Source organism: Microcoleus sp. Pol1C5 (genome assembly GCF_036701115.1).
Taxonomy (GTDB): domain Bacteria; phylum Cyanobacteriota; class Cyanobacteriia; order Cyanobacteriales; family Microcoleaceae; genus Microcoleus.
This window is the reverse complement of the sequence record NZ_JAUBQE010000018.1, coordinates 1-114,860: the sequence shown is the minus strand read 5'-3', so window position 1 is coordinate 114,860 and position 114,860 is coordinate 1. Positions and strand designations below refer to the sequence as shown.

The 114,860-nt window shown below is 46.0% G+C and carries 99 protein-coding genes, 1 rRNA gene and 1 pseudogene; 56 read left to right on the top strand and 45 right to left on the bottom strand.

Going from position 1 to position 114,860, the window contains the following annotated elements; all coding sequences use genetic code 11:
- Window positions 1-274 (top strand): annotated as a pseudogene (locus QUA23_RS12485) (IS1 family transposase); the annotation flags it as partial.
- A gap of 71 nt (window positions 275-345) precedes the next feature.
- Window positions 346-717, top strand: a complete 372-nt coding sequence (locus QUA23_RS12480) for a hypothetical protein (RefSeq protein WP_333076200.1) — start codon at window positions 346-348, stop codon at window positions 715-717.
- A gap of 13 nt (window positions 718-730) precedes the next feature.
- On the opposite strand, the gene QUA23_RS12475 is transcribed toward QUA23_RS12480, so the two are convergent.
- Window positions 731-1,618: an ABC transporter permease gene (locus QUA23_RS12475; RefSeq protein ID WP_333110383.1), complete on the bottom strand. Its 888-nt coding sequence runs from the start codon at window positions 1,616-1,618 to the stop codon at window positions 731-733.
- Window positions 1,619-1,843: 225 nt separating this feature from the next.
- Here QUA23_RS12475 and QUA23_RS12470 point away from each other — a divergent pair, with 225 nt between their 5' ends.
- Both QUA23_RS12470 and QUA23_RS12465 read left to right on the top strand, forming a co-directional pair.
- Window positions 1,844-3,172 (top strand): pitrilysin family protein, encoded by a 1,329-nt coding sequence (locus QUA23_RS12470; RefSeq protein WP_333076198.1) that lies wholly within the window; start codon window positions 1,844-1,846, stop codon window positions 3,170-3,172.
- 473 nt (window positions 3,173-3,645) lie between these two features.
- Entirely contained in the window at window positions 3,646-4,674 is a 1,029-nt protein-coding gene (locus QUA23_RS12465; protein WP_333076197.1) for a C39 family peptidase, read from the top strand.
- A 209-nt stretch (window positions 4,675-4,883) separates the two neighbouring features.
- Here the strand turns inward: QUA23_RS12465 and nadC are convergent, their stop codons facing one another.
- Both nadC and QUA23_RS12455 read right to left on the bottom strand, forming a co-directional pair.
- On the bottom strand, window positions 4,884-5,744 hold the full coding sequence (nadC, locus tag QUA23_RS12460) for a carboxylating nicotinate-nucleotide diphosphorylase (RefSeq protein ID WP_333076196.1): 861 nt from the start codon (window positions 5,742-5,744) through the stop codon (window positions 4,884-4,886).
- 61 nt (window positions 5,745-5,805) lie between these two features.
- Window positions 5,806-5,955 (bottom strand): hypothetical protein, encoded by a 150-nt coding sequence (locus QUA23_RS12455; protein ID WP_333110380.1) that lies wholly within the window; start codon window positions 5,953-5,955, stop codon window positions 5,806-5,808.
- Here QUA23_RS12455 and vapB point away from each other — a divergent pair.
- The 4 genes from vapB to QUA23_RS12435 all read left to right on the top strand — a co-directional run bounded on the left by vapB (window position 5,954) and on the right by QUA23_RS12435 (window position 9,036).
- The gene (vapB, locus tag QUA23_RS12450) at window positions 5,954-6,184 is read left to right on the top strand and encodes a type II toxin-antitoxin system VapB family antitoxin (RefSeq protein WP_333076195.1); all 231 of its coding nucleotides are present in this window, start codon (window positions 5,954-5,956) and stop codon (window positions 6,182-6,184) included. The genes QUA23_RS12455 and vapB overlap by 2 nt on opposite strands.
- A 103-nt stretch (window positions 6,185-6,287) precedes the next feature.
- Window positions 6,288-7,016 carry a hypothetical protein gene (locus QUA23_RS12445; RefSeq protein ID WP_333076194.1) on the top strand — a complete coding sequence of 243 codons (729 nt, stop codon included), beginning with the start codon at window positions 6,288-6,290 and terminating at the stop codon, window positions 7,014-7,016.
- A gap of 51 nt (window positions 7,017-7,067) precedes the next feature.
- A complete protein-coding gene (locus tag QUA23_RS12440) occupies window positions 7,068-8,732 on the top strand; it encodes a hypothetical protein (RefSeq protein WP_333076193.1) in 1,665 nt (554 codons plus the stop codon).
- A 148-nt stretch (window positions 8,733-8,880) separates the two neighbouring features.
- A complete protein-coding gene (locus tag QUA23_RS12435; protein WP_333093913.1) occupies window positions 8,881-9,036 on the top strand; it encodes a hypothetical protein in 156 nt (51 codons plus the stop codon).
- Between the two features lie 231 nt (window positions 9,037-9,267).
- On the opposite strand, the gene QUA23_RS12430 is transcribed toward QUA23_RS12435, so the two are convergent.
- The 4 genes from QUA23_RS12430 to sufR form a co-directional block, all read right to left on the bottom strand.
- Window positions 9,268-10,833: a cytochrome P450 gene (locus QUA23_RS12430; RefSeq protein ID WP_333076191.1), complete on the bottom strand. Its 1,566-nt coding sequence runs from the start codon at window positions 10,831-10,833 to the stop codon at window positions 9,268-9,270.
- A 249-nt stretch (window positions 10,834-11,082) separates the two neighbouring features.
- Window positions 11,083-11,199 (bottom strand): 5S ribosomal RNA (rrf, locus tag QUA23_RS12425).
- A gap of 196 nt (window positions 11,200-11,395) precedes the next feature.
- Entirely contained in the window at window positions 11,396-11,803 is a 408-nt protein-coding gene (locus QUA23_RS12420) for a hypothetical protein (RefSeq protein WP_333076187.1), read from the bottom strand.
- A 109-nt stretch (window positions 11,804-11,912) separates the two neighbouring features.
- Complete coding sequence (sufR, locus tag QUA23_RS12415) at window positions 11,913-12,611, bottom strand: iron-sulfur cluster biosynthesis transcriptional regulator SufR (RefSeq protein WP_333076186.1); 699 nt, start codon at window positions 12,609-12,611, stop codon at window positions 11,913-11,915.
- Window positions 12,612-12,797: 186 nt separating this feature from the next.
- On the opposite strand from sufR, the gene sufB reads away from it, so the two are divergent.
- From sufB to QUA23_RS12390, 5 genes are all read left to right on the top strand, one after another.
- Window positions 12,798-14,237 (top strand): Fe-S cluster assembly protein SufB, encoded by a 1,440-nt coding sequence (gene sufB, locus QUA23_RS12410; protein ID WP_333036166.1) that lies wholly within the window; start codon window positions 12,798-12,800, stop codon window positions 14,235-14,237.
- 282 nt (window positions 14,238-14,519) lie between these two features.
- On the top strand, window positions 14,520-15,311 hold the full coding sequence (gene sufC, locus QUA23_RS12405; RefSeq protein WP_333076185.1) for a Fe-S cluster assembly ATPase SufC: 792 nt from the start codon (window positions 14,520-14,522) through the stop codon (window positions 15,309-15,311).
- Window positions 15,311-16,642 carry a Fe-S cluster assembly protein SufD gene (gene sufD, locus QUA23_RS12400; protein ID WP_445243493.1) on the top strand — a complete coding sequence of 444 codons (1,332 nt, stop codon included), beginning with the start codon at window positions 15,311-15,313 and terminating at the stop codon, window positions 16,640-16,642. The genes sufC and sufD overlap by 1 nt, the downstream gene beginning before the upstream one ends.
- A gap of 173 nt (window positions 16,643-16,815) precedes the next feature.
- The gene (locus QUA23_RS12395; protein WP_333076183.1) at window positions 16,816-18,078 is read left to right on the top strand and encodes a SufS family cysteine desulfurase; all 1,263 of its coding nucleotides are present in this window, start codon (window positions 16,816-16,818) and stop codon (window positions 18,076-18,078) included.
- A gap of 259 nt (window positions 18,079-18,337) precedes the next feature.
- Window positions 18,338-18,970, top strand: a complete 633-nt coding sequence (locus tag QUA23_RS12390) for a Uma2 family endonuclease (protein WP_333076182.1) — start codon at window positions 18,338-18,340, stop codon at window positions 18,968-18,970.
- Between the two features lie 60 nt (window positions 18,971-19,030).
- Here the strand turns inward: QUA23_RS12390 and QUA23_RS12385 are convergent, their stop codons facing one another.
- Entirely contained in the window at window positions 19,031-19,855 is an 825-nt protein-coding gene (locus QUA23_RS12385) for an NAD-dependent epimerase/dehydratase family protein (protein WP_333076181.1), read from the bottom strand.
- Window positions 19,856-19,934: 79 nt separating this feature from the next.
- On the opposite strand from QUA23_RS12385, the gene QUA23_RS12380 reads away from it, so the two are divergent.
- Window positions 19,935-20,822, top strand: a complete 888-nt coding sequence (locus tag QUA23_RS12380) for a DUF1232 domain-containing protein (RefSeq protein WP_333076180.1) — start codon at window positions 19,935-19,937, stop codon at window positions 20,820-20,822.
- A 159-nt stretch (window positions 20,823-20,981) separates the two neighbouring features.
- Here the strand turns inward: QUA23_RS12380 and QUA23_RS12375 are convergent, their stop codons facing one another.
- Window positions 20,982-21,296 (bottom strand): zinc ribbon domain-containing protein, encoded by a 315-nt coding sequence (locus QUA23_RS12375; RefSeq protein WP_333036151.1) that lies wholly within the window; start codon window positions 21,294-21,296, stop codon window positions 20,982-20,984.
- A 144-nt stretch (window positions 21,297-21,440) separates the two neighbouring features.
- Window positions 21,441-21,593: a hypothetical protein gene (locus tag QUA23_RS12370; protein ID WP_333076179.1), complete on the bottom strand. Its 153-nt coding sequence runs from the start codon at window positions 21,591-21,593 to the stop codon at window positions 21,441-21,443.
- A 72-nt stretch (window positions 21,594-21,665) separates the two neighbouring features.
- On the opposite strand from QUA23_RS12370, the gene QUA23_RS12365 reads away from it, so the two are divergent.
- Window positions 21,666-22,247 carry a hypothetical protein gene (locus QUA23_RS12365; RefSeq protein ID WP_333076178.1) on the top strand — a complete coding sequence of 194 codons (582 nt, stop codon included), beginning with the start codon at window positions 21,666-21,668 and terminating at the stop codon, window positions 22,245-22,247.
- A gap of 302 nt (window positions 22,248-22,549) precedes the next feature.
- Window positions 22,550-23,023, top strand: a complete 474-nt coding sequence (locus QUA23_RS12360) for a TspO/MBR family protein (RefSeq protein ID WP_333076177.1) — start codon at window positions 22,550-22,552, stop codon at window positions 23,021-23,023.
- Window positions 23,024-23,160: 137 nt separating this feature from the next.
- Here QUA23_RS12360 and QUA23_RS12355 read toward each other — a convergent pair whose 3' ends face one another.
- The 3 genes from QUA23_RS12355 to hslO all read right to left on the bottom strand — a co-directional run bounded on the left by QUA23_RS12355 (window position 23,161) and on the right by hslO (window position 26,840).
- Window positions 23,161-23,571: an ester cyclase gene (locus QUA23_RS12355; protein ID WP_333076176.1), complete on the bottom strand. Its 411-nt coding sequence runs from the start codon at window positions 23,569-23,571 to the stop codon at window positions 23,161-23,163.
- 59 nt (window positions 23,572-23,630) lie between these two features.
- Window positions 23,631-25,694, bottom strand: a complete 2,064-nt coding sequence (locus QUA23_RS12350) for a hypothetical protein (protein WP_333076175.1) — start codon at window positions 25,692-25,694, stop codon at window positions 23,631-23,633.
- A 246-nt stretch (window positions 25,695-25,940) separates the two neighbouring features.
- Window positions 25,941-26,840: an Hsp33 family molecular chaperone HslO gene (hslO, locus tag QUA23_RS12345; RefSeq protein WP_333076174.1), complete on the bottom strand. Its 900-nt coding sequence runs from the start codon at window positions 26,838-26,840 to the stop codon at window positions 25,941-25,943.
- A gap of 396 nt (window positions 26,841-27,236) precedes the next feature.
- Between hslO and QUA23_RS12340 the strand changes: the two genes are divergently transcribed.
- Window positions 27,237-27,890 carry a Crp/Fnr family transcriptional regulator gene (locus QUA23_RS12340; RefSeq protein ID WP_333076173.1) on the top strand — a complete coding sequence of 218 codons (654 nt, stop codon included), beginning with the start codon at window positions 27,237-27,239 and terminating at the stop codon, window positions 27,888-27,890.
- A 463-nt stretch (window positions 27,891-28,353) separates the two neighbouring features.
- Here QUA23_RS12340 and QUA23_RS12335 read toward each other — a convergent pair whose 3' ends face one another.
- Window positions 28,354-29,574, bottom strand: a complete 1,221-nt coding sequence (locus QUA23_RS12335; protein WP_333076172.1) for an FtsW/RodA/SpoVE family cell cycle protein — start codon at window positions 29,572-29,574, stop codon at window positions 28,354-28,356.
- A 36-nt stretch (window positions 29,575-29,610) separates the two neighbouring features.
- On the opposite strand from QUA23_RS12335, the gene QUA23_RS12330 reads away from it, so the two are divergent.
- On the top strand, window positions 29,611-30,033 hold the full coding sequence (locus tag QUA23_RS12330) for an EamA family transporter (RefSeq protein ID WP_333076171.1): 423 nt from the start codon (window positions 29,611-29,613) through the stop codon (window positions 30,031-30,033).
- Window positions 30,034-30,144: 111 nt separating this feature from the next.
- On the opposite strand, the gene QUA23_RS12325 is transcribed toward QUA23_RS12330, so the two are convergent.
- From QUA23_RS12325 to apcA, 3 genes are all read right to left on the bottom strand, one after another.
- Entirely contained in the window at window positions 30,145-30,348 is a 204-nt protein-coding gene (locus QUA23_RS12325; RefSeq protein WP_006634929.1) for a phycobilisome linker polypeptide, read from the bottom strand.
- Between the two features lie 265 nt (window positions 30,349-30,613).
- Window positions 30,614-31,099: an allophycocyanin subunit beta gene (gene apcB / locus QUA23_RS12320; protein WP_006634930.1), complete on the bottom strand. Its 486-nt coding sequence runs from the start codon at window positions 31,097-31,099 to the stop codon at window positions 30,614-30,616.
- Window positions 31,100-31,275: 176 nt separating this feature from the next.
- On the bottom strand, window positions 31,276-31,761 hold the full coding sequence (gene apcA / locus QUA23_RS12315; RefSeq protein ID WP_332959487.1) for an allophycocyanin subunit alpha: 486 nt from the start codon (window positions 31,759-31,761) through the stop codon (window positions 31,276-31,278).
- A 1,074-nt stretch (window positions 31,762-32,835) separates the two neighbouring features.
- On the opposite strand from apcA, the gene QUA23_RS12310 reads away from it, so the two are divergent.
- Window positions 32,836-34,038, top strand: a complete 1,203-nt coding sequence (locus QUA23_RS12310; protein WP_333076170.1) for a hypothetical protein — start codon at window positions 32,836-32,838, stop codon at window positions 34,036-34,038.
- 192 nt (window positions 34,039-34,230) lie between these two features.
- Here the strand turns inward: QUA23_RS12310 and QUA23_RS12305 are convergent, their stop codons facing one another.
- Window positions 34,231-34,815, bottom strand: coding sequence for an endonuclease dU (locus QUA23_RS12305; protein ID WP_333076169.1), 585 nt, complete (start codon window positions 34,813-34,815; stop codon window positions 34,231-34,233).
- A 98-nt stretch (window positions 34,816-34,913) separates the two neighbouring features.
- Between QUA23_RS12305 and glpK the strand changes: the two genes are divergently transcribed.
- The 4 genes from glpK to QUA23_RS12285 all read left to right on the top strand — a co-directional run bounded on the left by glpK (window position 34,914) and on the right by QUA23_RS12285 (window position 38,219).
- The gene (gene glpK, locus QUA23_RS12300) at window positions 34,914-36,401 is read left to right on the top strand and encodes a glycerol kinase GlpK (RefSeq protein ID WP_333076168.1); all 1,488 of its coding nucleotides are present in this window, start codon (window positions 34,914-34,916) and stop codon (window positions 36,399-36,401) included.
- A gap of 74 nt (window positions 36,402-36,475) precedes the next feature.
- A complete protein-coding gene (locus QUA23_RS12295; RefSeq protein WP_333076167.1) occupies window positions 36,476-36,847 on the top strand; it encodes a c-type cytochrome in 372 nt (123 codons plus the stop codon).
- Window positions 36,848-37,029: 182 nt separating this feature from the next.
- Complete coding sequence (locus QUA23_RS12290) at window positions 37,030-37,530, top strand: DUF3122 domain-containing protein (protein ID WP_333076166.1); 501 nt, start codon at window positions 37,030-37,032, stop codon at window positions 37,528-37,530.
- A gap of 473 nt (window positions 37,531-38,003) precedes the next feature.
- Window positions 38,004-38,219, top strand: coding sequence for a hypothetical protein (locus tag QUA23_RS12285; RefSeq protein WP_015176895.1), 216 nt, complete (start codon window positions 38,004-38,006; stop codon window positions 38,217-38,219).
- Window positions 38,220-38,389: 170 nt separating this feature from the next.
- Here the strand turns inward: QUA23_RS12285 and QUA23_RS12280 are convergent, their stop codons facing one another.
- Window positions 38,390-41,578, bottom strand: a complete 3,189-nt coding sequence (locus QUA23_RS12280; protein ID WP_333076165.1) for a pentapeptide repeat-containing protein — start codon at window positions 41,576-41,578, stop codon at window positions 38,390-38,392.
- A 299-nt stretch (window positions 41,579-41,877) separates the two neighbouring features.
- On the opposite strand from QUA23_RS12280, the gene rplU reads away from it, so the two are divergent.
- Both rplU and rpmA read left to right on the top strand, forming a co-directional pair.
- Window positions 41,878-42,270, top strand: coding sequence for a 50S ribosomal protein L21 (gene rplU / locus QUA23_RS12275; RefSeq protein WP_333036112.1), 393 nt, complete (start codon window positions 41,878-41,880; stop codon window positions 42,268-42,270).
- A 27-nt stretch (window positions 42,271-42,297) separates the two neighbouring features.
- Window positions 42,298-42,597 carry a 50S ribosomal protein L27 gene (gene rpmA, locus QUA23_RS12270; RefSeq protein WP_333076164.1) on the top strand — a complete coding sequence of 100 codons (300 nt, stop codon included), beginning with the start codon at window positions 42,298-42,300 and terminating at the stop codon, window positions 42,595-42,597.
- A 301-nt stretch (window positions 42,598-42,898) separates the two neighbouring features.
- Here the strand turns inward: rpmA and thiS are convergent, their stop codons facing one another.
- Complete coding sequence (gene thiS, locus QUA23_RS12265; RefSeq protein ID WP_190738130.1) at window positions 42,899-43,111, bottom strand: sulfur carrier protein ThiS; 213 nt, start codon at window positions 43,109-43,111, stop codon at window positions 42,899-42,901.
- A 100-nt stretch (window positions 43,112-43,211) separates the two neighbouring features.
- Window positions 43,212-44,294, bottom strand: a complete 1,083-nt coding sequence (locus QUA23_RS12260; RefSeq protein ID WP_333076163.1) for a thiamine phosphate synthase — start codon at window positions 44,292-44,294, stop codon at window positions 43,212-43,214.
- Window positions 44,295-44,516: 222 nt separating this feature from the next.
- Here QUA23_RS12260 and QUA23_RS12255 point away from each other — a divergent pair, with 222 nt between their 5' ends.
- On the top strand, window positions 44,517-46,394 hold the full coding sequence (locus QUA23_RS12255; RefSeq protein ID WP_333076162.1) for a DUF1565 domain-containing protein: 1,878 nt from the start codon (window positions 44,517-44,519) through the stop codon (window positions 46,392-46,394).
- Window positions 46,395-47,212: 818 nt separating this feature from the next.
- On the opposite strand, the gene QUA23_RS12250 is transcribed toward QUA23_RS12255, so the two are convergent.
- The gene (locus QUA23_RS12250; RefSeq protein ID WP_333076161.1) at window positions 47,213-47,890 is read right to left on the bottom strand and encodes a peptidoglycan-binding protein; all 678 of its coding nucleotides are present in this window, start codon (window positions 47,888-47,890) and stop codon (window positions 47,213-47,215) included.
- Window positions 47,891-48,154: 264 nt separating this feature from the next.
- Here QUA23_RS12250 and QUA23_RS12245 point away from each other — a divergent pair, with 264 nt between their 5' ends.
- The 3 genes from QUA23_RS12245 (at window position 48,155) to QUA23_RS12235 (ending at window position 54,306) form a co-directional block, all read left to right on the top strand.
- A complete protein-coding gene (locus QUA23_RS12245) occupies window positions 48,155-50,047 on the top strand; it encodes an SdrD B-like domain-containing protein (RefSeq protein ID WP_333076160.1) in 1,893 nt (630 codons plus the stop codon).
- A 565-nt stretch (window positions 50,048-50,612) separates the two neighbouring features.
- Window positions 50,613-53,048 (top strand): SdrD B-like domain-containing protein, encoded by a 2,436-nt coding sequence (locus QUA23_RS12240; protein WP_333076159.1) that lies wholly within the window; start codon window positions 50,613-50,615, stop codon window positions 53,046-53,048.
- Between the two features lie 397 nt (window positions 53,049-53,445).
- On the top strand, window positions 53,446-54,306 hold the full coding sequence (locus QUA23_RS12235; protein WP_333076158.1) for an SDR family oxidoreductase: 861 nt from the start codon (window positions 53,446-53,448) through the stop codon (window positions 54,304-54,306).
- Window positions 54,307-54,921: 615 nt separating this feature from the next.
- Here the strand turns inward: QUA23_RS12235 and QUA23_RS12230 are convergent.
- Window positions 54,922-55,950 carry a hemerythrin domain-containing protein gene (locus QUA23_RS12230; protein ID WP_333076157.1) on the bottom strand — a complete coding sequence of 343 codons (1,029 nt, stop codon included), beginning with the start codon at window positions 55,948-55,950 and terminating at the stop codon, window positions 54,922-54,924.
- 302 nt (window positions 55,951-56,252) lie between these two features.
- Here QUA23_RS12230 and QUA23_RS12225 point away from each other — a divergent pair, with 302 nt between their 5' ends.
- From QUA23_RS12225 to QUA23_RS12215, 3 genes are all read left to right on the top strand, one after another.
- Window positions 56,253-57,518 (top strand): pitrilysin family protein, encoded by a 1,266-nt coding sequence (locus QUA23_RS12225; protein WP_333076156.1) that lies wholly within the window; start codon window positions 56,253-56,255, stop codon window positions 57,516-57,518.
- A gap of 282 nt (window positions 57,519-57,800) precedes the next feature.
- On the top strand, window positions 57,801-59,069 hold the full coding sequence (locus QUA23_RS12220; protein ID WP_333076155.1) for a pitrilysin family protein: 1,269 nt from the start codon (window positions 57,801-57,803) through the stop codon (window positions 59,067-59,069).
- A 100-nt stretch (window positions 59,070-59,169) separates the two neighbouring features.
- Entirely contained in the window at window positions 59,170-59,385 is a 216-nt protein-coding gene (locus QUA23_RS12215) for a hypothetical protein (protein WP_333076202.1), read from the top strand.
- A 19-nt stretch (window positions 59,386-59,404) separates the two neighbouring features.
- Here QUA23_RS12215 and QUA23_RS12210 read toward each other — a convergent pair whose 3' ends face one another.
- Window positions 59,405-59,782 carry a DUF6632 domain-containing protein gene (locus tag QUA23_RS12210; RefSeq protein ID WP_333036129.1) on the bottom strand — a complete coding sequence of 126 codons (378 nt, stop codon included), beginning with the start codon at window positions 59,780-59,782 and terminating at the stop codon, window positions 59,405-59,407.
- Between the two features lie 306 nt (window positions 59,783-60,088).
- Here QUA23_RS12210 and QUA23_RS12205 point away from each other — a divergent pair, with 306 nt between their 5' ends.
- Entirely contained in the window at window positions 60,089-61,909 is a 1,821-nt protein-coding gene (locus tag QUA23_RS12205) for an efflux RND transporter periplasmic adaptor subunit (RefSeq protein WP_333076154.1), read from the top strand.
- A gap of 211 nt (window positions 61,910-62,120) precedes the next feature.
- Complete coding sequence (locus QUA23_RS12200) at window positions 62,121-63,386, top strand: ABC transporter permease (RefSeq protein WP_333076153.1); 1,266 nt, start codon at window positions 62,121-62,123, stop codon at window positions 63,384-63,386.
- A 1,201-nt stretch (window positions 63,387-64,587) separates the two neighbouring features.
- Here QUA23_RS12200 and hisB read toward each other — a convergent pair.
- Both hisB and fabI read right to left on the bottom strand, forming a co-directional pair.
- Window positions 64,588-65,226, bottom strand: a complete 639-nt coding sequence (hisB, locus tag QUA23_RS12195; RefSeq protein ID WP_333067416.1) for an imidazoleglycerol-phosphate dehydratase HisB — start codon at window positions 65,224-65,226, stop codon at window positions 64,588-64,590.
- Window positions 65,227-65,394: 168 nt separating this feature from the next.
- Window positions 65,395-66,171 carry an enoyl-ACP reductase FabI gene (gene fabI / locus QUA23_RS12190; RefSeq protein ID WP_333076152.1) on the bottom strand — a complete coding sequence of 259 codons (777 nt, stop codon included), beginning with the start codon at window positions 66,169-66,171 and terminating at the stop codon, window positions 65,395-65,397.
- Between the two features lie 330 nt (window positions 66,172-66,501).
- Here fabI and ntcA point away from each other — a divergent pair, with 330 nt between their 5' ends.
- From ntcA to QUA23_RS12175, 3 genes are all read left to right on the top strand, one after another.
- The gene (gene ntcA / locus QUA23_RS12185; RefSeq protein WP_006634020.1) at window positions 66,502-67,167 is read left to right on the top strand and encodes a global nitrogen regulator NtcA; all 666 of its coding nucleotides are present in this window, start codon (window positions 66,502-66,504) and stop codon (window positions 67,165-67,167) included.
- Between the two features lie 77 nt (window positions 67,168-67,244).
- Window positions 67,245-68,927, top strand: a complete 1,683-nt coding sequence (locus QUA23_RS12180) for a DUF3084 domain-containing protein (RefSeq protein WP_333076151.1) — start codon at window positions 67,245-67,247, stop codon at window positions 68,925-68,927.
- Between the two features lie 29 nt (window positions 68,928-68,956).
- Complete coding sequence (locus tag QUA23_RS12175) at window positions 68,957-69,352, top strand: pre-16S rRNA-processing nuclease YqgF (protein WP_333076150.1); 396 nt, start codon at window positions 68,957-68,959, stop codon at window positions 69,350-69,352.
- 133 nt (window positions 69,353-69,485) lie between these two features.
- Here the strand turns inward: QUA23_RS12175 and QUA23_RS12170 are convergent, their stop codons facing one another.
- On the bottom strand, window positions 69,486-69,956 hold the full coding sequence (locus QUA23_RS12170) for a hypothetical protein (RefSeq protein WP_333076149.1): 471 nt from the start codon (window positions 69,954-69,956) through the stop codon (window positions 69,486-69,488).
- A gap of 459 nt (window positions 69,957-70,415) precedes the next feature.
- Window positions 70,416-71,996 carry a photosystem II high light acclimation radical SAM protein gene (locus QUA23_RS12165; RefSeq protein WP_333076148.1) on the bottom strand — a complete coding sequence of 527 codons (1,581 nt, stop codon included), beginning with the start codon at window positions 71,994-71,996 and terminating at the stop codon, window positions 70,416-70,418.
- A 375-nt stretch (window positions 71,997-72,371) separates the two neighbouring features.
- On the opposite strand from QUA23_RS12165, the gene QUA23_RS12160 reads away from it, so the two are divergent.
- The gene (locus QUA23_RS12160; protein WP_333076147.1) at window positions 72,372-72,761 is read left to right on the top strand and encodes a DUF1830 domain-containing protein; all 390 of its coding nucleotides are present in this window, start codon (window positions 72,372-72,374) and stop codon (window positions 72,759-72,761) included.
- 237 nt (window positions 72,762-72,998) lie between these two features.
- Window positions 72,999-73,583 (top strand): hypothetical protein, encoded by a 585-nt coding sequence (locus QUA23_RS12155; protein WP_333076146.1) that lies wholly within the window; start codon window positions 72,999-73,001, stop codon window positions 73,581-73,583.
- A 361-nt stretch (window positions 73,584-73,944) separates the two neighbouring features.
- Here the strand turns inward: QUA23_RS12155 and QUA23_RS12150 are convergent, their stop codons facing one another.
- The gene (locus QUA23_RS12150) at window positions 73,945-74,454 is read right to left on the bottom strand and encodes a hypothetical protein (RefSeq protein WP_333076145.1); all 510 of its coding nucleotides are present in this window, start codon (window positions 74,452-74,454) and stop codon (window positions 73,945-73,947) included.
- A gap of 748 nt (window positions 74,455-75,202) precedes the next feature.
- Here QUA23_RS12150 and QUA23_RS12145 point away from each other — a divergent pair.
- Window positions 75,203-76,087, top strand: a complete 885-nt coding sequence (locus QUA23_RS12145; RefSeq protein WP_333076144.1) for a BTAD domain-containing putative transcriptional regulator — start codon at window positions 75,203-75,205, stop codon at window positions 76,085-76,087.
- A 19-nt stretch (window positions 76,088-76,106) separates the two neighbouring features.
- Here the strand turns inward: QUA23_RS12145 and QUA23_RS12140 are convergent, their stop codons facing one another.
- Together QUA23_RS12140 and QUA23_RS12135 are read right to left on the bottom strand one after the other, a co-directional pair.
- Window positions 76,107-79,718, bottom strand: coding sequence for a WD40 domain-containing protein (locus QUA23_RS12140; protein ID WP_333076143.1), 3,612 nt, complete (start codon window positions 79,716-79,718; stop codon window positions 76,107-76,109).
- Window positions 79,719-80,023: 305 nt separating this feature from the next.
- Window positions 80,024-80,872, bottom strand: coding sequence for a fatty acid desaturase (locus QUA23_RS12135; protein WP_333110376.1), 849 nt, complete (start codon window positions 80,870-80,872; stop codon window positions 80,024-80,026).
- 553 nt (window positions 80,873-81,425) lie between these two features.
- Here QUA23_RS12135 and QUA23_RS12130 point away from each other — a divergent pair.
- The 7 genes from QUA23_RS12130 to QUA23_RS12100 all read left to right on the top strand — a co-directional run bounded on the left by QUA23_RS12130 (window position 81,426) and on the right by QUA23_RS12100 (window position 88,564).
- On the top strand, window positions 81,426-82,607 hold the full coding sequence (locus QUA23_RS12130) for a BMP family ABC transporter substrate-binding protein (RefSeq protein WP_333076141.1): 1,182 nt from the start codon (window positions 81,426-81,428) through the stop codon (window positions 82,605-82,607).
- Window positions 82,608-82,799: 192 nt separating this feature from the next.
- Window positions 82,800-83,909, top strand: coding sequence for an ABC transporter permease (locus tag QUA23_RS12125; RefSeq protein WP_333076140.1), 1,110 nt, complete (start codon window positions 82,800-82,802; stop codon window positions 83,907-83,909).
- 45 nt (window positions 83,910-83,954) lie between these two features.
- Window positions 83,955-84,881, top strand: a complete 927-nt coding sequence (locus tag QUA23_RS12120; protein WP_333076139.1) for an ABC transporter permease — start codon at window positions 83,955-83,957, stop codon at window positions 84,879-84,881.
- Window positions 84,882-84,910: 29 nt separating this feature from the next.
- Window positions 84,911-85,600, top strand: a complete 690-nt coding sequence (gene biuH, locus QUA23_RS12115; protein WP_333076138.1) for a biuret amidohydrolase — start codon at window positions 84,911-84,913, stop codon at window positions 85,598-85,600.
- A gap of 256 nt (window positions 85,601-85,856) precedes the next feature.
- Window positions 85,857-87,446 carry an ABC transporter ATP-binding protein gene (locus QUA23_RS12110; protein WP_333076137.1) on the top strand — a complete coding sequence of 530 codons (1,590 nt, stop codon included), beginning with the start codon at window positions 85,857-85,859 and terminating at the stop codon, window positions 87,444-87,446.
- 87 nt (window positions 87,447-87,533) lie between these two features.
- Window positions 87,534-87,896, top strand: coding sequence for a cupin domain-containing protein (locus QUA23_RS12105; protein WP_333076136.1), 363 nt, complete (start codon window positions 87,534-87,536; stop codon window positions 87,894-87,896).
- The gene (locus QUA23_RS12100) at window positions 87,887-88,564 is read left to right on the top strand and encodes a cysteine hydrolase (protein WP_333076135.1); all 678 of its coding nucleotides are present in this window, start codon (window positions 87,887-87,889) and stop codon (window positions 88,562-88,564) included. The genes QUA23_RS12105 and QUA23_RS12100 overlap by 10 nt, the downstream gene beginning before the upstream one ends.
- A gap of 226 nt (window positions 88,565-88,790) precedes the next feature.
- Here QUA23_RS12100 and QUA23_RS12095 read toward each other — a convergent pair whose 3' ends face one another.
- The 7 genes from QUA23_RS12095 to QUA23_RS12065 form a co-directional block, all read right to left on the bottom strand.
- On the bottom strand, window positions 88,791-89,876 hold the full coding sequence (locus QUA23_RS12095; protein WP_333076134.1) for a DUF3474 domain-containing protein: 1,086 nt from the start codon (window positions 89,874-89,876) through the stop codon (window positions 88,791-88,793).
- A gap of 740 nt (window positions 89,877-90,616) precedes the next feature.
- Window positions 90,617-92,083, bottom strand: a complete 1,467-nt coding sequence (gene purF, locus QUA23_RS12090) for an amidophosphoribosyltransferase (RefSeq protein WP_333076133.1) — start codon at window positions 92,081-92,083, stop codon at window positions 90,617-90,619.
- Window positions 92,084-92,511: 428 nt separating this feature from the next.
- On the bottom strand, window positions 92,512-93,591 hold the full coding sequence (locus QUA23_RS12085; RefSeq protein ID WP_333076132.1) for a hypothetical protein: 1,080 nt from the start codon (window positions 93,589-93,591) through the stop codon (window positions 92,512-92,514).
- A gap of 76 nt (window positions 93,592-93,667) precedes the next feature.
- Complete coding sequence (locus QUA23_RS12080) at window positions 93,668-94,645, bottom strand: hypothetical protein (RefSeq protein WP_333076131.1); 978 nt, start codon at window positions 94,643-94,645, stop codon at window positions 93,668-93,670.
- Between the two features lie 55 nt (window positions 94,646-94,700).
- Window positions 94,701-95,069 carry a hypothetical protein gene (locus tag QUA23_RS12075; protein WP_333076130.1) on the bottom strand — a complete coding sequence of 123 codons (369 nt, stop codon included), beginning with the start codon at window positions 95,067-95,069 and terminating at the stop codon, window positions 94,701-94,703.
- Window positions 95,070-95,130: 61 nt separating this feature from the next.
- Window positions 95,131-95,835 carry a hypothetical protein gene (locus QUA23_RS12070; RefSeq protein WP_333076129.1) on the bottom strand — a complete coding sequence of 235 codons (705 nt, stop codon included), beginning with the start codon at window positions 95,833-95,835 and terminating at the stop codon, window positions 95,131-95,133.
- Window positions 95,836-95,930: 95 nt separating this feature from the next.
- The gene (locus tag QUA23_RS12065) at window positions 95,931-96,197 is read right to left on the bottom strand and encodes a hypothetical protein (RefSeq protein WP_333076128.1); all 267 of its coding nucleotides are present in this window, start codon (window positions 96,195-96,197) and stop codon (window positions 95,931-95,933) included.
- A gap of 254 nt (window positions 96,198-96,451) precedes the next feature.
- Here QUA23_RS12065 and QUA23_RS12060 point away from each other — a divergent pair, with 254 nt between their 5' ends.
- The 5 genes from QUA23_RS12060 (at window position 96,452) to QUA23_RS31050 (ending at window position 99,145) form a co-directional block, all read left to right on the top strand.
- Window positions 96,452-96,775, top strand: coding sequence for a helix-turn-helix domain-containing protein (locus tag QUA23_RS12060; RefSeq protein ID WP_172189318.1), 324 nt, complete (start codon window positions 96,452-96,454; stop codon window positions 96,773-96,775).
- Between the two features lie 15 nt (window positions 96,776-96,790).
- Entirely contained in the window at window positions 96,791-97,480 is a 690-nt protein-coding gene (locus QUA23_RS12055; protein WP_333060466.1) for an ImmA/IrrE family metallo-endopeptidase, read from the top strand.
- An 83-nt stretch (window positions 97,481-97,563) separates the two neighbouring features.
- Window positions 97,564-98,406 (top strand): YheC/YheD family protein, encoded by an 843-nt coding sequence (locus QUA23_RS12050; RefSeq protein ID WP_333076127.1) that lies wholly within the window; start codon window positions 97,564-97,566, stop codon window positions 98,404-98,406.
- 62 nt (window positions 98,407-98,468) lie between these two features.
- Window positions 98,469-98,888: a hypothetical protein gene (locus QUA23_RS12045; protein WP_333076126.1), complete on the top strand. Its 420-nt coding sequence runs from the start codon at window positions 98,469-98,471 to the stop codon at window positions 98,886-98,888.
- On the top strand, window positions 98,885-99,145 hold the full coding sequence (locus QUA23_RS31050) for a ParE family toxin-like protein (protein ID WP_333076125.1): 261 nt from the start codon (window positions 98,885-98,887) through the stop codon (window positions 99,143-99,145). The genes QUA23_RS12045 and QUA23_RS31050 overlap by 4 nt, the downstream gene beginning before the upstream one ends.
- A gap of 108 nt (window positions 99,146-99,253) precedes the next feature.
- Here QUA23_RS31050 and argS read toward each other — a convergent pair whose 3' ends face one another.
- Window positions 99,254-101,011, bottom strand: coding sequence for an arginine--tRNA ligase (argS, locus tag QUA23_RS12040; RefSeq protein WP_333076124.1), 1,758 nt, complete (start codon window positions 101,009-101,011; stop codon window positions 99,254-99,256).
- Between the two features lie 349 nt (window positions 101,012-101,360).
- Between argS and QUA23_RS12035 the strand changes: the two genes are divergently transcribed.
- From QUA23_RS12035 to QUA23_RS12025, 3 genes are all read left to right on the top strand, one after another.
- Window positions 101,361-101,756, top strand: a complete 396-nt coding sequence (locus QUA23_RS12035; RefSeq protein ID WP_333076123.1) for a hypothetical protein — start codon at window positions 101,361-101,363, stop codon at window positions 101,754-101,756.
- 712 nt (window positions 101,757-102,468) lie between these two features.
- The gene (locus QUA23_RS12030) at window positions 102,469-103,860 is read left to right on the top strand and encodes a malic enzyme-like NAD(P)-binding protein (protein ID WP_333076122.1); all 1,392 of its coding nucleotides are present in this window, start codon (window positions 102,469-102,471) and stop codon (window positions 103,858-103,860) included.
- A 443-nt stretch (window positions 103,861-104,303) separates the two neighbouring features.
- Window positions 104,304-108,146 carry a PAS domain S-box protein gene (locus QUA23_RS12025; RefSeq protein WP_333076121.1) on the top strand — a complete coding sequence of 1,281 codons (3,843 nt, stop codon included), beginning with the start codon at window positions 104,304-104,306 and terminating at the stop codon, window positions 108,144-108,146.
- A gap of 56 nt (window positions 108,147-108,202) precedes the next feature.
- Here QUA23_RS12025 and QUA23_RS12020 read toward each other — a convergent pair whose 3' ends face one another.
- The 5 genes from QUA23_RS12020 to QUA23_RS12000 form a co-directional block, all read right to left on the bottom strand.
- Window positions 108,203-109,591 carry a cytochrome P450 gene (locus tag QUA23_RS12020; RefSeq protein ID WP_333076120.1) on the bottom strand — a complete coding sequence of 463 codons (1,389 nt, stop codon included), beginning with the start codon at window positions 109,589-109,591 and terminating at the stop codon, window positions 108,203-108,205.
- An 81-nt stretch (window positions 109,592-109,672) separates the two neighbouring features.
- A complete protein-coding gene (locus QUA23_RS12015) occupies window positions 109,673-109,855 on the bottom strand; it encodes a hypothetical protein (RefSeq protein WP_333076119.1) in 183 nt (60 codons plus the stop codon).
- A 14-nt stretch (window positions 109,856-109,869) separates the two neighbouring features.
- Window positions 109,870-110,367, bottom strand: a complete 498-nt coding sequence (locus QUA23_RS12010) for a GNAT family N-acetyltransferase (RefSeq protein WP_333076118.1) — start codon at window positions 110,365-110,367, stop codon at window positions 109,870-109,872.
- 91 nt (window positions 110,368-110,458) lie between these two features.
- Complete coding sequence (locus tag QUA23_RS12005) at window positions 110,459-111,055, bottom strand: tRNA isopentenyl-2-thiomethyl-A-37 hydroxylase MiaE (protein ID WP_333076117.1); 597 nt, start codon at window positions 111,053-111,055, stop codon at window positions 110,459-110,461.
- 38 nt (window positions 111,056-111,093) lie between these two features.
- Window positions 111,094-113,274 (bottom strand): tetratricopeptide repeat protein, encoded by a 2,181-nt coding sequence (locus QUA23_RS12000; protein ID WP_333076116.1) that lies wholly within the window; start codon window positions 113,272-113,274, stop codon window positions 111,094-111,096.
- Window positions 113,275-113,373: 99 nt separating this feature from the next.
- Here QUA23_RS12000 and QUA23_RS11995 point away from each other — a divergent pair, with 99 nt between their 5' ends.
- Window positions 113,374-114,042, top strand: a complete 669-nt coding sequence (locus tag QUA23_RS11995; RefSeq protein ID WP_333076115.1) for a glycosyl hydrolase 108 family protein — start codon at window positions 113,374-113,376, stop codon at window positions 114,040-114,042.
- Between the two features lie 80 nt (window positions 114,043-114,122).
- Here the strand turns inward: QUA23_RS11995 and QUA23_RS11990 are convergent.
- The coding region (locus QUA23_RS11990; RefSeq protein ID WP_333076114.1) for a S8 family serine peptidase at window positions 114,123-114,860 on the bottom strand (738 nt) is incomplete at its 5' end.

Below are 114,860 nucleotides of genomic sequence, written 5' to 3'. Positions count from 1 at the left end.
ATGTCTATAGACAATGTGCTGTTTGTTATACTGATTTGTGGGAATCTAGATGAGGAAGTGCTACCTTTTAAAAGACATAGACCTGTAGGTAAAGAATTGGGAAATACCCGTCATATTGAAAGATTTAATAATACTTTACTCCAACAAATTTCTCGTTTGCTTCGTAAAACCTTGTCTTTGTCAAAAAAACTGCTTTCACCATATTGGGGCAATTTTTAACTGTGAACATCACTATAATTTTTGCATAAGAAAACGATATTTTTACTGTGCATGACTACCAACGCTAGTTTATGTAGAGAGCCAAAAGCTTGATTATCATTACTATGCAGGACTGCCAAAATACTATTGACTATTTTGCCAAACTATAACTTAAAAAAGCTGCAACAGGGTTCAGACATTCGCGGTATCGCCCTCGAAGGCGTTCCAGAGGAACAGGTTAACCCCACCCCGGAAATGGCGACAATTTTGGGTCAAGCCTTTGTGAGTTGGCTGGTGCAAAAAGTCAATAAATCAGTCGCAGAATTAACGATCGCGAGCGGGCGCGACAGCCGCCAATCCGGGCCAATCTTAATGCAGCCAGTCATAGCGGGTATCACCTCAGTCGGCAGCCCAGGCTACGACTTTGAAAAGGCTTCAACTCCCGCCAAAAGTTTGAGCATACCTGAACAATTTTTAGAGGAGCCACAGTATGGCTCAAATACTGTGCTTGCTGCGTAAGTTCTGAATATTGCTATTTCCTTGCCGCAGCATTGGATCTGGGGTCTAAAGCGTCTCGCAGCCCGTCGCCCAAAAGATTAAAACCCAGAACAGTCAAGGTAATCAGCAAACCGGGAAACAAAATAGTCCAAGGAGACGAAAGAGCGTATCCGCCCTTAAAAGCATCAGAAAGCATTGTCCCCAACTCAGGAACCGGCGGCTGTGCGCCCAAACCCAAAAAACCCAAACCTGCAGCTTCTAGTGTCGCCGTACCAGTCGAAAGAGTTGCTTGTACAACTAGAGGCGCGAGACTTCCCGGCAAAATGTGGCGAAAAATAATCCGCAAGTCGCTGGCGCCCAAGGCCTTGACAGCCAAAACAAATTCTTGTTCCCGCAGAGACAGCACCATACTGCGAGTTAAGCGGATGTAAATCGGAATTTGCACGAGGCTGACAGCGATAATTACACTTTGCAGGCTCGGCCCGGTGACGGTAACAACGCCGATCGCCAGTAAAATCGAAGGAAAAGCTAACAAAATATCGGCCAAAGTGCCGATCGCAATTTCCAGCCACCCCCGAAAATACCCGGCCACTAGCCCCAAAAGCGCTCCCACAATTAAACCCGCACCCACAGAAACCAGGCTGACGAGTAAAGATATCCCCAATCCGTGCCACACCCGCACCAACAAATCTCGCCCCAAACCGTCGGTGCCAAACCAATGTTTAGCGCTAGGAGCCACTAAACGCGACAAATAATCTCGATCGACCGCCGAATCGTAAGGGGAAAGTAGGGGGGCCAACAGTGCGGATATCATCAGCGCTACAGTCAAAATTAAGCCGATTTTCCCCGAAGTCGATCGCCAAAATCGTTGAAAAGCTGCTTGTGGAAATACTAAGTTGTTATTCAATCTTCGATTTTCCATCGAATGCTGTCACCAAAAAAACAGAGGACTTGCGCAACTATTAGGATAAATTAACGATCGCGATCGCAGAAATACGTTAACAGGACTTGCTCCAGGGAGACCAAAAACTTGGTGCGTGCATTACCGTCCATATCCCATTGCATTTTTCGCCCCAAATGCCCAATACCTGAGCCCTTCCTTCAAGACCCTTTAAGATATAGAGAACAAGATAAATTTAAAAGCACAATGACATCCACCCTACTCAAAACCTCAGCTCGATCGCCCCTCAACGCCCCAACAATCCGCCATTTCCCCAACGGCCTCACCGTTATAGCCGAACACTTGCCGGTCGATGCTGTTAACCTCAGCGTATGGCTCAATTTAGGCTCAGCCGTCGAACCCGACGACATTAACGGCATGGCTCACTTTTTAGAACACATGATTTTTAAGGGAACTCCCAGCATTCCCAGTGGCGAATTTGAGCGCGCGATCGAACAGCGCGGCGCTGTCACCAATGCTGCCACCAGCCAAGATTACACTAACTATTACATCACCACAGCTCCTAAAGATTTTGCCGAACTAGCTCCCCTGCAAGTCGATGTGTTGCTCAACGCCAGCATTCCCGACGACGCCTTCGATCGAGAACGGCTGGTAGTATTAGAAGAAATTAGACGATCGGAAGACAATCCCCGCCGCCGTACCTATCAGCGATCGATGGAATTAGCCTTTGAAGTCCTGCCCTACAAGCGACCGGTACTCGGCCCGACTGCGGTAATCGAACAGTTGACAGCCCAACAAATGCGGGATTTCCACAGCAGCAGATATCAGCCAGGGGCGATGACAGCCGTAGCTGTAGGCAATTTGCCAGTCGAGCAACTAATAGAAATTGTCGCAGACAGTTTTGCAGCAAAAAGTACAGCACAAACCAACAAAATAAATGTGCCTGCTGTCGGCAACTTTCACCCAGAATCCCAAATCCTGAACTACGGCCAAGAATCGCCGTTTACAGAAACAGTCCGCCGCGAATTTGTAGACTCTGCCCTTCAGCAAGCCCGACTGATCGTGATGTGGCGAGTGCCTGGTTTCATGGAAATGTCAGAAACTTATGCCCTCGACGTTTTGGCGACAATATTGGGTCACGGCCGCACCACTCGCTTGGTTCAGGATTTGCGCGAAGAAAAAGGGCTAGTCTCATCAATTTCGGTCAGCAACATGACTCAGCGACTCGGCGGCGTATTCTCGATTTCCGCTCAACTACCGACAGAAAACTTGCCAGCAGTGGAAGCTGCCATCGTCCAACACATCCGCACTATCCAAACCGAACTGGTGACAGATGCCGAAATTTCCCGCATCCGCACTCAAGTAGCAAATCGGTTTATCTTTGGTAACGAAACTCCGAGCGATCGAGCAAGTTTGTACGGTTACTATCAGTCGATGGTAGGAGATATCGCTCCCGCCCTCAACTATGCCGCCTGCATCCAAGCTCAGACTGCCGAGGATCTCCGAGAAGCCGCCGTCAAATATCTCTCTCCCGACGCGATGGGTGTTGTGGTAATTCGTCCCGACGAAGCATAAATTGGACATCGCCTCAACAGGGCAATTCTCCCATTCCTCTGCTTTTGAGCCATCCAACGGCATTCGGCATTCGGCAGAAACAATGTCAACGCGCACGAGGGATTTTTAGTCAATAGTGCGTGAAATTCGATCGGCTCGCGCCTTGAAGGTTTTGTATCAAAGAATTAATATGAAGCCTTTAAGGTACGGACGAGTGGCAAAATTACGGTAATTTTATGAGACGATAAACTCGGAATTATTGACAAGCCAGCAATTTAGTCTAGGGAAACCGGATCGATCGGCGATCGTAATTCTAAAATCTAAAATCTAAAATCGATTGATCGGCAAAATTACCGTAATTTTATGAGACGATAAACTGGGAATTATTGACGAGCAAGCAATTAAGTCTAGGGAAACCAGATTGATCGGCGATCGTAATTCTAAAATCTAAAATCTAAAATCTAAAATCGATTGACAGGGGCACGCACGCAAGCATGAAATTACAAAATTTTCTCAACTCAAAAATTAGGTACGATGCCAAAGCAATTGCTGCAGACGACGAACTCAGTGGTCAAATTCAAAGCCGCCTCATTGACCTGGGTTTACTGAAGCCTCCCGTAGACGGAATTTTTGGCCCTCTCTCTACCGCCACCCTCCACCGATTTCAAACTCTGATGAAGTGCGGCGAACCGGGTTTTTTGGGAGCAGTCACAGCCAAAAAGCTGATTGAAACCAAACCAGAGGAGATTCCCACACATCCGCTGATCCTGAAAACGGTCAGAGACACCATTTTTAAATCAAAACCGCTGGCGTCTTCTCAACTTCACGACTCGGAAAAACAAGTAATACCAGCCGGAAAAGAGTTTGAGATATTGGCTTTTGCTCCGGCTCGCGGTCACATCAGAGTTGCTCTCCGCAACGAGTCTTTCAAAGGTTCAGGAATTTGGTATGTTTTTGGAGCACACGCTCAAGTTACTCAAGACAGCGTTCTGTTTTATCCCAAACCGAATCCCCCAACTGTCAGGCTTGGCATTCCTTACCGATCGCAAATGGATAACTTGAATAATCCTACAGGTTCTTGCAATGTAACTTCATTAGCGATGTGTATGGACTTTTTGAAGGTGCCACGGCGCCAACAAACCGGGCAATATGAAGACGAACTTTACGAATATGCGATCGCCAAAGGTTACAGTCGCTGGGACCCCTACGATTTAGCAAAGATTGTTAGAGATTACGGCGCTCAAGATTTCTTTACCGAGAATGCAACTGTTGATGACGTTCAAGATTGGCTCGCCAGCGGAAATCCGGCTGTCATTCATGGATACTTCACGTCTTTCGGTCACATTATAGTTGCATCAGGCTACGACAGCGAGGGATTCTTCGTTCACGATCCCTATGGTGAGTGGTTCCGAAGTGGCTACGATACAAGTGTCAGCGGTGCTTACTTGCACTATAATTACCGCTTAATCCGCAGCCTCTGTATGCCTGACGGGAATTTTTGGGTTCATTTTATCTCGAAGTAATTGGGAATTGGGAATTGGGAATTGGGAATTGGAAATTTGCCTTGTTACCATTGACTAATGATACTAAATCCGGGTTCATTAACTTCTTTATCACTAAGCGGTTGAAACCGCTACCAACGCGAGCACATAAACGAAGTCCGGGCAAGGCAAGACTAAGAGATAAAGGGAGTATTTAACCCGCATTTGATATCACAACAGTCAACAGTCAACTAACTATTAATTTTCATACTCAAATCCAGCCAAGTCGATCGCGTAATCGGAGCACTGGTAGAAATATAGTCAACTCCGGTTTCTGCAACACTTCTGATTGTTTCTAAAGTAACATTGCCGGAAGCTTCAATTTTTACCAGATCGCTCTTTTGGCGAATTATTCCCACAGCCTGCCTCATCAAATCAAAGGACATATTATCCAACATGATAATATCGGCTTTGTGCTGCAAAGCTGTCTCTACCTCAGCCAGAGTTTCGGTTTCGACTTCGATCGTCAGCGGATAGGGGATAGAATTGCGAATTAGGGCGATCGCCTCTGCAATTCCTCCAGCCGCCGCAATGTGATTGTCTTTAATCATCACCGCGTCATCTAATCCCATCCGGTGATTGCAAGCACCGCCGACTTGAGTCGCGTATTTTTCCAACAATCTCAATCCGGGCGTTGTCTTGCGCGTATCCACTAATTGCACGGGTAAATCGGCAATTTTGTCAACATATTTCTGAGTTAATGTAGCGATGCCGCTCAAACGCATTGCCAAGTTTAATGCTACTCTTTCTCCGGTTAGCAGCGCATCGAAATTGCCGGAAATCTCGGCGATTACTTCTCCTTTCTCGCACAGTTTCCCTTCCGGTACTTGGGGGATGAAACTGAGGCTGCTGTCTAAAAGTTTAAATGTGCGATCGGCAATTGGCAATCCGGCAATGACTCCAGCTTCTTTGACTATCCATTTAGCTGTACCCTGGATGCTGTTTGCGGGAAATAAGGCCGATGTTGTGCGATCGCCCCTACCGATATCTTCTAGTAGCCAGTTGTGCAATAGGGAGTCTAAAAGTATCCAAGGCGGTAATATTGCTGTCATATTTTTGTTTGTTCTTATATCAAGATCATATCTACTAGGAAGAATAGTCGATCGGGCGATTTTAGGCAAGTTGCACAATTATGATAGTGTTAGTGCGATCGGGATTTGGGTAAAGTGAGGGCGATCGGGCTAGATGATGGGGTATTCTGTTGCTGACATTGGGTGTTGCTGCTTTAATGGAATAGATAGGGCGATCGCAAGTAGAAACCATGATACAGCCAGTCATTTTAGAAAAATTAGCAGAACTCCCTGAGTCTCTTCAGACAGAAGTGCTTCGTTATATTGAGTTTTTGATCGAAAAGCAGGCTAAAAACTCCTATCAAGAAAAGCCGACAAAGAAGCGTCGAGTTGCCGGAACAATGAAAAGAATGTTTGTTCTACCGCTGCCTGATGATCCGCTTGAGGATATGAAGGAATATATTGTGCAACAGAGAGTCTAAAGCAATTCAATGTGGCAACAGGGCTTTCATTTTTTCTTTGTTATATCAAGTAATGTTATCATACTCAGGCAATTCCTGAAAGCTGTTGCTAAAAATACGAACTATGTACTTATCTGAAAAAGAAGTTACCTTAAAGCTTACCTCTCGTCCCTTACGCCTTGTTTATTTAGTTCGCAATCGAGAGGATTTTCAAAATGCAATCATGCTCTACACCCATATCTGGGGAGGATTAACTAACGCAATTATACCAATTCATGAAAATGGTCAAGATATTGAGTTCTTGAAAGAGAGAATTATCTCAATTAATCCTGACTTTATTTTTAGCTCCTACCCAAATAGTGGGGAATCTATATATACAATTCTAGAAGAAACTCTACCAGTCCAGTGTGTTTTTGTTAACAAAGAGCAAATTCAGCAGCATATTGAAGGAATAGAAACGATTCCTTTGCATAATTGTCCTGCTCAAAGTGTGGAGCCTACAAGTTTATCTCATATTGTTTATCTATTTCGAGAATTTCATAATAATAATACTCTAGATTATAGCCGTGTTTTGGGTGTAAACACTTGCAACTTTTATGATTTTGAGCTGTCAATACAATCGGGAAAAATATCGAACCGATATAGAAATTTTTTGACACAACATCTGGCAGCTAATTTTTTAAACGCACCTCAAAATTTTGAACAATTAATTAAAAATAGCTTGCTCCTTGCCAGAGACTATAATCCTATTTGTTTAACAAAAATTAAACTTAGCAAAATACAACAACTCGATCCAATTCAACAACGAATGGATTGTCCAAACCTACTAACTATTTTTTTGGGTGATGACTAAGATATTGATATTGCTGCTGCTTATTGGAATACTCGTTCCTTCAGTGATGAAATGGCTAATAAGCTTTATTTGCCAAAATCAGAAGTGCTAGATAACATTGAGCAATTAGCGGAGATAATTTGGGAAGGAATACCTTCCATCCAGAAAATATTAATTGTTATTAATACAGACATAGAAGAGGCACAAAATTTAGCCGATAGCGTATACCAAGCTTTTGTTAGATTTGTTGGCCATTTCAGAGTAGAAGTTATCTATCAAAATTTCCCTTTAACTTTTTTCAGAGGTCAAGCTTACACCGGGAGTCCTATCAATACAACTTATATTAAATTTGAAGATGGTTCGGTTCGCTTTAGCCCTCCAGTACCGATAGGACATCAAAATAAAGAATTCTTGTTTGGCTGGGAAGCCGAAGTTCGTTTAGCATCAAGCAGGCGGTTATTGCTACCTCTCAATAAATCCTCTGCTGTTTTTCTATCGAATAGCCAGCATCAAATCGAATGGGCAGATAACAATCCTTATGGAAGGGATATGTTCATAGGACTATCAACAAGAGTGAGTAGTCAGGGAATTACTGGAACTGTAAGCTCTAAACAAGACTGCTGCCTTTATATTCCTACTGATGAAATGGTAATTACCCAAAGATTTAAGGATGCTAATTTAAAAATTGAAATTAATGAACATACCCGCTATGCTAAGGGGTTTATTAAACGTTTTGGAGGTTTTAGGAAAACAATTGATTTTGTCAACGATCATGGATTAGGAATCTGTAAATCATTGGAACGTCGAACAGAGGACAATAATCGACAAGTTCAACAGGGAGGGTACAAGATAGATAATATTTATCAATGGGTTAACAATATAGGAATTAATGACCAAAAAGCTAAAAATAAGTTTGTCTCAAAACACCTACCTGTATTATTATCAGTCGGTTTAGTTCGTCGTGGTTATAATCTGAGTTGTTCTCATTGTAATCTTACGACCTGGTATCCAATAGAACGAGTACAAGAATTTATTGAATGTGTGGGCTGTGCCGAGCTTTTTCAGCTTCCAGAACTGGATAAGATACACTTTACCTATAAGCTGAATGAATTAGCTTCACACTTTTTGAGGAATGGAGGTGACGCTGTACTGATAACCGCTGCTGTTTTGTATCAACTCATGCCTTATAGCTGGATTCAGTTTGGAGGAAATATTCATCGTCGGGACAAAAAAGCATCTTTTGCCGAAATAGATGTAATTGGCTTAGAAGCAGATACTTTGGTATTAGCAGAGTCGAAATCTTATAGCCAGATTAAAGAGCAGCATATTGAACAAATTGAAGAGTCTTTGAAAAAGACAATAGAAGTAGCTAAGTTAGTCAATGCACAGATTGTTTTACTGAGTATTACCACAAGTTCATCCAACTCTGAATTACATACTTTACATACTGTAGTCAGTGAAATTTCACAGGAAGCTAAAGATTCGGGAATTGGTGTACATTTAGCTATAAATGGAAAATTGCATCCTTGGGGGAAAGAAGTAGGAAGCGAACTATACCAGTGGATGAACAGTTTAGATCCACTACGAGTTGATGAAGAAACTCCAGAAGAACAGCTATTAAGAGTTGTTGTAGGAGAATTACCAAGTCAGGGCTTTCTTTCTAGCAAGCCATTATTGGATGATGAAGTCATGCAGCGTTGGCGTTTGGAATTAGGGACCACTCAAGCTAATCCATAAACAGTGGCTAGCACCCACTATTGACTGCTAAAATAAGGGTGATCGCTTGTTATGATTGTATAAAAATAAAAACGACTGGAATGGGCAATTATTATGACTATTCCTGATATTACGATCGCCCTTATTGCCGCAACTTCCAGAATCATTCTTGCCAGAAGTCAGTGACTGCATCGACTTTGTGATACACAAGCACCAAAATAGAATAGCTGAACCCCAACTCCCAGACGCTATTGCCAAAGCTTGGGAAAAATGGTTCGAGGAAGTCGATCGCTACTTACAACAAAATTGTGTGTACCGCATATAAATGGAATATTTTATATCTACTTCAATCTCATCCAAAGCTGGTTGAAGATATTTCCGATTCCGCAATAATCTTTTGGATTTCCTAAGCTGATTTCTTTGATGAATTTATTTCCCATTCCTATTGCTCAAACGAATTTTACCCCTGATTACCTATTTTCCTATGCTTAGAGTGACATAAGAGCGGTAATCGGGCTATATTGTATATTCCTAAAAACTGCGGAGTTTGAAAAGTTTAGGCTAAGTTTCTCCCTCGAAAGCGTACTGGCATTCGATCTGACGGATAAATTAACAGGTTTTGCTGTAATTCTTCGAGAGAAGAACGACCGTTAACTAACTCCCAATCGAAGTGGCGCACCAATAATGCTAACATCATCGTTCCTTCCAGCATTGATAGATGCTCTCCTAAACAACGATGCGAGCCTGAGCCAAAGTGTATCATTGGCAGTGAACTTGTTTCCTTATTCTTGTCTAGCCAACGTTCGGGCAGAAATTCCTCTGGGTTAGCATAAACTTCTGGATCTCTTCCGGCTGCAAGCATTGACCAGGATACTCTTGTCCCACGCGGAATCACTGTACCGTTAATTAGAGTATCCCGTTCAGTCTCCAATGGAGTTGAGCCAGAGCCAACTGAATAAAGGCGCAGTGTTTCTTTGATAATGGCACGAATATAAGCCAATTCTTTGAGGTTTTTTAGGTTGATCCCACTTTCTTTTTGCCAAGCTTGGTCAACGATATCTCGTGCTTGTTGAAATACTCTTGGATTTAAGCTCAATTCGCCAACTGCAAAGGATAAAGTATGGGCGGTGGTGTCAGTCCCCGCGATTAATAGTTCAATCGATTCTGATATTAAAGTTTCGCGATCGTATTTTGGTTCTTTAGCCGCGATTTTGACTAACATTGATTCCCTAAACAAACTACTGACTTGTGGGAAATCAGTTTGATTTTGTTCTCTCATTTGTAAAGCTAAGTCTACGCGGGGAGTAAGGAATTCCGTTAAATATCGCCTTGCTGCCCAATAATCCCGTGAATTCTGAGTTGGCAAATATTTCATCCATCTTTTCTCCCCCGTAGCTTGTCGCATGAAACGATAGCCTACAATAGACATCGCTTCGTACGCCTTGCTAACTTCCAGGGGGGGACCTTCCTGACTGGTACTATTTCTATCTACAGGAATACCTAGTACAAAAGAGGAAATCACCCTCATTGTTAGTTCCACAAACACAGGATCTACCTCCACCTCTTTTGGGGGGGCAACTTGTTTCAGTGTCTCAATGACTTGTTCGCAAGCTTGGCTAATTATTTCCAGATATTTGGAAATATTGCTCGAACTAAATTCTGGATTCCAAGCCTGCCGTCGCCACTGCCACTCCGTTGCAGTTTCTCCGAGCATAATAGAACCGCTCATATCGTTCCATGCTTGACGTACTTGCTTGGATCTAATTAAGCTACCATCTCTCATCCCATTGATAATGGTATCTTCAATTACTTTTGGTTTACTTAAAATCACAGATGGAGTCCTACCATTCCAGATGACGTACATCGGGCCTAACTGCTGGCTCCAATCAAAAAATAGCTGAAATAATTTCTTCTGTTTTACTGCTGCTAATACTTGTGGTAGATTTCCTAACACCCAATATTGGGGAGGGGACGGGAGAGATTGTAGCGATTTATACGTTTCCTTGCCTTTCCACCATCGCCAACTCAGTATAGACGCTATGCTAGTAAAGCCTAATACTATTACTAAATATGACAAGAAGGAAGAAGAACCATTTATTTGAGAAGTAATGCTTTGAAACATAAATCTGCCCAAGTCCATAGTTTTTTATTACCCATATACTACCTTGAAATGGAGATTAAGTAAGTCAACGTAATTAAATATAAAACGTTCGACTTGGTAATTGCCTGATGTAGCTCTAGCATTAACTCCTTTTCAAATACGCAACAAGCTCTGGACTTACGCACTTGTCATATTATAAACATCTGTAACTCACCAAAAAACTAAAGCCCTTTTCCGTTGTTGCGGGAAAAGAGCTTTAATTTATTATTAACCTGGCACTGAGCTATTTTACCGGGCAGTGACCCGCCGAGTATCTTCGCCATAGCAACGTTTAACAACCGAGTTCGGGATGGATCGGAGTGGTTCCATTACATCATAAGCACCAGGAAAGCTTTGAAAACTTTTTATCCTGTGTCTGCGTTCAGTTTGATGCGCTGCATCTCTTTCGCTCGACTTAATTACCTTATCAAGTTTTCCCTAGTCTGTCAACCCCTTTATCAAAACTTTTTTTCGATCGCCCGAAACTGCCCCCAATAGCCGAGTTTGACGTATTATTTACCAGTGGTGCCGATCGACCTTTAACTCACAAATCCAAAAACGCCGCCTCGCTTCCCTGTTCTCTGCGAATTTTCCCGTCCTTCTCAAACCACGCCACAACCTGCTTAACTGTTAATTGTTCGATCGGGATCTCGGCTTCTGTCGCAATTTGCCTCAAAGGCCGCAAAGACGCCACCACCAAATTAGTAAAAAAGTTTTCAAAACTAGCATCAAGTTCGATCGACCCTTTAATGCTCTCATCATTCTTAATCCAATCCATCACCTGCCCATTAGTCACCTCAGCCACCGGCAAACCCGTCTCCCCAGAAATTTGCTTGAGCACCCTTAAAGCATAAATTGCCACCCGCGCCGAAAACTTTTCCTTCGACGACAGCAGCGCCATATCAACTTCGGCACACTCTTCCGGCTTTAAAAAATCTGCTAGCGGTTCCATATATTAAAAATTGGTAATGGCTAATCGGTAATTGGTAATCCCTGACATCCGTGACATCCGTTACACTCATCCGTTGCCGAACTTTCATCCGTGACATCCGTTAAATCCGTTAGAAAATCCGTTGCCGAACTTCTTCCTTCTTCCTTGCAATCAAATAACCGCAGCGGTGTTCCCCATTAATAATCGAGTGAGTCCGCTCCACAATACAATCCGGCAAAACCGCTGCAAACATTTCCAACTCATTACCGCAGACACTCGGAAAAGTTTCAGCAACATTAGAAATCGCGCAGTTGTGTTCCATCAACACAAATCGATCGTCCAAACCAGCGCGATCGCAGATCCCAACCTCTACAGATTCTACAGGATAACACTCAGCCATATAACCTTCAGCCCTGCGGAGTTCCACCAACTTAGTCACCCGTTCTTGCAGCGAACCCGCACCCACTAGCCGCCGGTAGTCCGTAGCCTTGCGCTGCCACTGTTTTCGCAGGATAGTAATCACTTGCTCGCGGCCGACGGTTTCCGCCAACGTATCCAGAAAAGAGACTGCAAAATCACCGTAACGATTGGGGAATCGATCGCGCCCCAGACTGGTAAGCTCATAAATGTGCTGCGGCCGCCCCATCCCAGCCTGAACCGACTGATACTGAATCAGCCCGTCCGCTTCCAAATCCTTCAAATGACGGCGAATCGCCTGCGGGCTGATATCCAAAGACTCCGCCAACTCAAGAGCCGTCCCCTGCCCCTCCTTGAGCAAATATTCCAGGATGTCTTGTTTCGTGGAAGTCTGCTGAGTAGTCTCCATCATCTTCACAAAAAATTATTAATTTGACTTTGACAATATCACTGTTGTTAATGTAGCTTAAAATATACTAAAGCAACAAATCAGTTGTTTTACTTACCAGAGCAGCCCCCAGAACTGGCCGGGCCCCCGACAGTTCAGCGTCTGCCATCTTTGAGAGACTTATCCAGAACACTCGAAAGCGCAAAATTAATGAGCTCTACAGTCACAACCCTAGTCAACCAGCCCTACAAATACGGTTTTGTCACCGACATCGAGTCAGACACCATCCCCCGCGGCTTGAGCGAAGATGTAGTCCGCCTGATTTCCGCCAAGAAAAACGAACCGGAATTCATGCTGCAATTCCGCCTCAAAGCATACCGGCAGTGGTTGAAAATGACCGAGCCCACCTGGCCCCACGTCAACTATCCCGCGATCGACTACCAACAAATTATCTACTATTCCGCGCCCAAACAAAAGCCCAAAAAGCTCAACAGTTTGGACGAAGTTGACCCGACACTCCTAGAAACCTTCGAGAAACTCGGCATTCCCCTCTCCGAACAAAAACGGCTCGGAAATGTCGCCGTTGACGCCGTTTTTGACAGCGTTTCAATTGCCACAACCTTTAGAGAAAAACTAGCCAAAGACGGCGTTATATTCTGTTCCATCTCAGAAGCCGTCAAAGATTATCCCGAACTAATAGAAAAATATCTCGGCAGCGTTGTACCAGTCGGCGACAACTTTTTCGCAGCCCTCAACTCAGCCGTATTCAGCGACGGTTCCTTTGTTTACATTCCCAAAGGCGTCAAATGCCCGATGGAATTGTCAACCTATTTCCGCATCAACAACGGAGATTCCGGCCAGTTCGAGCGCACCCTAATTGTTGCAGAAGAAAACAGTTCTGTGTCTTACCTAGAAGGCTGCACCGCGCCGATGTTTGACACCAATCAACTGCACGCCGCCGTAGTGGAATTGGTAACAATGGACAATGCCGACATCAAATACTCCACAGTGCAAAACTGGTACGCTGGCGACGCCAACGGCAAAGGCGGCATTTACAACTTCGTGACGAAACGGGGTTTGTGTCAGGGAGTTAATTCTAAGATTTCTTGGACACAAGTAGAAACCGGTTCCGCAATTACTTGGAAATACCCCAGTTGCGTGTTAGTCGGCGACAACTCGGTAGGCGAATTCTACTCGGTAGCGCTGACAAATAACAAGCAGCAAGCTGACACCGGCACCAAAATGATCCACGTTGGTAAAAATACTCGCAGCACGATTATTTCTAAGGGAATTTCTGCGGGAAACTCATCCAACAGCTATCGCGGCTTGGTGAAAATGGGGCCTAATGCTAAAGGCTCTCGCAATTACTCTCAGTGCGATTCCATGTTGATTGGGGATAACGCTCAAGCGAATACTTTCCCTTATATTCAAGTGCAGAACCACACTGCTAAAGTGGAACACGAAGCTTCTACTTCTAAGATTGGAGAAGAGCAATTGTTCTTCTTCGCACAGCGGGGAATTTCCGCAGAAAATGCTATTTCGATGATGATTAGCGGTTTCTGTAAAGATGTTTTCAATCAGTTACCGATGGAATTTGCGGCGGAAGCGGATAAGCTGTTGAGTCTGAAACTGGAAGGAAGTGTCGGATAATTTTCGCGGCCAAGAAACCCTTCCAGGCCGAGTCCATCGGTGACAACTTAAGCTCCCCGTCCGCCAGGGAATGAATTCCTTGGCTAATAGCTAAACTCCTCTAAACAGGACTAATGAGTTTAAAAATTTTCTTCTCAGTCCTCTTCAGAGGACTTTAGCTTTGAGACAGGGAATTCATTCCCTGGCGGACTATCGGTTTAACGTTAATTGGTCACCAAGGGACAGAGCCTAGGAACGAGAAGAAAAAACTGTAAAGTGCATTGAGGAAAAGGACAAAAATAGATGATTGTAGAAAATAGTGAAGTGGTGCTATCCGTCCGCGATTTAACGGCGAATGTGGAAGATACCCAAATCCTGAAGGGTTTGAATTTGGAAATTAAATCGGGTGAAATTCACGCGATTATGGGCCCGAACGGTTCGGGAAAAAGCACTTTATCCAAGATATTAGCTGGCCATCCTGCTTATACGGTAACGGGCGGAGAAGTTACTTTCTTGGGTCAAAATTTGCTGGAATTAGCGCCGGAAGAACGTTCTCTGGCTGGCGTATTTCTGGCTTTTCAATATCCTTTGGAAATTCCCGGCGTTAGCAATCTAGATTTCTTGCGCGTGGCTTACAATTCTCACCGCAAACATCGCGGCTTGGAAGAATTGGATGCTTTTGATTTCCAAGATTTAATCGAGGACAAGCTGGATATTGTCAAGATGAATGATTCTTTTTTAGGCCGCAGCGTAAATGAGGGTTTTTCCGGCGGCGAGAAAAAGCGGAATGAAATTTTGCAAATGGCGTTGTTGGAACCGAAATTAGCTATTTTAGATGAGACTGATTCGGGTTTGGATATCGATGCTCTCAAGATTGTCGCCGGCGGTGTGAATCAGTTGTCAACTGCTGAAAATTCGATGTTGGTGATTACTCACTATCAGCGGTTGCTGAATTACATTATTCCTGATTTTATTCACGTCATGGAAGCGGGCAGAATTATCTTGACTGGCCCGAAAGAGTTGGCGCTGGAATTGGAAGAACGCGGTTATGACTGGGTTGTGGAAGAGGAAGCAGCAGGAGTAGGCGCGAGATGATGATGAATACCCAAGTTGCTAGTAGGGAAATGTTTTTGACTGATTTGGTGAATCAGTGTGAAAAGTTGGGCGCTGCTCATCTCAAAAGTTCTGTTTACGGGTTGGATGATTTGCGCGATATTGCAACTCAATACGTGCTTTCTTCTCATTTTCCGACAGTGAAGGATGAAGAATGGCGTTTTACTGATTTGTCGCCGCTGTTACAAATTTCGTTGCATTTGCCGACCAGCAATCAGTCCGAAATTAAGCTGTCTGATATTACGATGCCTGTGAAAGACAAGGCAGACTTACCATTAAGATTAGTCTTTGTCAATGGTTTTTATGCGCCGCATTTATCAACGCTGAATTTGCCGAATTTGCCGGACTTTTACGCAGGTAATCTATCCAATGTACCCGAAAAATATCAAGGGCGCATCAGCGATGTTTTGAGCAAGCACAGACAGCAAACCGAAGTGTTTACGGCGCTGAATACTGCGGGTTTGGCTGATTCTGCGGTGGTGTTCGTGCCGGCCAATATGTCGATCGACCTTCCGATTCACTTGCTGTTCCTGACAGCGCCCGGTGCATCTCTCACGATGTCCCAGCCGCACTGCTTGGTCATAGCTGAGCCTGGAAGCAATGTGACACTGATTGAGGATTACGCAACTATCGGTAATGTCCCTGCATTTACGAATGCTGTAACGGATGTTGTTGTCGGCGAAAACGCCACTGTGAATCACGTTCGGCTGCAGCGGGAAGGTGGAGAGGTTGTTCATATCGGCAAAAGTGCGATCGAACAATCTCGTAATAGCCGTTACACTTGCCATGCTATCAGCTTGGGAGGCAAAATATCGCGGCACAATTTAGAAGTATTTCAGCGGGGCGAAGCCACTGAAACAACTTTAAACGGCTTAAGCGTAGCCTTTGGGGAACAGTTAGCGGACACCCACAGTTTAATCGATTTTAATTACCCTCACGGTACAAGTCGCCAATTGCACAAGTGCATTGTCGGCAACAAAGCTCGCGCTGTATTTAACGGCAAAGTTTTCGTTCGCAAAGCCGCACAATTGACAGATGCCGGACAATTGAGCCGGAATTTGTTGCTGTCGCCGAGAGCTCGTGTAGATACCAAACCGCAGTTGGAAATTGTGGCCGACAACGTTAAATGTTCCCACGGTGCAACTGTCAGTCAATTAGAAGATGATGAACTTTTCTACTTGCAAAGTCGCGGTTTGGATTTAGAAAGAAGCCGCTATTTGCTAATCGATGCTTTTGCAGCAGAAATTCTCAATCTGTTGCCAATTGTAGGTGTGGCGAAAATGCTTTCTACCTGCGTGGCTATCCAAGGATAAAAGAATTAGCAACAGCGTCGAAGCCTGTTCCACAAAAATGAATGTTCCTGTGGGGTGGGCTTCTAGCCCGCCCCACAGGAACAGCGTCGAATCCTGTTCCACAAAAATAAATGTTCCTATGAGGTGGGCTTCTAGCCCGCCCAGAATCAGCAACAATACTAACTTCAAAAAATATGACACTTATTCAAGAAAAAACACTTGCATCAAAAGTTCGCGGCGACTTCCCAATTTTGAATGAAAAAGTAAATGGCAAACCGCTAGTTTATTTAGACAATGCAGCTACTTCTCAAAAACCCCTAGCTGTGCTCAACGCTTGGCGTGATTACTACGGACAATACAATGCAAACGTGCACCGCGGTGCTCACACTCTCAGCGCCAAAGCGACTGATGCTTACGAAGGTGCGAGAGACAAAGTTGCAGCGTTTGTAAATGCCGCGTCGCGGCAAGAAATTGTTTACACTCGCAACGCCACCGAAGCGATTAATTTGGTTGCTTATTCTTGGGGTTTAAGCAATCTGCAAGCCGGAGATGAAATAATCCTGTCGGTGATGGAACACCACAGCAATCTTGTTCCCTGGCAAATGATGGCTCAAAGAACCGGTGCGGTGCTGAAGTTTGTGGAGTTAACGGAAACTAACGAGTTTGATATGGAACAGTTTAAAACGCTAATTTCCCATAAAACTAAATTGGTGTCAACCGTTCACGTTTCTAATACTTTAGGCTGCATCAGTCCTGTCAAAGAAATCTGCAAAATTGCCCACAGTTTCGGCGCGAAAGTTTTAATAGATGCTTGCCAAAGCGTGCCGCACATGATAGTAGATGTGCAAGCAATAGATTGCGATTGGCTGGTTGCTTCCGGTCACAAAATGTGCGCTCCGACTGGCATCGGTTTTCTCTACGGTAAGCTGGACTTGCTGAGAGAAATGCCTCCGTTTTTCGGCGGCGGCGAGATGATTGCTGACGTGTTTCTCGATTATTCCACCTATGCCGATTTGCCGCACAAATTTGAGGCGGGGACGCCTGCAATCGGCGAGGCGATCGCCCTTGGTGCAGCAATCGATTATCTTAGTAACATTGGCATGGATAAGATTCACGCTTGCGAAGCAGAATTGACTGCTTATATGTTCCAACAATTGCGGCAAATTCCCGAAATCAAAATTTACGGGCCACAACCAGACAGCAACGGCGAAGGTAGGGCAGCTTTGGCGGCATTTACAGCCGGAGAAATTCACCCTCAAGACTTATCTACCATGTTAGATCAGGAGGGAGTCGCGATTCGTTCCGGGCATCACTGCACGCAAGCTTTACACCGCTATTTGAACGTTTCATCTACTGCCAGAGCGAGTTTGTACTTTTACAATACTCGCGAGGAGATTGATGTGTTTGTGAAAGCGTTGAAAGAGACGATCGACTTTTTTGCTGAGATTATGGGATAAGTTAATTAGTGATTGAAATGGCTTTATTTTTGCCCGCAGATGTCGGCAGATGAACACGGATGAACGCAGATTAAGAAAAAATCTAAATCTGTCAATATCGCTGTTTCTTCATCCGCGTTCATCAGCGTCTATCCGCCTGAATCTGCGGTTCAAAAAAGACCGTAAAGCGCAGATATCCCGTAGAAAATCGCCCTTTTGATAGTATCTGGGCCTGTGGTAAAATAAAACTAGAGTTTTCTCAGCTCAAGGAGATTTTGAGATGATTGCTACTACTTCAAGTTTAGCCGAACAAAGAACTCTGCTAGAAAACATTAGCTGGCAGACCTTTGAAACGTTGCTCAAAGAAATAGGCGATAAGCGAGGTTATCGCATAGCTTACGATGAAGGGAGACTGGAAATTATGGCGCCACTATTTGAACATGAGAACTACAAGAGCAATTTCAGTAATTTCATCCTTGCTTTAGCAGAAGAACTCGACATTGAAATTAAAAGTGCTGGCTCAACTACTCTCAAACTCAAAAATGCCAAAAAAGGCATAGAACCAGATAACTGTTATTATATCCAAAATGAAGCAGCAGTTAGAGGCAGGCAAGAACTAGATTTAGAAACTGCCCCACCGCCAGACTTAGCAATTGAAATAGATATTACCAGCAGTTCAGTTGATAAGTTGGCCATTTACTCCGCACTTCGCGTCCCGGAACTCTGGCTGTATAACGGGCGAGTTTTGAAATTTTATCAGTTGGTAGAAACTGAATATATTGAGCGCGACTTTAGTATTGCTTTTCCCTTTGTATCGGTAGCAGAAATGGCTGGGTTTTTCACTCGCACTCAAACGATGGGAGAAATTGCTTTGCTGAAATCCTTTAGAACTTGGGTTAAAGGGAAAATATAATATTCTCTAGCAAGGTGCGCCTTGCGCAGCGTACATAATTAGGTGCTGCGCCCAGGACTATTAAAACTCCCTTATTTCAGGATGGATAAACTGATAACCAGCCGCCTTAATCTTTTGATTCGACACCCTCGCATTGTAAGGCCGCACGCTAGGACTTCCATCCCAAGAAACTTGAGGCAGATTGTGAGTTTCAAAAATGCGCTCGAGCAATTCACCACTAGATAGCGATACATCCCCGACTAAATTATAAATTCCCTGCAATCGATTTTCCAAAGCAAAGGTTAACCCCCCAACAACATCATCCCGATGCACCCAATTAGTAGCATCTTCCCCCCTACCGGGGCGAGTGCTCCCAGCCCAGCGCCCAAAGATTTTAACTAATTCTCGTCCAGGCCCATAAATTCCTCCCAAACGGAGAATACAGACGTGAAGATTGGCATTAGATGCTGCTAATAACACCCGTTCGGTTTCTGCGAGAATTTCACTGTTTGGGTTGGCAGGTGCGACTGGTGACTCTTCATTTACCACTTCACCTTGGCGATCGCCATACACAGAATAAGTACCAGTATAAATAACCTGTTTTACTGTCGGTATCTGCTTTAAAACCGATACCAAAGTAGTCGCTGTATCTAAATAACTCTCCTGATAAGTATCAGAATTTGGAGCACCTACGCACAGCATCACAGCATCTTGTTCTTGCAATACAGCCGTCATTGCATCTTTGTCATTTCCCTTGATCACGGCTACCCGCTGGGCGACACCCTCCAACTCAACGACTCGCGTCGCCGTGGTAGTTGTCGCCGTCACGATACAATCAGATTTGCCGCGTAAATGTTTGGCTGTCGCAGTACCCACATAGCCGCAGCCGACGATCGCAACTTTCATCAAAAATTCTCCTTTGTTTCATACTCTCTAAAATTATTGCCGGTTTCTGAAATCATGGCGCGCTGAGTTTTGTGGTAAAATGCAAAGCATCGTTATCAATCGGAGTAGCATCGTGTCCGAGAGAGATATTTTTGCCACATCCTCAGAAAGCGAACTTTTAGCTTTTTATGGTTCTTTGTTTGCGATCGCAGCCGCCGATGGTTCCGTTGATATTGACGAACTAGATTTGTTGTTTAAAACCATAAATTTAGACAAATTTTCTGACTCTGCAAAGGCTCAAATCCAATCCTACACAGCCAGTCCCCCATCACTCAGCGACTGTTTGCAAACACTCAGCAAGTCAGAAGAACCGCTGCGTTTGGGAGTCATGTATTTTTTAATTAACGTTGCTGGGGCAAATAAGACGCTGCATCCCGGAGAAAGCGAGGCGATCCAATCCGCAAAAAAACTGCTGGCGGTTTCCGACTTGCAAATCCAAGCCATGCAGGAATTTATCGCAGATATCAAACAAATACGGGAGGCCACCCCTAATACAAATCAGGCATCAGCATCTTTCTATTCGGCTGTTTCCCAGCTTAAAACTAAGGGCATTCCTCTCGATTTAATCGACCGGAAAGGAACCACGACAAACTTCAGCAACCCCAAAATCAACTATTCCGATGAAAGTTTTTGGGCTAAACTTAAAAACTTTGCTTTAACCGCAGGAAGAGAAGTAGTTGAAAAAGCTTTGATTCTCTACTATACGGCTCAGAACCCAAAGGTGCCTGCTTGGGCAAAAGGAGTTGTAGTTGGAGCTTTGACCTATTTTATATCTCCTGTCGATGCCATTCCCGATATATTAGTCGGCATCGGATTTACAGACGATTTGGGAGTATTGCTAGCGGCCATAGCTACTGTTTCAGTATACATTAATGCTGATACTAAAAAACAAGCAAAGCAAAAAATGAAAGATTGGTTTGGTCAATAATATTATGTCCGGTTGAGCGTTTTGTGGTGTCGGCATCGGACTAATAGAATCTGAATAATATAGCTGTTTTTAATCGGATAAAACAAAGGACACTGCGCTGCGGTGTCCCTACTTAATATATGTAATTCACTCAACTGAAAACTTGATTTTTATAGATTCTCAGTCTTTAATCGGCTTACCATCTCGATTGACAATACGGCTTTCACCATCCTTAGCCGTGACATTTTCATAAACCCCTTCATCCCGCTTCACGTACTTGCTAAAACCCGAATTTTTATAATCGGTGTCGGATGTCGGCTTCATCAACCTTGGAGCGCTCAGCAGTCGGCGTACCGGAGCATCTGCGGGAGTCTCACCGGGTTCGCACTTAGCCAACTCGCACAGTTGGCCCCAAGTCGAAACTTCCAGGTTCATGCTGTGCCAAACTTCTAACTGCTGGTTGTTTTCGGGACACAAATAATCGTATACAGGCATACTAAGAATCTCGTTTGCAACTACTAAAATTACTAATTGCACGGTTATGGAGAATATTATAGCTCAACCTTACTAAAAATTCAACCCCAAAAATCAAACTTTACTATTTTTAATGATTGTTAAAACACTAAATCAGCTATATTATTAACCCAGTGTGCTTGCTCCCGGATGCGATCGAGACAAAGCCCAAAAGTACCCTACCCTGAAATCCTCTGACTCGATCGAACGATCGCACGATCGACGGCTAGCAAATGCCCGCAAGACTTCCCTCAATGCCGTCACAGGATTGATCGTCATTTTCAGACTGTACGCCAATCACAGATTCTAAGTTTCACTTTTATTTATTTACTCACCAGCGAGGATTTACCGATGAGCGATTTCAAAGTTACGCCAGAAGTAGAGCTGAACACAGCTCAAATGTTGGAGCGATACCAACTGCAAGATGAGACAAATCTGCGGCGTTGGGCAAAACTGCACGGCATCAACAGCACTCGTGGTTTCTTCTATCCCAGTGAAGTAGATTTGATGGATCACGCTCACCACCATCTCTACAATTTGGGAATGAGCATTGCGGATTACCAAAGTCTTTTAGACCGGCGCCGCAGCCATTCCCCGACACCGGGCGACCAAAATAAAACAGTAGCAAGTCAAGTGGCTGACGAAGCATACGATGCCATAGAAACGCTAACCGATCAGTATGCTGAAGCTATTGATTTAATGGGAGAACGTATAGCAGACCATTTCATCGATGAACTCGATTTATCTGTGATGAGGCACCTTTCTAAAAAAGTGCAAGACCGGCGCACTCTCAACGGTCAAACTAAAAAGCCTAACCGTTTTCTCCAAGTGATTAAAGCCGTGTTGCAACCGAGCAGCGAAAATACGCTTCTGGTTCCCAAAAAAGAGAATGACCCTAGTTTAGAATTAGAACAGCATCATCGGCTCGGCTAGTCGCAGATTGTTTTGAAAGACTAAGAGACTTTTTGTTCAATTTACTGGTCAATTTTACTGAAAAGCAGACCCGGAACCCTCCCCTTTTCAAGGGGAGGGAGCAAGAGTCAAATTTTTTATATTATGAAACGGAATAGAAGAAAATAAATTGAGATTTCTCAGAAGTCTAAATTACTTTTCAACTGATGTTGGGTTTCGCGACGGATCAAAACCTAATATAACTAGGGACAGATTGCGCGATCGCCAAAATTAGAGATAATATCTGCTGAATTGAACCTGTCAACCTCGCCCAAGGTAAAAAAATGATTAAATCCTGGATGGTAATTGGAGGCGTCGCCTTGATAGTAGCACTAGCAGCGAACTTAATCCCGCCCAGCGACATCCAATGGTTCAACCGCTTGCAGCGTCCGAGATGGCTAGTATTTGAAAAAGCAATTCCCCTAATTTGGACAGTAATTTTTATTTGTGCAGCTTGGTCAGCAGTGATTGTTTGGGAAAAAGAACCGGGAACTCAGGAGACTTGGCTGAGAATGGGTTTGTACCTGCTTTTAGAAATAGTAACCATGTCTTATACCTCGGTTATGTGCAAAGTTAGGAGCCTAAAAGTCGGCACAATAATCGGCGGAACGGGCGCTATTTTAAGCGTAATACTAGCTTTAAGTGTGTTGCAAGTTTCCGAGCCTGCCGCCCTGTTATTGCTGCCTTACATACTTTGGAGTCCGATCGGCACTTACACCACTTGGGCAATGATGCACTTGAATCCGGCGGATGTTTAGGCTCTGGAATTAGTAATTTTAATGAGATGGCAAGCATCGGGAAAAAGCACTGTTTTTCGGTAGTCTCTAGCTGCAACGCAGGTTTTAGTCGGCAAAGACTTGATGCCAAATAATTGTACAGTTGCACAACTGGAAGCTTATGATATCGGTAACCCAATCTGCATGAACCAAGTGTGCTTGTCTATGTAACCGCGTTGAAAATGGATTTTGCCATCAACAATATGAAAGAAGCCACAGCCTTGCAGCGTAAAACTTTTGCCAGTTGGTAGGTTGCCACCAAACTCACCTAGAAATGTGCCGCCGCCAGTCCACTCGACCATCGCCCACTCGCCATCCTCAAACAGATTCTCAACGTGCGTGTAATTGTCTGGAAAGGCTTGGAAGAAGGCAACAAAACTCTCAAGCAATGCCTCACGACCGTTTAGAGGATCGCCAAAGGCAACTTGATGGTTCTCTGCATCGTCGTGATAAAGCTCGATCAGGGCGTGAGGGTCACGAGCGTTATAAGCAGAAACCCAGTCTTGGAGAACTTGCTTGGGCGTTTTCATTTTTGGTTGCCTAATACAGATAAGTAAAGATATTAGTTATCACCTTCTCACCGTCAAATTTAGCGACTCGGAGGGCTGCTCGGAGGCTCGGTTTCCGGCGGTTCGGGAGGGGGAGATTCAGCATCCGGAGGATTCAGCGACTCCTCCCAAACTTTGATTTGCGATCGAGCTTGCTCAAAAGCCCGAGTACCCGAGGGAATTTTCTTTAAAGTCGCGATCGCCCCAGCCAGATCCGACGACGACTCTTCCACACCAAGCGCCAAAATTCGCTGGCTCCACTCATCAATCGCCTCACTCGCCTGCCACCGAAGCGAACTCGACTCCGGCACCTGAAGAGCCAGCCCAATTGCCGTTTGCAGAGCCTCCGCAGTCCCCGCTCGGGCAGCCTGACGGGCGTTCTGCAAACCTTGCTCGCCCTGAAATTGAGCCTCCCAAGTCCTAATGTTCGATCGAGCTTCCTCATAAAGCACCCGTCCCGATCGAATCCGGCGGGCCATCTCAATTGCCCCCGCCAAATTGCCCACCGCCGCTAGCTGCTGAGCTCTATCCAAAAACGGCTGGTCAACAAGCCGCTGTCTCCTCTCGATCCAAGCTTGAATTTTGGTTTGAGCTTCCACATAAAGCGCCCTACCTCTAGCTATCCGAGAAGCCTGAGCAACGGCCGCTTCCAGAGCATTCGGATCGCCCGTACTTGCCAAATCGTTCGCTCTTTGCAAATACGGACTGTCTTCCAGCAGCTCGATTTGACGGCTCAAGCTGGTAATTTGACTGCGAGCTTCCGAAGCGCGGGGATTTGATTGGGGGACTGTTTGCAATTGCGCGATCGCAGCCCTCAAATCATTTACCCCACCCGGCGCCGCCAGCCTGCTTGCCAAATCCAAAACTTTCACATCAGCCATTTCTTGTTGCCAGCGGCCGACTAAATCTTGAGCTTGTTTGTATAAAGGGCGGCCGGACTTCAACTTTTGAGCAATCTCGATCGCCTTGGAGAAACCCTCAACAGAGCCAGTCAAAGCCTGAGAAGTAGCATTCGCCAACTCGTTAAAATCCTCAACTTGTTCCCTTAAATTTGCAGTGTCGGGAATCTTGTTAGCGATCGCGATCGCCTCCTGCCAATCCCCTGCTTGCAATCGTTTTTGGGCTATCTCCAAAATTTTCTTGCTAAATTCCGCGATCGCCTTATTGGCAGCTTGATACAAATAACTGTTTTGGTCAATTCCCTGAGCCAGCTTAATCCCCGTCACCAGATTGTCGAGACCTCCCTCGGAGGCTGTATTGCGGGCTTTTAGCAACTTATTGCCCTCAGCCCTAGTCGTCTGAATTAGCTTAGTCAATTCCTCGTACTTAGCCGATTCCCAGAAAGTATTTCCCAAATCCAAAAGCAGAGTAGCTTGGCTGAAAGCCAGCGTCCATTCTTCCTGACGCAAGTGGTCTTCAGCCGTGCGGTAAATTTTCTCTGCATCGCTCCATATCGACTGCCACTTTTCAATCTGCTTTTCCACCGTCGGGTAAGCGGGAACGTCTTTAGGAACCTTGCGAGCGAGCGCAATCGCCTCCTCCAGCTTTCCTTCTTGGAAAGTAGCATTTCCCAGCCTGAGAATATCCTCCGACCACCGCTCGATTTGAGTGTTAATTCTCGGCCGCAGCGGATGGTCTTTTGGCAAAGCATTAACTAATTCGATCGCCCTGAGCAAATCATCCGCCGTCCGCTTGCTTGCTGCTTCTTGAGCACAAAAAAAGCGATCGTTAGCAGAAGCCGTCGGCCAAAAAATCTTTGAGCAATTGGACTGCGAGGTCAGGTTGAGTAAAGACGCAATTGCCACAAACCCCATACCCACTGATAGCATCAAACTAAGCGCCAGCCAAAACTGCCACTTATTCGACCAGTTCCGCCAAAACGGATTGTGTTCTCCGGGCGACTGCGAGTTTTCCCCAGACAAATTCGGCGGTATTTCCAGATGCCCTCCCGGCAGTTTTCCCGAAGTAACCAACTCTCGGAGTTCTTTAAGTCGTTCAGCCCGGTTTTTCCTTGCTGGTAAGCGCACCAGCGACGAAGTATCCTTTTTTGACTCCAAGGATTCTGATGCAGACCAACGGCCTGGTATTTTGCGATCTTGACTCATATCCTCACCACAAACAGCAACCAGCTAGCGTTAGTTATTTAAAAACTGCGAGCGCTGCTATCAACTGCTCTATAAAATGTATTCATCACTTTTACATACTCCCGTAGGCCCTAGACTGCAAGAGCAGATCGCCAAACCGCCAAAATCAAAATTTTGTGATTAGGTAATTGATAATGCGTAATTGGCAATTGGTCAAGGCCGTCATCCCTAACTCGCACTCAATAGAGCCAATTACACATTATCCTCTCAAGAACCGGAGTTCGATCGCAAATCGCCGATGAGTTCTGCAAGTTGGTCGCTATTAGCTTTGTAAACCTCGTTGCAGAAATGGCACGTAGCCTCAGCCCCCCCATCTTTTTCAATCATGTCTTGGAGTTCGGCTTCGCCCAACATTTTCAAAGCTCCCAAAACTCGATCGAACGAACAGCCACAGTCAAAGCGCACCATCTGAGTTTCCGGGAAAATTTCCAGGCCCATATCTCCCAGTAACTGTTCGAGAATCTCGTGCAGCGTTTTGCCCGATCGCAGCAGTGGCGTAAAGCCCGACAATTCAGCAACTCTAGATTCTAAAGTTTGCACCAGTTTTTCGTCTGTTGCCGCCTTCGGCAGAACCTGCAACAGCACACCCCCAGACGCTTGTACCCCGCCCGCCCCCACAAACACCCCCAGAACCAGAGCCGAAGGCGTTTGCTCCGAGGTTGCCAAATAATGAGTCAGATCGTCGCCAATTTCGCCGGAAACCAATTCTACCGTACTTGAATAAGGGAATCCGTATCCAACGTCCCGCACCACGTACAAATAACCGTCACCTATTGCCCCGCCAACGTCGAGTTTGCCTTTAGCATTGGGCGGCAATTCGACTTCGGGATTGTCCACATAACCTCGAACTGTTCCATCAAGTCCCGCATCCACCAGAAGCCCGCCCAGCGGCCCATCTCCTTTGATGCGAATGTTGACTCTCGATTCGGGCCGCTTCATGCTGGAGGCGAGTAACAGCCCTGCCGACATTGTGCGGCCGAGGGCCGCTGTAGCCACGTAGGAGAGCTTGTGCCGCTGTCTTGCTTCTTCGGTGAGGCGGGTGGAAATGACGCCTACAGCGCGAATTCCGCCATCTGCGGCTGTAGCGCGAATTAATTGATCGGCCATGAAAAACCTTACTTTGTCTTTTGATATCTTCTTGAACTATTTTAGAAGTTCTTGAAGGTTGTGGCAGCAGATAGCAGCAGTTGACTCGGCGGGCCTGGGAGTGCGATCAAACTTCAGAACTCGCCTCTGTTTTCTATTTAATCTTAATTAACACACTATTTATTAACAAATATTCGGCGGATTTTTTCAAATTAAATTTTTATTTAAAATGCCGCAAATAACGAGTCCATTTATTTTACACAAGCCAGCGTGCGCTCAGTTATTTTATAACAACTCACAACTAATGACTAAAGCTTATCTTGCCGCTAACCAGACGATTACCAAACCTTTACCTTGGCCGGCTAGAGTGAGAGGCGTAGGTCTCAGACCACTGTTTTTTAGCTGGAAATAACGGATATGCCACCAACATCCAAAGCACTTTTAGCGGAAGTCCAGCATAACACAGGAGCGACTCGAAACTTGCATTTTTATGCCAAGGGCGAAACCATTCCTATGATGTCGCATGGCCTTTGGCGAGTCTGTCAAGGTCTAGCACAACTGAGTACGCTTTATCCAACCGGGGAAGAAGGACTTTTGGGTTGGGTTGGGCCTTCGATGTGCTTCGGTTTGTGGTTGACAAGCTTGCAGACTTACCGAGCTACGGCGACATCAGATATTTATTTGATGTGGTATTCTATGGTAGAAATCGAAGCTTCTCCTCAATTGTCTCACGAGTTGCTGCCTCAAATGGTAAGGCGACTGCGACAAATGGAAGCAATTTTAGCGATCGCCGGACAGCGGCGAGTAGATGACCGTTTGTATCAGCTACTGCTATTATTGCAACAGGAATTCGGTCAGCCTGTGGTTGAGGGAACTCGTTTGAATATCCGCTTGACACATCAAGATATTGCTAATGCGATTTGCACGACGCGGGTAACAGTAACTCGAATGCTGGGAAAATTGCAGCAGCAAGGGTTAATCAGTCGAGATGGCGATCGGCATTTAATACTTAACAAAGATGTTGTTGCCACATCGTCTGATTTGTTTGGCTGCAACTCTCAAGCAGTGTAGAACCGACATCAATTTGCATTTACACTTTTTTGCATTTACATAAAGTCTTCCAGTATTAGCTATCAAATCTCTGTGCATGAGAATTTTTTGTCTGGCTCTTCCTCTCCCTATCTACAGATATAACTTTGCAGTTGGAAAAGATATAATTAAGCGGTGCATCTATTTAGGACAAAACTCAATGGCTAACTCAACTCCAGAAACACCGCAACCAGACAAAAAAGAATTAACTGACATCACAGCTAAACCTCAAGAACAACAAGAAGAACCGCCCGATAAAGGTGACGGGCGGAAATAGTCGATCGTTAGTTTTTATTTGCAATTACTCGTTCCCCGGATCTGCTTGGTAAGGCAGATCCGGAGGCTCCCCCTCCAATTGGCCCCAGCCAGAATCGAGGCAGAGCCTCTGGGGATTGGTTCCCAGGCTCTGCCTGGAAGTTAATCGGGTGTGTTTACTATTGACAAATTATTCAGTTTGTGTAGTGCCGTTGTTCGATCGCAAGTTCGGCTTTCCTGGCTTTCCACGGAGGCCGTTTAAAGAAACCACATCAGCCTCAGAACTCTCCCTCGCCACCCGAATCAGCAACCCCGACAACAACAAACTGGCCAACATCGAAGAACCCCCGTAACTAAAAAACGGCAGTGGCAAACCCGTAGTCGGCAAAACCCCCGTCGCTACCCCAATATTCAGCAGCGACTGTCCCACCATCACCACCATCACCCCAATCGCGACCAACTGACTCTCACTATTTCTAGCCTTCATCGCTACCCTCAACGCCACAGTAGAGTAAGCCGCCAACATCAGCAACAGAGAGAAACCACCCACCAAACCAAACTCCTCAGCAAACACAGCAAAAATAAAATCGCTGTACTGAATAGGCAAATAAAATAACTTTTGCTGCGACATCCCCAAACCCACACCCCAAATGCCCCCAGAACCCACAGCCAGGAGACTTTGAATCAACTGATAGCCGTCTTGCATCGGGTCAGCCCAAGGATTGAGAAAAGACATAATCCGGCGGCGCTGATATTCCCTAAAACTAATACTTAAAACGGCTAAAAGCATTCCCCCCATAGCCGTTGCGCCCAACTGCAAGTAAGGCAAGCCCGCAGCCAAAGCCACCAACCACAAAGTCATCCCGCACAAAGCCGTGGTGCTCAAATTCGGCTGCAACAAAATTCCCAACAGCATTGCACCGAAAATTACCAGCCAAGTTAAGCGAACTTTATTCGTCAACCGGTACCAGTTGCCGAAAATGCGGGCGCTTTGGAGAACAAAAAACGGCTTGATCAACTCAGAAGGTTGAATAATCGGAACCGGACCCAGAGATATCCAGCGAGTCGCCCCGTTGATTGTGGTTCCCACCCCCGGAACCAAGGTCAGCCACAGTAATCCCAGCAGCAACAAAACACCTAACTGAGATGTTTTCATGATGTAGCGCAGTGGGGAGTACACCATCAAGTTAAAGCCGGCCAGCCCGATCGCCACTGCGACTAGCTGTCGTTTAAAATAATAAAGGCCGTCTCCAAATTCATAATTTGCAATGGGATAGGAAGCCGAAAACAATGCGGTCAGCCCTACAAACAGCCACAGAAAAGTCAGCCACCTCAGCCACCGGGCCTCAGCGGCCCATTGAGACGCGCTGGGGTCAAAAAATGGAATCAAGCGTCGAATGTCATTAGCCATAGGATTTTAGAATGATCTCAATAAACTCTAACAAAGATGGCTAAAGTACCAGATTGGTTAATTTACGCATTAATCTGTTCGCTATTATATGGTTTGTGGGGATTTTTTGGCAATTTAGCGACTAAATATATTGACTACAAAACTGCTTTTGTTTATGAAGCAATTGGCGCTATTTTAACTACTTTATTTATTATTTTCCACACTAATAATTTTAGTTTTGAGGGAGATGTTAGGGGAATTTTGTTTGCCATGTTAGTTGGCGTTTGTGGCACGGTGGCATCATTAGTATTTTTTATAGCCCTTGGTAAAGGTGAAGTTGCCAATGTAGTGAGTGTTACGTCTATCTACCCGCTGATTACTATATTATTATCGACTTTATTCTTAAAAGAGGCTATTACATTACCACAAATGCTTGCTGTTTTCTTAGCGATAATCGCAGTTATACTTTCTGCTTATTGAAATATTGGTCAATGATTAAATTAACAACTTTGGACATTCTTTCTTCTACTATAACAACAAAAAAGAGGTCGATCGCGACCTCTTACCCCTCTACTAATCCAGCTTCGGCTCTTAAAGTAAACCTGTATTAGCTCCGGGCTTACCGGTAGCCAGTTGCACTTTAATAATTCTGCCGCCCATTTTCATAATTCTTTGCTGTTCCCGGAACCAGTTGTCGTAAGGAACAAGCTTAGTAAAATAGGTATTTTGCAATTCGCGCTGAGTGCGGATGCGAGTTTGACTGGGGACGCAAGCAGTCACCTTAAACATTCTCATGGGAAACTAACTCCTGAGTAGGTTTACAGATTATTAGATGGATTTTTTAAAGATTGAAGGCAGGGAGTTAGGAGTCAAAACTAGCTCGTTAAAACTCGTCGGGCTTTCTCGACAAGCCTTTGACGGTCTAGCAATCACTCTCAACTTCCCTGACCTCTTTTCAAAGCCAAAGGTAACAAGTCCAAAGTTAAAAGTTAAAAGACGCCAGAAATAAATGTTATTTCTTCTTCTTTCTTCCTTCTTACTTCTTCCTTCTTCCTGAGTCTTAGCTCAAGCCAGAGCAGATGTAGTCGAAATAGACGCCCATTTCTTTACCAGCGTCAGAACCGACCAAACCAGCGGTGACTTCTTTCATTGCTTGGATTGCTTGTACGGTAGAACCGATGGGCACGCCCAAGGAGTTGTAGGTTTCTTTCAAACCGTTGAGCACGCGCTCATCGAGGATGGAAGGGTCGCCAGCTAGCATAGCGTAGGTGGCATAGCGCAGGTAGTAGTCCAAGTCGCGGATGCAAGCTGCATAACGACGAGTGGTGTACATATTGCCGCCGGGACGAGTTACGTCAGAGTACAACAGAGACTTAGCAACTGCTTCTTTGACGATTGTGGCTGCATTGGCGCTGATGGCTGTAGCGGCGCGGACGCGCAGTTCGCCAGAAGCAAAGTAGTTCTTGAGCTTGTCTAGAGCGCTGATGTCCAGGTACTTACCTTGAACGTCAGAGGAATTGATAACGGCGGTAATTGCGTCTTGCATGGTTGTCTTGTTTCCTAGAAAGTGGCTGAGTCAGTCCAATTTTGGAGCTAGAATTTGGAATTTGGGATTTGGGATTTGAGATTTTTAACTGGCTGGTTATTTGCAAAAGCTTTTAACTTGTTGCCGGCAACCCCCAATTTTTCAATCTAAAATCGAAAACCTAAAATCGAAATTCCTTACTGCATCGCACCGATAACGTAGTCGAAGTAAGAGGAAGCTTCGGAAGCATCTTCTCCAGACAGCAGCGAACTTGCTGCACTTTTCATAGCGCGAACGCCTTCGGCGACGGCTTCAATCGGGGTGCCGAGAGATTTGTACATTTCGCGGACGCCGACAATACCGATTTCTTCGATCGGAGTAATGTCGCCAGCTACGATTCCGTAGGTGATCAAACGCAGGTAGTAGTCGAGGTCGCGCAAGCAAGTTGCGGTCATTTCTTCGCCGTAAGCGTTGCCGCCGGGAGAAACAACATCAGGGCGCTTTTGGAAAAGTTGGTCGCCTGCTGACTTGACGATGCGTTCGCGGGATTCGCTCAAAATTTGGGCGATGCGGACGCGGCGTTCACCAGAGGTGACAAAGCTCTTGATCCGATCTAATTCACCTGGGCTCAAGTAGCGAGCTTCGGCGTCTGCGTTGACGATTGATTTGGTGACGATACTCATCTTGTGTGTACCCGCTGGATATTTTGCTATATGAACTGCTTTGCGCTGAGCTAGCGAAGGCGGGCGCTTGCGTCCCGTATCTTTCCTGCTCAGGCAGGAGCTTTGACGGGGAAGGCTGGACTTTCCACACTCAGCAACTGTTGAAGTTGTTGGTGGGTGACTGCCTTCGGTGCTTAACGGCGCTGGTTCTTCACGCCGGTGCGGTTGTGAGTGCTCGCACTAAGCCTGTCGCTTACAATACCATAAATGACTGATGCGATCTTTAATTTACGATCGAGATTGCAGCAGGCCACTTAGTGGCGATCGAGTGACTGTCGGGCAGTTAGTAAGGATATTGCTTCTCTGACATAACTACCTCTCGCAAGTATTTTGAGGCATTATGTTCACATTCTGAGTGTTACTGTAATAGTTTGTAATATTCCTTTTCATATTTGGGCCCTCGCTAGGGTGTTCTCAGTTAAAATTTTACAGTTAAAAAATTCCTATAATTATCTTGCAGCAAGGGTTACAGGCGATAGAGCCTTGAGCGGGAATTGTGGCGGGCGACGGCGCGAGGATCAAAGACTTTTCCCTGAGAGGGAAGGGAGACAAGCGGGACATGGGGGGAGACAGGCGGGAGACAGAGGGGGAGATGTGCGATCGTCTCACATCTTGCACCATTCTCTATAAATCGTGGACGCGCGGGAGCTCTTGTCCAAGGCGTGTCAACTTAAGGTAAAACCGATAGTCCGTCAGTCAGGGGTTGAAACCCCTGCCTCAAAGCGAAAGTCCTCGGTTCCGAGGACTAATGAATGATTCAGTCCTCGGAAGCGAGGACTTTCGCTATAAGCCCCGTGGAATTCATTCCCTGGCGGACTGCCGGGTGAGGGGGAGGACTGGCGGACTAAAAGCTTAATTTGACACGCCTTGGCTGCTGCCCAACCCCTACTACCCACAAGAAAACTCCACTCTTTGTGTTTCTCGAACAGGCCAGACAGCCTGTTCTAGATCGTGGTGCAAGATATCAGAATCATCGGAAATCGTAACTTTCGAGCTTGTAGCTAGATTTGACTCTCACTTTTAATCTGGTGCGCCGTGAAAAGAAATCTATCAGCCCTTAAAAAAGCTTTGCAGTTTGGGATTAGCGGTGCTGTCGGCGGTTTCGTCGGCAATCTCATCACCGAACCTTTCATGCAGGGACTCCCTGGTTCGGAATCTTTTTTTGACAGTGTATTGTCTACAGGTCGCTGGTTTGGGTTAGTAGGCGGTGGTATTGCTACGGCTATCATGTTCGGCTATTATTACTATATCAAAGGCAAGCCTCAAATTAAACAGGCTTTAAAAAATGGCGGATTGTTTGGTTTAATAGCAGGAGCCATTTCGGGGGCGATCGCCGAAGGTATTTACAGCGGAATTGGCGACGGAAACAACGAATTATTACGAGTAATTTGCTGGGGAATAGCTGGCAGTTTGTTAGGACTGGGACTTGCACAGCGGATTCCTAATTTGGGAGCGCTCCGCGGCACGGGAGGCGGCGGTGTTGGGGGTGTTTTGGGCGGCTGTTTGTTTATTCTGTTTGCTTACAATTTATCCGGTACTGCAGGCCGTTTAGCTGGCTGTGCTGCGATCGGTTTTTGGATAGGCATCATGTTGGTTGTAGCTGAAACTTTGTTCAACAAAGCTTGGCTGGTAATTAGTTACGATACCGGAGCAAATCGCACTCTCACTCTGGGTTCCGAACCAGTGACTTTTGGCAGTGATGAAAATTTGTCTATTATCTGCATTCCTAATGTTTCGCCCTTGGCCATGCGGTTTCAATTGGAAGCAGGTCAAATTGTTTGCGAGAATGTTGATAGCGGGGCGGTGAGTTATTTGCGATCGGGCGACCAAAAGAGAATCGGTAACTGTACAATTACAGTAGGAAACTCTGACTTGCCAGCGCCAACACCAGCAAATGTTCCGCCTACCTTTATATCAGATCAGCCCGCAGTAAATTCTTTTACCAGCAGCCAATTTTCTCTGAAATTAGGCAGTCGAGTTATTCCTCTGAGTGCGGGAACTCAACTATTCACCTCTGACATACCGAGTTTAACAGCCGCAGCATCTAACGGTCTTGTAGCTATAGTCACTTCTCGATCGAAAAACGAGCTTTCGTTAGGATTGACCAATTTGTGCGATCGCGCTTGGTGGGCTACAGACATTCAAGGCGATATAAAAATGGTAGAACCTGAAAGTACCCTGACTTTGGCGTTGGGAACTCAAATCGAATTCGGTGAATTAGAGGGCGAGATTGTCTAAGTAAGAGACTAGAAACTGGGATATTGCACCATTATCAATAACTCTTTCATGGGCGGGCAGGATGCCAACCCCACAAAAAAAATTACTCTTTGTGGAACGGGCAAGATGCCCGTTCTTAACAGGATCTCCGGCCAACCCATAAGAAAAATTACTCTTTGTGGAACGGGCATCTTGCCCGTTCTTAACAAGAATTTAAGCAGAACTGCTGCTAACTCCATTAATTACCGCAGCACCAATCAAATGAGCTAAACGCAAAGCTTCAGGAACTTTCCCAGTGTCTGTCAAACGCTGAAGCACCAGCGCAATTACTTCCGGCTTTTCGCCGCACACTTGAAAAAAGAAAGGTTCAAAAGCGTGAATTTTCCCGGCGCGACGCAACAATTCTAAACGGTATTCCGAGTCGGGTAAATGACCGAGGGCTTTTTCAATAGCAGCTAAATCGGGTTGGCGGCGCATGACAGCAACGCAAGGAATTTGCAGCCGCGATGCTAACTCGGGAAGGTCAATAATATTGAAGCCGCCGAAAGCAATTCCGTCTAGCAAAACCAGATGCAATTGCGGCAGAAATTTGCCTCCGAGGAGCAACCCAGAAATAGCATCCGTGGCATCTAATCCGTCGGGCAAAACTTGTCCCCACACCATTCCTTCAAATCGAGTTCCCCCGCAGACTATGCCCGCGATCGACACCAGACTGCCGCTTGTACGAGAAAACGGAGCGTCGTCAAAGCCAATAACCTTAATTGTGCGATCGAGCCTCAGCAAATCTGCCAGTTTCAACTTCTGGAGTTCCCTCAACTAAAGTTTTTGAGATGAGCTTGTGTTTTACATAGTATCATATACGTTAAATAGCTCATTACTAATAAGGTTTTAGACAATTGGTAAAAAAATACGTAGCAGCGATCGATCAAGGAACCACCAGCACCAGATTTATCATATTCGATCGCCAGGGACAGATAATTTGCAGCAACCAACAAGAACACCAGCAAATTTATCCGCAACCAGGATGGGTTGAACACAATCCCGATGAAATTTGGCAGCGCACTCAAAGCGTGATTAAAAATGCTCTCGAAATCGGCAATATCGACCCGCAAGATATTGCTGCTCTCGGTATTACCAACCAGCGCGAAACTACAATTGTTTGGAACAGAAAAACAGGCAAACCTTACGGAAATGCGATTGTTTGGCAAGATACCCGCACTCGCTTTATTTGCGATACCTTAGCTGAAGTTGAGGGCAAATATCGATTTCAAAAACGATGCGGCTTGCCACTGGCAACTTATTTCAGCGGGCCGAAAATTAAGTGGATGCTGGACAATATTTCAGGATTGCGGGAAGCTGCAAATCGAGGGGATGCGATTTTTGGCAATGTCGATACTTTCCTAATTTGGCATCTGACTGGCGGCGCGCACATTACCGATGTTACCAACGCCAGCCGCACGATGCTGATGGATTTGCAAACCCTCGATTGGGATGCCGAAACTTTGGAAATAATGGCAATTCCCCGCCAGATGCTACCAGAAATTCGCCCTTCGAGTCAAGTTTTTGGAACTGCAAAAGGATTGGTTGCAGGTGTTCCAATTGCTGCTGCTTTGGGCGATCAGCAGGCCGCCCTCGTCGGGCAAACTTGTTTCAGTCTGGGGGAGGCGAAAAATACTTACGGTACGGGCTGTTTTATGCTGCTGAATACCGGTGAGGCGATCGTCCCTTCAAAGCAAGGATTACTAACAACAGTCGCCTACAAGATGGGGGAATCGCCCGCTGTGTATGCTTTGGAAGGCAGTATTGCGATCGCCGGAGCTCTAGTGCAGTGGCTGCGTGACAATTTGGGCATCATCAACACATCTGCAGAAGTAGAAACATTAGCAAATACAGTCGAAGATAGTGGGGGAGTTTACGTTGTCCCGGCATTTTCGGGACTCTACGCACCCTATTGGAAAGACAGCGCCCGGGGAGTAATTGCAGGTTTAACTCGCTACGTGACTAAGGCACACATTGCCCGCGCAGTATTGGAAGCGACAGCGTGGCAAACGCGGGAAATATTGGACGCGATGAATCAGGATTCTGCTGTGCAGCTTTTGTCTTTAAAAGTAGACGGAGGTATGGTGGGAAATCACACGCTGATGCAGTTTCAGAGCGATGTTTTGGGAGTGCCTGTGGTGCGGCCTGTGGTAGCAGAAACTACTGCACTCGGTGCGGCTTATGCGGCCGGTTTGGCGGTAGGTTTTTGGAGTCAGCTAGCCGAATTGCGCGACAATTGGGCGGTGGATTGTACTTGGGAGCCGAAAATGCCGATCGCACTTCGCGAGAAAAAATATCGCTTTTGGAAAAAAGCAGTTTCCCGCACATTCGATTGGGAAGAATAAATCGCTGAGTTAACCCCAAAATCCGTATTTAGTGATATCCTTAAATCCAGCACATTTTTTCAAATTGCAAATAAATGATTTCGCTAAAGAACTTAAAATATTTTCTCACCGCCTTTGTATTGATACTGACACTGGCTTTTGTAGAAATCGCCACGAATTCCCAAATTGCGATCGCAGATACAACTACAAATCCCACAACTGCAGCCGAAATTTTTAGCGCCAACTGTGCAGGCTGTCACATCAACGGCAGCAACATTATCAGGCGCGGCAAAAACTTGAAACAAAAAGCATTAAAAAAATACGGCATGGATTCCATCGCCAACATTTCCAACTTAGTAACCAACGGCAAAGGTATTATGCCAGCTTACAAAGATCGTTTGTCGGAACAACAAATTATCGATGTTTCAGCTTATGTGCTATCCCAAGCTGAAACTGATTGGAAATAAAGCCGATTATGGAGATTCTCAGAGCAGGTTTAGCGCTTAACTTGGTCATCCATGAATAATATTTATACAAAACCTGCCTGCTTATTCTCTCCTATTGTTCATCCCTTAATAATCTCAATACAAAACTTGTCATTTTTTATTATTTCTGATAAAAAAGTGTAAATTATCGGAGGTGTTGCCACGTGAAGAAACATTATTGTTGGCGTAGAACTTTAACTATTATTAGCTTGTGCTTGTATCTAATCTTAGCTGTCAGCCCGCCCGCTTTCGCCTCGATTCACAAATATCCCGAAACTGCCGAGACAGTAATGTTCCGATCCGTACAAAGCCTGCGTGATACAGATGATAAAGCATGGCAAGTTGTTTTGTACAAGCGAGTCAAGTCGGGAGTAGTAAAGTCTTTAAATCTGAGATTAGTAGGATTTCCCGGAACAGAATTGCAGCACCCGGTTCCGCTGAAAGTTGCTGCGGGCAAGCGCGAAATTGGCAATGCTAATGATATTTGGAACGAGTCTGGTTTGCCAATTAATGTCGGAGAATACGATTTCAAATCAATAATTACACAAGTGGAAAGTAATCGACCTTTGCGGTTGAATTTGCCCGTAAAAAATCAAAAAGAAACAGAATTGCTGGTTCCTCCTTTTGCTGTCAGAGAATGGTGGCTGTTGTTAGACAGAAACTAAATATATAGCGGTTCTCAAGCGTGGTGAGGTATGCCCTATACTTCGACTTCGCTTAGCACAAGTGCCCGTCAGCCCTATACTTCGACTTCGCTCAGCACAAGTGCCCGTCAGCCCTATGCACGTCGGGTACCTCGTTTTACTGAGAAAGGCTATACAAATTTAATCGCACTCTACAGTTAAAATCGAGGCAATTTCCCATGTCACAAATCGCTATGTTTAAATATGCCTTAAGGTAGATTTAACGTATTTGAAGAATAATGTTATCGGACAAAAACTAAAGATACGAATTTAATCGCACTCTACATTTAAAATCGCTACAGTTTCATCAATGTATCAAAAATAACTTTATTTACATAGATCTTAAGGTAGATTTAACCAATTTGAAGGGTAATTATGAAACAAACTAAAAGCTGAGTTAGTCGGTTGACAAAACTTCAGTGTTTTAACGTAGGTGTATTCAGGGTGAAGCTACTATGACTTTAATCAGTAAAATTGTCCGCAAAGCTTTGGCAACAGGTTACTTAACGGTTGAGGCCGAAGAACAGTTGCGACAGCAGTTGCAGATGACTAAGTACGGTTTAGAAGATTTTGAGGCTTTTATTAATTTGCAAAAAGAGGTGATGGAAGGTCGCGTGAAACAGCAAGCTTTGGAATTGTTACGATCGCGCAAATGTTCTGCGACGGCTTAAATCCAGTTCGATCGACCTTTTGGATAAAATAAGGTCGATCGACATACGAAGGTCGATCGGTCGATCGGGCGCGGACTAGCAGGGCCCACCCCACCATAAAATTCTGTCTTTGTGGAACAGGCCCGAAAGCCTGTTCATAAAAATGATACGCCAAGCCTGGAAAAATGTTTCTACTGCATTCCTAGCTGTCGCCTTAACGCTTCTGGAACATCAACGGCTGTATCCAAACCTCGAACATTGTCCCAGTTTGTGTTTTCATCCCATTTGACATCGCCAATGCGATCGGTGAGGCTTACGCCGCTGAGGCCTGCGTCCAAGAGGTCTGCGCTGCTGAGGTTTGCGCCCCTGAGGTCTGAACCCCTGAGGCCTGCGTCCAAGAGGTCTGCGCTGCTGAGGTGTACGCCGCTGAGGTGTACGCCGCTGAGGTCTGCGTCGCTGAGGTCTGCGCCCCTGAGGTCTGCGCCCCTGAGGTCTGCGCCACTGAGGTCTGCGTCGCTGAGGTCTGCGTCGCTGAGGTCTGCGCGCCTGAAATTTGCGCTGCTGAGGTTCGCGCCCCTGAGGTCTGCGCCGCTGAGGTCTGCGTCCCAAAGGTTTGCGCCGCTGAGGTTTGCGCCGCTGAGGTATGCCTCCCAAAGGTTTGCGCCGCTGAGGTTTGCGCCGCTGAGGTTTGCGCCGCTGAGGTATGCCTCGTTGAGGTTGGCCTCGTTGAGGTGTGCGCCGCTGAAGTCTGCGTCGCTGAGGTCTGCGTTGTTGAGGTATGCGTGGCTGAGGTGTGCGCCACTGAGGTCTGCGTCAGTGAGGTCTGCGTCGCTGAGTTCTGCGCCGTTGAGGTTTGCGCCACAGAGTTCTGTGCCACCTAGGTTTGCGCCACAGAGTTCTGTGCCACCTAGGTTTGCGCCGCTGAGGTTTGCGCCGCTGAGAAATAGCCCAACAATTTGGAGAAACCCAGAATCCCCAACACAATAGCTATAGCTGATGAGACGTAATAACCGATTGCTATCGTCAAGCTTGCCTTCATCATTAGGCTTCCCGCAAGGATAAAACACCATTTTGTCTTTCAATTCATCTATTTGCTGCCCGTAACGCTGCAACTCCAACAGCAAAATCATCACATTCAAACCAGCGTAAATATCTATTTGTCGCTGTCCCAAATATTGGGTTTTCAATTGATCTCGCAGTAGGCGCATCTTCTTTTGAGGCAAATTTTCCGGCGGCGCATCAATAAATTCCCCCTCGCACCACCGCACATAAAAACCCTCCAGACGCTGGAATAACTTCACAGGGCGAAACTGACTTTCTTCCCCTGCACTAGCCGGAGTTGTTAACAACCCCATCAAATATTCCACAATTTCTCCCGTCAGCGACCCATAACCCAACAAATCATAAATCTCCCAGTCCATCTGAGAGTCTTGAGTATTAAATCCTCTACCTTTCTTGCCCGGTTCCGTCCACTCTTCCAGACTTTCTTTCAATCGTTCCGCACACAGAAATTCACCAAAACTCTTGTGTACAAACTCCACAGAACCTTCTTTACTGCCTTGCTGAAGATAAAAAACTGCCAAAGCATTTCTCAGAGGATTATCGTCAATCCGTTTTTGTGCTTCTTCAAGTAATGCTTTAACCGAGTTGTCTTCTCTCAATCGTTCCTCAATCATCGCTACAGGAGCGCATTCCCCTCCTGACTGCACCACGCACAACCCTGCTTCTGTCAGGATGCGCCGCAAATCCTCTATTTCCAGTTCTGTCAAATTGCGATTGAGCAATTTAGACCGCTGTTCAGTGAGTACCCAATTCACAGCTTGGTTGTAAATCAAAATTTTTGCTTGAGTGCTGTTAGTTCCTTGAAAATCCTCAACTTTCAAGATTTTGTCCCGGTGCATTGCCGCTAACAGATAAAGCAAGAGCGGCTCTCGCGACAGTTCTGCTTTTACATTCTGTGGACAGCATTCATCTTGCAAAAAATCCTGAAAAGCTGAGGTTTTTTCTGCCCCTAATTGGGCTTCCCACTTGCTCAACCACTGTTGCTGTAGTCCGTCATCCATTATCTGAATTTCGACTCGATTCAAGTTATCTGGCATTTGTCTTTCAATTCCTTGCAAAGCTAAAGTTCTGCCAGTAATCAAAACCCGATGCCCCATTTCCGAATTCTGATCGCAGTCCCGCTGAAATTGCCCTACTTGCTTGAGAAATTGCTCTAAACCGCCGCTGCTTCTCCCCTCCATCAGCAGCTCATCAAAACCATCCAAGAAAAACAAATATCGCGTGTTTCTATCTGTCAACCAGCCGTCATCGCTAGAAAAACCCGCATTAACTGCATTTTTCAGCGTTTCTCGAAAACTCTTTTGCAATGTGGGAATATCTCGCAGTCGAATTAACACGGGCGTCCAAATTGGATGCAAATGTTGCCGCACCCAGTCAGCAAACATCCGACAAAAAACGCTTTTTCCGCGTCCGGGCCCAGCTTCGACAAACATCACCCGATTTTGTTTGTTTTGATCTGAAAGCAAGTCTTTTGCCCAAGTTTCTAAATCGAAAGCTTGTGCATTTTCAATAAGCTTGCCATTTTGATCGAGTGGCTTAGCCTTCAGAGACACGTAGATATCTTTAAACTTAAAGTCTTCATCAAATACTTTTTCTTCTGGTTTTGAGGCAATTCGCTCTTTTAAGTAAGCGTCGATATTGTCGTATTTATCGAGATCTTTTTGCCAGCGATCGCGATAACGTTCTGCCAGCACTTTTAAGTCCTCTTTTGCTTCAGATAATGCCTGACTGATGTAGTGAGGTGTGCTCCAAGCTACTCGCTCTGTCAAATTCTGAGCTTCGCCTTCAGTTAATCCTACTTGCTGTAAGTAAGTTAATAATAAATGATTGAATTTTTCCGCCAATTTAGAGCGGGGAAAACCGCTAATCGTTTTCCTGGCTTCCTCTTCATCTAAGGAAGATTCGGCCACTTCTTCGATTTGTTGTTTAAACTCTTCTGACACAACAGAGTTGAGATGAATTCGAGTTAAGACCTCACTGGCGTTTAGACATTTATCGAAAGATTTACAATAAGCTAGAACCGCAGCTAACTGCACGTAATCAGAGAAAGAGCGTTCTCGCGGAGGCTTGTTTTCAAAGCGCTTGTGCCAGCGCACAGCAATTTGCGCCAACCCCATCCCAGCGGCAACAACTGGAATAGCAGGATTCATAGCCGCACCAGTCAGTCCTACTACAGCAACAACACTAGAAATCGCTGCATTTATACTATCAACACTATCTACCACAAAATCGTGTTGTCCCCGCAACAATTGCCGATAGTCGGTAGTCAAAGTTTTCCAGATTTTTTTCAGCAAATGTTCGGAATTTTCCTGAGTCATACTTTTACCTGCCGCCTTTCAGAAGAGAGAATCCGAGAAAATCTACATTTAACTCTGTAAGCATTCCGTGATTCGTCGCCAGAAATCTGTTTTCCAACTAACAATTAGAAAAGATTAAGTTTCTTTGACCTTGACAAAACTACAACAATCCGCAATAATGGTAGATTGTCTGTCTAAATCCGGCTCGGATCAGGTTAAGACATTCCAAAAGCTGGAGAGCCGTCAGCAGTCAAAAGTCCACAACGACCAATGACCAATGACTCATCAGCTACCTGTACGGCAATTTCAACCACCATCCCATGACTTACGCAATCATTGAAACCGGCGGCAAACAATTTCGAGTAGAACCAGGCCGCTTCTACGACATCGAACTGCTTCACGTTGAAGCTGAATCCAAAGTCACCATAGACAAAGTATTTCTGATCCAGCACGAAGGCGAGGTTCATATCGGCCAGCCTCTACTAGAAAATGCCACTGTAGAAGGAACGGTTCTACGGCATTTCCGGGGCCGCAAAGTCCTCGTCTACAAGATGAAGCCGAAAAAGAAAACTCGGAAGAAAAAAGGGCACCGTCAAGAAACAACTCGCTTTATGATTGACTCGATTAGCGTCAACGGTACAGTCTTAGCCGCCAGAGACTTAACTCAAGCAGTTGTCGAAACTCCCCAAACCGCCGAAACTGATTCAGAATAAAACATAGTAAATACAGTTGAGGATATTATGGCCCACAAGAAAGGTACAGGCAGTACACGTAACGGACGCGACTCTAATTCTCAGCGTCTGGGTGTCAAAAAGTACGGCGGTCAAGTTGTCAAAGCTGGCAACATTTTGATCCGCCAACGCGGCACTAAAGTTCACCCCGGTAACAATGTTGGTATCGGCAGAGATGACACTTTGTTTGCTTTGGTTGATGGCGTGGTGACTTTTGAAAGAAAAGGCAAAACTCGCAAGAAAGTCAGCATTTATCCTGTTGTAGCAGCACCTGTGGCTGAGCCCGTGGCTGAAGCTGTCGCTGTTTAATTGCCATATTTTGCGGCGTTCTTTAAGTCTCTTTTGTTTGTCTCAAAGTCTAGATCCCCCCTAGCCCCCCTTAATAAGGGGGGGACAAGATTTTTCTCAAAGTCCCTGTTAATTAACGGGGATTTAGGGCAAGATTTCTCTCAAAGTCCCTGTTAATTAACGGGATTTAGGGAGACAAGATTCTTCTCCAAGTCCCCCTTCTTAAGGCGGATTTAGGGGGATCTAGACTTGACGGCAAGCGACATTCCTAGGTTCGGCCAATTGGTGAAAATTTAAGGCTTAATTTATCACCCATTTGTGGCTAGCCTCCTCCGACAATTGTGACAACTTCTAAGATGTCGCCCTCTTGCATCTGTGTAGTTTCCCAAAATTGTTTGTGCAGAATTTCCCCGTTGTACTCCACAGCCACCAAGCGCGGGTTTAATCCCAATTGTTTTAGTAATTCTGGTAACGGTGTGTCGATCGCACAATTGCGGGTTTCTCCGTTAACTTGCAGCGCAATTTGATTTATCATCAGTAAAATATCAGTTTTCAGGGCGGGTTTTGTAACAAAATTATTATATTTGATGCACAGATTTCCTGTGCTAAACCCGCCCTACAAATCCCCAATCAACCTAGCTTTTTCCGTGCAAAGCTTTCTGAGCTTTCAGATTCTGCATCCGAATCAACTGCGAGATGAAAAACTGCGTGACTAAAGTAGGCTGTTCTGCTTCCATAATCGCGCGTACTGCGGCAACCCTTTGAGCTCCGGCATTCAATACTTCATCGAGGTTGTTGATATCAATTCCGCCGATCGCAAACCACGGAATCGGCGACTTATCAGCAGCATACCGCACATAGTCCAAACCCGCCGCCTGTTTATCAGGTTTAGTAGGAGTGTGGTAAACCGGCCCAACTCCAATGTAGTCGGCTCCCTCTTCAATAGCTCGCTGCATTTCCTCGCCATTCGTAGTAGAACGACCGATGATGCGTCCGGGGCCGAGCAACTTGCGCGCTTCCGCCACAGGCCAATCTCCCTGCCCTAAGTGTACGCCGTCGGCATCCGCTGCAATCGCCAAATCCACGCGATCGTTCACAATCAGCAAAGCATCGTAGCGGTGACAAAGTTCGCAAAGCTGGCGCGCATTAGCCAACTTTGCGCCGTCGTCTGAGTTTTTGTCGCGGTACTGCACCAAAGTCAGTCCGCCTTGCAAAGCAGCTTCCACGACTCCCATCAAGTTGTCTCTCGGCGAAGTTACAAGGTATAACTGCGATCGAAGTAACTGCTGGTAGCGCCGGTAAGCCAGCAAATTGCTTTCGAGAGTATAAACCCGATAGCGCATCTGCTTAAAAGCCGCACCCATATTCGGATCGTAAATTTTGCCATACTCTTCGAGTACCCGCAGAGCTTCTTCCACCCTACAGAAATTCGCCTCCAGTAGCTGCTGAATGCTCGAACGCTGCTCTTCCTGCGGGTGAGTCAACTCCGTACCCGGATCTGCAGGTGTATCCCTAGCACTGCGAAGTTCTGCGACGTGCCAAGCAGCCAATTCTTGACGCAGTTGCTTGCACTCGCCAGCTAAATCGGCGTTGTTGAGACCAAACCTGCACCATTCTTCAATAATTCTCAACCCTTCGCGCGATCGATCTAAATTTGCATCTAAAATCCGGCAGAGGGCTGGCTGTGCCGGTAAAGTTCTGTTTTGTTTGTCGGTCATTCAGAACCACCCTAATTATAATTAATCTTACCAATCAACCCGCTATGTTCTCCCACGCCGTCAAGATTGTGGCAAAGCAGGCGGCTTAATTTTGGCATATACCGATGTAAATTCGACAATAATTTTTTAAGTTTTATTGAATTTGATGAAAACAAAGCATAATAGATCAAACTTGATGAGAGTGGAATCGTTAAACTGCATACCACACTTCGGAGGAGAGCCGTGAGGTTAGCAGAACAACACAAAAGATTAACAGAAAAAAACCCCAGCAGGCGGGTGAAATCAAAGTGCGATCGCGAAAACCCGACACCGAACTCGGGAAGCGGAACTCGGATCGCAAATCAGTGGGGTTTATTTATGCTCCTAAATTCTCAATATAGCGAGTGCAAAGAAAAGCGATCGCAAAAATCTTGTTTGAGTTCTTGCCTTCTGCTCGTTTTTGCGATGACCGCCCTTTGCAACCCCCAACCGTCAGTTATCGCTGCCGGGGTACCGGGAGTGCAGCTACTTTCTCAGACCCTGGAGAGCGAGATTAACATACTGTACGTCAGCTCGACGGGCGGCAGCGACACGGGGGGCAACGGCAGCGATCGAGCTCCGTTTAAAACCCTTACCTACGCCTTAAGCGTGGCCCCGCCCAAAACAGCGATTTTGCTAGCGCCCGGTACTTACAGCGAGCAAACCGGGGAAAAATTTCCATTAATGCTCAGGCCCAGCGTGACAGTTCAGGGAAATCCCAACACTCGCGGTCAGAATATTGTCATCAAAGGCGGAGGATACTTTATCAGTCCGACTTCGGCGGGTCAAAATATTGCGATTTTAGGCGCAGATGGGGCGGGACTCAGCGGGGTGACGGTGACGAATACCAACTATCGCGGTTACGCTTTGTGGATCGAATCAAGTTCTCCAACGGTTGTCAACAATACTTTTTCTGGCAGCACTCACGACGGAATTTCGGTAGTCGGTACTTCCAGGCCGACGATTGGCGGGAATGTTTTCTCGAAAAATGGAGCTAACGGCATTACGATTTTTGGCAGTTCCCAGCCGGAAGTTCGAGATAATGTGTTTGAAAACACGGGATTTGGGGTGAATGTAGCGCAGAACGCTTCGCCTCTGCTAATCGGTAACAAAATTACTCGCAATAAAGATGGCGTGGTTGTGCAAGCTAATGCTAGACCTGTGCTGCGTAACAATTATATCGAGAGTAATCGCCGGGACGGAATTGTGGCGATCGCGAGTTCTCTGCCGGATTTGGGAACTGCCGCCGAACCGGGGGGTAATGTCATTCGCAACAACGGTCAGTATGATGTCAACAATGCGGCAAAAGGTCAAGTAATCCCAGCTTACGGCAATCAATTGTTGAGCAGCCGGACGACGGGCTCGGTTGATGTGGCGGGAACTTTTACGCCGCCGCCAATGGGGAGAAGTGCTTTGCAGCTAACGATCGATCGACCTCCCAGCATCGGTGGCCCAGACACTTCTCTCCCGGCTTACACTCCCGGGCGGCTAAGCCCCAGAGTAGAAAGAGCGCCACTTCCCCCGCCTGCGCCAGTTTCCAGGCGACCAGTGCAAACTCGACCCGTACAGCCAAGCGCTGATTTGCAGCAAGAACTTTCTCCCAGGAATGCCGCTGCTTCAGCGGTGGTCCCAGGGGCGATCGCAATTCCCGTGCCCGATCCGAATTTTCGATCAATTTCGGAAAGTTCGGTACAGCAACCAATGATTCCTCCCAATTTTGATAGTTCGAGCTCGGTTTCTTCCGAGGGTAGATTGCCCGTTCCGGCCCGCAACATTCCTATCGGAAGGGGTGGCTATGTACCTGCACCTTTAGGGGGGAATTCTTTGCCCGATGCCGAGGATAATTCGCCGTCATTCGATCGAGCCAGAGCTTTGGGTTTCCGGTATCGAGTTGTGGTGGATACCGACAGTTGGCGCGATCGACAAAAAATGCAATCCCTCGTTCCCGATGCTTTTCGCTCTTTTTCCAGCGGGCGATCGGTGATGCAGGCCGGTGCTTTTCGGGAACGCGAAAAAGCTGATGAATTGCTACAAATGCTCAGCGCTAACGGTTTGAATGCTCGAATTGAGGAGATTAAATGAAATGGTCATTAGTCATTAGTTAACTGTTGACTGTCAAAAACTACTGATATTAATTCCGCCCTTCATCGGAATTATTCATGTCTCTCATCTCTCTCTGCGTTCTCTGCGTTCTCTGCGGTTAAATTATTCGGATGTAACCGGAAGTGATATTATGATATCGTTGCCGGTTGCACGAGGGACATGATATAAACGCCACAGCGCTGTCTCGAAAGCTGTGGGTAATATTAATTCTGATGCTACCGGATTTGATATCACAGCCAAAGGCTGCTGACTACTTCAAAAAAAAATCAAAATTTTAGGGCCTAGCATATCGGATGCCAGACCCTAAAAAGTTTGTAAATTAAGTTGATTCAAGCGGGTTTTTAGCTCTGCTGAGTTTCAGCAAACTACAACTAAGGTGGACTTTTTGGCAACTACTCTGTAGACGAGCTAGCTATCAGCGGAGTCTATTCAGACTTCTGTGTTTGACTGTTGTGCGATCGCAACTTTTGATTTATGCAATAGCCTCAAGCTATCTAACCAATACGAATCGCAATATCAACCTTTCTTTGCTAATAAGCTACACGGTTCAGGCGTTGCCTGCGGACTAGAGCCGAGCGGGACAAATACTCTAATTCCAAATTTTTTATCCAAGTTTTTTGTGCTTCTTGGTTTTGCCCCTCATGTTTTTAAGTTAACACCAACTGCCCGCATAAAAACACTTTGTTTACCAAACTTGACACTTTTTGATGTGAAGAAATACTCCCAAAAGCGATTATTAACAATTTGTACGATCGCCCGATACCGCAACGTGCATAGTCGGCACTATTCGTTGGCTGTCAACGCAGCAGAGCTTCCCAAGTTGCGCGGCCGACAATGCCGTCTGCTGGCAGTTGATATTGTCGCTGAGCCGCCTTGACAGCAGCTTGAGTTTCCGGGCCAAACACGCCGTCAGCACTCACCCGCAAAAATCCCTTGGCCCGCAGCCGTTCTTGCAAATCTCTGACTGCGGCCCCCCGCATTCGTCTTCTCAAAACCGGAAAATTTGTTGGCTGCGCTTGGGAGTTAAACTCTGAGTTGTCGGGATTTACAGGATCGTTAGCGATGGGGTTTTCGATGGCACTCGGAGTCGCAGGAAACAGCCGGTTCCAAGTATCTTGACCGACTATTGCGTCGGGAGGCAGGCCTGCTGCTTCTTGGAACTGAGACACAGATCTAGCGGTGCTTTGTGAAAAAATCCCGTCTACAGTGTCAGCGTAAAAGCCCAATAATTTAAGAGCAGCTTGGAGTTCGATCACTTCTGAGCCACGGCTGCCCAATTTGAGCGTGGGGCGGACGATCGCACCTGTTTGAGCGATCGGGCTGTTGCTGTTACTCTGTTCGGAGGTAGGTAGCTGTGCGACAGCAGGAGTAGGGGCGATCGATCCCATTACCAATAAACCGCACAAACTCCAGCCGAAGAGCAAACTCGGAACCTCGCGGGCTTTATTCCAGCTTGCTGTCAAGTTTTGGGACATTGGGAATTCGACCTCTGCAAAACTGGTAGCGATCGTACATCAAATCTGGAAAAAATTGCGAATTTGGGCATTGGGAATTGGGCATAAGGCATTAACTGATTCCCTGGCTATGCCTGCGAACCAGTTAACTCAAAACTCACAACTTTTCTCCCCTTCCCTTTCCTAAAAATAATTTATCCCCTGAAATAGCTGCAATTGCCAAAAAAACTGCTAGATTGCCCTACAGAAAACATTGAACCGCGTTCATTGGGCCCCAGCAACACCATGTCCGAATTCAGAACCGCCAGCCAAATAGACATCGGCAACGTCAACATCGGGAACTTCCAAGTCGGCAGCATCAGCGGCACCAAATACAACGATTTTAACGCCAACGGCCGCCCAGATCCCGGAGAAGTCCCCATTCCCAACTGGCAAATCTACCTCGACCTCAACAACAACGGCCAGCCAGAATTTAACGAACCTTCCACGCTTACAAACCCGCAAGGCAACTACATCTTCGCCAACCTGCCGCCGGGAACTTACCAAGTTAGGGAAGTCCAGCAGCCGAACTTTCGCCAAACTACCCCAAATCCCGCACCCATCACAATTACCAGCGGCACAAACGCTGGCAATATCAATTTTGGCAATAACTTTAACGCAGGGACGATCGCAGGCACAAAATTCAACGACATCAACAACAACAGCAGCCGAGATCTCGGGGAACAAGGGCTAGCTAACTGGCAAATTTACCTCGACCTCAACCGCAACAACAGGCTAGACGGCGGCGAACCTGTTACTTTGACAAATTTTGAAGGCAATTATGCTTTTGTCAATATTCCTGCAGATACATATTTGGTGAGAGAAGTCCAGCAACCAGGTTTTCTCCAAACCACGCCTGACCCTGGGTCCATTAACGTTACTTCCAACGCCACTGTCAACAACATCAATTTTGGCAATGTCTTTTTTGTCGGCAGCATCAGCGGGATCAAGTTCAACGACCTCAATGCCAACAGCGTCAGAGATGCGACAGATCCGCCTCTGAGCAACTGGCCAATTTACCTCGACTTCAACGGCAATGGCAGCTTTGATCCGGGCGAAGCCAACACCATCACCAACCCGCAAGGCAACTACACTTTTGCCAATGTTTCTCCCGGCCGATATTTGGTGAGGGAAGTCCAGCAACCGGGATGGGTACAGACTACGCCAAATCCAGGCCCGATCGACATAACCGGCAATACCAATGCTGTCGGCGTCAATTTCGGCAACAATTTTCCTACCGGCAGCATCAGCGGCTTCAAGTTCAACGACCTCAACGCTAACGGCATCAACGAACCGACGGAACCGAGAGTTGCCAATTGGCCGATTTACCTTGATTTCAACAACAACGGCAGTTTAGATCCGGGTGAACCTGCGACTTTAACAAACCCCGAAGGTAATTTCTCTTTTATCAATTTGCCTCAAGGGACCTATGTGGTGAGGGAAGTCCCGCAGCCCGGTTTTCGACAAACCACGCCCAATCCGACTCCAATCACCGTGGGCAACGGCACGAATGCCACTAATTTGAGCTTTGGTAACGTGTTGGTGACGGGCACGATCAGCGGTGTGAAATTTAACGATTTTAACGCCAACGGTCGCCTAGATCCCGGGGAACCCCCGATCGGCAACACTCAAATTTACATCGACCTCAACAACAACAGCAGTTTAGATCCGGGCGAAGCGAGTACCTTAAGCGACCTTCAGGGCAATTACAGTTTCCGCAATGTTCCGGTAGGTAGTTATGTTGTCCGCGAAGTTCAGCCGCCGGGTTTTATTCAAACAACTCCGCCTGCGGTGGTTGTTGTCTCGGCAGAGATTCGGGCTAGCAGCATCGATTTGGTGACGGGAGAGGCTGAGGGTAGGTCAACTAAATCCTTGAAGGGCGACCCGCTGACGGATGGCAGCAGCTATGCGAGCGAACCTGCGGGCAATATGGGGGCAGATAGCTTGCTTTTGAGCCAATGTCGTGATAGTGATCGAATTAGTAAATTTTTGAGTGATGGATTTTTTGCAAATTTAGGCAATATTCCTAACTTTGGGCAACAGAATGTCGGTCTGGAGCTTAATCCACGAGTTAGTAATTTTGTCAATACCAATGAATTAATTAAAGGGGCGAGCGATCAGTTGTGCGGATGGGTGTAAGAGATTTCTCCGTTATGTAGGGTGACACAAAACTCGATCGCCCGGAATTCCAAACCGCAGATAAAAATTAGGAAGAGGTTAAAGGGCGATCGCGTGATACCCTATTGTTGGCAACCTCCAACGCATAGCCAGAGTTCCGGGAAGCCCAAAGCTGGCTTGTATATGAGGAGCAAGATTCAGAGGTAGTATCATACCTGTTTTTAGGAATTATCAGACAATGCCCCAAGTGCGATCGCCCTTGTGGCATGGTCGCTCAAGTCACCGAGGTGCAGTGAGTTTTAACGTTGTTCCAGCTCAAAACAGCAAGTGTCCACGGGCAGAAGAACTCAGGGCGCCAATCTTGAAGATATTGCCCTCAAATTGCCACCGTTATTCAAAACCTGATATAATCTCGTGCGACCAAGCTGGAGTAAGCCTGATGTTAGATGAGGAACCTTCGAGCAACGTAGACGTATGTATGATTGAGTAGCGATCGTCAGTCGCTAGCAGCAGCTAACTGCTGATTGACAAAGTGATACAGTAGCCTGTAGCTTACGTAGATTTAGGTGTGAAGGAACAGAAAATCATGGCAGAAAGAAATGCTAGTCAGGTAACTCCTGTATTACCCCCAGTAGTGTTACCGCCAACCATCAATTTTGGCAACGCTCCTGCGGGTATCCAGGGAACCAAGTTCAACGACCAGAACCGCAACGGCATTCGAGATGCAGGCGAACCGGGACTCCCCAACGTCCAAATCTTTATTGACACCAATAACAACGGCGCTGTCGAGCCAGGTGAACCCTCGACGTTGACAAACGCCAGCGGAAACTTCGTATTTCCAGGCTTGCTTCCAGGCACCTATACTGTCAGGGAAATCTCGCCACCAAATTTCAGCCCGACAACTCCCAACCCAGTCGTCGTTACCCTCGCGGGCATTAATGCCACAGTGTTGTTCGGTAATGCTACAGGTAACGGTCAGATTATTGGCTGCAAATACCTCGACGTAGATAACGACGGCTTTCGAGACGGGAGTGAACCCCCGATGGAAAACGTCAGAATCTATATCGATGCCAACAACAACGGTCAGCTAGATGCAGGGGACACCAGTACCTTAACTGATAGAAACGGCGAGTACCGATTCACCGGTTTACAGGCAGGGCTATACCGGATTCGGGAAGAGCGAGCCAACGGGCCGGGCACTGAACCTTTAGAAAGAGATTTTCCCCAAAGCACCCCCCCCGGCAGCATCTCCCTGCTTGACATTAACCTTGGCCAGGGCGAAATCTGGGCCTGCGCTCAAGTGGGCAACACTCCTTTGTACGAAATCCCGATCTTCAAATTCCGGGACAACAACGCCAACGGCATACAAGACTCCGGCGAAGTTGCCCTCTCCGGCATCCCGTTCATCCTCGATTTGAACCGGAACGGCAGGACAGATGCTGGCGAACCGCGACTGTTAACTGGCGCTGATGGTAGAGCTACCTTCAGAGATTTGAAGGCTGGCAGCTACTCAGTATTGGAAACCTTTGAAACATTCATACCGAACCAGCCGCCAATTGCAACTACGCAGAACCCGGTAGAAGTCACAGCCCCCGGACCCCAATCGCGACAGCAGGGTACACTGCCTTTCATAGTGGCAGATCCAACGGTTGCAGGTGGCCAGCGGGTCGTTGCGGCGAACTTTCCTCCCCCCTTCCCCCCCGTAAACCCGGAACCCGCAGTCTTCTTCACCCCGATTTTGGTAAATCCAGGTAGCGGTGCTGTCGGGAATACGCGCCCCAACATCACGGTCTTCAAATACAACGATCAGAACGCTAATGGTCGTTACGAACCGGCCAACACTCTACAGGAAGTGGGCATTCCCGGCATCACGGTCTACCTTGATGCCAACGACAACGGCGCCCTCGACACAGGGGAACAGTCGTTAGTAACTGATGCCAACGGGCGCGGTGCTTTCACCAACCTGGAACCGGGCAATTATGTGGTTCGGGAAGTGCCGCAAGCTGGTTTTAGTCCTACTACTCCGGATCGGGTGCAGTTCAACCTCAGCACTCAAGATGCCAACGTTGTCTTTGGCAATACCCCCAACAGCCGCATCACTGGGTGCAAATTCCAAGACTTGAACGGCAACGGCTACCGAGACGGCTTTGAAACGCCGATCGCAGGGGTCACAATCTACCTCGACAGCAACGGTAACGACGCCCTTGATGCCGGAGAAGCAAGTAGCGTCAGCGATCAGTTCGGCCGCTGGGAGTTTGGCAATTTGACCCCCGGTATTTACCGAGTCCGGGAAGTGGTGCCTTCCAATTCTTTCCAAACTACTCAACCACTGGACATCGTTTTGGGCGCAAACCAAACGTTTACTTGTGCTTTGGTGGGCAACGGTCAGTTCTTTAACTATCTCGGAGAAAAATTCCGGGACGACAACCGCAACGGTCTTCGAGATCAGGGCGAACCTCCTTTGGAGGGCATCCCGTTCACCTTAGATTTCAACCGGAACGGCCGCTACGATCCTGCTACCGAGCCTCTGGTGAGGAGTAATGCTCAGGGCGAGGTTCTGTTCACCAATTTAGCTCCGGGCACCTACTCGCTCTTGGAAGTTTTCAACGCTCCGGGCGTTCCCAACCCGTTCCCCATTCCGACAGGGCCTAACCCTGTTACGTTCTCGGTACCGGGGCCAAATACTTTTGTAACGCCGATCGTGCCAGCGCCAGTACCGACAACAGACTCAACTGGTGCTACCACCGATCCGTTGACTGGCGGCACGGGTGTGGTAACTGGTTCTAGCATCCCCGATCCTCTGCTCGAGGGCGGCAGTTCACTCGATGCTATGGTTAAGGCCAGCAGCGTCGATGACTTGCTCGCTCCTAAGAGTGCAGGTGTTAGCCACTTGGTTAACGGGGCCGATTTGCAACGCGAGGTGAGTGGGCTGGTTCTACGGTTTTTAGAAGACAACGGTCTCAACAAAAAGGACTCTAAATTGATGGTGGGCACTGCTGATCAATCGCCTTCCTTCTTTTAATGTTAAGTTGGGTTTCTAGTTCTAGACTCAGCAATTAGCAACTAGCTTGTTTAAACTGCACGTCAAATCATATTTTGGCGTGCTTTTTGCTGTTTTGACAATAACTAGAGGCTCGCGGGGCGGTTTATCGATTTCTTTAATTACCGGAAATATTTTTCGTTAAACCTGCCTCTACAACAAATATATCCCGATGCTCCAAGGGGCGGGTTTTACAGAGAATTTTTGAGGAAAACTCACAATTTATATAAACCCGCCGGCCACAATCATGGGTTTGGGGGGCGGGTTTATTTATCTCTTTAATTACTGTCTTTAGTAGTAGAGGACGATCGGCAAAAAGAGCGATTCCCCGCCTCAAGAAAACCTTTATTTATAGAGGTAGAACGTAGAGGAATATGTTATGCCAACTCAACAACAAACGAATCCGGCTCAACATCAAGAACAGCAACCCGGTATTGAATCGCAAATGACCCCGCAGCCCCAATCCTTCGCGGAGGGATATCGCGGTAGCGACAAATTGCGGGACAAAGTAGCCTTAATTACTGGCGGAGACAGCGGTATCGGGCGTGCCGTGGCGATCGCCTTTGCCAAGGAAGGCGCTAACGTAGTCATCAGCTATCTCAACGAAGATGATGATGCCAAAAAAACCAAAGAGGCGATCGAACAACAAGGCCGGCGCTGTATTGCGATCGCCGGCGACATCGGCGATGAAAGCGTGTGTCAAAACCTTGTAGAACAAACAGTTAAAGAATTTGGCCATCTCGACATCTTAGTCAACAACGCCGCCGAACAACATCCCCAAGAAAGCATCGAAAACATCACCGCCGAACAATTAGAGCGCACCTTCCGCACCAACATTTTCTCCATGTTTTATCTTACAAAAGCCGCTCTCAAACACCTCAAAGAGGGAAGTGCAATTATCAACACTACCTCTGTCACCGCCTACAAAGGCAATCAACAATTACTAGATTACTCCTCCACAAAAGGAGCAATTGTTGCCTTTACCCGTTCTTTGTCTCAAAGTTTAGCTGAAAAAGGAATTCGCGTCAACGGAGTCGCCCCCGGCCCGATTTGGACTCCTCTAATTCCTGCAACTTTCCCTGAAGAAAAAGTGGAGAAATTTGGTGCAGACACTGCCTTGGGACGCGCCGGTCAACCTGATGAAGTTGCCCCCAGTTACGTGTTTTTAGCTTCAAAAGATTCGTCTTACATGACTGGTCAAATTTTGCATCCCAACGGCGGATCTGTGGTTAACGGATAGATTTGGCACGAGTTGAGATATAAATAACTGCATTTTGTGTGGGCGACTTTCACCTACAATCTCTGCATATAACTCACAATCTAAATAAACCCGCCCCCACAACCACGTTACCTAGGGCGGGTTTATTCATTTTTTTAGTATTCAATCTGCTAGCATCATCGGGGGTAAAATCCAGTCAACAGCGATGCCCATTCCGCTTCGCCGAAGGGTCAAGAATCACGGACGGTGCAACCGAAATTGATACAATTAATCTGCGTTAATCTGTGTTAATATGCCCTCATCTGCAGCAAAAAAAAATAATTGCTGAACCGCAAATGACCAGGGATAAACGCTGATTTACGCACATGAATAGAATAGATAGATGAATAATTCCGATGCAGCCACCCTAAATCATTTGTGAATTTCTTACTCCCTCGCCTTGGCAAAGGGAGGGATAGGGTGGGTTACAAACATTACGACTCCTGCAAGGATTGCTATAACAGATTTGATATTAGTTTTTGAACATTTGTGACGTTTACACAAAATAGTAATCCCGCTACGTGGGTAGCGGGATTGATAGGTTGCAGTTTAGCTAGTTTGGAGCTCAGCTAGAGCTACAATTAGCTCCCTGCTGAATTAGCTCAGGTTAGCCATTTCTTGCTGGATGGTGCTTTTGGCTGCTTTGAATTGAGTAGCCATTTGTTCCATTTGTGCTTCGCTCAAGTTGCGGCGAATTTGAGGGAACATATCGTTTTCTTCTTGTCGAACGTGATCCTGAACCGCTTTTTGGAGCTCTTTGATTTGGTCTTTGAAATTAGAAGAAGTGGGGTTGAGAGCCTTAATTTGGGCAAGCATCTGCTTCATTTCTGCTTGCTCGTCGAACAGTTCTTGAGTATTGCCGTAGTAGCTGCGGACTGCGGGATAAACAACTTGTTCTTCTGCTTCGGCGTGAACGCTGAGGTCTTTGTAAAGTTGACCGAAGAATTCTTGCAGTTTTTGAGGATCGTCGGTGCTTGCGATTTCCATAAACAGGGTATCGGTTTTGCGGTGATCCATTGAGATGATTTCGGTGATGTTCATCTCATCTTTGCTGCGGGTAACTGCACCGCCGATGATCCCGGTCATTGCTGCCATTGCATCTTGCACCCGTGCCCAAACGCCTTGGTCGGGGTCTTTGCCGGTCAGTTCGCGCACGCCCAAGATTTCCATAACTCCCTTGAGTTGCTCTTGGTGAGCGCGGTTTTCAAAGTTAACTGTGTTGAGGGGAGTAATTGCGGCTTCGATGTCGGCGCCGACTACTTGAGCGGCTTTGTGTACTAACAGACCTGCCATTGTTTGTTTGTGTTTGAGCAGTTCATGTTGGGTGACTTTTTCAAACAATGTTAGTTCAGAACCTTCCATGAGTTTCTGAACTTCTTCAATCATTTTTGCGCTGGTTTCTTTGGGTTCGGCTTGAATGCCGTATTGCACGATCGTAGTTTCTAATACACCCAAGTTTTTACGATCGTCTTCAAGCATATCCCGGAAGCGATCGGCCAGTTCGGAGTCGTTGCACGAATTGATGAACAATTGCTCGTTGGCGATCAACAGGTTTTGCAGCGCTTTCATGTCTGCTAATTTAGTTGCGATCGCTTGGCGCTTGGTATCTTCTAGGGTAGCTACCATCTGTCGTTTCTCCTCTCAATGTCTTTAGTGTTCTTACATCTCTTAATTTATTGATATATTCTGATAACATCCTCTTTCTCCCGACTGATTCATTAATATCCCGCGCAACCTATTGACTTTTGAGCAAAAAAATAGTAAGTATTTGAGACTGCTTGAAAAAAATCAAAAAGCAAAAAATAACTGATGAGTAAGGATGAATGGCAGATGAGTAATGATTTCTGTATCAATTAATCCCGATCGCATAGCTGTAAAGCGCTACCATAGTTGCAGCCGAAGTTAACTAAAGTTTAAGAATAACTAGCTTGTCTCAACTGCTCACTGCTTTAGAGTTCCCAGCCAATGTCTGGAAGCTGAATAATGGGTTAACGGTCATTCACCAGCGGATTTCGGCCACACCGGTGGTCGCGCTAGACGTGTGGGTGAGGGCTGGCGCTACGCTGGAGCCGGATTCTTGGTCGGGAATGGCTCATTTTCTAGAACACATGATATTTAAAGGGACGGATTCGATCGCCCCTGGAGAATTTGACCAGGTAATCGAAAATCGCGGCGGTGTCGCCAACGCAGCTACAAGTCACGACTACGCCCATTTTTTCGTCAACGCTGCGGCCGATTATTTAGCAGAAACAGCGCAGCCACTGGCAGAATTGCTGCTGCGCGCTTCGATTCCGGATCGGGAATTCGATCGCGAGCGAGATGTGGTGCTAGAAGAAATCCGCCAAGCTCAAGACAATCCCGATTGGCTGGGTTTCCAAGCCATGATGGAAACAGTTTACCAGCGACATCCCTACAGGCGATCGGTACTCGGCACGGAAGAACTGCTGATGTCCCGAACTCCCTACGAAATGCGCTGTTTCCACCGGTCGCACTATCAGCCGGAAAATATGACTGTGGTGATAGTCGGGGGAATTGATGAACAACAGGCCAGAGATATTACGGGGAAAGCATTCGAGCAGTTTTCGGATCGGTGGGATTGTCCCAAATTAACGGCAGAGGCGGAACCCCCACTGATAGAAATTCGCCGTCAGGAACTCTGTCTCCCCCGATTGGAACAAGCGCGCCTGATGATGGCTTGGACGGGCCCGGGAGTTGAACACTTGCAAAGTGCTTGCGGTTTGGATTTGCTGTCGGTGTTGCTTGCAGACGGGCGGACTTCGCGTTTAGTCAGGGAATTGCGGGAAGAATTACAATTGGTAGAGGCGATCGACAGCACTTTCTCGCTGCAACGGGAATCGAGTTTATTTACTATCAGTGCAGTCTTGGACGCGAAAGATATTGAACAGGTGGAATCTCGGATTTGCGATCGACTTTGGGAATTGCAGTCTGAGCCAGTTTCCGAGGTAGAATTGCTCCGCTGTAAGCGTTTGCTGTGCAACGATTTTGCTTTCTCGCTCGAAACGCCGGGACAGCTAGCCGGTCTTTACGGATATTACAATACGATCGCCACTGCGGAATTAGCGCTCAGCTATCCCACCAGGATTAAAGCATTTGGGCCCTTAGACCTCCAGCGCCTAGCTCAACAATATCTCTCTCCCCGACGCTATACAGCCGTGGTACTCAAACCAATCTAATTGGTAAACGGGTGAAAATACATATATTTATTGATACCGGAGAGATGTTCGGCATTTGTCCGGGACTCTTTGTGCTTGTGGCGCACCCTACGGGATAGATGTTGTTACATTTAGATGTTGTGGGTCAGGCCCTGTCCGGTATGACATCATACAATATCCGCATGGAAAATAGAAAAATGGCAATCAAGTAATTACCAATTACCAATTACCAATTACCAATTACCCATTTTCAATTACCAATACTTCAGCTACTCTCAGTACAAGTTCCCAACTAAATTAACCATGAAAAATGAAATCCAGCGCACGGTTTTAGACAACGGTATTGTTGTCTTAGCAGCAGAAAATCCAGCAGCAGATATTATTGCAGCTAGGATATTCCTGCGGGCAGGCAGTCGCTACGTGCAGCCGGAACAAGCAGGATTGTGTCACTTGCTGTCGGCGGTAATGACTAAGGGAACCGATCGGCTGTCTTCGCTGGAAATTGCCGAGCGTGTAGAATCGGTGGGAGCGAGGTTGAGTGCCGACTCTACTACAGACTATTTTTTAGTGAGTTTGAAGACGGTTTCTGCGGATTTTGAGGAGATTTTGGAGTTGGCGGCGCAATTGACGCGATCGCCCAATTTCCCCGAAGCTGAAGTCGAACTCGAACGCCGCATTGCCATATCGGCAATTCGATCGCAACAAGAACAGCCATTTGCGATCGCCTTCGAGCAATTGCGGCACGCGATGTACCAGGAACACCCCTATGCTTTCTCTCCCTTGGGCACGGAAGCTACTATGTCAAAGCTCACCAGAAACGAGCTCGAAGAGTTCCACAAAACCTATTTCCGTCCCGATAATGTAGTTATTTCTGTCGCCGGCAGAATATCGACCGAAGATGCGATCGCCCTGATCGATCAAACTTTTGGGGACTGGAAAGCGCCTTTAACACCCTTACCAACTTTAAACGTCCCCCCTCTCTACCCCTCCCCTGAATCTGTCATTACGGCGCAAGATACGCAGCAATCAGTGATTATGCTGGGCTACCTCGCACCCTCTGTCAAAAATCCAGACTATGCAGCGATTAAGTTGCTGAATACTTATTTGGGTAACGGTTTGTCGAGCCGATTGTTTGTGGAATTGCGGGAAAAGCGGGGCTTGGCTTACGACGTTTCTGCAGTCTACGCGACGCGCTTGGACACGGCTCAGTTTGTCGTGTACATGGGTACGGCGCCGGAAAATACGGCGACTGCTTTTGAAGGATTGCGCGCAGAAGTCGATCGACTCGCCAACACCGAACTAAGCGAGGAAGAATTGCAAGCTTGCAAGAATAAAATGCTCGGTCAATATGCTTTAGGAAAACAAACTAATTCGCAAATTGCCCAAGTTTTAGGCTGGTACGAAATTTTGGGATTGGGAATTAAATTTGACCAGCAGTTTCAAGAAGAAATTGCACAGGTGACAGCTTCACAAGCGCGGGATGCTGCTAAGAAATATTTTGTAGAACCGTATATTTCTTTGGTGGGCCCGGAGGCAGCGATTACAGAGTTGGGTGTAGTGGCTGTTTGTTGAGTATGAAATTGGCGATCGAACTTTTCAAAAGTTCGATCTGTTCGATCTGATTATACGCGATCGCCCGGACACGATATAAGCTCCAGCAGAATATGTCAATATCCCACCGATGGTTGAATATTCACTAACATCATTAGGTGAAATTTTCCTTGAGCCGATCGCAACGCTTTACCAGTGGGGTGAGATACATCTTGCTGACTTAGCAGCGATTGCTACTAATCGAGAAAATGCACTATCAGCGATCGAACAAATCAAATCAGCGGCCCTAGATGTCTTTAACTCAGCAGCCCGGGTTTCGTCTGTCTGCTGGATTTGATTTGTTCTGCCGCGCCCGTTCATTCACTTGGCACCACTTCGCGTGACGCTAGGAAACCAAGGACAATTGCCACCAAAATCAATGCTGGAACATCGCCGAGGAGGTGTCCGCGTTCTGCAGAATCAATCACTGCGTGTACCGCCATGATCAGCCCGTGGACAACACTCGACCAGACGGTGAACCAGATTAAGCTGAGATGTGTTTCTGGTTTTCGAGAAGCCCACAGCAAAAAGACACCAAGCGTCGCATAAATGCCGACGATCATCTGTTCGTATTCGTATTGGCCTGGTTGCCATGACCAGCCAGATGACCAAACCTTCATCAGTGGATAGACAAGCAGAAAGGCAATTCCGACAACAACAAGGGCGATTCGCAAGTATCGATGATGCTGATCCATTGCTCTAACCTCCTATTATTTTCCAGTATAGTCTCTACCAACTAGATTCGTATTTGCGCAGTAAATATCTTGAGCTCGATCAAAATCATACCTCCGACGATTGTGGTGCAGTCCTAAACGCTTCTGAATCAACCAGAAAGAAGGTGCTTATAAAGATCGGCTTCCCGCCACACCCCCATAGAGGACTTGTCGCATAACGGTTGATTTGAGCGACAAACGCTCCATCCTAACTAAAAATATCATAATTGAACGTTTTCTGTTCCCGATCGGTCTAAATTGAACAGACGCCCGATATGTCTAATTTATATGTACTTAGTAAAGCACTTTCAGATAAAAAAAGAGCTGACTCCGTGGGTTAGCGGACTCCTCGCCGCTTCCCTGCTGGCAGGAGTAGGCTACACAGCTTACAGCCAACTCACAGTCAAATCCAGCCGCGAAACCAGACGCAAGGAAAAAACCGTTGCTGTCGAAAGGGTCAACCTGCCGATTACAATTTCGGCAAACGGCACAATTGTGCCCGAACGTTCCGTTAACGTCAGCCCCAAAACTTCAGGAATGCTCAAAAGTTTGCTTGTCAAGGAAGGAGATAAGGTTGAACAAGGGCAGATTCTCGCCTACATGGACGACTCCAACCTCCAAGGACAACTTACCCAAACTCGCGGACAACTCGCAGCCGCCGAAGCAAACCTGCAAAAATTGCTCAACGGCAATCGAACCCAAGACATTGCTGTGGCTAAGGCAGTGTTAGCAGAACAACAGGCAAGTCTAGAAAAATTGCTCAACGGCAATCGAACCCAAGACATTGCTGTAGCTGAGGCAGCGTTAGCTGAACAACAGGCAACGTTGCAAAAATTGCTCAACGGCAATCGAACCCAAGATATTGCCGTAGCCGAGGCACAACTAGCTGAACAACAGGCAAATTTACAAAAATTGCTCAAGGGCAATCGCCCTGAAGACATCGCCCAAGCGATCGCCAAACTTAGAGATGCCGAATACGCCAAAAACCAAGCTGAGGAAGACTTTCAGAGAAATCAGGAACTCTATAATGCTGGAGCCATTGCTTTGCAAGTTGTCAACAACTCCCGCACCGCGCGGGATCGAGCTCAAACGCAAGTCAGGCAAGCCGAACAAGCTGTAGCTTTGCTGCAAGCGGGTACTCGCCCTGAAGAAATCGCTTCGGCGCGGGCTGCTGTGGAGCAAAAACGGCAAGCTTTGACCCTGGCGCGATCGGGCGCACGCCCCGAAGACATCGCTGCAGGACGGGCCGCTGTCGAGCAAAAACGGCAAGCTTTGGCCTTGGCGCGATCGGGCGCACGCCCGGAAGACATCGCTGCGGGGCAGGCCGCAGTGGAGCAAAAACAGCAAGCTTTGGCGCTGCTAGAATCTGGTTCCCGCCCCGAAGACATCGCCCAAGCCCGCGCCCAAGTTCTCGCTGCTAGAGGCAGCCTGCAAAGCGTTCAAGCGCAGATTAACGACACTGTGCTGCGGGCTCCTTTCACCGGCACTGTTACTCGCAAGTACGCCGATCCGGGCGCTTTTGTGACTCCCACTACGGCAGGTAGTGCGGTTTCTTCGGCGACTTCTTCTTCGATTTTGTCCTTAGCTTCAAAAAATCAATTAGTAGCAAACGTAGCAGAAACTAATATTTCTCAGATTCGGATCGGCCAGGCTGCGTCTATTCAAGCCGATGCTTTTGCGGGAAAGACTTTTGCAGGTAAAATCACTCAAATTTCGCCTCAGTCGATCGTCCTGCAAAATGTGACAAGTTTTGAGGTCAAAGCGGCAATTATTAATGATGATCAAGAAATGCTGCGATCGGGTATGAATGTGAATGTTGAGTTTAAGGCTGGTGAACTCAAAAATGTTTTGGTAGTTCCGACTGCGGCAATTGTCCGCCAACAAAGGGAAACGGGGGTTTTTGTTCCCGGTGGAGAAGATGGCAAACCTGCTTTTATGCCGATTAAGACTGGTATGACGGTGGATGACAAGACGGAAGTGCGATCGGGTTTGAAAGGAAATGAAAAAGTGCTGCTTACTTTCCCCCCCGGATCGCGGCCTAGATCCCAAAATCCATCTTCGGGCGGGATTCCGGGTTTGCAACCGGGTGGCGGAACGCGCTTGCGTTAGTAGTCATTAGTCATTAGTCATTAGTTAGTGGTTGACAATTACGGATTACCAATTGTCAATTACTAATTTCTAATTATTACTTACCAATTATCACTTACCAACAGCACTACACAGATAGCTGTTTTTTTCCTCTTGCTTCTTCTTTCTTCGGTGTTGCTTATTCCTTCTTTTTTCAATTTCCGACTTACCCATTACCAATTACCGATTACCAATGAAATTACAGACTCGCCCCCGTACCAAAAAAATCTCTAACGTTCAAATCGCTTTCATGGCGACAGAGGCGCTGTGGAATAACAAATTGCGTACCAGTTTAACTATGCTGGGCGTAATTATTGGGATATCTTCGGTAATTGCTATTACTTCGGTGGGACAGGGAGTACAAAAATCAACTGAAGAACAGTTAAAGGCTTTGGGCACAAATGTGCTGTTGGTGTTATCCGGCGCTGCGCGATCGGGCGGTGTCAGTCAGGGAAGCGGTTCTGCTACTACCCTTACTTGGGATGACGCAAAGGCGATCGGCAAACAAGCTCCTGCTGTTAAGGCAATTTCGGCTTATTTGCAGCGGCAAGTGCAAGTCGTTTATGGCGGACAAAATTCATTTACTGCTATTTTGGGAACGGATTTAAATTATCCCGATGTCAAGAACATTCAACCTCAACAAGGACGGTTTTTTAACGAGGATGAATTGAATGCTGCTGAGCCAGTAGTTGTCCTCGGTTCTAAGGTGCGGGACGAACTTTTTGGAGCCGGAGCTAATCCGCTATCCTCCGATATTCGCATTCAGGGAAACCGCTACAAGGTCATTGGAGTGATGGAAAGCAAGGGGTCTGTAGGGGGAACCGATCAGGACGATCGAGTGTATATTCCCCTCAAAAATATGTCTTCGCGGATTGTGGGGAGAAATTCTTTAGCGGGGATTGCGATCTCTGGTTTTTGGTTGGAAACTGCCGGCGAAGCTGATTTAGCGGATGCTCAATTTCAAGTAGAAAATATCATGCGCTTGCGCCACAATATTTATCCGCCACAACCGGATGATTTTCGAGTTGTCAATCAAGCGGAGATCGTTAATACTTTCAGCAATGTGATAGGTTTATTTACGGTTATGGTGGGAGCGATCGCCGGAATTTCTTTGGTGGTTGGCGGCATCGGTATTGCTAATATTATGTTGGTGTCTGTTGTGGAACGCACTAAGGAAATCGGAATTCGTAAAGCCGTAGGCGCTACTAATGCAGCAATTCTGATTCAATTTATGGCGGAATCTATTTTAGTTTCCACGGTGGGGGGAACGGCGGGTATTGGGTTGGGAGTTGCGATCGCATTTGGGGCTTCGACAGCGTTCAAATTTCCGTTTGTGGTTTCTGTATGGTCGATCGCAGCCGGTTTTGGGCTGTCTTTTACCGTCGGGTTGTTAGCTGGAGTATTGCCGGCTCGGAATGCGGCTCGCTTAGATCCGATCGCAGCCTTGCGGAATGATTGAACTTAGTGACGATCGCCCCAGTTAAATTGAACAGTCCTGCACGCAAGTGTGACAATTATAGTCCTGGGCTTACGTGTGGTCTGAAACCGGGTTTGATGCACGATCAGACTTGGTTGTCGGCTACAGATGCGCTAATTCGCTAACGCGACTTAGAGAAAAATTACATCAAAAATGGCTGCAAACTAACACAGGTAAATGGTTTGAGCTTGAATTGAGTTCAGTCTAGAACTGACAAGGATTTCAGCTATGACGGGGCATCAAAATCTTTCCCTTACCTAGACAGCTTTTCAGGTCTTTAAGGGGCTAGAAAATGTCTAAATCCCATTAGAAATAATATATAGCCTTTCTCATAAAGATGAGGTACAATAACGGCAGTGAGTAAACCAATTCCAAATATTTTCGCTCTGTAACTGCATTAAATGGAAACCAACAGTGCTTTTGCTAAATCTTGATAATTACTCGTCTTGATAGAACGCAGAATATTTTTAAGTTTTCACCATAAATTTTAAATTGGGGAGAAGTCCGGCGAGTAGGGCGATAAGTATATTAACTTTGCCCCTTTTTAAGATGGCTTTTTCTAATTATTCTCCGGTATGAATAGTACACTTATCCATCACTAAACAACCCGCTTTCCCTAATTTTTGTACGAGTTCTAGGATGATAAAAGCCTCAAATGTAATTGCATCTGTTGAACGTATTAAACTGGACTTCCCCCTGCAAATATACTTACATAGGCTCAAAAGCCTATCATTGCAAAAGTTTCCATTGTTGAGTAAAATTTCTTTAGCCATGTAGGTTATTCACGCCTGCAAGCTTACGCCAATTATATTGAATCTATTGCGTTCTGCGCGATCGCCAAAACGGGTATTGCTTTAACTTGGGTATAGTTTTTTCACTCAACAATTGAAACCTATAATTGGTAAATGTTTTAGATATTTTATTACATTTGTACGGGGGAAGTCCAGGTTAGGCATTTTGGAGCAATTGTTGTAACTGTTCATATTCTACACCAATTAATCGCTGTATTTCTTTATGATTCTTTTTAATATAATTCAAAATGTCGCTCATTTTTCTGTGTAAAAAAAACGTCTCTTATGTTCTTTTACCACAGCATATTACTATTTTGGAGATGTCTTATATAGCAGATATATTTTGATTTACAGCTTTGCAGTAGCCCAGAAGCGCTACTGCAAACCCCAAACTACAAAACCCCTTTAGAACTCGGAATCCGACTGGCGCGCCGCGGATCGATTTCTACCGCCATCCGCAGAGCTCGCGCAAATGCCTTAAATGCCGCTTCTACAATGTGATGAGAATTTCCGCCCTGCAACTGCCGAATGTGCAGTGTCATTTGAGTGTGGTTCACCACCGCCGAAAAAAACTCTCTCACTAATTCAGTATCGTAAGTGCCGATCCGCTGGTTGGGAATTTCCAAGCTGTAACTTAAGTGAGGCCGTCCCGAAAAATCTAGCACTACTTCAATTAAAGCTTCGTCCAAAGGTGCGATGAAATGTCCGAAGCGAGAAATGCCCGATCGATCCCCGACAGCTTTTGCTAGCGCTTGGCCCAACGTAATTCCTACATCTTCGTTCGTGTGGTGGTCATCAATCTCCAAATCACCGATCGCCTGCACGTCCAAATCGATCAATCCGTGAGAAGCAATCTGGTGCAACATATGGTCTAAAAACGGAATCCCCGTAGACGCCTTGCAAGTTCCTACACCGTCGAGATTGAGGCTAGCAGTCACATCCGTTTCCAGTGTCGTGCGTTTCACCAAGGCGGCCCTAGCTGGTTGAACTGAAGTTGCAGGAGGTACAGAAGGGCGATCGATTATTTCCATAATTTGCAATGGGTCATTCATTAGAATTAATTAGTAATTTGGGATTAACACTTTTGTAGCGGACAACGGACAGTTATTGACAGTTGACTGTTTGCAAATCTTGTTGTCAACAGTTAACTGTCTAAAAACTTCGCTGTCAACTGTCAACTGTCAACTGTTTACAAGCTATTACATTCCCATGATTTCGTAACCAGCATCGACATACAAAACTTGACCCGTAATCCCGCTAGCGAGATTGCTGCACAGAAAAGCCGCAGCATTTCCTACTTCCTGCTGAGTCACCGTCCGCCGCAGTGGCGCCACTTCCTCAACGTGGTGGATCATGTCCAGAATACCGCCAACTGCTGACGAAGCCAGAGTCCGAATTGGACCCGAAGAAATCGCATTTACCCGAATATTTAACGGGCCCAGTTCTGCTGCCAGATAGCGAACATTCATTTCCAAAGCTGCTTTAGCAATTCCCATCACATTATAATTAGGAACTACCCGGACACCGCCCAAATAAGTCAGCGTCACAATACTGCCACCCTCGGCCATCAGCGGTTTAGCTGCTGCACAAAGCCGTACCAGCGAGTAAGCGCTAATATCCAAAGCATTGGAGAAACCTTGGCGCGAAGTGTTGGTGAAATCTCCCGACAACTCGTCCTTGCCGGCAAAAGCCAGACAGTGGATCAGGACATCTAACTTGCCCCATTTTTCGGCGATGGTTTGAAAAGTAGACTCAATTTCGCTCTCGTCTTGGACATTGCAGGGCAAATACAGACTGGGATTGAGCGGTTCCACCAGTTCAGCGACTTTGCGCTCGTGCTTGCCTTTCTCGTCCTTCAAAAAAGTTATGCCGAGGTTGGCCCCAGCTTTGTGGAGCTGCTGAGCGATACCCCACGCGATCGAGCGATTGTTGGCAATGCCCGTAACAAGAGCATTTTTTCCGGTCAAATCTATCATCTGTATTTCTTCTAGAAGCAACTAGCACCGTTCTCATTGGCTCTCTGCGACAACCCCGCCAGTTTAGACACAACTGATTCAGCTTTAACTGATTCAGACACAATTGAGACACAATTGAGACACAATTGATATTAATTTTGCTGTGGAGCTACATGGGGGCGGAATTGAAAAAGTTAAGAGAAGGGCTAGATTTAATCATACAGTGCGTGTTTACCTTAACATTAGATGGAAGTAACCGAATCCTTGGATATTGGAGGTTGGGCTGTATATTTACTCAATAAAGGTTAATCGGCAAGTTATAAAGTATTGATTAGTACAAAGGATCTAGTCGTGACGCATGATAGACCGCTAGCAGCCGTGTTCCGCCAAATCAGCGGCGGGGCGTTTCCACCCATTGTGGAAACCTTTGAACGGGGCAAGACAATTTTTTTCCCTGGAGACCCGGCTGAGCGCGTCTACGTTCTCATTAGAGGTGCTGTGAAGCTCTCCAGGGTGTACGAAGCAGGGGAAGAAATTACAGTCGCCCTCCTGCGCGAAAACAGCGTATTTGGGGTGCTGTCTCTGATTACGGGACACCGATCGGACAGGTTTTACCACGCGGTAGCCTTTACGCCGGTCGAATTGATCTCGCTGCCGATCGAACAAGTCGAGAAAGCGCTCAAGGAAGACCCGGAACTGTCGATGGTGATGCTGCGGGGACTGTCGTCTCGGATTTTGCAAACCGAGATGATGATTGAAACGCTGGCGCACCGAGATATGGGTTCGAGACTCGTCAGCTTTTTGCTGATTCTGTGCCGGGATTTTGGCGTGCCCGGTACAGAGGGGATTACGATAGATTTGAAGCTGTCCCACCAGGCGATCGCCGAAGCGATCGGCTCGACACGGGTAACTGTGACTCGTTTGCTCGGGGATCTCAGACAAGAAACCATGATCTCGATCCACAAGAAAAAGATCACAGTCCACAACCCGGTGGCCTTAAGCCAGCAATTCACTTGATGCCGAGAAAGTATGGGATTTTGGATTTTGGATTTTAGATTCAATCCAAAATCCAAAATCCAAAATCTAAAATCGGAATGACTGCTGGATACATCCTGGTATTTGTAATTTTAGTGTTGGGGGGTGTGATCGCCACTGTCAGCGATCGCCTTGGGACGAAAGTCGGCAAGGCAAGGTTGAGTTTATTCAAACTTCGCCCCCGCGATACTGCTGTTGTTGTGACAGTGATGGCTGGCAGCATCCTGTCAGCACTGACTCTGGGCATTTTGTTTGCGACTAGCAAGCCACTGCGAACGGGAGTTTTTAGAATAGACGAGATTCAAAAAAGGCTTAACAACGCCCGCAGAGAAATCAACCAGGCCACTCAAGAAAAAAATCGAGTTGAAACTGAATTAGCTCAAGCCAGAGTCGCTCAAGCGCAAGCTAGAGCGAATTTAGAGCAAATTAATCAATCCCTCCAAGCCGCTAATGCCGAGCAAGCTCGGACCCAAACAAAATTAAACTCGCTGCGGGCCCAGCTCAACAGCGTGCAAGCAGCCAAGTCTAAAACTGAACAGCAGTTAAGTCAGGTAGAAGCGGCTAAATCCGAGACAGAAGAACAGCTCAGCAGCGTGGAAGCAGCTAAATCCCGCACCGAAGAACAATTGAAACTGGTTCAAACGGCCCGATCGACTACACAAGCTCAGCTCGATCGCACCGAGAACCAATTGAAAACAGTTTCTGCTCAAAAAACGACTTTAGGAGCGGAAATCGCCCAACTGCAAGAGGAACGCCAACAGTTAATCGAGCAGGTAAAAACTCAAATTGCCCAGCGCGATCGAGAAATTGCCAAGCGAGACGCAGAAATTGCCCAGCGGGACAAGGAAATTGTCGATCGCAACGAACTAATTGCCCAGCGGGACAAGGAAATTGCCCAGCGGGTGCAAAATCTGGCCGAGCGCGATCGAACTATTGTCGAGCGCGACAAAGTAATTGCCGAGAGGGAAGCACTCTTAGAAACCTTGGCACAGCAACAAGCTCAACTCGAACAGCAACAAACTTTATTGCAGCAGCAAGTGCAAGTTTTGGAACGCGATTTTCAGGCAATCCGCGAGGGTACAGTTGCCATCAGGCGCGGTCAAATTTTAGCTGCTGGCGTCGTTCGCATTATTGAACCCGGTATGGCGAGTCGCGCGATCGATCGGCTTTTGCAAGAAGCAAATAAAACCACCGTCGGACTCATGCAGCCGGAAAATAGAAAGGTTAGGGAGCAGGTTATTCAAATTACTAAAGCAGAAATCGATCAACTCATTAGTCAAATTAAAGACGGTCAAGACTACGTGGTGCGGATTGTCGCCGGCGCTAATTACCTGCGGGAAGAAAAGGTAATTAAGGTATTTGCAGAAGCAGAAATCAATCGAGTTGTGTTCCGCGCTGGAGATGTCATTGCAGGGGTTGCTATCGATCCGGTGACTTTAACCGACGAACAGGTGCGACAGCAGTTGCTGCAATTAATAGAAGCTTGTCAATTTCGCGCTCGCCTCATCGGTGTTGTCGGCGGTAGAGTTCAAGTGGCCGACAATCAGATTGAAACTTTAGCTGGTTTTATCGAGCGATTGCAGCAGTACGACAAGCCGCTGGACGTTCAGGCGATCGCCACAGATATCACTTACATCGCCGGCCCGCTTAAAATAGATTTAGTTGCTCTTGAAAACGGAGCCGTTGTTTTCCGCACCGGACAACAAACACAAGGCCCAGGAGACTTGAAAATTAAAAAATAAACTTGGTAATTAATAATGGGTAACTGGCTATGATTTTAGGTTTCGATCCCGGTAAAGACAAATGCGGCATAGCTGTAATGGGTAGAGATAAGAAGGTCTGCTACCATCAAGTTGTGCTGTCGGAAGCAGCGATATCTACTATTCAATCTTTGTGCGAACAGTTTCCCATTGAGTTATTAGTGATGGGAGATCAAACGACTTCTAAGAGTTGGAAACAAAAACTGACGCAGAGTTTGTCGCCGGAAATCGAAATTGTTCGGGTTGACGAGAGGTTCAGCAGTTTGGAAGCCAAGGAACGCTACTGGGAAATGTACCCTCCGACGGGAATTTCTCGCTTGATTCCCCAGGGGATGCGGACTCCGCCGCGGCCGGTAGATGATATAGTGGCGATCGTCTTGATTGAGAGATATTTGAAAAAAAGTTAGTCAATTTTATCAGCTTTACCACAGATTCTGTTTCATTATTAAGGAATCAATATGTTTTTGCTGCTCTTGAATTTTTAACTTAAATAAAATACACCCTAAATTTAGTGAATTTCTCATTAAATAACAGTTAGTGTTACTTGATGACAGCTTCGGTTAATATTACCTTACCATTCTGCCGGACTTGCAGGCGTTCGGGGTTAATCGAATAGATAATATTGCCGTTCGTCGCTTCATAACTTCCGTCATCACCTGTAGTTACTTGCATTACATTGATTTGGGTGCCATTTATTTTGCTGAGGCCGCGGTAAAAAATATCGCCTTCCTGGGTTTTGCAAATGTATATAGAAAAGTTGGGCGTTGCGAAAAATTGCACCATTTCGGCCCTCGGACACCCCTCAAATTGAGCAATTTGCAGCGGTTGATTATTGCCCAAAGTGTTGGGTGCGATCGCCTGAACTTTGCCAATCGGTTGATTTAGTGCAGTTGCTTCTGCTGAGGCTGTCAAAAAGCCGTGAAGCGAAGCTATGCCGAAGGGAATCGCACTAATGCCTGCTATAACTAGACCTACTCCTTTAATGCCCTTAACTCTATCTTTATAAAACATCTTGTCACTCCTGGTTTTAACTATATAATTACATCTTAAGCGATCTTTGCTGGATATTAATAATATTTAATATCAGAGGTGAAAGGTGCAGGAACACGGTACACTGTCGGTTTAAGTAAGGTGCGAGCTGTGCACCCTACACCAGTGAAAATACATAAGTATGTCAATGCGATCGAAGGAAAGCAATCTCTTGCATTTATGACATTTTTAAGATTTTATGACTTGTTCACGCTGATCTGAGAAACCGGGTTTCTTCATATATTTCTCGTTACTAAACCTTTGATTTTCCTAGAAACCGGGTTTCTCGCCTCCCAGGCGATCGCGAACTGACTCAGTTACAGGGTAATGTTTATTTGCGGTTAGCTATTTAGTGAATAATAAAAAGGGAAACAGAAGATACATTTTTCCTCCTATTTCCCATTTTTTAAATAACCGTCGTCCTGACTGCGAACCTCGTAATTAATTAACTGCTGCCAACTGTTTGTCTTTGATTTCCACAGGCGCGGTTAATGCCTCTTCCAAATCCGCACAGCCGAGTTTTTCCTCCAAAATTGCCATCACTTCGCGGCCGAAATCATTGGAATTCCGCTGCCAAGCTTCTAAACAAATCTGTCCGAAAAACGAACCCAAAGGCTCTGGATTCCACAGCAATTTGCGCGCTGTCCAAGGCATCAAACTCATGGGATCGTAACCAGGTTGCAGAATCTCCTGTTTAAAGGCGTATTCTTCCAAAATTGTGTGCGGCTGCAACCCGATAAAGAAAATAGCGGGTTCTACTTTATCCGCTCCGAAAATCCGCTCTAATTCTCGGTGATAAGCAATAGTTTGCCGGATGGTTTCAAAGGTTTCGTCAATGACGTTAAACGAGTAATTTACGGAAACCACGTCGTTGTAACCGGCCGCTTTTAAATCGCGGCAATTCTCTAAAACTACTCGCAAGTTGTAGCCCATCCGCATTTTCCGAACCAGTTCCTGGGAACCGCTGGTGATGCCGATTTCAAAGTAATTCATCCCCGTTTTTACCATCAAATCGCACAATTCTGGTGTGAGATTGTCCGCACGGATATAAGCGGCCCAGTGTATGTCGTCCATGCCGGCGGCGATGATTTTTTGCAATAATTCAACTGCATCGTCGATGAATTTGCGTGCTGGGATAAATTGAGCGTCGGTAAACCAGAAATTGCGGATACCTCGATCGTACAATTGCCGAATCTCCGCCACCACCTCATCCGCCGGATTGATCCGCACTTGCTTGCCTTCAATCACCGTATAAATGCAGTAACAGCAATTATGAGGACAGCCGCGTTTGGTTTGGACTCCGACGTAGAAGTCCATATCCTGTAGATAATAGGAAAATTCCGGCCAAATGGTTTCGATGTAGTTATAGTCGCAAGCAGTTTTCTCGATGTTGGCTGGCTTTTCGTGAATTAGCCGATCCCGCGGCACAGTTTCTCCCACCACATAACATCTTTCCTCGGTCAAATCTTCGCCCTTAATTAACTTCTCCAGCAAAGCTTCGCCTTCTCCCACCGAAACCACAGTTCCCGTCGGCAAACTGCGTCCCAACTGCTCGTAAAACACGCTCACAGCACCGCCACCGACCACTGCACGAGCTTCGGGGCGGTATTTCCGGGCCCGCTTCAATCCGCGCTTAATCAGTCCCAAATTGCGCCAGAGTTCGGTGTAGTAAGACGCGGCTAAACGCAGTCCTCCGAGTGCTCCCCGGAACTTGATCAGCGGATTTTTGGCGTAGTAAAACTCGAAGGCATTTTGCAACGGGTTGCCGCCCCTGCCGCCCACGGGCGCATAAATTTGAATGTCCCGCCAAGAGAAAACCAGCAGAGTCGGCTTAAACTCGTCTATGCTGGCATCTAAAGCTTTAGCGAAATCCAGGGGGGGTACGGCACCTAAATCAAAAATGCGCTGTTCGACATTAGGAAACAGCTTGTGTACGTGATCCGAAAGATAGACAACTCCGATCGGGAAAATAGGATTGCAAGGGAGGCGGACGTACAGGACTCGGTTTTCTCGGTTTTCCATGATTGCCATATCCTAAAGTGGAACTTTTTCAGCTATGTTAATATTCTTTTAATATAACTTTACAATCTATCTAATTTTCGCAATTTGACATTAAATATTCTTAAATTTTTCTATTGGGTTCAAGGCCGAGCTTGTTGGTGTCGATCGGCGACAGCAGCAGAAAAAAGCTAATTTTTAAGTCAATACAGCGTATTTTGACTGAAAATCCCAGCGCAGAGTCAAAAAAACCATATTTATCCAGTTAGAGTTTAAGTTAGGTACGATCGCTCTCTAATGTGTTAGGGAGTTGGTAGTCGGCTTTACAGTAGGCTGGGATCGCCTAGTGTTAGCCTGAGAAGATAACTAAAACTTTTAGGCAAGGCTCCCTCAGCAGTTATGGCTCAAATTCTTGACCCCCTACCCTCAGACACCGACAGCAAGATTCTGTGCTGCTACGTCAACGCCACCAGTCAGATTCAGATTGCTCGCATCGCCAACATTCCTAACTGGTACTTTGAACGAGTGGTGTTTCCCGGACAGCGCTTAGTGTTTGAAGCGATGCCGGCGGCAGCATTGGAAATTCACACCGGGATGATGGCCAGTGCAATTTTGTCGGATAAAATTCCTTGCGATCGCTTGCAGATTAACGAAGGCCCCTATTCAAACGTCAATCCTAGCAGATCCCCAGAGGCAGTTCAGGGCGATCGAGCAGCAATGGCCGGCCGCGCCAAATCCCGAGAAATCTCAGAACCTTTGACTGTACCGGCACTAACCGCCGTCGATTAATCGGAGTTGTGAGTTTTGAGTTATAAATTGTCAGTGAATTGATAACTCCGCGCTCAAAATTCCAACTTCAGCAAAGTGGTAAAAACTCAACAGTTAAGAATCAAAGTTTGTGAAATGAATTTTAGATCAAAACTCCCGATAGCAAAGATTGTCCGGTTTTTTCTATTTCCCTGAGTTTTGTTGGCGGGTCGGAAAGCTGTGCAAAAATATCATTAAACAGCTTCTCGAATTTCAGCCATGTCAGTAGAACCGATCGCCTCTTCCCCATCTTCTGCCCCAGTATTTGAGCCGGCGATATTCCGGCTTTCTCCCCTGATTAGAATCACGCTGTTGAGCTTGTACACAGCCCTGACAATTCCCTTGCCCTTTTTGTCGGAAGTAACCCAAGCACCGGTTCCCCCGGCGGCACTCTGGGCGGCAATTTTTGTCGGGGCTGTGGGCCTCTACGGCGTGCTCAGTGAAAGGGTAATTTTGAGCGAGGAAGGGATTGAAGTCACATATCCCAACTGGTTTCCGCGTTGGTTTCGCAAGGGTTGGTCGCTACCTTGGACTGAGGTAAAAGCTCTCAAACCTCGATCGACCGGTCAAGGAGGTTTAGTTTACTATTTTTTGAGTCATTCGGGTGAAGGTTATTTGTTGCCAATGCGGGTGGCTGGATTTGCTAAATTAGTCGGTTTGGTGGAAGCAAAAACAGGTATTGATACTAGAGATGTCCGTCCTTTGTCGCAGCCTTGGATGTATCTTATTTTGCTCTTCTGTACGCTGCTGCTGCTGTTGGTGGATGCTTGGACAATTACAACTGCTATTAGCCTGAAAAGTTAATAATTTCAAGTAATAATTGGTAATTGGTAATCGGTCAGGAATGATGCAACCATCCTAGAAATAGGGGCAACCACGGGGGATTGCCCCTACAAAACGCGTTTATGTGGGTGCGTTAATGGCGTAACGCATACACGACTCAAAAGAGTACGGATGCTTTATTTCGCTCGGAATCCTAAACGCTAATAAAAGAGGAATTAGGCACATTGATCGTGTCTTGAACAACAGCAATCCGGTTTCCGTTTAAGAGAATCTCCGTGTCAAAGGCGCTGCCCCCCATATGTCAAAAAAAAAGCCCGCCTGTGCGAGCTTTGGTTGTCTAGTTAAAGACTTTGATATTTAAGCAAGAATGACTTAATTCCGTTCAAACAAATGTGACATCAACGCCCAAGGAGAAATTTGTGGGGTTTTCCAGGACGGCAATCAGGTTGTTGTCGCTGGCCGAGCGAATCGTCATATCAACAGCATTCACTGTTTGCAGTTTGTAATCAGATGCTTTACCCTTCAGAACGATTTTGTCGCCATCGAAATGATTGAAATCTCGAATCGTCGCGAAACTATCGAAGCCACGGTAGAAGACACCAGAACTGTCGCCCAATATAAACCGATCTGCTCCGCCGTCCCGACCCACAAGACGGTCTTTTTCTCCATTGATTACTTCTCCAGTCGTCCCTTGCAAAAAGTCATTACCCGGACCTCCATCGAGTATATCGTTGCCACGACCGCCCAACAGAGTATCATTGCCAAGACCGCCCGACAGGTTATCATCACCATTCAGTCCAGAGAGGGTATCATTCCCTCCTTTACCGAAAATGGATTCTGGTCCAGACGTTCCCAGCAGAAAATCGTTTCCTTCAGTACCAGTAATAGACATAATATTGCTCCTGTTTCTTGTTAATCCAGTCATGTGTAGACCCTAACAAGGCATCGTCTACCCATCGTCCATAGCAGCGTGAATTTATCGTGAATTGGTAAAAATTTCTGGCTTTACTGTTTTGGCTCTCATTGCCAAACTCAGCAATTTTATAAATATCATCTTTTTCCTCAGTACCGCTTATAAAAACCTACTCAAATCTACTCATCAGTAAATTAGAACTAGATCGAAGTCCACGGTGTAACTTTTGGTCGATAACCCCCGTGGGCTCTTCTGTTTCATTCTCGGAAAAACCGCAATTTAGACTCTTGTAGTGCCTTTCTTTGCCTACCCCCCCCACAGACAATTTAATCGGCGTTTCACCAGCCCCGGGGCCGGCACGGGGGCGCGGCCCCAACACAGAATGAAACAGAAGAGCCCCTGTGGGTACTTTCTCAGATCCTGAATGAATACATACGACTTTTTCAGGCTTTTTCTGGCTGGCATTGTCAGTGCATTGGTTTAACTTGGGTTTATGAGGTCAAACAAACCCCCTGATACTAATACTATTTTCCAAAACTCATGCAACGCCGTAAAAATAGTAGGTTGATTGCCTTAAAGAAAGCCCAAGATGCAGATTGTAGCAAGAGTTTTTAGAATTGGTATTTCAAGCAAAGAGAACTGACTCAAAAGCACAATTTAAGTTCTGGGAATTGACCCAAATCACAAACTACTCACTCAATTAAGTTTTTGTAGGAGGCACAATATTATGACTTGTTTAGCGTTAGCATTGCTCGGACCGATGCAGGTAATGGTGAATGGGCAGCCAATCCTGAATTTCCCCTATGAAAAAGTGCGGGCGCTGTTTGCCTATTTAGCGATCGAATCAAACTATCCCCATCACCGCGATCGTCTGGCTGCGCTGTTGTGGTCAGATCAGTGCGAGTCAAACGCTCGCAGCAATCTTCGCAAAGCCTTATGCACGCTCCGTCATCTGCTAGGAGATTCGACGGTTGACTCACCGCTATTTCTCACCACGCGCAACACGATTCAGTTTAATCCTACAATCGAGCATACGTTTGATGTCGCTATATTGACTCAATTGCTCGATCGCCACAGTCAACATTCCCATTCGGATGCTGAACTTGACCCAGAATGCGTGTCTGATTTAGAACAAGCAATTGCTTTGTATCGGGGAGCGTTTCTCGATCAAATTCAACTCCCAGATAGCGAAGCCTTTGAAGCGTGGGTGATGCTGAATCGCCAACGCTTCCATGAATTTGTTGTCAACGCTTGTGCAGCACTTGTCACACACTACGAACACCAGCATAACTATCAAAAAGCACAACATTACGTGCAACGGCAGTTGCAACTCGAACCCTGGAATGAATCAGCCCATCAATCTTTGATGCGGATTTTGGCACAGTGCGGGCGGCGCACGGCTGCTTTGAAGCAATACGATCGCTGCTGTCAGGCTTTAGAACAAGAATTAGCCACCGAACCAGAACCGGCAACGATCGCGTTATGGGAGGCGATTCGATCGGGCACATGGACTGACCGGGCGATTGGAGAGTCCGATCGGGTGAAACTACCATCGATCTCTGCGGTTTCTAAGCGATCGATGCCAAAATCCTTAGCAGCAGTGGGACATTAATTAGGCGCACATGATATGACTAATGACTATGCCCAATCTCCACTGCTCCGAGCGCCTTAAGTGTTGATATTTGAGCATCGGTTAGACCCGTGACACCTGCAATATTCATGCCTTCGTAAAGCCTAGGCGATCGCATATTTCCGACAGATTCTCCCGTCTCCATCTCCCACAGATTAATAGCTCCATCAGCGCTGCCACTGGCTAGGGTTTTACCATCGGGAGAAATTGCGATCGCCCAAACTTCAGATGTATAGTTCTGGATGGTTTTAACACATTCTCCAGAACGCACATCCCACAACTTGATTGTTTTATCGTGACTGCCGCTGACCAAAATGCGACCATCTAAACTAAACCGCAGACACCAAATTAAAGCTGCGTGACCTGGCAAGGTTTTCAGACATTTTCCCGACTCAACTTCCCACAGTTTTATCGTTTTATCGTCACCGCTACTTGCCAAAATCTTTCCATCTGGGCTAAAAGCAACCGAAAACAGCAAACTGGTATGACCTGAAAGGGTTTTGAAACATTCCCCAGAACGCACATCCCACAATCTCACCAGTCGATCGTCGCTGCCACTGGCTAAAATTGTGCCATCTGGACTGAAAGCAATTGACCAAGCACGACAATTATCTGACAGAATTTGGCAGCATTCACCAGTCTGAACGTTCCATAATCGGAGAGTATGAGCATTATCGCTACTTGCCAATGTGCGACCGTCTGGACTGAAGCCAATGGCAAACACGACATTCGGAATGCTTGTACTCCCCTGCACGATCCGCAGCAATTGACCTGTAGCGACATCCCACAAGCAGATAATGCCACGATTACTGCTGCTAGCAAGGGTTTGACCATCTGGACTGAAGGCAACGCACCAAACCCAATTTGTATGTCCTTGCAGTGTTTTGCTACACTCACCAGATTGCACATCCCATAATTTGAGTGTTGTGTCATCGCTACCGCTGGCTAAGAACTGCCCATTTGGACTAAAGGCAAGCGATTTAATCCCAGCGCTGTAGCCATGCAGCGTCCTGAATGATTCTCCTGTTTCCCGATTCCAGAGGGTGACGCTGCAATCTAAGCTACCACTTGCCAGAGTATGACCTTGGGGGTGAAATGCGATCGACCAGATCCAACCGCAGTGTTTCTGCATAATTTTGAAACACTGCCCTGTCCCAACATCCCAGAGTCGAACCGTGCAATCATAACTGGCACTAGCGATCGCACAACCATCGGGACTAAATGCCACTCCTGCAACAGGATCGGTATGTCCCCGCAGAATCTTTAAACATTGTCCTGTAGAAATCTCCCACAAGCGAACAGTACCATCCCAACTGCCGCTGACCAAAGTTTGATTATCTGGACTAAAAGCAATCGACCGAATGATGTGTGTATGCCCTTGCAATGTGTTAATAATTTCCCCTGTTTCAAGCAGCCACAATTTTATAGTTTGGTCGTAACTACAAGTCGCCAAAAGTTGACCGTCGGGACTAAAAATCACCGACGTTACAAAATTGGTATGTCCCTGAAGCGTCTTTAAACATTCACCCGTTGCCACATCCCACAACTTAATTGTGCAGTCCCAACTACCACTAGCTAAGGTTCTACCGTCGGGACTAAATACAACAGAATCCGCCCATCCGGTATGCTCTGTTAATGTTTGAATACACTCACCCGTAGCCAAATCCCATAACTTGACGGTATGGTCAAAAGAGGCACTTGCTAAAGTTTGATTGTTGGGACTGAAAGCAACACGAGCGATCCAACTGGTGTGTCCTTCACAGGTGAGAAATTCTCGATAATCTTGGGTTCGGCAAACTCGAATCTTAGCATCCGCATTGCCGACTGCCAACAATTTTCCATCAAAGCTAAAGGCAACAGACATAGCCCCATTTGAATTACTGGTAAAGACTGATTTAGACAGATCGGAATTGGCAAAGTTAACTCGATGCAAGTTCGTACCAATCAGATAAGCTTGCCAGATACTCAAGTACGAGAAATCATAGCCACTTAACTCTATTTTCAGTTGGCGCAACAGATTAATCATATTTCCCCCAGCATACCCAACTGAGTTAGGGAATTGCGATCGCAGCCGAAACAAAACCTCATTAAGTTGATATTCAACCTCTTTATTAGAGCGGTATTCGCCCATTAGTCGCTCAGCCAGGGGTGCTAAAATCAAGCGAATTTGGCTTTCCCGGATGTAATCTTTAGCCTCGGCTTTAATCAGGGCATGGGTAACGAATAAATCTAGATTTTGCGACTGAATTTCCCGCTTAAATCTCTCGATTAACTGTTCGGTAATATACTCCATCACCACAGGTTGTAAGGTGAATTTTCCGGCATTATTTTCAATCAGCGATCGCCCTCTCAGGGACAACAAAGCATCCAGCAATTTAGATTGTGAAGGGATGGAAACAAAATCCGCCCGCAACTCAGCAAGCGTTATCCATTCTCGATCGATCGCCAGCCAATACACGATCTGCTTTTCCAAGTCTGACAAACGATTAAATTGCCCATCTAGCAGAATATTTATATCTCCGAAAGCGAGGGCTCCATGCTCCAGAAAGTTGGTAATATTGCCATCAAATAAATCTCGCACGGTTGTCGAGACAATTTTGAGCGCCAGGGGATTACCGCAATAATGTTGAGTTAAATTTATCCAATCGGTTTCTGTTTCGGAAAAACAGCCGTTGGCTTGAAAAATTTCTTGCACTTCCAGGGAACCTAACCCGATTAAGGGTAAGGTTCGCACAGGTGAGGTTTCGCCTTCCAACGGCATCAAAGTTGTGGGTTTTTCCCGACTTGTTAAAACAAGACAACTGGAATGGTATTCGCTGCCAATTCGTCTGAGAAGTTCCCCATATCCCTCGTAACCTTCTCGATATTGTTCTATTCGACCAGGGAATGTTGCGTCATCGTTACTGCCTATAATTGTCTCAATATTATCGAGTATCAAAAGACAGTGCGACGAACGTAAATATCCCATCAGTTGAGAGATTTGAGCCGCCAATGATGTCGGGATTGCCGTTTCTTGTTGCTCGGAAATAATTTGAATCAAATTTAACAATACATCCTCAATTGGTGGCGCATTGCGTAAGGATTGCCAAATCAGGAAGTCAAAGTTGTTTTGAAGTGCGATCGCTACTTTTGCAGCCAATGAGGTTTTGCCAATTCCCCCCATTCCTACTAAGGCAACCAAACGGCAGGAGTCGCTAACAATCCATTGCTGCAGTCTTGCTAATTCCTGATTTCGACCGTAGAATGTCGAGACATCAACGATTTCTCCCCAGTGGCGGTGTGTAGAAAATTCTTGTTGTTGAATTTGCTGTTGCAGCGGCGGTATTTTTTGTATCTGTGTGCTGGATGATTCTACGGGTACCTGACGCGATCGCCGCCCTATAACTGCTTGAAGATTGCTTTTAGTAACCTTTTCTCCAAGTGCAGTAGTGAGTAGTTGCCATAACTTGTAACCCACATCTTTGATATAACTAGCGTCATAGTCAGCGCTATCAGCAATATCTAAATAAGATAGCCCTTCCCAAGATTTACGAAATACGAGCTCTTGGATGTTGCTGAGGGAAGTTGGCGCGATCGCTGTATCTAAAATTCTCAGTGCTTCTTCCACAGTCATCGCCTTACAGCACCTCTAAATTAGTCTTGTGATATCTTGCATTTATTCTAGCTGAAACGGGTTCTTCGGCCCATCCCACCAGGCGAGATGACAACCCCGCCGGAAACCCAGACAGGGCTGACGGGGTGACAACAAGAGTCAAAAGTTCCACCCGTGGCGGATTTACCAAACTCGCCGCTCAAAAAAGATGGCGTCGAAATTGTTGGTGAATATCGTTCTTGCAATCTGCTGTAAATACAAGAAACCCGGTTTTGCAAGAAAACCTGGTTTTTGAGTCGAAAGAGTTTTAAGTTAACTTGCGCGCCTCAATTCGATCGCCGACTGTTAGGTGATTCGTAGTAAACTCCAGAACCTGTATCGGAGACAAAATGACAATCCCAGTAAGAGCGAATAAAGCTCTTCCAAATTGGCTCGGTTGACTTGCGATAATAATCGCCCAACACTGGCTTGATGGCTTCCGTTGCTTCCTTCAAGTGATAGTGCGGCATGGTCGAGAAAATGTGGTGGGCTACGTGGGTGCCGATATCGTGATGGATGGAATTGATGATTCCGTAGTCGCGATCGATCGTAGACAATGCACCTTTCAAGAAAGACCAATCTTTACCGCGATACCAAGGAATATCGGCTTCTGTGTGGTGGAGGAATGTTACCAAATCCAGCCACATCACGAATACTACATAGGGAACCAAGTAGAACTTGAGTAAAAACAGCCAACCAAACTGATAGGTTAGCGCGCCTAAAAAGCCTACCATCAGTACCAAGGATGCGGAACTCGTCAACACATCCCATTTTTCGGACGGACGGAAAATCGGGCTACCGGGCATGAAGTGAGAACCTGCCATCAGGGCGATCGCCCTGATGGCAGAATCCTCTCCCGCTGATGTCATGATGCTGCTAAAACCCCCTTCGTCTAAGGAGACGACGGCGACACCGAGAGTTAGGAACACCGCTCCCCCTGCTCCTTCAAATTGGCTGAACTCTAGAGCCGAGTCGGGGAAATCGGCAGCATTTGCCAGTCCCGTGATGCCAGCTTGGTCACTTAGGAGGGCTAACCCTTCTGTCACCGCATCTTCGCGGAAAGTAATAATGTAACGCCCTGTTGCTCGATCGGCTTGGGCAGTTTCTGGGATGGGAAAACTAGGTTGTTCAGACATAAAATACCTCTTATTGACTGTTATTAGAAATCAATAACAGTTTTTCGGATTTTGTAACATCGATTTCTGTTGTTTTTGATTCAGCCTGGACTTATTTTTACCTGGCGTCCAAGACTGAAAAGCTAGTGACGTGCCCGAACTCAAAAATAATTTTTGTTTGTGGTGAACATTATTGTTTAATTTTGTTTCTAGCGAACTTTTTGGGAGAGAATTTGGCTAATATTATTAAGTTTTTATAAAAAAAGTTACTACTAAAAGTAATTGGTATAAGATAAACGTCATTGATTTTTAGGTTCTTCGACTTTCCTAAGATAACATTTCAACCAACAACTAATTTTATCTAAGAATTAGTTTGAGTTCACCATGTATTTTTTACATTAAATTCAAGATGTGATTTGAATGTGAATAGTTATTGACGCATTTAATCTCATTGTTGAATAGCTAGACTAAAACCTGAGAAATTTAGCGTGAAGATCTAGCAATTACCAGCAAGTATAAGCGTTAAAGCTTAGCTAGGAATTCTTCTTAAAGACTTTTAGTGAGAACATAGAGAATGAGTACCAAAAAGTCATTGTTTATACCTCGGCGTCAAGTAATTCGCGGGATTTTATCTACTACAGCGTTTGCAGTCACATCGCGCCTTTGGACTGGATGTACTCCTGCTAAAGAGGTTCAAGCAAACTCGGCTGGCAAAGATAAGCCAATTGTGATGGGATTTATTTATGTTGGCCCCAAAGATGACTACGGCTACAATCAAGCCCAAGCCGAAGGGAACGCTGGGGTTTCTAAATTAGCTTGGGTAAAAACTGTAGAGGAAGCAAATGTTCCTGAAACTACCTCGGTACAAGAAACCATGAGGAACATGATCGAACAAGATGGGGCAACAGTTCTGTTCCCTACCTCCTTCGGGTACTTTGACCCCCATATTCTGAAACTGGCAAAGGATTACCCGGAGGTACAATTCTTTCACTGCGGTGGACTTTATCAGGAAGGTAAGCATCCAAATAACGTTGGCAGCTATTTTGGCTACATTGATGAGGCTGAGTACGTGGCAGGCATTGTTGCCGCCCACGCTTCCAAAACCGGAAAATTAGGATTTATTGCTGCTAAACCCATACCCCAAGTATTACGCAATATCAATAGCTTTACATTAGGGGCACGTAGCATTAAGCCAGAAGTTACAACTCAGGTGATTTTTACAGGAGATTGGTCTTTGCCTGTTAAAGAAGCTGATGCTGCTAATAGTATGGCTGACCAGGGTGTTGATGTAATTACCTGTCACGTAGATAGCCCCAAAGTAGTGATGGAAACGGCTGAGAAACGAGGCATTTTCTGTACTGGCTACCATGCAAGTCAAGCCCAACTTGCGCCCAAAGGATATTTAACAGGTGCCGAGTGGGACTGGACGAATGTCTATTCTAAGTATGCTGAAATGCTTCAAGCTGGCAAGACGCTGATGAACGGAGGCATTCCCCATTTAGTACGCGGTGGCTTGAAGGATGGCTTTTTGAAGCTATCGCCCTACGGCAGCACTGTAACGGCTGAAGCGAAAAAGGATGCAGATGCTGCTAAGAGTAAGTTTCTTGATGGCAGCATGGTGATTTATAAGGGGGAAATAAAAGATAACACCGGGAAAGTTGTGATTGCTGAAGGTAAGGATTTCAAGCAGCAAGACGCAGAACTAGAAAAGATGAATTGGCTGGCATCAGGCGTCATCGGCAAAGTTACGAGTTAATTAGCTGATGTGCATTCAACATTGTATAGCGGACAACTTAAACGCTGATTAGCTTAGTAGGGGCGTGCAGGTTTGCCCCTACATACCCCTTCCTTTCGCTAAGAAAGTATTTCACCCCCGTCGGCAACTGCTATACAAGCAAGTTTTTAATTCAACACTCATCATTTTCTTAGTAATTCATCTTTTATTCTGATGATGATTAACCGTCAAAACTGGCGTACAACTTTGGAAGCGGTTTGTATCCCGATCGCCGCTATCCTCTTCTCATTGGTATTGTTTGGAATTTTTTGTGCGGTAGCTGGATCTAATCCCTTTGCTGTCTATGCCTCAATCTACAAAGCAGCGTTTGGCAGTTGGCATTCATTCCAAAACACTCTGATCAGGGCTGCACCGTTGATGTTGAGTTCCTTGTGCACGGCTTTGCCTGCCCGTTTGGGATTGGTGATTATCGGCAACGAAGGCGCTTTAGTAGTTGGGGGTCTGGGGGCTGTCGCCGCTGGACTGGCTTTATCTTCTGCACCGCCGACGTTAGTTCAAATTGCAATGGCGCTGGCAGGAATTGTCTGTGGAGGTCTATGGATTGGTGCAGTGGGAGCTTTGCGCTATTACCGGGCAGTGAATGAGACAATTAGCAGCTTGTTGTTGAACTATATTGCGATCGCCCTGCTGAATCATTTAGTCGGCGGCGTGATGCGTGACCCCAGCAGTGTCAATAAAATTTCTAGTTACCCGATTCCTGATGTGAATATGTTAGGAAATATTCCAGGAACCCGCGTTCACTACGGTCTAATTTATGGGTTGGTTGCTTGTGCGATCGCTTACTTCCTGATCCAGCGCACTACCTTCGGCTTTGCAGCTAGAACAGCAGGAGGTAACATCCGCGCTGCTCGAATTGCCGGACTTCCTGTGGGCAAGTTGACAATGGCAATCTGTTTCTTAGCTGGCTCTTGTGCGGGTTTGGCAGGCATGGTGGAAGTCGCAGCCGTGCATGGTCGAGCTAACGAATCACTTAATGCTAACTATGGCTACAGCGGTATCTTAGTCGCATTCATTGCTCGACACAACCCTCTTGCTGCGACTATTGTGGCAATTCTGCTGGGCGGCATTCTTGCTAGTGGTGGCATCTTGCAACGGGCACACGGACTGCCAGATGCAACGGTTTTAGTGTTCCAAGGATTGGTCTTTTTGGTGGTTCTGTATAGCGAATCGCTCTACGGACGTTTGCCATTTTTCAAACAACGGTCAACCGATAGCCCTCAGCAGCCACCTTCTAGCGAGCAGCCATCAGTAGCCACTGTCTAACTAAGCAATACGTTAAGCCAAAATCTCACATCGGAGGAATCCACAATGGCAGCAGAAGTATTAGGTTGGTGGGGAGTACCTTTGGGTATCTTGGCAGGAACTTTGCGGGGTAGCGCTCCGTTTCTGTTCGTCAGTTTGGGCGAATGCCTGACTGAAAAAAGCGGCAAGATTAATTTGGGGTTAGAAGGGACACTGTTAACGGGTGCGATGAGTGCCTATGCTATTTCTTATCAGACTGGATCGCCTTGGTTAGGTGTTTTAGCCGCTGGTCTAGCTGGCATGGTACTAGGTTTAATCCACGCTTGGCTGTGCGTGCAACCAAAAGTAAACGACATTGCCGTAGGCATCGCCATGATTATTTTTGGTAGCGGCATTGCTTTCTTTTTTGGCAAACCTTTTATTCAACCAAGTGCCCCCCAGTTGCCTAGTTTCCCTCTGGGTGCTTGGAGTCATCTGCCTCCTGTGCAATCAGCGCTACAAATTTGTCCCCTATTTTTGTTAGGTGTAGCGATCGCCCCTCTAATGCAGTGGTTCTTTAAATCAACTCGCTGGGGGTTATTTATTCGTGCAGTTGGAGATAGTCCCGATGCTGCCAAAGCAATGGGAATCTCCATTAATAAAGTTCGGATGCTCTGCATTATCGCAGGCAGTTTCTTAGCTGGAATTGGTGGTGCTTATTTATCTCTTTACTACCCCGGTAGTTGGACAGAACGCATCTCTAGCGGTCAAGGACTCATGGCGGTAGCGCTGGTAATTTTCGCTCGTTGGAACCCAGTTCAGTGCTTGTACGCCTCGTTGCTGTTTGGGGGAGCACAGGCGATCGGGCCTGCTTTGCAATCAGTAGGAGTGGATTCCTATTACTACTTATTTAATGCCTCGCCCTACCTCCTGACGCTGGCGATCATGATTATTACTTGTTCGCCAAAACGAACTTTGACAGGCGCCCCTGGATCTTTAGGAACTAGCACGTAAAACAGGAATTTGTCGCAAGGAAGATAAACATGGGACGTTTTGTAGAAGCTGAACCATATCCTTATCCTTACAATGGGGATTTGCGCCCAGAAAATACGGTGCTGCTGATAATTGATATGCAAATTGATTTCTGCGGCATTGGTGGATATGTTGATAAGATGGGCTACGACTTGTCACTGACTCGCGCTCCTATTGAGCCAATCAAGCGAGTCTTAGAAGTCGCACGGGCGAAGCACTTCCATATCATGCACACCCGCGAAGGACACCGCCCCGATTTAGCAGATTTACCAGAAAACAAGCAGTGGCGATCGCGTCAAATTAACGCCGGAATTGGCGATCCTGGACCCTGCGGCAGAATTCTAGTTCGAGGTGAAGCAGGGTGGGAAATTATTCCAGAACTCGCGCCTTTGCCTGGGGAAGCGGTGATTGACAAGCCTGGAAAAGGTTCGTTTTATGCCACGGATCTAGATCTGTTACTGAAACGCAAAGGCATTCAAAATATTGTTTTGGCTGGCATTACAACCGATGTCTGTGTGCATACCACAATGCGAGATGCAAACGATCGCGGTTATGAATGTTTGCTTTTATCTGACTGTACAGGCGCAACAGATTATGGCAATCATTTGGCGGCACTTAAGATGATCCAGATGCAGGGAGGAGTGTTTGGAACGGTTGCTGATTCAGAAGCATTTATCAAAGCTTTAAATGATGAATTTTGAGCAAAAAGTCAAGTTATATTATGTTAGGTGGGAACGGGAGTTTAAGAGTGATGTGAAACTTTATCGGTAGGAATCATGGGTTAAATTTTAACCGCAGATGACAACAGATGAACGCAGATGGACGCAGATAAGAAGGCAGATATTACTAGAGGTGAGATTAATAATTTAAAGAGTGGAATGCTCCGGGCGCTCTCACTAAAAATTTACATCTCATAAGTAGCCGATAAGCTGGAAACTTTACAAGGGAGACAAAAACATGACGGAAGTAACTGATTCTATAGATCGAAAATCCGCACTGGAAATTCACCAGTCTAAATTCCAAATTCAAAACTTTATTCAACCACCAGAACTAGAGGTGGTTAACATGACTAAGCGGTTTGGCACGATGACTGCACTTGATAACTTCTCGATGACGCTAAAACCAGGGACGTTTCATGCTTTGCTGGGCGAGAACGGAGCAGGCAAAAGTACCCTTGTTAAATGTGTGATGGGTTTCTATACTCCTACTTCAGGCAAAGTGTTGATTGATGGGCAGGAAAGTGCGATCGCAAGTCCTCGCGATGCTCATAAGTACGGCATTGGCATGGTTTACCAGCACTTCACTTCTGTGCCTGCGATGACGGTAGCTGAAAATCTGGTTTTGTCCCGCTTTGATAGCCCCAATTTGATTAATTGGAAAGCCGAGTACGAGCTGTTAAAGGCTTTTATGAAAACTGCTCCTTTCCGAGTTCCTCTAGATACCCCGGTCTTTCAATTAGCTGCGGGGGAAAAACAAAAGCTAGAAATTCTTAAACAGATATATCTTCAGAGTCGGATTTTGATTCTGGACGAACCCACTTCGGTGCTTACTCCGCAGGAAGCCGATGAGGTTTTAGGTTTACTGCGTGCAGAAGTTACTGCCGGAAGATTAAGCGTGTTAATTATCAGCCACAAATTCCGGGAAGTGATGGCGTTTTGCGATAGCATCACGGTGCTGCGTAAAGGGAAGTTTGCAGGTCAGGGTTTGGTAAAGGATCTGACTGTCTCGGATATGTCTGAAATGATGATGGGTGAAAGGCGCGAACCGAAACCAGTTGAAAAGACAGCCCCCCCAACGACTATCCCTGTACTTCAAGTCCAAGACCTTCATGCCAATAAAGACAACGGTCTGGAGGTATTGACAGGAGTAAACCTCACAGTTCACAGCGGCGAAATTGTTGGGATTGCAGGTATCTCTGGCAATGGTCAGCGGGAACTGGTAGAAGTATTGGCAGGTCAGCGTTCTGCTACAAGTGGATCTGTACTGGTCAATGGCGAAGTTTATACAGCAACACGAGCCGAGATGTTTAAACATCAGGTCTTTGCACTACCAGAAGAACCCCTTCATAATGCTTGTGTGCCACACATGAGTGTGGCAGAAAATTTAGCCCTGCGGACGTTTGACCGCCCTCCTCAAGCTAAAGCAAATATCTTACTCATCCTGAAAGAAATTAGGCAGGCGGCTAAGAACTTAATTAATACTTTCAAAATAAAAACGCCTTCGCCAGATACACCTGTTGGCAATCTGTCGGGCGGAAATGTACAGCGCACAGTGCTAGCGCGGGAACTCTCGGCCGAACATATTAAGTTACTAATTGCCGCGAATCCTTGCTTTGGTCTTGATTTTGCTGCTGTGGAGTACATTCACGGTCAGATTATTGAGGCTCGCAACCGAGGAGTAGCTGTGTTGCTGGTGAGCGAAGATTTAGATGAATTGCTGAAATTGTCCGATCGGGTTTTGGTAATCAGTGGCGGGAATTTTACTTATGAAAGTGCGATCGCAGATGCAGATTTTGCTCAGATTGGTAAGAGTATGGCAGGACATTAATAGACTTTTCCAAAAAAGTAGAGACGTTGTATACAACGTCTCTACAAGGTTTCCAGATCGCGCACCTTTAATTTTTGGAGATGTCTAATGACTGAATTACTGAAGCAAACGTTGCTCCTTAAGGATTTACCTAATATCGCGACGTGGCAGAATGAGTTGGCTTGGCAACCATTTCGTGATGGAGTGGAAATCTACCGACTTTATGGTGACAACGAAAGTGGATCGGCTGCTGCTCTACTGCGGTATGAGCCGGGAGCAAGTGTCCCAAGGCACACGCATACTGGTTTTGAACATATTTATGTACTAACTGGATCGCAAACTGACCAGAATGGCGAACACCAAGCCGGAACTTTTGTCATTAACCCCCCTAACAGTAACCACAGTGTTGTCAGCCAAGCTGGCTGCATAGTCCTAGTAATTTGGGAAAAACCTATATCAATATGGTCTTAATATCTGCCCAACCTTATGATTATGAACTGCCCGTCTCTGGCGGTGTGGCTTTGGTTATCATAGATATGCAGCGAGATTTTTTGGAGCTTGGGGGATTTGGTGAAGCTTTAGGCAATGATGTCAGCCAACTACGGGCGATTGTACCAACGGTAAAGCAGTTGTTAGAGGTATTTCGCGACCGCCATCTCCCGATTGTTCACACTATTGAAGGTCATCAACCTGACCTTTCTGATTGTCCTTTATCTAAGCAAAAGCGGGGTCAAAGTCAACTAAAAATTGGCGATCGAGGCCCAATGGGACGAATTTTAATTTTGGGTGAACCTGGCAATTCAATTATCTCAGAATTGACACCTAAGCCTGATGAAATAGTAATTAATAAACCAGGTAAGGGCGCTTTTTATCACACTAATTTGGAATTAATACTTCGTGAAAAAGGGATTACTAACCTAATTTTTACTGGAGTTACGACTGAGGTTTGCGTTCAAACAACTATGCGTGAGGCTAACGATCGGGGGTTTGAATGTTTACTCGTTGAGGATGCTACAGCCAGCTACTTTCCGCAGTTTAAACAGAGTGCGATCGATATGATTCGCGCCCAAGGGGGTATTATTGGTTGGACTGCAAAGGCTGAAGTAGTAATACAAGCTTTGGAAAAATCGCAGCCTTAAATAAAAAAACTGTCGGCTATCCCGGATATTTGGGGTAAAAAGCAGTGGCTGATACATTTTTTCCTAACAGGCTTTCCGGCCTGTTCCACAAAGAAGAGACCTCTGGGTTTGGGGCGGCTTGTCACCCCTCCTGATGTGGAACATCTTATTATCAAACACGCGCAAAAAAGAAAAACCCGGTTTCTTTAAGAAGCCGAGTTTTTACGTATTCTATTGTTTATTTAAACTACTTAACTTCAGCAGATCGCCGACTGTTAGGTGATTCGTAGTAAACTCCAGAACCTGTATCGGAGACAAAATGACAATCCCAGTAAGAGCGAATAAAGCTCTTCCAAATTGGCTCGGTTGACTTGCGATAATAATCGCCCAACACTGGCTTGATGGCTTCCGTTGCTTCCTTCAAGTGATAGTGCGGCATGGTCGAGAAAATGTGGTGGGCTACGTGGGTGCCGATATCGTGATGGATGGAATTGATGATTCCGTAGTCGCGATCGATCGTAGACAATGCACCTTTCAAGAAAGACCAATCTTTACCGCGATACCAAGGAATATCGGCTTCTGTGTGGTGGAGGAATGTTACCAAATCCAGCCACATCACGAATACTACATAGGGAACCAAGTAGAACTTGAGTAAAAACAGCCAACCAAACTGATAGGTTAGCGCGCCTAAAAAGCCTACCATCAGTACCAAGGATGCGGAACTCGTCAACACATCCCATTTTTCGGACGGACGGAAAATCGGGCTACCGGGCATGAAGTGAGAACCTGCCCGATCGGGCGATCGCCGAAATAGATAAATTGGATAGGCAAATAACATCAAATAAAAGCGTCCCAACTTTTCGTACCAAGGCATTTGATTGTATTTGCTCTCCGATACCGGATACCAGCTTTCATCGTTATCTAAGCTGCCTGTATTTGCGTGGTGGGTTCTGTGACTAATCCGCCAACCGTGGAAGGGCACGAGAATTGGAGCGTGGGAGAGGTGTCCGATCAGGTTGTTGAGCCATTTGCTCTTAGAAAATGAACCGTGTCCGCAGTCGTGGCCCACTACAAACAATGCCCAAAACATGGTTCCCTGCATCAACCAAAAGATTGGGTAAAACAGCCAGGAATCGACGGTGTAGGCGATCGCATACAAACCTGCGATGATGCCAATATCTAAAAAGAAATAAGCCAGAGATTTCCATGCCGAGGGCTCAAAACAGTGGGCTGGAATGGCTGCCTTGATATCTTGAAGAGTAAAAGGTAACTCTGCTGTACGAGAGGATGAGCCTTGATTGCTCGCGGGATTGAGAACAGTATTTGATTGCACGAAGTTTCCGATTTAAGCTGACTTGAGAAACCGCATTCCGCCTTGTAACAGTCAATCGATTTTAGATTTTAGATTTTAGATTTTAGATTCACTCCACAGATTAATTTGGGGGCTTAACTAATATCTAAATTTTTTGGCTCTCCCTGACATGAGTCGGGGGGTTGTATCCCTCCCTATGCAGGTGAGGTAACATTCAACCTGCAAGGAGCCATATTTTTACTCTGCAAGGGTTTCTAAAGTTCTTTAGTTCGCATGAACAGCCCGTCCGCGATTCTCAAGCAAGTTGGCTTGTGGAATACTTGTGTGGGAAAAATTAGTGCGATCGACCCTGTTATCTGAAAAAATCTCATGTGCCCGTTGTTGGTGCGAAATGCGACTTCCATCTGAGAGTGGACATCTGGAGGAACTACCTCCAGTCTGCAGGTAGCATACAGCGTTTCGAGCAGCAATTGTGAACGAGAGTGTAGGAAAAAACCATCGATTTTAGATTGGCGATTTTAGATTGAAGGACAGATCTCAAATCTCAAATCTGCAATCTCCAATCTAAAATCCCAGTGTTGGGTTTCACACAAGTTCTACCCAACCGACTGTTCACTACTCTTCACAAATTCTGCAAGAACTGCTAAAGCTAAGTTAATGTAACATTTCTACACACATTCTGGCAATGACTTACCAGAAAAACTTGAAAATCCATAAATTGGGGAAAGTGACGGACGATCGCTTTCCCGCTTTTTGATTTTCTAGGTTCCAGCTTTTTCTAATATGAGCTTAGATCGTTTTACCACTTCTGGAACGTCGATCGGATAATCACCAGTGAAACAGGCCGAACAAAAACTCATCGGGTCTTCGTTAGTCGCCTTCAGCATTCCATCCCAACTCAAGAAAGCCAAAGAATCAACCCCAATTTGGGCGCCGATTTCTGCGACTGACTTAGTAGCAGCAATCAACTGATCTTGATTGTCGGTGTCGATCCCGTAGAAACAAGGATGAGTCACCGGCGGCGAAGAAATTCTCATGTGAACTGCGGTCGCGCCCGCATCCCGCAAGGCTTTGACTATTTTGCGACTGGTAGTGCCGCGCACGATCGAATCATCGATAATAATTACTCGCTTTCCTTCCAACACATCTTTGAGAGGGTTGAGTTTCATGCGAATTCCTGACTCCCGCATTGTCTGAGTCGGCTGAATAAAAGTGCGCCCGACGTAGCGGTTTTTAATCAATCCTTCGGCGTAAGGAATGCCGGAAGCTTGAGAAAAGCCGATCGCCGCCGGGATTCCAGAATCAGGAACGCCGATGACTATATCAGCCTCAGCCGGAGATTCTGCTGCCAACAAACGCCCGATCCGCAGTCGGTAGCTGTACAAACTTTCACCTTCCATTTGGCTGTCGGGTCGAGCAAAATAGATCATTTCAAAGATGCAAAGTTTGCGCTTTTGCTGCTGACTCCAGTGGAAGGAAGCCATACCTTCCTCTGTAATCCAAACTAATTCTCCCGGTTCTACGTCCCGCAAAAATTCAGCACCGATAATATCCAAACCACAAGTTTCCGAGGCTAAAACGTATCGTACCGGAGTTGTGGGTAGGATGCCAATTACCAGCGGTCGGACGCCGTGGGGGTCGCGGACTCCCATCACGCCTTTGGGCGTGGCGATGGTCAAACTAAAGGCTCCTTGGCACATAGCAAAGGCGCTGATCGCTCCTTCCAGCCAGTCTTTGCCCTTGTCTACCTCGGAACCGATCGCCACGGCGATCGCCTCTGAATCCGTCGTGCTGACAAACTCACAATTCCGAGACAGCAACTCTTCGCGCAATTCTTTGGTATTGACAAGATTCCCGTTATGTGCTAGCGCCAGACTTCCCAAACGAGTTTCGACAACCACAGGCTGAGCGTTGACCACGCGCGACGAGCCGGTAGTAGAGTAGCGAGTGTGCCCTACGGCTAAGTTACCAGGCAAGTGACCTAAACTCGATTCGTTGAAGACTTGGGAAACCAGTCCCATATCTTTGTGCAGGTGGACTTTTTCACCGTCAAAGGTAGCAATTCCTGCTGATTCCTGACCTCGGTGCTGCAGGGCATACAAACCGAAGTAGGTCAACTTGGCGACATCTTCACCCGGTGCGTAGATACCGAAAACGCCACAAGCTTCCTCGGGCTTGTCGGGTTTGCTAGAATGCTCGTCAGCCGCGAAGGAATGGTTGGGAATCATAGATGGGTGGGTTCCTAATGGGGAAGGTGGGTTAGGGGGAAAGTTTCAGCGGGAAATCTTGTTTGCGAAAGCGTCGCATAACTTAACATTCCCTTAATCTTGCCACGGATCTGTCATTATTTCCAACTCGTGTAGCATTTCAGACAGAAGCGATGCGGCGTTTAATGGCATTGTAGTATCGATCGCCGCCAAATCCTATACTAACCTTGATTAACGGCAGGCGAGGGATTCGGTGATAGAAAGAGACTGTGGGCGAATTCGCCAAGAGTGTTACCCCTCACATCTGGAATACAGCATTGGGTTTCGCTCTGACTACTTAATAGCTATATGGTTAATTAAATTTTTAGTCCAGAGCCACTATTTTTAGGGGTGAAGGGTAAAACCATTTTTAAATTCGCCCACAGTCTCTTTCAACCGCCGAGTCCGATCTACTTATTTTTCTGTTGAGTCTTCGCTTGTTCGATCGCAATTTCCCTCACTGCTTGGAAAGAGCTCAAATTCGATGAGCCCTCAATCGCCTTCACCGCCAAATCTTGAACCTGTTTCAAAGCAGAATCCAGTTGTTTCGACAAGCTAGCAATGCGCTCATCTTGATTTTGAATTGTCTGCAACATCCCTTGAATTTGCAGTTCATAATTTTGCTTTTGCCCTTCCACATCTTTAGCCAACAAATCAGCCTTAACTTTAGCTTGGTAATTACCAATATTGCGACCATTATCTTTCCCGTTCTTGATATTAGCTTCCAGTTCTTTCGGGAAAGCTTCTACCTTCGCCTTCACCTCAGCATAAAGTTTTTCCCGTTCCGAAATTGAATTTTCGCGTTCCGCCCACTGCTTCTCCTGTTCTTGCTGAAACTCTTCGATTTCTTGATACAGCCTTTTCTGGCGCTGTTGGTATTCTTCTATGTCCAGATTTCGCTGAAGATTCAAATCATAATCATACAACTCTTCATCCCGATCGCGATTTTTTTGCTCATTCTCATTACGTCCTTTAACGGCCAACTTTTGGAGTTCCTGCTCTTTTTCCCAAGCTAGCCGCAGTTCCAACAATTCCTGTTCAACAGTTTCACGCTGTTCGCTGAGTTCGCCCGCAAAAGTTTTCGCATTTTCTTCGTACAGTTGAATTAAATTGTCCAGCGTATCTTCGGCAACATCTTCTAAACTGTGCAACTCTTGCAGTTGTTGAATTTCCTCGCCCACAGTGCGCCGCAATTCTTCGACTTTAGCAGCTTCTGAAGTTAATTTTTCAGACAACTCGCTGACAGCGCCACCAAAGCTAAATTGCAGCAAAATCAAATTATCAATTGTGGACTGCATTTTTTGTTTATTTGGAATTAAAGCCATTGGTTTTGGTGCCTCCACAATAGGTTTTTCGGGGACGGCTGTTTGCTTTTGGGAAGCATTTAGCTGTTGGATTTGCAATTCTAACTGCGCTTTTTCTTGCGCTGCTTCCTTGTACGCTTCTAAAATTTCAGCCTTGGTACTTTTGTCGCTAACTCTTTTGTTCATGACTTTTCATTCCTTAATAGTTGGGAAAATTGCTGTCATTTTTTCGTAAGGTGGGCATTACACACCTTACTGGGTTTTAAGCTTTGCTGGCAAAAGCTTTCATTGCCAAATCTTGCGCTTGCTTCATCGTGGCTTGCAGTTGCGCGGAAATTTCGGCGATTTGTTCGGTTTGGCGTCCAATTGTCTGCTGTAGAGATTGGATTTTCAATTCATATCCCTGCTTGCTTCCTTCCCATTCTTTCTCCACTAAATCTGCCTTGACTTTAGCTTCGCGGGAAACTTCTTGAATTGCTTCTTCTTTGGCTTTGACATAAGCCTGTTTGAGTTCTTCTTCAAATCCGGCGGCTTTTCTTTGATTCTCTTCAAACTCCGCTTGATTGTCACTGAGGACTTTTTCCCGTTCCACCCAATTTTTTTCTTTTTCGCGGGTGGATTCTTGCAAATGCCGTTCTAGTTTACGCTTCGTTTCTTCGTATTGGTCGGTTTCGATTTTGCGATTGCGCTGTAATTCGTATTGATAATCGGCTGTTTCTTCCTGGCGCTTTTTAGTTATGAGTGCAGTCTCTTCTTGAACTGCTGCCTCAAATTCTTGCTGTTCTTTTTCCCAAACCTTGCGTTTTTGGGTCATGTCTTTTTCAAGAATTTCGCGTTGGTTAGCAGCGTTTTGTTCCAGCAGGGTCAATTTTTCTCGGTGCTCTTGAGTTAAAATGTGGAGGGCATCTGCTACAACTCTGATTTGCTGCAACTCTTGCAATTGTTCGGCTTCTATTTCGATCGCGCGTTTTAATTCGTCTAATTTTGAAGATTCGGCCTTCAGTTTTTCGGAAAGTCCGCTAATTGTGCTGCCGAAATCTAATTGCAAGTCTGCCAAGCCTTTAACGATGCTGTCTATTGTGTAGGTAGAAGCGACTTCGAGGACTTGTTTGTTTTTGGCTTTTTCGGCTGATTGTTCTTTGGTTTCGACTTTGGATTCGATCTTTTTTTTGTCGGCTAAAATCTGCTGAAAGTTTTGCAAAATTTGGGCTTTGCTATCTTTGGCAGGTGCTAGTGTCATAATGCTTTTTCTCCTGATTCTAACTTTTCGAGATTTTTGAGTGAGACGTTTTCAGTTATTGTGAGTTGCGGAGTTGGCTGAGAATGGCTCGGTATTTCCTGGCGGCATCGGGTTTTTCTTCGGGATTGCCGTTGGCTAGAGTTTTGAGAAGTTTGCAGCAGCGATCGCACCGATTTCCTTGCCCGCAGCCGCACTCATCTATTATACTTAAAAGTGTGCCTTTTAGCAATTGATTTTCGGCTAACAAAGCTCGGTAATTCCGCTGGACAGATTCGGCAACTAAAGTCATGTGTTGGAAGTCTTCGGTGAGACTTTCGATGTCGTTAACTGCGTCTGCCCGAATTTGGTCTAGCAGCTCAAGATTATCTTTCAAACGGCTTTCTTGGAGGTTGGGTTGGGTTTTTAGATTCGTTAATTTCTTCATTTCACTATGCGTTGTAACAGTTATGGTAAAGGCGCGATTTAATCGCGCCTTTACAACAGTATTAGAACAAGTCAGCAGTTGATTTGTCTTCCGCTGGCGGTAGCGACATACCGCCGTTAGAATTCAAAGCCATAGCATCGCTTTCACCGCCAGCGTGAGCAGCCATCAAGGAGGCAACTTGCTGCGCCGGCAGGTTATCTAAACACACCATAGCTTTTGTTCCTTCTAAGTCAATCATCCGCGATTGATTGCTAGGATCTGACAAAATTGCTGCCGCTTGGTCGATAACCGCCCAATCTTTCCGCTCGTTCCAAGACCATTTCAAGCTGTAGTAGTTGATCGGTTTTACTACTCCGCTGTCGTCTGGTTTCTGACCGGAATGCTTGACAAATTCGGGAACAAAAATCCCGGTTGCAGGCTCTACGCCGCGAGATTGAACTGAGGCTACCAAGCGGTTAAAATCGTTCAAACTGCGGTTTTTGATGTATGTCACCATGACAACTCCTTGCGGCAATTCGCCACTTTCTGCGACAAACCACAGTTGACCCCACAGTGTGTGGGAAGTTTGACCTAAACTGCCGAAGAATTTGGAGAATTTGAGGATTGTCATGGAACACTTGGAACCGTAGTCTGTATCGCCAATTGTCCACTGGCCGGCCTGGCAATTGTTACGTACTGCGATCGGAATTTCTGGTACTAGCAAAGCATTGCTCGGTTTGGCACCAAATACTGAAAATGTAGGTCTTTCTTGTGTTTTAGTAGTCATTGTTCGTTTTTCCTTAGTTATTTATTGCTGCTTTACGGGAAATTGGTAGTTGGTAATCCGTTAAATCTCGTACATTGCTCGTGGCAGAACTTCAATTACCTAATCAGATGTGTTTTTGCTTTTGGTTCTGGATAGGTATACTCAAGCACCGCCTCTTGTTGAGCTTTGATAATCCGCAGCGCGGCGAGCAAATGCTCTAACGTTTCTAGGTGCGCTGGGGTGAAGTGGATGCTGAAGCCTTCGCCATCCCGCGCGTAGCCGGGACAAACCAGTGAGGCTGAGCTTTGTTCTTCGTGGGTGGCGATGTATAGCCAGTCATCGTCTTCGAGCTTGTAATGCGTGTCTGTCCAGGTTCTCAGCATTTGCGATCTGCTCCTCCTTATTTGCTGCGTACAAGCGTTTTGACGCCCAGCGCTTCTCACTCCTCTACAGTTGACGACGCTATATGCAGCGTGTGAGCTAGGCTAATTTGCACCCTTAACCCTACCAGTCAGGCTTAGCGGGTTGATTAAACCGTCAACTAACCTTATGGTAGCGCGGGTTGATTTTCCAGTCAAGTATTTTGTTGAACTTTTCATCAAAACAGGCTAGAATGCTTGTCAGGAGGCAAAAAACCGTGGAACAAACATTTGGAAGACTGATCCGTCAAGCTCGCAAGGACAAAGCTTACTCACAACGTGAGCTAGCTGCTATGCTAAGTGTGGATTTTACTTATTTGTCTAAGTTGGAGAACGATCGAGCGGATTATGCGCCAAAAGAGGACGTAATCCGAGCATTAGCGCGAAATCTAGACATAAACGAAGAGGAATTGATTTTCTTGGCGGGGAGGCTGCCGCAGCAGTACGAAGCGCTGCTGAAGCAGAATCCGAAGGAAATGCAGGCTCTTTTCCGCCGGATGCAAGAAAATCCAGATTGGCTCAAACAGTCTTTTGAAGCGTAAGAGAGGCCCCTCATAGTGAGTATTTTTAAGCCGTATTGCTTCTATCCCAAAGAAACGATCGAGCGTTTGGCAAATGACATCTTGATGCAGATGCAGAAAACGCAAAATTTTGCTCCGAGATGGCCTTTTGATGCGACAACGGTTGCTGATTTTCTGGATTTGGGCGTAGTTTGGGAGTGCATTGAGCCGGATGAAGAAGGTGCGATCGCGGCGAGGATTTTGCCGCAGCAGCGGTTAATCGAAATCAACGAACAGATTCTCGAAAAACCGCCAGGGTTCATCGAATCGACGATCGCCCACGAAATCGGCCACTGGGTGCTACACGTCAATCAAGACGAAGCAGACGGCACTGTGGAACAGTTGGAATTAAACTTAGGGAATGAAGGAAAAGCAGCCCAGGATGTCGAGGAACCATTTGTTTGTCGGGGTGCGAGTGCTGATAATAAGGTTTTGTCGATCGAATGGCAAGCGCAATATTTTGCAAGCTGTTTGTTGATGCCTCGGTGTATTTTGGAGGAAAAAAGACAGGGACGCGATTTAACTAAGTGGTCGCATTTATACAAAATGAGAGATGAATTGGGGGTGAGCATTTCCAATTTAACAAACCGCTTGCAAGAATTTGATTGGATTTACATTCCCAAGGGAACGCGCGAGATTTATGCCGGGAAAGATGCGGCAAACGGGCAGCAGCGGTTGTTTGGTTAAGAGGGAACTCGAATTTGAGATTTGAGGATTGCGAGTTCTCGAATCTCAAATCTTTAAAATTAATTTCTAATTAAGTTACATTTATGCTAACCAATATTGAAATCCTGCTGGCAGCTTGTGAGGAATTAAATATCCCTTACGAAATCCTGCATCCTTCCCAAAACTTGATTAGACTCAAACAGGGCGGCGAAGAATATTATTTTGTCAATTACATGACGCCATTTAACAGCGCGTCAGTAGCAGAGATTTTTAAAGACAAAGAATATACCTATCAACTATTAAACGGCAAAATAAATACTCCCCGAACTCTCGGTTTTGTCTCGCCTCACTGCGAGGAGAAGTATAAAAAGTATTTGAGTTTCCCAGATATTGAATCAATAGTTTTAGAAGTCAACAAAAAATTCGCTTTCCCGGTGATTCTCAAAAGAAATCGCGGTGCTGGTGGCAACAATGTTTTTTTGTGTGAAAGTAGAGAGCAAATTAAAGCAGCGCTAGAAATTATATTTAACGTCAACAGCAAAGATTATGACTATGTGGCGCTAGCTCAAGAATATATCGAAATAGCCCACGAATATCGGGCTGTATTCTGCAAAGAAAAGCTAGTTTTGCTGTACGAGAAAGACAAATCTCAGGCTAAATTTGCGGGCAATTTAAGCCCGCTGCACTGGGAAGGTGCAAAAGCCAAACATATAATTAACCCCAATCTCATGTCTGAGATTGAAGATTTTGTTAAACCTGTTTTTGCCGAAATTGCGATTAATTATGCTGGGCTTGACATAGCAGTCGATAAAAACGGAGCATATTGGTTAATTGAAATTAACTCAAGTCCCAATTACGATATTTTTGTCAGAGATAACGATCGCCAAATTGTCGTAACAATGTTTAAAGGCATTCTGGATAGCTTGATTCTTAACAAAAAGCTGTAAATGCTCTATTTTAGAGATGCGTTACAATTAACTAAATCCGCGTTTCAAAAAAAGTAAAAGCAATGACATCAGAACTGTTAGAACTAGAAGGAACTTGGGAAGAAATTCTCGCCCAATCAGCCAAGTTTGCCGATCGCAGAGTTCGGATCGTCGTTCTTGCTAACGAAGACGAAGAAGCACTCCCATCTTCAGAAGAAAGCTTTCAGCAAGCATCGCTGGAAATAAAGACAGGAAAAACTAGACCTGTATCGGAACTGTGGGAAGGTATTGATGCAGTGATCGAGATGATGGAGTCTCTGCCAGAAACTTTACAGCAGCAAGTAGCAGAATACTTGAAAGAGTATATCGCAGAATTAAAAGATGAGCTTCAATGGGAAGAATCTTTCGAGAAAACGCAACCGCAACTTGTGGCTGCTGCCCAACGCGCAAAACAAGAAATTGCTAAAGGAAAGGCACAGGAAATGAGACTCAATGAGTTATGAAATCTGCCACCCTTCCTTCCTTTTGGGAAAAATACAATTCTCTTGACAGTAGAGTAAAAGAGCAAGCTAGAAAAGCTTATCGTTTCTGGCTAGAAAATCCCTTTCATCGATCTTTGCACTTCAAGTGCATCAACCAGGAAGAAAATATCTGGTCTGCGAGAATCACGCGCGGCTATCGATCAGTGGGGATTTTGCAGGGAGATACCGTGACATGGTTTTGGATTGGGAACCACGATGATTATGAACGTTTTTTCTAGTAATCAGGCCGGGGCGGGTTTTCGAGATGGTTGGTTTCAGGCAATTATTGTTAGCGAACCCGCCCCTACATCGCCTGGAATCTTGCCTGTTTCACAAGAGTTAAAAACTTACATTCTTTCCAAGACCTTAATCCCCAACAACTCCAAACCCAACTTCAAAGTTCTTGCAGTCAAATCGCACAAAATCAACCGCGAAGTCCGCAACGGTTCCTCAGCTTTCAAAACCGGACATTGCTCAAAAAATTGATTGAACTTTTGACTCAATTCAAACAAATACTGACAAATTCGATTCGGCAATAAATCGCCACCCACAGCATTTACAACTTCATTCAACTGCAATAAATGCTTTGCCAATACCAACTCGGCATCGGATTGCAAAATTACTTTCGCACCAGCATCTAAATTATCAAAATTAATCTCACCTTTGCGGCGAATTCCCTGCACGCGCACGTAAGCATACAGCATATATGGAGCGGTATTTCCTTGCAATGCGAGCATTTTGTCGTAACTAAATACATAGTTGCTGGTGCGATTTTGACTCAAATCGGCATACTTAACCGCACTCAAACCAATTGTTCGAGATACGTTAGCAATAAATTCCTCAGTTTCCTGTCTTTCCTCGGCTTTTAATCTCTCTTCTAAATCTTCGCGCGTGCGGACGATCGCCTCATCTAACAAATCCTGCAACCGCACCGTTTCCCCAGAACGAGTTTTGAGTTTTTTGCCGTCTTCTCCCAATACCAAACCGAAGGGAATGTGGACAATTTCGACATCTTCAGGAATCCAACCTGCTTTTCTGGCTACTGCAAATACTTGGGCAAAATGGTTTGCTTGTCCCGAATCAGTGACGTAAATTATGCGCTTTGCATTGTCTTTGTGGATGCGGTAGCGCACTGCTGCTAAATCTGTTGTGGCGTAGTTGTAGCCGCCGTCGGTTTTCTGCACGATTAGCGGGAGTGGTTCGCCTTCTTTGTTGGTGAAACCGTCTACAAAAACGCATTTCGCGCCGTCACTTTCTACTAGCAAACCTAAGTTGGTTAAATCTTCGACTACTGCGGGCAATAATGGATTGTAAAACGATTCGCCGCGTTCGGTTAATTTGATATCGAGCAAATCGTAGATTACTTGAAACTCGCGGCGGGATTGATCGCACAGCAATTTCCAAGCGCGGCGGGTGTCTTCGGCGCCGGCTTGCAGTTTTACTACTTCTTGGCGGGCGGTTTCTTTGAAGGTTTCATCTGTGTCAAAGCGCTGTTTTGCTTGGCGGTAAAATGCGACTAAATCGCCTAAGTCTAGGGCGTCAGCGGTTGTGAGGGCTTCGGGGTGAACTTCGCGCAAGTATGCGATCAGCATTCCGAATTGGGTGCCCCAGTCGCCGATGTGGTTGATTCTGAGTACGTCGTGGCCTTGAAATTCGAGGATGCGGGCGATCGCATCTCCGATGATTGTCGATCGCAAATGTCCGACGTGCATTTCTTTGGCTATATTCGGACTCGAAAAGTCGATCGCGATTGTCTGAGGCGTTTTCGCCGGTTCAATCCCCAAACGCGAGTCGCCGGCGATCGCACTAATTTGCGCTTCCAAATAAGCCGGTTTCAGCTTCAAATTGATAAAACCGGGCCCGGCGATTTCTGGCGTTTCGCAGATGTCAGTAATATCTAAGTGTTCGATAATTGTTGAGGCGATCGCCCGTGGGGGCTTTCCTAACTTTTTCCCCAAACTCATCGCCGCGTTGCACTGAAAGTCCCCAAAGTTGGGATTGCTGGCGGCGGCTAGCATCGGATCTGCACCTGCATAACTTTCGCCGAATGCAGCGGTGAATGCTTTTTCAAATCTTGCTTTTAACTGTTGGGCGATCGAGTTCATGTTTAATATTTTGATTGGATGTTTATTTTTAACTCTAGATTAATGACTTTTTGCCAATAATACTATTACTACTTAGGTAATTTCCCTCTGGTTCTCTTCCTTTGGTCCTCTCCTCCTCTCCTCACCTACTAGGAAATTTTGTACTTAGCTTTGAGCTGGTGATGCGATCAAAAGCACTGACCGTAATAGCACAGAGTACATTTTATCACAGTTGCGATCGCTACACAAATTAAAAATTATCACATCTAGTCAATGATCTCGATCGCTAAATCATTTTGTTAAATCGCTTACATTAAGGTATGTTAAAATTTTTTCAATGCTCCCAAAAATCCTACGAAAGGAAGTAGTTATGTTATCTCAACCTATTTTTGGCGATCGCTCTCTGACAATCGCCTTTTATCAAGCAGTAATCGATCGCTTCTACGACGGTTTCAGTCTCTCCACCCAAGCACTATTACGAGAGTGTACCCTCGGCTTTGCCCCCTGTCCCGATGGAGTCAAAACCTTTTTCATCATCGCGCCGAGTCTGGATGCAGCAGAGCAACTAATGGAAAAAATGGACAGCATTTTGGAGCGAGTTGCCGAACTCATGGCTGGAGTCGGACAAGTTGCTCTGTGCATAGTTCCCCCCGGCAGCGAAGCAGAGCAACCAGTAGATCTGCAAGATTTAGAAAAAGTTCCCCCAGATTGTCTGGCTTGCAAATTCTTTACAATTATATGGGCCGATGCTGCGGCCGATCGGTAAAATTGACAGTTAGCAACCAGCAACTCAACAAGGTTCGGCTGAACCTGTGCCTGTGGCGCGGGGTAGATTGTCTGTTAGTTACAGTCCGTGGAATTATCGGGCAAAGCGTGCAGGTAATTTAGAGCGTTTGCAAGGTTGCACTCGCAATCCTTGGCAAGTATTAAACAAGCAGACAAAATATATATCAAAGGCCCGCTTGTCAGTCGCTCAGATTTTTACCTGCCGGCTCAAACAGCCGTGCATCTACTTTTTACATTCCCAATTAAGGAAACCAAAAAGCCGCATCAACTTTCCTAGGTGTCTCGCTTCAAAAGACAGCAGCAGGAATGAGGCGGTATCGCTGGCAAATAAATTTTTGCGAAATATCTGCTGATGTTCAGAATAAGCAGAAATATTCTCAAAAATAGATAATAGTTCCGCAGGTTGACCTCAGAAACCCCGTTTTTACCCCCGCGCTTCATATTCGCGGTTCGCTAGGAAATTGACAGAAAATAGACTGTTTGTGTGAGAGTCACTAGCTAGAAACAGAGCAAAGCTTTACTCAAAAAAAGAGCAGTTTTCCAGCGAAACCCCTGGCAGTGCACAGCGATCGTATCACAGCCTCATAGAATTTGTTAAAAATTTCAGTTGAAAATTTGAATTATTAAATTTTATGCCTAACATTGGCGATAAAATCTAAGATTGAAATTCTTAAATCTGAAATCAAGGAATCATGGTAAAACTGACACCGAACCCCAGCTTTAGTTTAACAATTCGGGTTGCTCTGCCGAACCAGCCGGGAATGCTGGCAAGAGTCACCAGCGCGATCGCATCTGTCGGCGGCAACTTCGGTCAAATCGACTTGATCGAGCAAACCCGTGCCACTACCGTTCGTGATATCACCGTCGATGCCTCCAGTCTCGAGCACAATGAAGAAATAGTGCAAGCAGTGAAAGGACTGCCAGATATCAGAGTGATCGACGTGTACGATCGCACTTTCAACTTGCACCGCGGCGGAAAAATCAGCGTAGTTAGCAAAATTTCCCTCAAACGCCAGTCAGATTTGGCAATGGCATACACCCCTGGAGTCGGCCGCATCTGCACAGCGATCGCCAACGACCCGCAACAAGTTTATAACCTCACAATCAAACAAAATACTGTTGCCATTGTTACCGACGGTAGCGCAGTTTTGGGACTGGGAAACCTCGGCCCTGCCGCCGCACTGCCAGTCATGGAGGGCAAAGCCATGCTATTTAAAGAATTTGCAGGTATTGACGCCTTTCCTATCTGTTTGAATACCCAAGATACCGAGGAAATTATTCGCACAGTGCAGAATATCGCCCCGGTTTTTGGTGGCGTTAACCTCGAAGATATTTCTTCTCCTCGCTGCTTTGAAATCGAAGCAAGATTGCGGGAAACCTTAGATATTCCAATTTTTCACGACGACCAGCACGGCACTGCAATTGTCAGTTTGGCAGCATTAATTAATGCCTTGAAAATTGTCAAAAAAACCATCGCAGAAGTATGTATCGTGATTAACGGCGCCGGTGCGGCCGGAGTTGCGATCGCCCGCTTGCTGCGTAAAGCAGGTGCCGAAAACATCATCATGTGCGACTCTAAAGGCGTTCTCTCCGAAGACCGCACGGATATGAACCCAGAAAAACTAGAATTTGCCGTCGCTTCGAGCGGTACTTTGGAAGATGCGATCGCCGGTGCCGATGTATTTTTAGGCGTCAGCGCCCCCGGCGTAGTCACCCGCTCAATGGTGCGTTCGATGGCCGAAAATCCCATTGTTTTTGCAATGGCAAATCCCATTCCTGAAATTCAGCCAGAATTAATTATGGAAGATGCGGCGATCATCGCAACCGGACGCAGCGATTACCCGAATCAAATTAACAATGTTTTGGCATTTCCGGGCATATTTCGAGGTGCTTTGGACTGCAAAGCTGCCACAATTACGACCACTATGTATTTGGAAGCAGCTTATGCGATCGCCTCTTTAGTCAGTCCTTCCCAGCTTGACAAAGAGCACATTATACCGTCTGTTTTTGACGAAAGAGTTGCCATTGCTGTCGCCGGTGCAGTGCAGTTGGCCGCCCGATCCGAAGGTATTGCCCGCGATTAATAGAAGGAAGAAGGAAGAAGGAAGAAGGAAGAAGGAAGAAGGAAGAAGGTTGGAGGGAAGATACCATGTATAAATTAATGGTCTTTGTACCAGTTTTGTACTTCTTCTTTTGTGACTTTTCTGGTTTCTTCTTATTCCCTCTTTCCTCCTCTCCGTTGATTCTTACTCATTTTTGTTTCCCCATCCTGTCTTTTTCCTCAACATCCATCCGTTAAATCCAGGACAGGGAGCGTTGCCGAACTTCCCTCGAACCTCCAACATCCAACCTCTTCCTTCTTCCCTCGAACCTCAGCATCCATCCGTTACATCCCTTAAATCCGTTATACAATCCGTTGCCGAACTTCCTTCTTCTCTCTTGCTTAATGAAGGGTAAAAGTCACAGCAATAAAGAACGTAAAAAGATATAATTAAATAAATAAATAAACCAAGTCCAGCTAGGTCAGATGCAAAGCCAGTTAGGAAAAGCCAAGCGCGATCGCTCCCACCGCAAATTGTTACAACTCAGCCCTATCGGGCTGGCCTTGTGCCGGACAGACGGGACTTTTCTCGACCTAAATCCTGCTTTTGCAAGTATTATCGGCCGCACAGTTGCAGAAACTCTCCACCTCAACTACTGGGAAATTCAGCAAACACAGTGCGCGCCCCCAGAAAAATATCTAGAATGTCAAGTAAAAAATAGCCATACGCACCTGTGCGAAGCAGCATACAAACATAAAAATAACCATCTCGTACCCGTGCGAGTTTCCGAGCGGGCAATTGAAACAGGGGGAGAGTGCGCGATTTGGCTAAGCGCTGAAGAAATTTTTAGTTCTCAGCATGAAAATAGCGAACCGCTGGAATCAGCGCCGCCGCAGAGCAATTCACATCTAGAAAAATTGCTGGCCAAGCAGACTGCGGAACTGGAAAAAACTCAGAAGCTACTCGAAGAAAAAATTTCCGAACTGGAACAAACTCAAGAAAAATTACGTCTCCAAAGTCAAATTATTGACCAAATTAACGAGGCAGTAATTTCTACAGATATGGACGGCTCGATCACCATTTGGAATCAAGCGTGCCAAAAGTTATACGGCTATCAAGCAACTGAGGCGATCGGACAGCACATTTCTCTAATTTACCCGCCCGAACAGCACGAATTTTTATTAGAGGAAGTCATAAAATCGCTACACAAGAAAGGCGAGCATGAAATTGAAGTTATCACACGTCGTAAATCTGGAGAAAAAATTTCCTCGCACCTGATGCTCTCGCTATTGAAAGACAACACGGGAGAAGTTGTGGGGATGATGGGATATTTAACAGATCTCACCGTTTGCAAAGCTTTAGAACAAGAATTAGCACAGAGACAATCACTATTTGATGCCTTTTTAAAGGAGGCGCCGGCGGGACTTTGCATTTTGGACTCCCAACTGCGGTACCTGCAAATTAATCAATTTCTAGCAGAAATAAATTGCCTGAGTCCAGCAGAACACATTGGCAAGACTGTACGCGAAATATTGCCAAATACCGCTCCCATAATAGAGCCTTTGTACGAAGAAATTTTGAGGACAAAACAACCCTTAATTAACATCGAGATGAGTGGTGACAATCCCAGAAAGCCTGGGTTTGTCCGACACCTGACAGGCTCTTATTTTCCCTTGCTAGACAAAGATGGCGAGGCTCTCGGCATCGGTGCAGTCATAATTGACATTAGCGATCGCAAACAAGCAGAAGCTGCGCTGCGAAAAAGCGAACAGCTTTACCGCACTATGGCAAGCAACTTTCCGAACGGCGCGGTGATGTTGTTCGATCCAGAACTGCGCTACACGCTGGTAGAAGGTACAGAATTAGCAGCAGTGGGGCTTTCCAAAGAATTGATGGAAGGCAAGACAATCTGGGAAGTATTCGAGCCAGATGTTTGCGCCGATCTCGAGCCAACTTATCGGGCGGCACTGGCAGGAGAAACAGTTGTTACAGAATTTTTTTACAGCGATCGCGTTTACCTCGGTTATGCTTTGCCAGTCAGAAACGAACGCCAAGAAATTATCGGCGGATTGCTAATGACTCAAAATATTACGGCTCGCCAATTAGCAGAAGAAGCCCTCAGAGAAAGTGAGGAAAAATACAGGTGCATTGTCGAGACAGCCGACGAAGGAATTTGGATGATAGATACGGAGGGTAAAACTACTTTTGTCAACCAAAAAATGGCCGATATGCTCGGCTGCACTCCAGAGGAAATGATCGGGAAGTCGCTATTTGCTTTCATGGATGCAGAAGGCATCGCGATCGCACAAGTCAGTCTTGAACGCCGCCGTGAAGGAATTCGCGAACAGCTCGATTTTAAGTTCCGTAGCCGAGACGGCAGGGACTTGTGGGCGATGGTTTCTACTAATTCTTTGGCTGACAAACAGGGACGCTATGTGGGTGCTTTGGCAATGGTTGCCGACATTACCGATCGCAAGCAAACAGAAGCCGCATTGCAGCAGTCGGAAGCCAAATTTCGATCGCTCTACGAATTAACCAGTTTGCCCGTTTTTATGTTACGTGACAATGCCATCACCGATGCCAACACAGCCACCCTAAAACTATTCGGCTGTACTACCCCGCAACAGTTGTACGGCCAAAACCCCGGCAAACTCTCGCCTCTTTTCCAACCCAACGGCAGAGATTCTTTGAGCTTGGTTAACGAAATGATAGCGATCGCTTTTGAGCGGGGAAAGCACCGTTTTGATTGGGTTCATCAGCGCTTAGACGGTACTGATTTTCCCGCAGAAGTCGTGCTGACAATCATCGAGGTTGGAAATGAAAAAATCATCCAAGCCGTGCTCCAAGATTTAACGGATCGCAAACTTGCAGAAGAAACTTTAGTGCGATCGGAAGAAGCGCTCAGACAGCAAGCTCAGCGAGAACAACTGCTCAATCAAATTGCCAACCAAATCCGCACTTCTTTAGATTTAGATACCATTTTAGCAACCGCAGTTCAAGAAATTCGCAATCTGATGTACCTAGATTGGTGCATCTTCACTTGGTATCGCCCCAACAACAATCCTCCGATTTGGGACGTAACTTTTGAAGCCAAGAATGCAGATTTGCCGAGTATTCTCGGCACTTATCTTATAGACTACAAATCTTGTTTCGCTGTGCGACAGATTTTGCGGCGAGAAATTCTGCGAATTGATGATGTCAGCACTTTTGAAGATGTAGAATTGCGCGAACTTTTCCAGGCTTCAAAATTTCAATCCGTGCTGTCGCTGCCAATTCATACTGCTGCCGGCGATATTGGGGTAATTACCTGCTATCAAACCCTGTCCGTGCGAAATTGGAGCGACTCTGAAGTCGAACTGATGCAAGCGGTGGTCGCTCAAATTGCGATCGCGATCGACCACGCTGAACTCTACACCCAAACCCGCAAAGCGGCACGATTAGCTCAAGCTCAAACTCAACAGCTAGAAGAAACTTTGCGCGAACTCCAACGTACCCAAACTCAATTAATTCAAAGTGAAAAAATGTCTAGTTTGGGACAGTTAGTAGCAGGTGTCGCCCACGAAATTAACAACCCGGTTAATTTTATCTATGGCAATCTCAGCTATACCAGCGAGTACACTCAAAACTTGCTAAAAATGCTGCAACTTTACCAGAAAGAATACCCGCAACCTAGCGCAAGAATTGTAGATGCAAGAGATGACTTGGAAATTGATTATCTTATTGAAGATTTACCGAAAATTTTAGCATCTATGAAAGTCGGAGCCGATCGCATCCGCGACATAGTTTTGAGCCTGCGGACTTTCTCAAGACTTGACGAAGCCGAAAAAAAACAAGTTGACATTCACGAAGGCATCGAAAGCACGCTGCTGATTTTGCAAAACCGCCTGAAACATAAAGCCGATAACCCGACAATTAATGTGATTAAAGAATACGGTAATTTGCCATTAGTTGAATGTTATCCCGGTCAGTTAAATCAAGTATTTATGAATTTGTTGAGCAATGCGCTAGACGCATTGGAAATGGAGATGAAGACATCCAATAGAACCACCAAAAATCTCGCAATTACGATTCGCACCCAAGTAACCGACAATAACAGCGTTGCCATATGGATAGCTGACAGCGGCCCCGGCATGAGCGAAGATGTGCAAAAGCGCTTGTTTGACCCGTTTTTCACTACTAAACCCATTGGCAAAGGAACTGGCTTAGGATTGGCGATTTCGCACTCTATTATAGTAGAAAAACACGGCGGCAAGCTTTCTTGCAATTCTGTATTGGGAGAAGGTTCCGAATTTGCGATCGAAATTCCTATGCGACAAAAAATAAATTAAAACCCCTTGCATTGATATCATATCATCTCCGCTCGATCCACCGGATTTGATAGGATTCAAATCCTACCCTTTACCACCAAACGCACACCACCAGCCGGTGCCATTGTCAAACCCCGGCGTACCGGCAAAACCGGACGAGTTTCTGCAAGTTCTAAAGAGTATCGTGACAGCACTTTCGCCAATACTAACTTCATTTCAAACATTGCAAATGCCGCCCCAATACAGCGGCGGTTCCCTCCCCCAAACGGCAAATATTCGTAAGGCGAAAATTGACGTTCGAGAAAACGTTCGGGTTTAAAACGCTTAGGTTCCGGGTAAATATCAGGACGCTGGTGAACCAAATAAATGCAGGTAGAAAGTATCATTCCTTGGGGAATATTATAACCCATTAACTGCATCGGAGCTTGCAGAAGGCGTGGAAATGCAAAAAATAGGATCGGATAAATCCGCAGCGTTTCGCAACAGACAGCATTCAAATATGGGAGTTTACTTATTTCCGCCGGGTCGCAATTTTTGACATCCAGAGAATTTAGTTCTTGCAGCAGTTTTTCACGGACTTCTGGGATGTAGTGAATCCAATACAAAGCCCAGGCTAAAGCTGTGGCTGTAGTTTCGTGTCCTGCGAATAACATTGTCATTAATTCATCCCGCAATTCAACGTCGCTCATCGGCTGCCCCGCTTCGTCAAGGGCTGAAATTAACAAGCTCAGAATGTCTTCGCCCAATGGTTCAGACTGAGTTTTGCGTTCGCGAATTTCTTGATAAAGCAGTTCATCTAAACGCTGTCTTTGTCGCAGAAATCCTCCCCAAGGGCTCCAAGCACCTAAATCTTTTTGCAACGACTTAATAAACAGAAAGCTAGCGCTTAAGGGATTGCTAAACAGGCTGAACATATTAATCATTAGTTGCTGAATTTGCTGGTAGCGTTCTCCTTCGCTCAGCCCGAAAACCGCGTGCAAAATTACTCCTAATGAAACTTCCTGCATAGTTAGTTGCGCGATTACCGAGCTACCAGGAGTCCAATTATTAATTACTTTTTCGGTGGTATTGCAAATGATTTGTCCGTAAGCTTTCATACGTTCACCGTGAAAAGGTGGCATTAAAAGTTTGCGCTGCTGCAAATGTCGATCGCCATCTAACAACAATAACGAATTGGAGCCTACTAAAGGTAGCGTTATCTGGTTTCCCGTACCGGATTCAAAGAGTTTGGAATCGGATGTAAAAATTTCTTGAATAGCTTGAGGATTGCTAATAATTACTTGCGGCGGAAAGTTGCTGAATTTGCTGGTAAAAAGGTCGCCGTAGCGCTGATAATTACTATCTAAATAATACAGAGGATTTAAAAGTCCCCGCACTGTCTGAACAAATCTAGCGTCTTTAGGGCCGTCTAGCAATTTGTTGGTAGCATGATTTTGAGAAGGAGAGTTTTCTGTGGGGATAGTCATTTGTTTTTCTCCTATTTTGAGGGTTGCACAGGACTAATGAAAGCATAAGTTTTATCTTATTTCACAAAACTCTCAAATCCCTCAGCTATTAAAAAATAGTACGCGGTAGGCATCATAAATTAGTACGGCAATAGTAGGATACAGAGTAACTCCCTGGCCAAAAGCACGATCGAGCGGATCTTTGAGATAGCCTATCCAAAACGCTATTCTTCCGAAAACAAACAAAGTTGCCAAAAGTTGATTGGAACTTAGTAAATTAACCATTGTTTACACAAACCTTATTGTAGGTTTTTTCTACCTAAAGATTTTACGTAAACCAGATCGCACCTTGGCGTCTCCACACCAGTTGTCGGTAGATATCCGCTATTTTCGTACATTCTCACAGCTTCTTTGAGAATACTAGCAGTTTCAATCCAGATTTCCTCAAAGCCGCGAGCGATAATTTTACTTTCCAATTCTTGCAGTAAAAATTTCCCCAAACCCTGTCTCCTTGCTGCGGGCAAAATATACATTTTGCGAATTTCCACAGCATTATTTCCGCGCTCAATCGGATAGTAAGCCGCCGTACCGACTATTTTATCCTGCCGTTCAACTACCCAAAATTCGCCGCCTTGATTGTGATAATGTAGTTCTACATCATAAACATCTCGATCTGCCCCGTGAGGTTCGCATTTTAAACCGTATTCTGCTAAAACATCCCTAATTAAATAGAACGCCTCAGCGCGATCGCGCGTTTCCCAGGAACGAATTAAAAAATCCAGATGTTGGGTTTTCATTGGTTGTTGCAACGTATATTTAATTTTTAACTTGAGCAACTGTAAAATTAGTGATTTTTTGTATCTTACAGTCTTTAAATGCACCTAAATTTTAACTGTGAATTCTCGGTTCCGGATGAAGACTTGCCAGCAACTCGCTCTCTACTAATGATAATTCCTCCAACCTCTGCATCACAATATCCCGATCGAAATAAGTTGTTGCCAAAATCCAATATACACCGTAATGGCGCGCCTCCGAAGCCATCAAACTGCGGTAAAACTTAGCTAATTCCGCGTCTGGACAGCGATCGCCCAGCAGCCCCAACCGTTCGTGACTCCGCGCTTCTATCAAAGCAGAAACCAACAAAGAATCCAAAAGTCTTTCGGGTTCCTGCTTGCGAATTTGGGCGGACAAACCAGCACCGTAGGGAGGTGCAGCCAAAGGGCCTAAAGCAATGCTGCGCTTTTCTAACCGCTGGTTGACTTGCTCGAAATGCTCTAATTCTTCGCGGGCGATCGCCGTTAGCATCCTCACCAATTTTTCCCTGGCTGGGTAGCGAAACATTAAATTTAACGCTACTCCCGCCGCTTTCCGCTCGCAGTGAGAATGGTCTAATAAGATAGTATCCAAATGGGCGATCGCCTGTTCTACCCAAGCTTCCGAAGTCGGCTGTTTTAAAAACTTAATCGTTGGCAGTGTTGAAGTCATTAGTCATCAGTTATCAGTCATTAGTCATTAGTCAGCATTTATCCTATTTTACCTAATTTTTCAAACACCGCATACATATCACCAGCAAACTTTTTCGGATTCCACAGCGGGGACAAATTGGCTGGAAGTTTAGATTTCACTAACTGTGCTTTAATTGCATTTCTCAATTCACGTTCTTTACCCAATTTTACACCAACTTCCACATATTCCGACCAAGACAAAGCCACACCAGTTTCAATTCCCAATGCCTGCAAAAACGAATAACCCATTCTCGACAAAAATTGCTCTCCTGTGCGAGTCACCACTGGCAAATTAAACCACAAAGCCTCTAAAGTGTGAGTTCCTCCGTTGTAAGGATAACAATCTAACAACACATCTGCCAGCAAATAGATAGTTCTGTGTTCTTCCTCAGTAGCAAACCTTGGCAAAAACTTAATGCGGTGCTTGCTCACTTTTTCTGCTTCGCAAGCTTGGTGATAGGCAGCCTCAAACACCGCAGCATCGCCTAAAGCTTTGTGAATTAAAATACTGTTTGGCACTTGTTTGAGAATCGCAATTTGGGCTTTTACCAACTCGTAATTGAATTTTCTGCCGGGTGCCACGCACAGGTAAACTATCTGATCTAAACCGATCCGATTTGACCTTCTCAATGCAACTGGATCGACTCCATATCTCTGAAAACCAGACACCGCTACAAAGGAATCTGGCATCCTAATTAGCTGCTCGTCATAATATTTTTCCCGCCCGGCTGGGTGCGAATGCCAGTCTGTAAGAAAGTAATTTTCCGGCGATAGGTAAGGGGCGTCAAATCCCAGCCAAGAAACACAAACTGGTGCGGGTTTTTGGTAGAGAATGTCAGCGTGAACTGGTACGCTGAGAGAATCTAAATCAACTAAAACGTCCAGTTCATCTTGCTGAATTTTGTCGATAATTTCTGCGGGATTGGCAAGTCCGTTCGGGTAGGTTGTCGGAAAAGTCAGTTTGCCCCAAGTTTCAAATTGCTGAGTGCGATCGTCAGGAACAATTCTTTCGGAAGCGTACAAATACACATGGGGTGTGATGTCGGACAATTCGCGAATGATGTCAGCGCTGCACCAACCTACAGAATGGCGGCTAAAGTGATTGGACAAAAAGCCGATTTTTAACTTGCTGGATGGAACACTTGGTTTGAAACTGTAATTTACGGGTTGAGAAAAATTAGGTTTAATACATTGCTCGATATACTTTTGGGAAATTAATCTGTAAAGTTTTGAGTTGGCTGCCAAGTCATCTCGCACATACGGTGTGCTGAATAACAAGTTTGCATAAAGCGATTTAATTTCCACCGGGCTAGCAGTTTCTAAGTTTTGTTGCAAGTACGACTCTAGCTCTAAAAATCGCTCGCCCGCAATTTGATTTAATCCCGACACTTGATAGGTGCTGATGAAGTAAATCGCGGTCATAATTGGATCTGTTTCGGCACACATTTGGCTGTATTGGTGCACGGCTTGCCGCGCTGCAGCTAAATTGCTAGTATCTCTGAGGATGCCGCACAAATGTTGGTGGGCAGAAATAAAATCGGGTTTAATTTCTAGGGCTTTTTGAAGGTTGGGTATTGCGTCTTTAAATTGACCCTGGTGGCGCAAAACTCGGCCAATTTGACAGTATGCTTCGGCTAAATCGGGTTTGAATGCGATCGCCTGCTGCCATGCAGCCACCGCCTCATCTAACTTCCCTTGCCGCGCTAATTTATCTCCTAAATTTAAGTGAAAATCTACCTGAGCAAGGTGGGGATTGAGTTCGAGAGCTTTTTGCTCGTATGCTACCGCTGCATCCTGCTGCCCCTGCTGCTTCAGTGCCCCTGCCAAATTCCAGTAAGCAGCAGCCAAATTTGGTTTAAGTTCGATCGCCTTTTCGTAATTGACAATAGCCTCCACCAAATGCCCTTGTTTGTAGAGCATACTGCCCAAATTAGCATAAGCCTCAGCAAAATCGGGATTCAGAGCGATCGCCTCCGAATAAAACCTCATCGCTTCCTCAATTTGGCCGCTTGCTTGCTGCACATTGCCCATTGTCACGTAAGCCGCCGCCCAATCCGGTTGCAATTCCAGAGCTCGGCGACAAGCAGCGACGGCTGCTGCTAAATTGCCTTGAGAGTAATAGGTTTCTGCAACGACTGTCAGCGATGCAGCATCTTCTAATTCGGGTGTTTCGGATTGGTTGCGAAAATCGGAATTCATTTGGCGGCCTATCTGTGCTATCAAGTTAAAGGTTGAATCTATATTATTTTGAAGAGTAGCAGTTTTAGCGGAATTACGGGCGATCGTCACAGAGAATTTATGAGCGACAAGCAAGCGATACAGCGCCAACATAACATCAAGTGGAAACCAAACCTCCTGCTGGGGATACTCTTGTTAACCTTAGCAATCCCCTTACCCTTTGCCCAAAAGACTTTCGCACAGCAGCAGCAGACAGCCAGCTTTCGGCAGAAATTATTTCAAACTGCTCTTTATTTCACCCTATATTTTGAGGGCGGATTTAGCAATCACCCTGCCGATAAGGGCGGGAGAACTTATCGGGGCGTCTTGCAAACGGAATACAACGCCTACCGCTACAGTCGTGGGCTTCCGCCCCTCGACGTGACGCAGATGTCGGAAGCAGAGCTCCTAGAAATTTATAAATATTACTGGGATTCGAGCCTCTCGGGCACGATGCAGCCGGCTTTGGCGATCGTCATGTTTGACACCGCCGTTAATTTCGGTATTAATAACTCTATTACCTTTCTCCAGCAAGCATTAGGATTGCCACAAACGGGAGTTTTTGACTCGCGCACCAAGGAAGCGCTGAAAGGGGCAAATAATAGAAATACCGCCTTGCAAATGATTAATGAACGAATTATTTACCGCTACAAAAGGGTGCAAGAAGATCCGAGTCAGATGGCATTTTTCCGGGGTTGGCTGAGTCGCGATTATAGTTTGTGGGGCTATGTGAATAAGATTAAGAATTAAGCAGGGCTGATTTATTTTTTCAAAACTGTAGTAGTCCCATGGCAGGGGTTTACACCCCTGTCTCATTGACCCGATAGATGCTATACAGTCAACCCATTTCGATTAGCTGTTGTTGTCAAAATGTACTCAACTTGAGCCGGAGTTAAAGTCGGATTGGCATTCAAAACTAAAGCCGTTACACCCGCTACGTGCGGCGTTGCCATAGATGTACCAGTTAGGGTGTCATAGGTGCTATAGGGAGTTGTAGAATAGATCTCTACTCCCGGAGCAACTAGGTAATCCAAAGGTGTGGAACCCGCACGGTTAGAGTCGTAAGCCATCCTGCCGTTTATATCACTACTGCCCACGGCAATTCCCCAGCGATCGGCATTACGAGCTGGATAAGCTGGTTGGCTAAAACCCAAATTTCCTGCTGCTATCACCACAACAGAGCCTTTGTTATTTGCATACTCAATTGCGTCATTCACCAGTTTGGAAGGGTAAAACTCATTTCCCAAGCTGAGGTTAATTACATTTGCTCCATTATCAGTAGCATAGCGGATTCCAGCAGCAACATTATTCACCTCGCCGCCACCAAAGACGGGCAACACTCTGACAGGCATAATCTTGGCATTGTAGGCAACTCCTGTGATGCCAAAATCATTTCGTTCCGCGGCGATCAAACCTGCTACGTGAGTGCCGTGACCATCGGGATCTAGATCGATTGGGTAGTTGTCATTATACACAAAATCCCAACCCCGAATACAGCACTTTGCGTGACTAAGAGGTACAGTAACAGCAGTGAGCAAAATAATTTTTGATTTGCTTAGTTGAACATA

Bases quoted from the DNA above. Each gene is read 5' to 3' on its own strand.
- QUA23_RS12395 (WP_333076183.1), top strand. From the start codon at position 16,816: ATGACACTTATTCAAGAAAAAACACTTGCATCAAAAGTTCGCGGCGAC.
- QUA23_RS12140 (WP_333076143.1), bottom strand. From the start codon at position 79,718: ATGACTGTGGAAGAAGCACTGAGAATTTTAGATACAGCGATCGCGCCA.
- QUA23_RS12325 (WP_006634929.1), bottom strand. From the start codon at position 30,348: ATGAGAATGTTTAAGGTGACTGCTTGCGTCCCCAGTCAAACTCGCATC.
- QUA23_RS12285 (WP_015176895.1), top strand. From the start codon at position 38,004: ATGACTTTAATCAGTAAAATTGTCCGCAAAGCTTTGGCAACAGGTTAC.
- QUA23_RS12470 (WP_333076198.1), top strand. From the start codon at position 1,844: ATGACATCCACCCTACTCAAAACCTCAGCTCGATCGCCCCTCAACGCC.
- apcA (WP_332959487.1), bottom strand. From the start codon at position 31,761: ATGAGTATCGTCACCAAATCAATCGTCAACGCAGACGCCGAAGCTCGC.
- QUA23_RS12080 (WP_333076131.1), bottom strand. From the start codon at position 94,645: ATGACACTAGCACCTGCCAAAGATAGCAAAGCCCAAATTTTGCAAAAC.
- QUA23_RS12445 (WP_333076194.1), top strand. From the start codon at position 6,288: ATGTACTTATCTGAAAAAGAAGTTACCTTAAAGCTTACCTCTCGTCCC.
- QUA23_RS12170 (WP_333076149.1), bottom strand. From the start codon at position 69,956: ATGTTTTATAAAGATAGAGTTAAGGGCATTAAAGGAGTAGGTCTAGTT.
- purF (WP_333076133.1), bottom strand. From the start codon at position 92,083: ATGATTCCCAACCATTCCTTCGCGGCTGACGAGCATTCTAGCAAACCC.
- QUA23_RS12455 (WP_333110380.1), bottom strand. From the start codon at position 5,955: ATGGTTTCTACTTGCGATCGCCCTATCTATTCCATTAAAGCAGCAACA.
- QUA23_RS12050 (WP_333076127.1), top strand. From the start codon at position 97,564: ATGCTAACCAATATTGAAATCCTGCTGGCAGCTTGTGAGGAATTAAAT.
- QUA23_RS12025 (WP_333076121.1), top strand. From the start codon at position 104,304: ATGCAAAGCCAGTTAGGAAAAGCCAAGCGCGATCGCTCCCACCGCAAA.
- QUA23_RS12005 (WP_333076117.1), bottom strand. From the start codon at position 111,055: ATGACTTCAACACTGCCAACGATTAAGTTTTTAAAACAGCCGACTTCG.
- hisB (WP_333067416.1), bottom strand. From the start codon at position 65,226: ATGGAAATAATCGATCGCCCTTCTGTACCTCCTGCAACTTCAGTTCAA.
- QUA23_RS12430 (WP_333076191.1), bottom strand. From the start codon at position 10,833: ATGTTTCAAAGCATTACTTCTCAAATAAATGGTTCTTCTTCCTTCTTG.
- QUA23_RS12250 (WP_333076161.1), bottom strand. From the start codon at position 47,890: ATGTCCCAAAACTTGACAGCAAGCTGGAATAAAGCCCGCGAGGTTCCG.
- QUA23_RS12210 (WP_333036129.1), bottom strand. From the start codon at position 59,782: ATGGATCAGCATCATCGATACTTGCGAATCGCCCTTGTTGTTGTCGGA.
- QUA23_RS12235 (WP_333076158.1), top strand. From the start codon at position 53,446: ATGCCAACTCAACAACAAACGAATCCGGCTCAACATCAAGAACAGCAA.
- QUA23_RS12070 (WP_333076129.1), bottom strand. From the start codon at position 95,835: ATGACTACTAAAACACAAGAAAGACCTACATTTTCAGTATTTGGTGCC.
- rplU (WP_333036112.1), top strand. From the start codon at position 41,878: ATGACTTACGCAATCATTGAAACCGGCGGCAAACAATTTCGAGTAGAA.
- QUA23_RS12130 (WP_333076141.1), top strand. From the start codon at position 81,426: ATGAGTACCAAAAAGTCATTGTTTATACCTCGGCGTCAAGTAATTCGC.
- QUA23_RS12015 (WP_333076119.1), bottom strand. From the start codon at position 109,855: ATGGTTAATTTACTAAGTTCCAATCAACTTTTGGCAACTTTGTTTGTT.
- QUA23_RS12375 (WP_333036151.1), bottom strand. From the start codon at position 21,296: ATGCCTGTATACGATTATTTGTGTCCCGAAAACAACCAGCAGTTAGAA.
- QUA23_RS12355 (WP_333076176.1), bottom strand. From the start codon at position 23,571: ATGAAAACGCCCAAGCAAGTTCTCCAAGACTGGGTTTCTGCTTATAAC.
- biuH (WP_333076138.1), top strand. From the start codon at position 84,911: ATGGGACGTTTTGTAGAAGCTGAACCATATCCTTATCCTTACAATGGG.
- QUA23_RS12365 (WP_333076178.1), top strand. From the start codon at position 21,666: ATGAGCGATTTCAAAGTTACGCCAGAAGTAGAGCTGAACACAGCTCAA.
- QUA23_RS12370 (WP_333076179.1), bottom strand. From the start codon at position 21,593: ATGACGATCAATCCTGTGACGGCATTGAGGGAAGTCTTGCGGGCATTT.
- QUA23_RS12230 (WP_333076157.1), bottom strand. From the start codon at position 55,950: ATGGTAGCTACCCTAGAAGATACCAAGCGCCAAGCGATCGCAACTAAA.
- QUA23_RS12220 (WP_333076155.1), top strand. From the start codon at position 57,801: ATGAAAAATGAAATCCAGCGCACGGTTTTAGACAACGGTATTGTTGTC.
- QUA23_RS12335 (WP_333076172.1), bottom strand. From the start codon at position 29,574: ATGGCTAATGACATTCGACGCTTGATTCCATTTTTTGACCCCAGCGCG.
- QUA23_RS12390 (WP_333076182.1), top strand. From the start codon at position 18,338: ATGATTGCTACTACTTCAAGTTTAGCCGAACAAAGAACTCTGCTAGAA.
- QUA23_RS12000 (WP_333076116.1), bottom strand. From the start codon at position 113,274: ATGAATTCCGATTTTCGCAACCAATCCGAAACACCCGAATTAGAAGAT.
- QUA23_RS31050 (WP_333076125.1), top strand. From the start codon at position 98,885: ATGAAATCTGCCACCCTTCCTTCCTTTTGGGAAAAATACAATTCTCTT.
- QUA23_RS12385 (WP_333076181.1), bottom strand. From the start codon at position 19,855: ATGAAAGTTGCGATCGTCGGCTGCGGCTATGTGGGTACTGCGACAGCC.
- QUA23_RS12420 (WP_333076187.1), bottom strand. From the start codon at position 11,803: ATGGAACCGCTAGCAGATTTTTTAAAGCCGGAAGAGTGTGCCGAAGTT.
- hslO (WP_333076174.1), bottom strand. From the start codon at position 26,840: ATGGCCGATCAATTAATTCGCGCTACAGCCGCAGATGGCGGAATTCGC.
- QUA23_RS12175 (WP_333076150.1), top strand. From the start codon at position 68,957: ATGATTTTAGGTTTCGATCCCGGTAAAGACAAATGCGGCATAGCTGTA.
- QUA23_RS12165 (WP_333076148.1), bottom strand. From the start codon at position 71,996: ATGGAAAACCGAGAAAACCGAGTCCTGTACGTCCGCCTCCCTTGCAAT.
- QUA23_RS12110 (WP_333076137.1), top strand. From the start codon at position 85,857: ATGACGGAAGTAACTGATTCTATAGATCGAAAATCCGCACTGGAAATT.
- QUA23_RS12100 (WP_333076135.1), top strand. From the start codon at position 87,887: ATGGTCTTAATATCTGCCCAACCTTATGATTATGAACTGCCCGTCTCT.
- sufC (WP_333076185.1), top strand. From the start codon at position 14,520: ATGATTGTAGAAAATAGTGAAGTGGTGCTATCCGTCCGCGATTTAACG.
- apcB (WP_006634930.1), bottom strand. From the start codon at position 31,099: ATGCAAGACGCAATTACCGCCGTTATCAATTCCTCTGACGTTCAAGGT.
- QUA23_RS12240 (WP_333076159.1), top strand. From the start codon at position 50,613: ATGGCAGAAAGAAATGCTAGTCAGGTAACTCCTGTATTACCCCCAGTA.
- QUA23_RS12160 (WP_333076147.1), top strand. From the start codon at position 72,372: ATGGCTCAAATTCTTGACCCCCTACCCTCAGACACCGACAGCAAGATT.
- sufD (WP_445243493.1), top strand. From the start codon at position 15,311: ATGATGAATACCCAAGTTGCTAGTAGGGAAATGTTTTTGACTGATTTG.
- QUA23_RS12245 (WP_333076160.1), top strand. From the start codon at position 48,155: ATGTCCGAATTCAGAACCGCCAGCCAAATAGACATCGGCAACGTCAAC.
- QUA23_RS12330 (WP_333076171.1), top strand. From the start codon at position 29,611: ATGGCTAAAGTACCAGATTGGTTAATTTACGCATTAATCTGTTCGCTA.
- QUA23_RS12200 (WP_333076153.1), top strand. From the start codon at position 62,121: ATGAAATTACAGACTCGCCCCCGTACCAAAAAAATCTCTAACGTTCAA.
- thiS (WP_190738130.1), bottom strand. From the start codon at position 43,111: ATGATAAATCAAATTGCGCTGCAAGTTAACGGAGAAACCCGCAATTGT.
- QUA23_RS12295 (WP_333076167.1), top strand. From the start codon at position 36,476: ATGATTTCGCTAAAGAACTTAAAATATTTTCTCACCGCCTTTGTATTG.
- QUA23_RS12020 (WP_333076120.1), bottom strand. From the start codon at position 109,591: ATGACTATCCCCACAGAAAACTCTCCTTCTCAAAATCATGCTACCAAC.
- QUA23_RS12475 (WP_333110383.1), bottom strand. From the start codon at position 1,618: ATGGAAAATCGAAGATTGAATAACAACTTAGTATTTCCACAAGCAGCT.
- QUA23_RS12180 (WP_333076151.1), top strand. From the start codon at position 67,245: ATGACTGCTGGATACATCCTGGTATTTGTAATTTTAGTGTTGGGGGGT.
- QUA23_RS12105 (WP_333076136.1), top strand. From the start codon at position 87,534: ATGACTGAATTACTGAAGCAAACGTTGCTCCTTAAGGATTTACCTAAT.
- QUA23_RS12340 (WP_333076173.1), top strand. From the start codon at position 27,237: ATGCCACCAACATCCAAAGCACTTTTAGCGGAAGTCCAGCATAACACA.
- QUA23_RS12145 (WP_333076144.1), top strand. From the start codon at position 75,203: ATGACTTGTTTAGCGTTAGCATTGCTCGGACCGATGCAGGTAATGGTG.
- QUA23_RS12085 (WP_333076132.1), bottom strand. From the start codon at position 93,591: ATGAACAAAAGAGTTAGCGACAAAAGTACCAAGGCTGAAATTTTAGAA.
- QUA23_RS12010 (WP_333076118.1), bottom strand. From the start codon at position 110,367: ATGAAAACCCAACATCTGGATTTTTTAATTCGTTCCTGGGAAACGCGC.
- QUA23_RS12135 (WP_333110376.1), bottom strand. From the start codon at position 80,872: ATGTCTGAACAACCTAGTTTTCCCATCCCAGAAACTGCCCAAGCCGAT.
- sufR (WP_333076186.1), bottom strand. From the start codon at position 12,611: ATGATGGAGACTACTCAGCAGACTTCCACGAAACAAGACATCCTGGAA.
- QUA23_RS12280 (WP_333076165.1), bottom strand. From the start codon at position 41,578: ATGACTCAGGAAAATTCCGAACATTTGCTGAAAAAAATCTGGAAAACT.
- QUA23_RS12125 (WP_333076140.1), top strand. From the start codon at position 82,800: ATGATGATTAACCGTCAAAACTGGCGTACAACTTTGGAAGCGGTTTGT.
- QUA23_RS12150 (WP_333076145.1), bottom strand. From the start codon at position 74,454: ATGTCTATTACTGGTACTGAAGGAAACGATTTTCTGCTGGGAACGTCT.
- QUA23_RS12065 (WP_333076128.1), bottom strand. From the start codon at position 96,197: ATGCTGAGAACCTGGACAGACACGCATTACAAGCTCGAAGACGATGAC.
- sufB (WP_333036166.1), top strand. From the start codon at position 12,798: ATGAGCTCTACAGTCACAACCCTAGTCAACCAGCCCTACAAATACGGT.
- QUA23_RS12045 (WP_333076126.1), top strand. From the start codon at position 98,469: ATGACATCAGAACTGTTAGAACTAGAAGGAACTTGGGAAGAAATTCTC.
- QUA23_RS12205 (WP_333076154.1), top strand. From the start codon at position 60,089: ATGTACTTAGTAAAGCACTTTCAGATAAAAAAAGAGCTGACTCCGTGG.
- QUA23_RS12440 (WP_333076193.1), top strand. From the start codon at position 7,068: ATGGCTAATAAGCTTTATTTGCCAAAATCAGAAGTGCTAGATAACATT.
- QUA23_RS12380 (WP_333076180.1), top strand. From the start codon at position 19,935: ATGCAAAGCATCGTTATCAATCGGAGTAGCATCGTGTCCGAGAGAGAT.
- QUA23_RS12360 (WP_333076177.1), top strand. From the start codon at position 22,550: ATGATTAAATCCTGGATGGTAATTGGAGGCGTCGCCTTGATAGTAGCA.
- QUA23_RS12155 (WP_333076146.1), top strand. From the start codon at position 72,999: ATGTCAGTAGAACCGATCGCCTCTTCCCCATCTTCTGCCCCAGTATTT.
- QUA23_RS12035 (WP_333076123.1), top strand. From the start codon at position 101,361: ATGTTATCTCAACCTATTTTTGGCGATCGCTCTCTGACAATCGCCTTT.
- rpmA (WP_333076164.1), top strand. From the start codon at position 42,298: ATGGCCCACAAGAAAGGTACAGGCAGTACACGTAACGGACGCGACTCT.
- vapB (WP_333076195.1), top strand. From the start codon at position 5,954: ATGATACAGCCAGTCATTTTAGAAAAATTAGCAGAACTCCCTGAGTCT.
- QUA23_RS12260 (WP_333076163.1), bottom strand. From the start codon at position 44,294: ATGACCGACAAACAAAACAGAACTTTACCGGCACAGCCAGCCCTCTGC.
- argS (WP_333076124.1), bottom strand. From the start codon at position 101,011: ATGAACTCGATCGCCCAACAGTTAAAAGCAAGATTTGAAAAAGCATTC.
- QUA23_RS12075 (WP_333076130.1), bottom strand. From the start codon at position 95,069: ATGAAGAAATTAACGAATCTAAAAACCCAACCCAACCTCCAAGAAAGC.
- nadC (WP_333076196.1), bottom strand. From the start codon at position 5,744: ATGACAGCAATATTACCGCCTTGGATACTTTTAGACTCCCTATTGCAC.
- QUA23_RS12120 (WP_333076139.1), top strand. From the start codon at position 83,955: ATGGCAGCAGAAGTATTAGGTTGGTGGGGAGTACCTTTGGGTATCTTG.
- QUA23_RS12350 (WP_333076175.1), bottom strand. From the start codon at position 25,694: ATGAGTCAAGATCGCAAAATACCAGGCCGTTGGTCTGCATCAGAATCC.
- QUA23_RS12465 (WP_333076197.1), top strand. From the start codon at position 3,646: ATGAAATTACAAAATTTTCTCAACTCAAAAATTAGGTACGATGCCAAA.
- QUA23_RS11995 (WP_333076115.1), top strand. From the start codon at position 113,374: ATGAGCGACAAGCAAGCGATACAGCGCCAACATAACATCAAGTGGAAA.
- QUA23_RS12030 (WP_333076122.1), top strand. From the start codon at position 102,469: ATGGTAAAACTGACACCGAACCCCAGCTTTAGTTTAACAATTCGGGTT.
- fabI (WP_333076152.1), bottom strand. From the start codon at position 66,171: ATGATAGATTTGACCGGAAAAAATGCTCTTGTTACGGGCATTGCCAAC.